Origin of the sequence: Streptomyces roseifaciens, from assembly GCF_001445655.1 — a bacterium.
GTDB classification, from domain to species: Bacteria; Actinomycetota; Actinomycetes; order Streptomycetales; family Streptomycetaceae; genus Streptomyces; species Streptomyces aureoversilis.
The window spans coordinates 629,576-744,282 of sequence record NZ_LNBE01000002.1 but is presented as its reverse complement, the minus strand read 5'-3'; the positions used below and the strand labels follow the sequence as shown (position 1 = coordinate 744,282).

Genomic DNA, 114,707 nt, shown 5'->3' with positions numbered 1-114,707 from the left:
CCTGCTGTCCGCCGGCGCCGAGCGCGTGGGCGGCCGTCGCCGCGTTGCCGGCCTGCTGCTGGAGCTCCTTGAGGCGGGCGGCGAGGATGTCTCCCACCGCGGCCAGGTGCGAGGCCGGCGGTGCCGCGGCTTCGGTGGCGGGGGCGGGGGCGGGATCCTGGCGCTGCTCCGGCTCCGGGAGCGGGCCCGGGCTCACCGCGACACCGCCCGGGCCACCCGTACCGCCTGCGCGGCCGGCCCCGCCTGCCCGGCCCGGCCCGCCTGCCCGGCCCGGCCGACCTGGGCTGCCTGGGCCGCCTGCCCGACCTGCGCCGTTGCGGGGAACCGGGACTCGTCCACGTAGCGCCCGAGCTTGGCGTACTCCTCCCGGACGGCGGCCAGCAGGTCGGCCGCGCTCAGGGGGCGGTTCTCGTCGGCGGCGCGGTAGGCGGCGGTGATCGCGCAGCAGCGGATCGCACCGCCGGGCAGGTCGAAGGCGGCGGCGAGAGTGTCGAGCGCGGCGTCGTCGAGGTCGGCGGCCCGGGGCAGGCAGGGACCCAGGCAGCGGTCCCACAGGGCTCGGCGCTGCACTTCGTCGGGGGCGGGGAAGTGCACGACGAGGTCCAGGCGGCGCAGGAACGCGGAGTCGATGTTGGCGTGCATGTTGGTGGTGAGGAGGGCGAGGCCGTCGAAGGACTCCAGGCGCTGTAGGAGATAGGACGTGCCGGTGTTGGCGTAGCGGTCGTGGGCGTCCTGGGTGGCGGTGCGCTTGCCGAAGACGGCGTCGGCCTCGTCGAAGAGGAGGACGGCGTTGACGGCGTCGGCCTCGGTGAAGATGCGTTCGAGGTTCTTCTCGGTCTCGCCGATGTACTTGTCGACGACCGTCGCGAGGTCGACGACGTACAGATCGAGGCCGAGGTCCGCGGCCACGACCTCGGCGGCGAAGGTCTTCCCGGTGCCCGAGGCGCCGCTGAAGAGGGCGGTGACGCCGCGCCCGCGCCCGCCGCCGGGCCTCATCCCCCATTGGCCGAGGACTTGGTCGCGGTGGCGGATGCGGCGGGCGAGGCCGCGCAGTTGCTCGTACGGGCGCTCGGGCAGGACCAGGTCGGGCCAGGAGACGGCTGGCCGTACGCGCCGGGCGAGGCGGCCGAGGGTGCTGCCGTTCCAGCTACGAGCGGCGGCGTGGACGGCTGCCGGGCCGAGGGGCGTGCCGTCCGCGTCGGCCTGCCGGCAGGCGGACGCGGCCACGGCGGGGATCCGGTGCGGGGCGATCCGGTACCGGGCGCCTGCGGCCGCGGCCTCGTCGATCCGGTCGGCCGTCGCCGCATCGAGCCCGTCGGCCTCCGCCTCATGGGTACCGACGGCCGGACCGGTGAGCGCGCGTAACTCGTGCCGCCACATTGCCGCCCGCTCGGGCTCCGTGATCGGCGGGCACTCGACCAGGACGGGGGGCGTGGGCATCCAGTGCGCGTCCCAGGGCTCCGGGCCGGTGAGTACGACCGGGACGGGCAGATCCGCGAGCGGGGCCAAGAGGGTGCGCATGCGCCGGACGTCGGAGGAAGTGCCGGCGGCGCCGAGGGAACCGGCGGAGCCGACAGGGCCGACCAGCAGCCCGCAGCCCCGCAGCCGCGCTTCGAGGACGGCGGCCCGGATCACGGCCTCCGCCCCCACCTCCGCCTGCGGCTCGTTCGGGAGGGCGGCGAGGGCGGCGAGGTCCAGCCGGAGCGCCGGCCTGCCGACCGCTGCCAGCGCCGTCTCGGCGACGCTCCCGGCCGCGCCGCCGGGCCCGTCGCGCAGGTGGGCCGACGGGTGGCGGGCGAGCAGCGAGGCGAGGTGCCGGGCGGTGGCAGCGAGCGGCCCCTCGCCCGGCGGCGGAAACTGCGGTACGGGCCGGGGCAGACGTACGGCGCTGCGCAGGGCGGCCGGCAGGGCGTCATGGCCCAGCAGATGTGCGGTGACCCGGTCCGGTACGCGCAACGGACGGGTCAGGAAGGGGCGTCCGGCGTCGCCGTCCTCCAGCAGGCCCCCGGCCCGCAAGGGGCCGTCGGGCGAGAAGACGCGCCGGGCGGTCGCGGAGGCGCTGGGGACGCCGCACAGGGCGAGGGCGAGGCCGGTGGTGGCGTGACGGCAGGTGATGTCGTCGTTGAGGTACCCGTAACAGCGCTCGAAGCGTGCGTCGGTGTCGGGGGCGAGGGCGATCAGCAGGACGTCCACGTCCAGCGGGCTCAGGCCGAACTCCTGGGCGAGGCGCGTGAGGGGTGGTGCGGCACCGGCGGCGACGGCCGCCTCCTCGTGTGCGCGGAGGGCGGCGGCGAGACGGCCCTCGGCAGGGTCGGTGGGCAGCGGGCCTGTGGGGGCGTCCAGGAGGTGCGGGGCCGCGTCGTCGGAGATGTAGAGCCCCTGGAACGGGTCGAAGGGGGCGTCGGCGAGCCCCGGGAGCCCACCCGGTCCGGCCGCCGTCTCGTCACCGGTACGGACGGCGATGGCGCGCCGGACCCTGGCCTCGATCAGGGCCAGGCGGGCGAGGAGCCAGTCGGCGGCGGTGGGAGCCGCTGCCCCGGCGGCTTCGTCGGGGCGTGTCGGCGACGGTGCGGTCATCGGCCGCCGCCTTCCCCGGTGGGGCTGGTGGGATCGGTGGGATCGGTGGCCCGGCGCGGCGTTCCGGGCCGGAGGAACTCGACGTTCTCGTCGCCGATCACAAGGGGCTGGGACACCCAGTGGTCGTAGCCGGCCGGAAGGTACGACAGCAGGGGCACGGTCACGGTGACGTTCAGAGCGGGTGCGAGTGTGTGACCCACCGTGCTCCACAGCTCGGTCAGGGCCCGGTCCTCGGCCGGCGGGTGGCCGACGTCGAGAAGGGCCTGCAGGTGCATCTGCTCCAGCTCCGGAGGGAGCTGCACCTCGAACTCACGGCTCCTGGCGAAGCCGACGAGGAGTTCGCCGAGCATGCGGTGGGCGATGAGGGCGTCCGGCGCCAAGGCGCTGACGAGGTAGGACAGCCGGGCGTACCGGGGCGGGTCGTGCTGCGCCAGTTTCCTCCGCGGTTCGTCCCCGCCGCCCAGTGGCGTGACGTACTGATAGACGGTACCGGTCTGCTTGCGGTCCAGGTCCTCACGGATGTCGTACAGGTAGATGCCGACGGTCTCCGCGCCGGCGACCTCCCCGTCTCCGCCGTCGCGGCCCGAGGGCTGGAAGGTGACGCGGAAACCCGATGGCGGATAGGTCAGATCCCTCCGTACGCGTGCCTCCATCGCCAGGTCGACCAGTTCGATCATCTGTCTGCCTCTGTCTGCCGTTGTCGCCGCTGTCCGTGCCGGATGGATGGGGTCGTACGGGGAAGGTGACAGGTGTCAGGCGGCGCCGCCCGGCCCGAGGAGCGCCTGACGGGTGTCGATTCCCAGTTCCGTTGTACCGGCCTTTGCCAACTCCGTGGTGTCGACCACCGCGACGGCGGCACCGGACTCGTCGGCGACGTACACACGCGGCTCCGTCGAATGCAATGCGAGGGCGGCAAGCCCGGCACCGGCCGGCACGGTGAAGCGGAGTGCCCCGGTCCCGGTCTCGAGGATCGAGAGCGTTCCGCTGTTCTCCGAGGTCACGAAGAGCCTCATGCCGTCGGCCGAAACCGCCACGGTCTGCGGCGCGACGATGTGCCAGGTGTGGGTGACCCTGGGCGGGCCGAGCGTGATGCCGGCGAGACCGTCGGCGGTGAGGCACAAGGCGCTGCGGCCGTCCGGGCGGAAGGCCGCGCCGGGGCGGGCGCCCAGTTCCGGGGTGCTGCCCGCGAGCCGGGGCCGGGCGGGGTCCCCCGTCTCCAGGACGTGGATGCCGCCGCCGTCTCCCCCGACGAAGGCGTAACCGCCTTGCGGGTGCACGGTGATGTTCCGGGCGCCGGGAGGAAGGAGCAGACCGGGGCCGGGCAGGAGGACAGGCCTGGCCGGGTCGCCGGTGACGTGCAGGACGTGGAGCCGGCGGTCGTCGCCGGAGCGGGTGACCAGATAGGCGTGGCCGGTCGCCCCCGGGTGGACGGCGACGCCTTCGACGGCGGGGAGCGGAAGCTGCACCGTGCCGGTCACGGAAAGGCGATCCGGCTGGGACGTGTCGAGCACCCACAGGGTGCCCGGCGCCCGGTCGTGGTCCCCTTCCTTCGATCCGCTGACGTACCCCCACGGCTGCGCGGGGTGAAGGGCGGTGCCGGTGGGCCGTGCACCGCCGGTGAGCTGTACCGGATCCGCCGCGGCGCGGGCGGGGCGGCCGGCCGTGGACAGGTCGACGACGCGCACCTCGGGCACGGGGCCGCCGGCGTCCACCGCGTACGCGTACGTTCCGTCGGGATGCACCGCGACGGCGCACAGGGACGCTCCCGTGCTCAAGGCGGGCCCGGCCGGGCCTCCGTCGAGGGCCACGGCGTCGAGGCTGTTGTCCCGGACGATGTAGGCGTACGGGGCCCGGGGATCGAGCGCCACGGCACGGGCGCCCTCGGCCTCGGCCAAGGGCACGGGCGTACCGACCCGTTCAGCGGTTCTGTCGAGGACGGTGATGCTGTTGCCGCCGCGGTTGGCGACGTAGGCGCGCACGCCTCCCGGCCCACTCGCCACGCCCATGGGGTCGTCTCCCACGGGGAGCGTGCTCACGTCGCGGTCGGCGAGACGGACACACCGCACGGCGTCGGCGCGGCGGTCGGTGGCATACGCGTAGGCGCCGTCCTGGGTGACGGCCACGTCCCACGGCTGGGAGCCGGCCGGCACGCCGACCGGGACGGGGGTGACCATGGACCCGAAGACCGTGACGGTCGGCCCGTCGAAATTGGCGATGCAAAGGGTGCCGTCATCCGAGACGGCGGGCGAGTACGGGAGGACGTCCTTGTCGAGGGGGACGGTCTTGCTCTCATGCACGGCCAGCCGGGATTCGTCCAGTGTCAGCACGGCCAGGCACGCGGAGCGTGAAATCGCCTCCTTTTCTCCCTGGTTGACGACGCACAGGGTGCGATCGTCGCGGCAGACGAGCCCGCAGGGCATGTCGGTGCCGTGCTCTGAGGCCCTCGCCAGGACAACCGGCACCTTGTCCCCGTCCAGAGGCACTCCGTACACCGTGCCGGTCGCCGTCGGCGATTCCTTCCGGAACTCTTTGTCGGCCGCATAGAGGAACCGGCCGTCCGGGGAGAGCGCGAGACCGAGATGGACGTGGGGCTGGTTCCGCTTGATGACGATCCTTTCCTTGAAGTCCGCCCGGCCGTCGGCGACGTCGAACACCTCGACGGCGCCCTCCATATTGAAGTCATTGGATACGTAGAGGGTGTCTCCGCTCGGCGAGAGGGCCAGGCCGTAGGGGTGCGTCAGAGACTGGGATTTGGTGATGGTCCGGCGGAGGGTCCATGGGTCGTCGTCACTGGCGCGCCCGAGGACCGACACGGTTTCATTCGCATAGTTGGCGACGTACAGCAGCCGTTCGTCAGGCGACAATGCCATCTCATGGGCCCCAGACAACCTCCCAGTCTGGGCGTCGATGACCGTCGTGCGTTCCCACTGCCCCAATACGTTCCTACGGAGGATGGCGATCTTCCCGCCGAACTGGTTCTGCGGAGGCTCGACGAAGTCCGCGACGTACATCGTCCGGCCGTCCCTGGACAGCGCGACGCCGTCGGGGTGATCGCATCCGAGGATCTCCGCGCCGATCGTCTGCTCGCCCCCGTTCGGGTCAACGAGGGACACCGTCGCCGTGCCGTGGTCGGCGGTCACCGCGTACCGGCTGTCCGGGGTGACGGCCACGCCGTGCGGCCGGGATCCCGGCGCCAGGGCGACCGGAGTAACCCGGGGGCCTTCGCCGCTCTCCAGAGTGTCTCCCGCAGCGGGCGTCAGCAGGAGGAGGTGATCCGAGTCCGGGCTGGTCGCGCAGGCGAACGTCCGGTTCGGCGCCACGGCGGCGTCCCAGGGCTTGTGCCCGTCTCCGAGACCGACGGGGGTGCCGAGCGCCAGGTGTTCGAGATCCAGTACGGCGAGCTTGTCGGACGCGGTGTCGGCCGCGTAGGCCCACCGGCCGTCCGGGGAGACCGCGACGCCGACCGGCTTCGAACCGGCCCCCGTGCCGACCTCCCCCGCCTTGTACGGGGCCGCGCGTACGGTGACGAGGCGGCCCGTCGCCTGGTCGGTGACGTAGGCGTAGTGGCCGCCAGGTCCGAACACCACGCCCGAGGGCACGGTCGCGACCTCAAGCTCCGCGGTCTCCGGCTGCTGCCTCTGCCCCTGCCCCTGCTCCAGGGCGTCCAGACGGATGGCAGTGACCTTCCCCGTGGTCTGGCTGACGACGTGGATCAGCCGGCCGTCCGGCGTGAAGGCCACGGCGACCGGGTGCGGGCCTGTTGGGACCGTAACGACGGAGCCCATTCGTCCGCTCTCCCGGTCGAGTTCGGCGATCGCGACCGACGCCGAACCGTAAGCGGCCACGCAGATGCGGTCGCCCGCCGGACTCACCGCGATCGCGCGTGGCTCGGCGCCGACGGCCACAGGGGACCCTTCCGGCACCTCTGCGCCTTGGACGAGGTCGTAGATCGTCACCGCACCGGCCGTGGCGTCCTTCCTGCTCGCGACGTACGCGAACGCTCCGTCCGCGGACACGGCGACCGCCCCAGTGGCCCCGCTCACCGGCACCGTGCCGGTCACGGACGGTTCGGCCGGCCCGGCGACACCGATGACCGAGGCCGTCCCGCCCGTCACATCAACAGCACAGACCCGCTCCCCCGAAGGGACCACTGCCAGCGTGCACGGTCCCTTGCCCACCGCGAGTGCGGCCACTCGCTCGCCGTCCGCCTCGAACACCACGACCCCGCCCGAGTCGTTCGCGACACAGACGCGGTCACGGGCGAGTCCGGCGACGACGGAGGCCGGGCCCGGGCCTGTGGGCTCCGTCCGTAGCACCACGGGCGCTTCGCCTGTCAGGTCCACCACCGACAGCATCCCCAAGCCGTGGTCGGCGACGTAGGCCCGGGTGCCGTCCGCGCCGGTGGCCACCGCACGGGGGTTGCTCCCGACCCCGACGATGTGCGGCGGCTCCGGGCTCCCCGGTGTGCCGAGGCCCACCACGGCCAGCCGGTCCGCCGCCCAGTCCACGGCCAGCAGCCGGGGCTCTCCGGCGATGCCCCGGCCCGTCCCGCTGCCACCCCTCTGCTCCGTCCCGCTCATGACGGCACCTCCGCAACGGTGATCCGGTGTTCGACGGAATACACGGTCTCGCCCGGCCCGCAGTCGACCAGGTCGACGGGCTTCTCGGCCACGCCGGTACGCGGGTCGACCGGCGTCAGGGTCGCGGTGGCCACCCGGGCGACCCCGGGCACCTGTTCCAGGACCCGGAACGCCTCTCCTACGTGCACGGGGCGCCCGAGCGGCCAGCCGGCGCCGTCCGGTCCGCCGCCGACAGGGCTGAAGTACCGGTACAGGGCGCGTTCGGCGGCCGCCCCGAGGGCGGCGCGCTCGGAGGCGGTCCGGTAGTCGGCGGGCACGATGCGGGCGTCGATGCGGATGCCCCGGTAGCCGGGCTGTTCCAGCCACACCGGCACCCCTTCGGGCTGGCGGGCCCGCAGGGAGCGCCGCAAGGTGTCGCAGGCGTCGCGTCCGGGGGTGAGCATGTGGAAGGGGAACCAGCCGCGTTCGTCGGCGGTGACGAAGGGGACGACCATGAGTCGTACGCCGGCCTGGGTGTTGCCGCCGCTGGTGTCCGTGTAGCCGTTCTTCCCACCGCTCGTGGGGGTGGTGTTCACCACGCCCAGGACGCCGCCCGCGGGATCCTTCACATGGTTGACGCCACCCGGCGGGATGCCGTTGGCTGCGGCGCCGAGGGTGACCTTGTACGGGCTGCTCGGCGTGATCCTTGTGCCTCCGTCGGGGATCTTGCCGTACTGGCTGTTGCCGATCCTGGGGCCGAAGTGGACCTGGCCCGTGCTGGCGTTGACCACGACGTGCTCGTTGTCGGACTCCGAGTCGGTGAAGTAGAGGACGGTCGTCCAGTCGACCGCGCCGACTCGGATCGCCGGCAGGTCGCCGTACACCGGTGCTTCGAGCACCGGGAGGACCTGCCCGGGCTGCCCCGTCGAGACGGCCTCCTTGTGGCCCGCAGGCTGCTCCGCGTACTGCACCGCGGGCACGTCCTTCGTGGTGCCGGAGTCGGCGTGGACGGTGTACGTGGTGTCGTCCGCGCCCTTGGGGTCGAGGATCTGGACGGCCAGCCAGCAGGCGGCTCCGTCCACCGGAAGGTCCTGCCCGGGAGCTTCGAGAGCCTCCTGCGGCGTCGTGGCGAGCTCACCCCGGTCGACTGCGGCCAGCCACCGCGCGGAGCCGGCCAGGGGAACGGGGTGGGCGGTGAGGGGCGCACCTTGACCGCCCTCTCCACCCCCCGCGACCGTGATGTCCTCGGCGGGTGCTGCGGCATACGCGTACGGGGAGGCGGTGTCCCACCAAGGCCGGCCCTTGCGCGGGGCGAACACGGACACCGCGATGCGGTCGTCCGGCTGCCGCCCGTCCCCGGACGCCGCGATCCACAGGGTGAGGTTGCGCGGATCGTGCGGCATGGCGATGCGCACCAGGGCGAGGACCAGCCTGCCGTGTTCCTTGAAGGGGCCGGAGAAGCCGGACTCCGCCGCATAGTCCTCGGCGCGGAACATCTCTTCGGCGCCGGTGACGTTCTGGCGGAGGCGAAGGGGTGCCGTGCCCATGGCTTCCGGCAGTTCGCGGACGGCCGCCGCGGTCGTGGTGAAGACCGTCTTCCCGTCCGCCGTCGTGACCTGTGCCCCCTCAGACACCTTGCTCACGCCGGGCGCGAGGGTGAACCGGACATCGGTCGTGGCGGGCTCCCAGGGGACGTAGTTGCGCGCCGGGTCGAGCGCGTCGTCGGTCAGGTCCCGGATGTGGTGGATGCGGGCCATGCCCGCGGAGGCGGCGAGGGCCAGCTGCTCGTAGTCGCGCGGGACGACGGCCCGTTCGGGCACGGGCGAGCCGAGCGGCAGGCGGGTCGCGCAGGCGGCGGCGCTCTCGCGCTCCGTGCCGCCGACGGCGGGCGCGGGGTTCGTCACGGAGGAGATGTAGGGCAGCGGCGTCCGCAACACCGTGATCGTCCGGGCGGGCACGTTGCCCCGGGCACCGCCCCCGGACAGGTAGCGCCGTGCCCGGACGACCGCGCCCGCAGGCAGGGCCGCCCCGTGCTGCCGCGGACCGCGGGCCCCGGCCACCAGGGGCGCGAACACGGCCTCGCCGGTGCGCGGGTCCAGGGTGAAGTGCCGGTCGACGGGCCCCGATCCGGCGAGCGAGGCGACGTGCGTCCACCGTTCGGTGCGCCCGCCGACGGTGGCCTCGACGACGAGGGGATCGGTGGACCGCGACATCGGCGGATGGGCGAAGCGCAGCCGCTCGCCGGGGATGCCGGAGGCCGTCCCCAGCGTCTCGTCCTGGATGAGCCGGGCCTGGACGACCGGGACGGGCACGCTCAGCACCGGGTTGAGCGCAACCTCGGTCAGGGGGGCTTGTCCCGCATCCGTGCGGTAGCGGATCAGGCCCACGTCACGCAGCCTGCGCGGCGTGTCATGTTCTTCGCCCGGACCCGGGTCCCGGCCGGGGTCCGGTCGCCGGTGGAGGAGGAGCTGGGCGGGCGCGTGGGCGGACGGGAGGTCGAGAGTGATCTGTCCCGGCAGCCCGGGGCCGGTCACGCTGTCCGTCACGACGCGGCAGGGGGTCCAGTGCGTCCCCTGCCAGGCTTCCCACCGGCCTCGCGCCTGGCGGCTACCGCCTCCGGCCGTGGTGACGGGGGGCTCGCCCAGCCGGACGTCGAGCGTCACCCGGGTGTTGGGGACGGGAACGGACAGGACCAGCAGCGCGTAGGGGTCGGTCGCGGCAGGAGGGCCGACGGGCGTACGGCCAATCCCCAGAAGGCCGGGGCCAAGACCGTCCACGGCACCCCCGGCGTCCGGGAAGTCCTCCAGATAGGGGAGGTTGAGGTGGAGCGGCGGCCCGGCGTACGCAGGGGCTGTGGGCTCGACGGGCTTGCCCGCATCCGCGCCCAGTCCGGTCAGCGTGCCCTCCAGGGCCCCGCTGCCGGTGTGCCGCTCCCGGAAGCTGCCGGCTGCGACGAGGACGCAGGGGTTGAGCACGGCCTCGGTCAGGGTGCTGAAGACGACCGGTTCCTCGTCCCCCACCGGCCGCGTGGCCACCTCCAGCCCGGCGGGGACGACGACCGGTTCGGGCGGCGGTGCCGCGAGCCGGAAGACGACCTCGGTCTGCGCGGGCGACGGCTGGTACGGCCGGACGCCCAGCAGGCTCAGCGCCTGCAGGCGGCGCTGGTCGGGGGCCAGGTTGATCCGGTCGCGCAGGGCCACGACCATGTCGGTGCACGTCTCGATCAGGCCCCGCCCGGGGTCGGTGCGGTCCTGCCCGCTCCATACTCCGACTCTGCGGTGTACGGCGTCGACGGCGGCGGCCACGACCTGGTCGCGGGTGCGCCCGTCGTACTCGGGTGTCGGCAGACTCATCCCTGCTGTGACCTCTCGTCAGGGGTGGCGGGCGCGGGCGCGGCAGGCCCGGCGCCCTCGGTGCGCCGCGCCTCCCGGCGGGCGCCCTGGTCACTGATGACCGCGACCTTGAACGGCAGGTGCGCGGGGCAGTGAGCGCGCACCAGGCGGGTGAGCCGGTGTTCGAGGGCCTGGCGGTCCTCGCCGGGGCCTGCGGTCAGGGTGACGGTGAGCATGCGACCCGCCCGGGTGGGCCCGCCGGTGAAGACGCCACCGGGGTCGTCGATGACGAGGGGGTCCCAGCCGTGGAGCTCCTTCGCCTCCAGCCGCAGCCCGTACGGGGTCCCGCGGTATGCCGTCAGCCGGGGCGCCAGGTCGACGGCCTTGCGGCGCTGGTACTCGGTCCACCCGGGCTCGACCCGGGCTCCGGTGATGCGGATCAGCCAGTCCAGGAAGGCGGGAGGCGCGCGCCACGGGTCGAGGACGGCGTCGAGGCTCTCGATCCGCTCCTCCGTCGGGGCCAGGACCTCGCCGATCGCGGCGGCGAACGCCTCCACGACCGTGTCGCCGGAGTAGACGGACGGCAGGGCGAGGGGGCGTGCGGCGCGGGGTTCGCGATGCGGATCCATGGCGGTGCGGTCCTCTCCGGGGTCCCGGCGACCGGCGCCGGGCCCTGCGGTCGGTCTCAGGTGGTCAGTCCTCGGTGGTCAGTCCTCGGGACGGGCGACGGTGATGTCCACGCCATCGAGCAGCACGAGCCCGCCGTCGGAGACCTCGACGGACGTGACGACCCGGCTGCCGCCGTTGTCGTTGTCGTCGTCGTTGCCGTCGCCCCCCTGGACCGGGGGCAAGGTCAGGCCGACGGCGAGTGTGCCGCGGAGCTCTGGGAGCGGTTCCAGCGCGGTGAAGACGTCGCCCGCGTGGACGCGGCGGCCCCACGGCCAGCCCCGCCCGTCCGGCCCCCCGGCCGTGGGGTGGAAGAAGCGGCGCAGGGCCCGTTCGGCGGCCTGCCGGGCCCGTGCCTCGTCCTCCTCCGTGCTGCTCCACGGCCGGACCGTGGCGGTGACGCCGAACGAGTGGTAGCGGGGAGGACCCACGCCGAGGCGCTCGCCGAGCAGCCGTGAGGCGTCGACGACGGCGCTCACCCGCGTGAGGACCTCCGCGGGAATCGCGAACTCCCCGGCGGACGGCTTCCGTCCGGGGTCGGCATCCGTCCGGGGCACGAGGAGGACGTGCAGGAGGGCGTCCTCAGAGCGCCAGAGGGCAGGTTCGGTCCGCGTCCCCTTCATGAAGAAGAAGACGCCGTCGACGACGGCCACCGCGTCCGGGGTGTCCTGGCACTGCGGGGAGAGCCCGGGGAACGCCTCCGAGATGCGCGACGTCACGCCCCTGCTGTCCGGCCGGGGCAGGAAGCCCCGGCCGCCGGGGACGACGGTGTAGGCACGGTGATAGAAGGTCTCGCCTTTGAAGAAGAACAGTTCGTAGGCGTCGGACGTCTCGGGGTCGGCCAGCACGGCGACGTCGTCGAGGTCGGCGCAGAAGGCGTCCGGCAGACCGGGGAACTCCTGCCCGATCTCGCGCGGCCCGTCCTCCCCGCCGTCCCACAGGCAGTGTCGCCCGTAGAACCAGAGTCTCGGCGGCTGTTCGACCGGGAGCTTCGGCTGCGGTTCGCCGGTGCGGATGACGGCGTTCAGGCACTTGGCCTGCTGGACCTCGTCGGGCACGTCATCGGTCTCGCCGCCTCGGATGGGCGCGCCCGTGCCGCCGCCGTCGTCCGTGTCCGGCATCCGGAGGGGCAGCGTGCGGGCCGTGATGGTGCCGTTGTCGTCGTAGTAGTGCACGACCTTGCTGGGGTTCCGGGCGGCAACGGCGCAGGCGAGGACCTCGGCCGGGCGTTCCGGTACGCCGAACGCCTCCGGCACGCGGGAGTCGGTGGGGCGCGTCAGCGCCGTCACCCGCACCCGGGCCAGGCCGTCGACGTGCTCCTCGATCAGCTGCTCGTGGTCGGCCGCGGTGACCGCGCGCCGTAAGGGGGCCAGGCCGAGCCCGGCCCGCTCCAGCGCCTGCCGCCAGTCCTCCGCGTCCTGCGCGGGCGCGAGCACCGTGCGGACGGCGGCGGCCGGTCCGGCCGGTGACGCGACGGTGAGGGGCGTACCGGCGGGGACACCGCCCTTGCCGCCCCGGTAGGCGGTGTACTCGGCGCTGATCGCGGCGCCGGCCGGTGGCACGGCCCCGTGCTGCACGCTGCCGCTCTCCGCCGGCACCAGTGGCCCGAAGACGACTTCGCACGCGGCGTCGTCCCACCAGTGGGCCGGGGTGTCCGGTCCGGCCTCGGCGAACGTCCGTACGGGCGGCCATGCCACGCGTTCCACGCGGACCGTGACCGGCGGCCCGAACGGCGGGTCCGCGACGGGCGCCCCGGGCCGCCAAGGGCGCTGCGACGTCGCGAACCGTCCGCCCGGGGCACCGTCGGCGGTACCCAGCACCTCGTTGTACGTGACGGGCTGTTCGGCGGCCTCCACGCACCCGGACGGCTGCCCCTCCGCGAGGGTCAGCGGCGCGATGGTGCACAGGACGACGGCGTCCTCGCCGTCACCGGTCCGGACCTCCGTGCCCTCCGGGATCACAAGGGAGGGAAGAGCGCCGCCGCGCGAGAATTCGACGACGACGCGGGCGGGAGAGGCGGGCAGCGGCGTGACCCCCATGAGCCGGAGCAGGGCGGACCGCTGCCGGTCCGTCATCCGGTCGAGGCGGTACGAGAGCTGGTCGGCGCGCTCGGCGCAGGCTTCGATCAGGGTGACGCCGGGGTCGGACACGTTGTGGTCGGTCCACTCCGGTACGCGTTCCGGAAGGGTGCGCTTGGCGGCGTCGACGAGCGGCTGGAAGCGCAGGTCGTCGAGGTCGGGGACAGGAACGATGGACATGGGTCACTCATCCGGGGTTTCGCCGGGCAGGGTGTAGAAGGGGAAGACGAGGTTGCGGGGTTCGTTGGTGGCCCGCAGCCGGTAGCGGATGTCGATGTAGAGCACGCCGGCGTCCTCGGAGTCCGTGCTGAAGAGGAGGTCGTCGACCTCGATGCGCGGCTCCCACCGGTCCAGGGCCTGGCGCACCTCCACGTCGGCGCGGGCGACGGTGGTGGCGTCGAGCGAGTCGAAGACGAGCCCGTGGATGCCGCAGCCGAATTCCGGGCGCATGGGCCGCTCGCCGGGCGCGGTGGACAGGATGATGCGGACGGCCTGCTCCACGTCGTCGCTGCCTCGCGCGAGGCCGACCCGGCCCGTGCCGGTGATGACGGCGGGGAAGGCCCACCCCGCGCCGATGATGTCCACGGTCCGTCCTCTCTGCAAGGTTCACCGGTGATCGCCCAGGCGTTGACTGACGAAGCGTCAACCAATAGAGCACTGATGAAGCATCAGCTAATAGAGCGTCAGTTGATGTCCACGGTGTCGCCCGTGATGGTCGTGCTCTTGCCGTTGAGCTTGAGTGCGCCCGTGCTCTCGACGGTGACGGTGGCGCCTTCGAGCCGCAGCTCTCCCCCGCCGCTGCCGGCCGCCTTGACGGTGACGGTGCCGGCCGTGACGATCACGCTGCCCGCCTCGCCCGCGTCGATGGTGAGGGTGCCGTCGCCGCGCCCGTCGAGCGAGACCCGTACGGTCTTCTCGCCCTCCCCCGCCGCGAAGGCGATCGTGGTGTCCTTCCGGTCGAGGTGGGTGGTGAGCTTGCCGTCGCCGGTCAGGAGCCGGACGCCTTGGGGCCCGTCGGTGGCGCTGAGCAGTTCGAGGCGGTCCCCGGTGCGGGAGGCCAGCGAGCGGCGGTTGGCACGCCCGGTGTCGGCGTCGACGAGCGGCAGGCCGTGGTCGGTGGGGGCGTCGACGCCGTTGTAGAGGCCGCCGATGACGTACGGGCGGTCCAGGCGCCCGTGTTCGAAGCCGACGAGCACCTCGTCCCCGGCCTCCGGCGCGAAGACGCCCCCGCCGTCGGTCCCGCCCCACTGGACGGTGCGGACCCAGTCGGTCACGTAGTCCTGGGAGAGCCACGGCAGGCGCAGCCGTACGGCGCCGCGCTGGCCCTGTCCCGGTTCCTTGGTGTCGGTCACCACGCCCACGGCGACGCCGAGCCCGCACAGGGGCGGCGGGTAGGGCACGACGGGCGGGGGCAGCGGGCCGACGTGGACGTGGGTGCGGTAGCCCTGTTCGCCGTCGAAGGTGTGACGGCAGGCGGTGATCGTGTACTTGCCGGTGAACGGCTCGCCCACCCCGGCCAGGGCGATGGGCACGCCGGCCCGCAGCTCCGGGGTGCCCGCGGCCTCGGCGGAGAGCTGCGCCATGGCGGCTGCCGCCTCCTCCGCCACCCCGCGGGCCGCGACGTCCACCTGCTGCGCGGCGGTATAGGGACGGCCGCTGACGAGCAGCCCGGCCGACCCACCTCCGAACGCGCCGCCGAGCTGGGCGGGGGTGACGCCCACGCTCAGCCGCTCGCTCCGGCCCGCACTCGCCGTGGCGGACAGCGCCGCCTTGGTCCCGGGGTCCCAGCCGCGGACCTCCACGTCGGCGACCTGCCCCTCGGAGGACACCGCGGCCCGCAGCGCCATCAGGTTCACCCCGTACTGAAGGACGTACGGGCTGCGGTCCGCTCCCGTGGTGGGTGCGGGGGCGCCGCTCGCGGCCGCGGGGCGGGTCATGTGCACGCTGCTCCCCTCGACCGACAGGCGGAGTCCGCGCTGGTCGGCCAGGTGGGTGAGGAGCTCCCAGTCGGTCAGGTTCGGCTGGGCGAGGTGCTCGATACGGGTGCGTTCCGCATCGATCGTGCCGGTCTTCAGCCCGTGCCGGCCCGCGGCCGCCTGCGCGACCTCGGCGACGGTCGTGTCGACGTAGGCGGCCACGCGCCGCCCGCGCATCAGCCGGTGCCCCCGGTCCATGGCCCGTACGGTCGTGAAGGTGCCGTCGCTGTCCACCTCGGTCTCCAGCGCGATGACCTCCCCGTCGAAGATCTCGGTGCGGGCGCGGTGGCCGGCGGCGGCCACGGACACCGTCAGCGGCGAGCCGACCTTGATGCCGGCCGCCGCCAGGAGACGGTTGCCCGGATCCCGGAACCGCAGGCGGGCCCGGGCCGGTGTGCCCACGGCGGTGTCGACCACGGCCTCCACGAGCCGGTCGGCCCACAACTCCTGCAGGACGGAGCCGAAGGCGATCACCGGCTCCGCGGCGTACGTCCGCGACGTCATGCGGGGCCTCCCGCGGTGCGTGCCTCTTCGGTGCGCTCCCCCGCGGCCCGATACCCGGCCCGTTCCTCCAGGACCGGCAGCACCAGTACGGTGCCCGGCGGCACCCGGGAGGGGTCGTCGACGGCGTTGGCGCGGGCGATGGCCCGCCAGCGGGTGGCGTCGCCGTACGCCTGCCAGGCCAGCCCGGCGAGGGTGTCGCCCGCGACGACCCGGTGCGTGGCCACCGGCCCGTCCGCGCCGGAGGTCGGGTTCTGCCGGGGCGCCGAACCACCCACTTCCTCCATGGAGATGGTGCAGGAGGCGCGCAGCGGCACGCCGTCGTGCCCGAAGCGCGTGTACGTCGCGTCGACCTGCGTCACCAGCGCCAGGAACGCCGTCGTCCGCGAACGGCCCCACTCCAGCCGTACCCACGGCGCCGAGGCCGGCTTGGCCGTGGTGCTCGCGGAGGTGGGGGCGCAGCAGTCGAGCAGCTTCTCGACCTGGTCCTGCACGCTGGAGCGGAAGTCCCCCGCGTCGAGGAACACTTCCAGCGTCATCGTCCGCGGCTGCGCCCCCACGAACTGCGCCTGGGCCGCCTCCCCGTTGGACGGCGACCTGCTGCGGTCCCAGCGGGCCTGCTTGCCCACCTGGAGGCGGTCCGGGTTGAAGTGCAGCCGGACGCGCCCGCGTTCCGGGCCGGGCGTGTTGCCGGTGCCCGTCGGGGGATCGTAGATCACGAGGGCGGCCCGTACGGGGGCGCCTCCCAGCAGCTCGGACAGCATGCGGTCCTCTCGGGTATGGGCTTGAGGTGGGCTGGGGCCGAGCCGCTCAGATCGTGATCCCCAGGAATCCGTTGTGCGTGATCTCCAACGTCTCCCGGGCCGGCTGCGACTGGTCCGTGTCGAACGTCGGCCCGCTCCAGCGCACCGGCAGTACGCCGTCCAGCAGCCACCGCACGATCGGCTGCCGGTCCGGGCCGAGCGCCACGAGCTGCCCCGGGAGCCGGACGGGCTCACGGACCTGCTGCTGCAGCCAGGCCCAGATGAGGACCGTCTGCTGGGAGAGCGGCCGGGTCAGCACGACGTTCGTGTAGCGCAGGCGGGTCGGCAGCTGCCAGACGTGCCCGTTCAGCCCGCCCTCGACGCGCTCCTCGACCTCCATCGCGCAGCCCAGGCCGTCGCAGGAGGTGAACGAACCCAGCGCGTGGAGGCCGATGGAGAGCTGGAAGTGGGAACTGACGGCGAACGGCTGGTCCAGCATGTGCGGGGTCTCCGTCGGGTCGGGGACAGGGGCGGCGGGTTGCTGCGGGTCACGGCGGGCCAGGGCGGGCTATGAAGGGTCACTAACGGGGATCCGCGGATCCCCAGGGGGAGGGAGCGGGGGCGGTGGCGGTGGGAGCGGGCTGGTCGTACGCCGACGAGCGCGACCGCTGCGCCCGCCGGACGCGGGGCGAGGCCTCCAGGGCGGGGAGCACGGCCTCGGCCAGGAGATCCGCGTGAGCGCGGGCGACTTCACGGGCGATCTCGCGGGCGGCTGGGGCGGTGACCGGGGCGGGCGCGGACCTGTCGGCCGGAGGCCCGGGTGGGGGCGCGGTCGTGAACGGTGGGGCGCGGTGCCCGCTTCCCGAGGGCGCCGCGCCGGGGGCGGCAGCCGGCGGAGGGGAGGCGAGGGGCATGGCGGTACGGGGTACCTCCCGCAAGGGTCGGCCGATCCCCAGCCGCCGCGGGGCGGGGCTGCTCGGGCGGCCGCCACCGGCGGGCCGGCCGGCGGCGTCGGCGACACCGGGAGTGTCACCGAGCGGCGCCCAGGTGTACCCGCCGACGGATCCGGGCCTGTCTCCATCGCTACGGGCAGCGGCCTCCGGGCGGGTGCCGCCTGGACCACGGCGCGGGCCGGGGCCGGCGTTCTGTGGCCCGGAACCGGCCTGGAGGGCGGATCCGGTGGTGGAAAACAGGGCGGAGTCGGAGCCGGAGTCGGAGCCGAAGGGGAAGGGGCTGCCGGGGCCCGCGTCCGGTGCCCCGGCAGGCCCCGTGCCGGGAGAGGCGGCGCGACCCAGCAGATTTGCGCTGCTGCCGCTGCCGCTGGCCAGGAAACCAAGGCTGTTGCCGGATGCGGCGGCCCTTGGGAAAGGTCGGGGGCCCGGCACCGGGACGGTACCGTCGGGGAAGCCCGGAGCGGATACGGTCACCCCTGCACCGGGGCGGCTCCAGGGGCGCGGACCGGCCCCGGCGCCGGCCCTGGCCTCTACGGCCGGATCCGGATCCGCGCCCGGGGCTCCACTGCGCCTGGCTGTGCCGGCAGCCCCTGCACGGGACCCACCGGTGCCGATGCCGCTGCCGCTGCCGCCACCTGCAACCGGCCCCGCCGACGCGCCGGTTGCTGCGCCGGGTGTCTCCCCGGACGCGGCCCCGAATCCATCCGCGGCGACTGGGGAGACAGGACCGAACCCCGGCCCGGCGCCGCGGCCGGAGTTCTCTCGTCCCCCGGCTCCGGGGCCACGGCGGGTGTCTCCGGCGCCACGTGCCAGCGAGCCGGGCACTGCGCCGGACGATGCCCTCGGCTCCTTCCCATGGCCGGAGTTCCTCCGTACGCCGGCCCTGGACCCGGGCCCGGCGTCGGCAATGGGCCCTGCTGGCAGGCCGAGTGCAGCCCCGGAGGACGCCCCGTCCCCCGGCCTCAGGCCGCTCCCTGCAACAGGCCCCGTCGGCGCACCGAAGTCCGTCCCGGAAGATCCCCCGGCCCCGTCGTCACGACCAACACCGACACTGACACCGACACCGGGCACGAGTCCGAAGCCAGGCCCGACGCCGGGAGTCGAACCAGCCGCTCCCCCGTCGTCCGGTCGGACGCCGTTACCTGCCACGGGCCCCGTCGGCGCGCCGAGTGCTGCACGAGAGGCTCCCCCGGACTCGTGCCCGTGGCGGGCATCAACACGAGGCGCAGGCCCGAAACCCCGCCCGGCGCCGGCGCCGACGCCGACACCTGCCCCCGCCCCTACCCCCGCCCCTGCCCCGGCTCTCGGCCCGAGGCCGGTGCCTGCAACGGGGCCCGTCTGCGAGCCGAATGCCGCACCCGCCGACTGCCCGGGCCCGTCTCCACGTGGAGTTGCCCCCGATCCCGGCCGCCATGTGTCGAAGCCCGCCCCTGTCCGTCCGAGCACGCGACCGAAGGCCGCTCCGTCCTCGCGTCTGCTGCCGGGTAAAGGCTCCGCGGGCGTCATGCCGGCTACCTCGCGGACTCCCCCGGGGAACTCAGGAGCCCCATCAGCGCTCCCCACGATCGCCCCCGTGTCCCGGCTGGGGCCGCGGCGGCCGCTCCCGGCGCCCCGGCGCGAGTCGACGGCCCCGTCCCGTACTGCGTGCGCGGCGCCGGTGGCCGGTACGCCACGCCCGCCGTCGGCCGAGGCCGCCGTAGCCGCAACCCGGCCGTCTCCGCCGTCTTCACCCGAGGCGACCACGGCGCCGCCCGGCGGATCCGGCCGCCGCCTCGCCCGGCCCCCCAAGGCGTTCACCGCCGACCTCAGCGCGCCCCGCCAGCCCACCCCGGGCGGGCCCTCGGCAAGAGCCTCCGGAGCGGCTCCAAGAGAGCGTGCCGCATCGGTCGGGCACTCGCCTGACGCTCCATCAGGGAGCGACGGCATGCCGCCCACCGGTGCGTACGGCAGAACGGGAGCGGCAAACCCCCCGCTCCCACCCCCACCCGTCCGCGGAAGGGCCGCGAGCGGCCCCCGTGCCGCCACTCCGGACAGCGACACCGCGCGCGGCAGTAGGCGGCCGGCCGTTGTGACGGTCGGGGCCGGGCGCCACGCCGCGAGTTGCTCCCGGAAGGCGGCGGGCCCGCCGGCCCCCAGAACGGGCAGCCGCACCAGCCCTACCGGGGCTACCGCCCGCCACTCCCCGCGAGGCCGCTCGGGGACGGTAGGGACGGCCGCAACAACCGGAACGGGAGCCGGAGCGGGAGCCGGAGCGGACTCCTCACGTATGCGGCGGTCCCGGGACCAGGACCCTCGACGCCACCGCCCCGTCGTCGTCACCGCGCCCCCCGCCCCTCGGCGAGCGCGGTGTTGATCCCGGCGATCTCGCGCACCCAGGCGCGCCGCTCCCCGTGCGTCAGGGAGAGGAGGTCGGCGTACCCCCAGTGGAAGTGGTAGGCGATGTACGCCACCTCCTCCCGGAGCCGCTGCGCAGGGTGCGTCATGCTTCCCCCAGGCGCTCACCGGCCACCGCGCCCGGCACGGCGAAGCTGGTGCCGCAGGACGGGCAGGCGACGGCGCCGTGACCGGTGTCGAGGCCGTTGATGCGCCGGTAGAAGTCCTGGAGGTAGGCGAGGTCCGTGGCGAAGAGGCCTTCCACGACGCCCGCGTGGATGTCGGTCACCGTGCCGAGGCGGGTGATGACGAGGCTCAGCAGGACGACCCCGAGATAGGCGGGGTTCTCCCGGACGCGCTGGTCGATCAGGGGGGAGAGCTCGTCCCGGGCGGTGGCGAGCCGCATGGCGCCGCGGCGGTGGACGGTGCCTGCGGCGTCCACGTAGCCGTGGGGCAGTTCGAAGTCGAACTCGGTGCGCAGCGGGGATCCGTTGTCCTGCGATCCGGTCTGGGGCATGGCGGTGCGGTTCCTCCATCGGGCATCGGGCGGGCGGCCGCGGGGCCGTCGGACCCGGCCCCCGCCCGGGGAGGGGGGCGGGAGCCGGGATGTCGTTCAGCGTTTCCTCAGTTGATCTGCATCGATCCGTTCGGTGATGCCGCTCGGAGTGCCGCTGCCGTCGTCACTCGACGGTCTGCTCGAGCAGCAGGCTCACCGCGGTCTTGGCCACCCACACCCGCACCGAGAACACATCGGGCTTGTCACCGGCAGTCAGAACCGGCGACTCCACCGAACCGCCGGGCCCGCTCGTGACCTCGGCCGTGTCCTTTCCGCCCGGGAACGTGGCCGCGTACTCATCACGGATCTTGAAGGTGACCTCGGCGCCCTCGACGGGATTGCCGTTCTTGTCCTCCACGACGACCGTCATCGGCGCGTCGAACGACTTGCCCGCCGGGGCCGTCTGCCCCGCTCCCGACACGTAGCGGACGTGGTCCGCGACGCCCCGCTCCGGCGTGACGACGAGCCGGGAGAACGAGGCCACGGCATCGCCCTCCGTCCAGCGGGCGGTGACGACGCAAGGCCCTTCCTTGAGCGCCTTGAGCAGCGAGCTGGTCGCCACACCGAGGTCCTCGACGCCGGCCCCGGTGTAGCGGATCTCGACCGGCTTGCCGTTCTCGAAGACGGCGGAGCCCGCCTCCACCGAGAACTCGATCCGCTGCCTGGCCACCGGCGTTCCGTCCAGCAGCGTCGCCTTGACGACGAGCGGCTCGGGGAAACGCTGACCCACCTCGGCCGACTGGTGGTCGCCGGACTGCACGGCCAGCCGGTGCCGGGACACCCTCTGCAGGGCGTTCTCCCCGGACAGGGCCACCCATAGGTCGCCTTGTCCGGCCAGGGCGAGACCGGACGGGCGGGACCGGGGGCCGGTGAAGACCACCGAGGCCGTGTGCTCCTCCGGCAGGACACAGCCGATCGCGTCACCCAAGACGCTGACGAACCAGAGGGTGCCGTCGCCCGACACGAGGAGACGGTGGGCCGGGAAAGGAATGTCGATCTGCCTGAACCGACGCTCGTGCACGGCGTACTGGTAGAGCCGGTTTTCGGCGGCGGCCACCCACAGGGTGTCCCCCGCGGCGCTGATCGCCAGATCCTGTGCCTCGCCCATCACACTGATGGGCTGGGAGAACTCGCCCGTGACCATGTCGTAGGTGACCAGGGCCTGGATCTCGGGAGAGCTGAGCCACACCCGCGTCGGGTCCTGATGCGCGACGGCGATGCCGTAGAGGCTGGAGGTGTAGACCTGGGAGGTCTCGACGGATCCTCCGGGCTCCATGAAGGCCAGGAGGTTACGGTCCGCAAGCGGGGCGACGATCACGGTGCCGCGGTGCTCGTCCTGGGCGAGCGCCAGAGCCCTGCACCGGGAACTGCCGTTCACGGGGTAGGCCTGGTAATTACCGTCCTGGTCGCACCGGACCAACGCGGATGTGCCCTCCCCCGCGACGTACGACCACACGCCGTGGCCCGGCCAGGAGAGGATGGAATCCGCCCGGCCGACGATGCCCGAAGCCGGAGGGAAGAGCGCGCTGTTGCGGCTGCTGGGGTCGAAATACCCCATCCCGCCTTCGGCCGTCACGAACCACAGACGGTGGTCTGCGACGCTCCATGTCAGATCGACGGGGGCGCCTTGAAGGGGGAATTTGTCGGTGTCGCTGATGGGTGTCGCGGAGGTGGTTGCGGGTGTCACCTGGGACGGCATTCTGCTGCTCCCTCCGGGGTGGGGAAGAAAAGGGGCCGGCAGCCTGGCTGGTTGACGGCCCCGCCTGTCTCGGGGAAGGCGTTATGCCGGCCTGATGCGGAGCGTCGTGGTGGCGTGCGGCTCGGTGTTGCCGAGGCCGACGCTCAGGAGCGCCTCCTCTTCGACGTCCCCGGCGTACACAGGGGGCAGGCAGACACGGCCGCGCTGGTCGGTCAGGATCACGCGCTCCCGTGTGTTGTCCTCGAACGTCGCGCCTTCCGCCTGGATGCGGCAGGTCAGCGGGATGCCCGGGATCGGCCGGCCGTCGGCCACGTACTCGGCGACGAGCGGAGAGTCGACATGCTCCTTGGCGTGCAGCACGGTCTCGGCGCGAGACACCACCTGGGTCCGGCCGATGCGACTCGGCGTACCCGTCGCGGCGACCGCCGTGGGGTATTTGCCCAAGGTCCTCCGTTCGGTATTCGTGTACCAGATGCTTCCGTCGTTGCCGACGCAGATCCCCTTGGCCTTGCCGCCGCTGGGGAGCGGGATGATGCTGCCTTCCTCTTCCATCTGCCTGTCGAAGACGTGGATGCCCGCGCTGGAGGTGACCCAGACCTCGCCGTTCGGGGCGAAGGCCAACTGCTGCGGGACTGCCGAGCCCAGGTTTCGCTCCCTCCACCGGGGGCTGTTCAGGCTGCGCCGGAGCACCTGATTCGGGTTGGTCGCGGTCACCCAGACCGCCTCCGTGTCGACCTTCACGTAGTAGGGCTTCTGCCCCGGCCCCCCGGGAAGGGCGATGCGTTCCCAGGTGGTCTGCCCAGGAGCGAGCTTGTACAGGCCGTTCTGGGTGCGGGGCGGGGACGCGCTGCTGTTCGCCTGGCCGGTGACCCAGTACGTGTGGGTCTGTCCGTCGGTGTCGGTGCTGACGGCCACGTCCCAGAGCCACGTGCTGTGCTCGACGGTCATCTTCTCGACCTGGCCGGGGCCGGACGGTGTGATCGGCAGGACACCCACGTAGTGGTACTGGGGTTCGGCGAAGAGCAGGCTGTACTCGTACGTCGGCGTGCCGTCGCCGCCCGCCCTCGTCGTCTCGAGCTCGATGCTCTCCGCCTTGGCGTCGGACTCCAGCGGGACGAACGTGAGAGGGTAGCCCGCCGTGGTCTGCATCGCCACGATCGGGTCCTCCTTCGCCGGAGGGGCCGGTGCGGCGAACCACACCTTGGCGTGGCCGAGCGGATCCTTCATGATCCCCGCGGAGAGCTCGGGCATGAGTGCGTGATTGGCGTGACTCAGCCTACCTGGGGCCTGCGGATCGAAACGAATGACGCACTTGTTGCTCGTGGTGATCCAGAGTTTGCCGGCATTGCCGACGCCCACCGAGTGCGGTGTATATGCGGTTCCGAGCGGGTACTCGATGATGCCGTCTGTCACAGCGCGCTCCGTCCGGTTCTCGGGTTGATGCGTGAGCCCATCGACGGCGCACAGGACAGAGCACACCTGTTGCAGGTGTGACGAAGAGGCAGCCGCTTTCCGATGACCCCCGCGGGGGTGACTCAGACCGCGTCGAGATTATGCCGTCAGCACTCCCCCCGCATCCGAGCGAACTGGCCAGCAGTGCACAGCACTTGCGGCTTCCGGACAGCGCGATGGCGGTCCATGGGCCCGTCGCACGTTCCACCTGCAAATGGAGTCATCAGACATGCCGCATTCCGCATACAGCAACGCCCCTTCATGCAATCGGGTCGCTGTCAAGAGCCCTCCCACCCGGTCGGCGAGCGGCGGTGCGATGTGGCTGGATTTCCCTGAAGGGCGCTTTCATGCCCAAAAATTCCACCCAATGACGTGAAACGACCCCCATCGGTCACGACTTCATTTCATGCTCGACGCAGGAATCACCCCGACACGATCGACCGCAGCTTTTGCGAGGACCGCGGAAGCGCCGACGACCGTCCCGGCCGGGCCCGCATCGCCGGCTTCGGTGAGGACCGTCCGTTCACCGAGGAACGCGTACGTGCTCCGGTCGAAGACCCACTGCGTCTGCTGCCCGTGCGCCGTGCGGGCGACGGCGATGCCCGCCCGTTCCGCGGCGTCGGCGGCCGACCGCACCACTGTGACCCCGGGGATCTTCGCGGCGGCCTTGTAGAGCGCGGCACTGACCTTCGGGGGTGCCCAGGTCTCGGCGAGCAGGTCGCCGATCGCGGCGAACGCCCGCTGGTCCGGGTCCGAGTCCCGGTCCCGGTCCCGGTCCTGGCTTCCCCCGCGCGTCTCGTCCCGGATCAGCTTCAGCAGGGCGTCGGGGTCGGTGGGCAGCGACGCGACGTATTGGTGGGTCGGGTCGCTGATCGACGGGCCCTTGTGCAGGGTGGTCGGCCGGGGCGTGGCCCCCGGGCCGTCGAGGGCGTATACGGGAGTGTCGTCGGCGCCGAGCGGCGCGTCGGGCCTGCCCTCCTCGCGCAGCAGGCCCGGGCGGCTGCCGTCGGCGGACAGCCACACCTGCCGTGTGTGCACGGGAGCCATGGTCACGGCACCTCCCGCGGCGCTCTGCGAGGCGTAGGCGACCTTGCTCTCGACGTATACGAACTGGCCGGCACGGACCGTCGGCTGCGGTGCCGCTGCGGCGGCGAGGGCGATGCGGTCGAGGAGACGGGTCGCTTCGGGCGTGCGGTCGGCACCGTCACGTTCCGGGACTGTGGGCACTCCGCGCCCGGGCGTGTCCGCAAGGTTCACCGCCACGACGCCGCCGACCGCCAGCGCGCAGGCGACCGCCGGGGCCATGACCCGGACGACCAGGCGCCGGGACGGGCGCAGGCGCGAGGCCCGGGCGGCGAGGCTCCCACGCGGTGCGTCGGCGGCGGCCTCGCGCAGCAGTGCCTCCTTCAGCAGCAGTTCACGGTCGGGGTCCAGGCCGGGGACCGGCGGCGGGGGCAGCAGGTCGGCGAGGCCGAGACGTTCGGTGTCCTCGGACCCTGGGAGCGGACGGCGCCGCGGGGTGGTGTTCATCCGTGGTTCTCCTGGGTCGAAGACCGGGGCGCGGGGATGCGGCCCGGTGCGGACTGGTCGAGCGGTGGGGCGGGGGCCTTGGCGAGCGGCTCGGCGTGGGGCCTGTCGAGCCGCTCGGCAAGGGACCGGATGACAGGCTTGCCGAGGGACTTGCCGCGCGGCGGGCCGAGCGGCGCGGCAAGTGGCGCGTCCAGCGGCTTGGCGAGCGGCTCGTCGAAGGCAGCGGCGGCGGCTTCGTCGCCGACCGCCGCGCGCGGCCGCCCGGCTTCGGCCCGCCGAATCTCCGAGGTATCCGAGATATGCGAAGCCTTCGAGGTGTGCGAGCCCCTCGAGCGCACCGCACGTGCTTCGGCGTCGGCGAGCTCGCGCAGCCGGGTGCGGGCGCGGGACAGACGCGACCGGACGGTGCCGACCGGCACGCCGAGCGCCTCGGCCGCCGCCGCGTAGTCCAGGCCCGCCCACACCACGAGGGTGAAGACCTCCCGGTCGCGGCGCCGCAGGCGGGCGAGTGCGGCGTGCGCGGCGCGCAGTTGCTCGGTGTCCGCGAGGTGCGTGACGAGGTCGTCGGCGAAGTCGGGAATCGAGCCGCGTTCCGGGACGCGGGCGAGCGCGATGTCGCGGAGGCGGCGTGCGCGGGCGTTGCGGCGCATGATGTTGGTGGCGATTCCCAGCAACCAGGGGCGCAGGCTGTCCCCGTCGGGGTGCACGCGCTCCCGGCCGCGCCACGCCTCCAGGAAGGTCGCCGAGACGACGTCCTCGGCCTCCGCCCAGTCGCCCGTCACCCGCAGGGCGTAGCGGTACAGCACTTGGGCGTGCTCGTCGTACAGCTCCGCCAAGGCGTCGCGGTCTCCGCGGCGGAAGCGGTTCCTCATCAGTGATTCCACGTTCTGCTCTGCCACGTCCGGCACGCCGGTTCCGGTGACGTGCACCACAGGAGCTGCCGCCCGCACCGCGGCTCCCCGCCCCGGGTGACGCAGACCACAGGAACTCCGGCGCCCTGCGGCGCAGTGCAGATCATGAACACTTCTTCCGTACCCCGCCGGAGCGTCCTCCGGGCTCTCGCGCTCGCTGTCACCCTGGTCGGCTGTGCAACGTCGACCTGGGACGGCCAGGCCTTCGCCGCAGCGCAGCAGCCGGAGACGTACCGTCTCACGATCCGTCACCTCGACCGCGTCGGGAGCCCGACAGGGGCCTACGACACCACCGTCACCGGCATCTCGGGCCCGGGCTCCGGCGAGTCCGTCAACCCCCACGACACTTCCGGCACGACCACCGTGCGCCTGCCCAAGGGCCGCTACCTACTGGACAGTTACCTGACCACCGGCAAGGCCGCGGCCGGTACGGGTGGCGCAGACGGCACGGACGGCGCGGACTGGATCGTCCAGCCGCGTCTCGATCTCGACCGCGACACCACCGTCACCGTCGACGCGCGCACCACGGCCCCCGTCGACGTACGGCCGCCCGACCGTTCCGCGGCGTTCCTGCACGGCATGATGGTCACCGAGGTCAAGCACGGCGGCGCGACCCGTCTCGTCAACCGGATGGTCTCCACGCCGAACCTGCGCGTCGCGCACCTGGGCCCCGACGCCGGCCCCGGGTCGGTGAAGCAGTGGTACGACGCATACTGGACGACCAAGTCCGCCGACTACGCGCTCGGCTACGTCTTCACCGGGTCCCGCGCACTGACCGGACTCACCCGGCATCCCTCCGCGAAGGACCTGGCTACCGTGCAGGTCCGCGGGGGTGCCCGACCGGGCACCACCGGGCCCGCGACGGTCGACCTGCAGCCGAGCGCCGGACCGACCGTCGGTCTCAGCCGGCGTCTGACGGTCCCCGGCACCGCCACCTACTTCGTGACGCCCGAGCGCGGCACCTGGGACATCACCTACTGGTCCCCCACGGCGCCCGGCACGCCGTCGAACCGCGCCACCGCCGACGGCATCGCCGTACGCGCCGGGAGCACGACCACACACACCTTCGACGGCCCCGTCTCCGGCCCCGCCCCCGCCCGGACCGACACCAGCACCGGCACCCACCGCACACGCTGACCACGGCCGTACCGGGGGCGCTGTCAGTGGGCCTTGGCAAGATCGGCGCATGACCGATCACGTGGATGACCTGCTCGACCCCGGCAACGACTGGAGCCGGAGGATGCAGGACCGGCTGACGGGGCTGTCCCCCGAACTGACGGAACTCGTCCTGCACCTCGGCACGTCCGCGGACTTCTGGAACCACCGGTACAAGGTCGACGTGGCGTGGAAGCGCCGGACCAAGGTCCTCCTGAAGGTCGGCGGCGCGGGCGAACTCGTCCGCGCCGCCCGCTCCTTGGACTGGGAGTACGAGATCCCGGACGGTCTCGGCTTCCGCCCGCTCGGCCCGGGCTCCGCGTCGACGTCGCTGCCCACCACTGCGCGTGTGCGGTTGCGCCCCCAAAAGACGCGCTAGCCCTCAACCTCTCCAGGGCCCCGGGGCCCCGAAGACCCTCGTCAGGCCGGAACGGGCACACCCGTCACGGCCGTCGCCAGCCGGGCCAGGGCGGACGCCTCCTCGCTCCCCTCCTCGGCGCTGAACACGTGCACCACCAGCCCCGTCTCACCTGGCGCCGCCGGCACGTGCAGCGTCTCGAAGTCCAGGGTGAGCAGCCCGGCCTCGGGGTGGCGCAGCCGCTTGCGGCCCGCTGCGCACATCACGACCTCGCCGGTGGCCCAGATCCTCCGGAAGTCGGCGCTGTGCGCGGACAGTTCGTTGATGAGGGCGGACAGCTCCGCATCGTCGGGATAGCGCCCCGCGGCGACCCGCAGCTGACCCACGGCCTCCGCCGCCCTGGCCTCCCAATCGGGGTGGACGGCCCGGGAGGCCGGGTCGAGGAAGACGTACCTGGCGTTGTTCCGGTCGCGGCTCCCCGGCCCGGGCGCGCCGCCGATCAGCTCGGCGCCCAGGGCGTTCCAGGCCACCACGTCCATACGGTGGTCCGTCACGAACACCGGGAAGCGGTCCAGGGAATCCAGCACCCGCTGCAGGAGGGGGCTGACCTCCGCCCTGGGCACAGGGTCGCGCCTGGCGCCGGCGAGCGTGTCCAAGTGCTTGCGCTCCGCCGCGTCCAGGCCCAGCGCCCCCGCGAGCGCGTCGAGCACCTCCGCGGACGGCTGGGTGGCCCGGCCCTGTTCCAGGCGGACGTAGTAGTCCACGCTGATGCCGGCGAGCTGGGCCAGCTCCTCGCGGCGCAGCCCGCGCACCCGCCGGCGACGACCGCCTGCGAGCCCGACCTGTTCCGGTGCGACACGCCCCCTGCGGGCACGCAGGAACCTGCCGAGCGCCCGCTGGGCATCGCCGACCCCGTCGACCCCGTCGACTCCTCCGATGCGACTGTCGTCCACGCCGTTCATACGCTCCAGTATGCGTGGCCCTGGCAGTACCAGGATCACGGATCCGCAGGTAAAACAGGGTGCTGGCTACCCGGGCGCGCCCGGGAGAACGTAGCTGCATGAACGACACCGCACCGCAGCAGCAGCCGCAGCAAAAGAAGATCCTCCTCGTCACCGCCCACCCCGAGCCCCGCTCGCTCAACGCCTCCCTGGCCGCCTTCGCGACCGAGCACCTGCGCGCCGCAGGCCACGAGGTGCAGGTCTCCGACCTCTACGCGATGAAGTGGAAGGCCGCGGTCGACGCCGACGACTTCCCCGACGAGCCCGGGGACCGGCGGCTGCAGGTAATGGCCGCCTCCGAGCGGGCCACGCTGGCGGGCCGACTGTCCGCCGACATCGCGGCCGAGCAGGAGAAGGTGCGCTGGTCGGACGCGGTGATCCTGCAGTTCCCGCTGTGGTGGTTCTCCATGCCCGCGATACTCAAGGGCTGGGTCGACCGGGTGTTCACCGCCGGCTTCGGCTATGGCCCGACCCTCCCTCCGCCCTACTCCGAGAGCGCCCTCGGAGGGCGGCGGGCGCTGGTGTCGGTGACGGCGGGCGCCCGGGAATCGTCGTTCTCCGACCGGGGCATTCACGGGCGCCTCGCGGACGTCCTCCACCCGGTGCAGCACGGCCTGTTCTGGTTCACGGGCATGACGCCGCTCGAACCGTTCGGGGTGTACCGCGCCAACGACCTGCCGGAGGAGCGGTTCGAGGCGGCGAAGCGGGAGTACGCGCACCGCCTCGACGGCCTCTTCACTGACGCCCCCGTCCCCTACCGGACGCTCACCGGCGGCGACTACGACCACGACATGCGCCTCCTGCCGGGCGTGGAGACGCCGGGCACCAGCGGACTCGACCTCCATGTCCGCCCGCACAGCTGACTGAACGTTGGACATCGACCCTCTCCGGACTGCCCAGGTGCGGCCGAGGCGGCGGACGACATTGAACAGCCGACGCACCCAGGGCCAGGGACAGGTGACGCCCCGACCGGTATGCCGGGGCGTCACCTGAAGATTTCACCAATGCACCCTATGATGGCGGGTTGCAGTGGTAGTTAATAGTGACTGCGTTACCCTTGACAGTCGCGATGGCGTCAAAGATGACAGCCTGTCCGTTGACGTCCACGGCCACCTTCTTTGCTGCGAACTTCCCCGGCCCCATCGGGGACCATGCAAGCTCTTCGGTATCCGCCTCGCCAAAGAGTGCGGGGATGCAGCGCACAAGATATTCTGCCGAGTTGGCCCTGTGCCAGTTCAGGTCCACATGCGATTTAAACTTGGTGCCCCGGCCCCCCGTGTACGCCTTGAGTTCCCCAATAGGCGGCGACTGGTGCTTGTTCTGGTGACTGTCCATGACGACTCGCACATCGTGCTCACCGACGGTCCTGGAAATCAGCTCAATGTCTTCCTGTGGACCGCCGGAACTCTCGGCCACCGCGCCGGCCGACTTGCCCTTCTTTCCACCTCCCTGCTTTTCACCTCCTTGCTTTCCGCCGCTCGCCCCTTTCGTGTTCCCCTTGGCCATCCGTTGGAGCGGTGTGTCACCATTCGACGAAGAGTACGATCGAGTCACACGCTGGACTTCCTGGGGCGGAGCCGAACCGACCATCGCTCGTGCGGCATTGGCTTCCGCTTCGCGTTCGAACCGGTCGGAAGGATCAGAGACCTTCAGCCCCGATCCGTTGTCCGCGCCGGCGACGGGGCCTTGACGCTGTTGAATTACATGGGTGAGTTCGTGAGCCAGGGTGCGCTTGTCCCCACCACCGTCGCCGATGACTACGTGGCTGCCGGAGGTGTATGCACGGGCGCCGACCTCAGCGGCCGAGGCTTTGGCGGCGCTGTCGTCGTGAATGCGCACGTCGGAGAAATCAGCTCCGAGGCGGTTCTCCATGTCACTGCGGATGGAATCGGCCAGCGGGCGACCCCTACTGCGCAGCACCTCATGGACAGCAGAGCTCTGCGATTCAGGCTGCGCGGCTTGCTGGTGCTGTTCCCCGGTCCGGGGACGGTCGGCCTGACGGAGCATCTGAACAATTGCCGCGTTACCCGCGGCACTCTGCAAGCCAATGAGCCTTTGGAGTGGCCCGCTCTCGCGTGCAGCAGTCTTGTGGGTTGAGCCCCGGCCGTACTGTACTTCCGGCAATCCGACGTTCTCTTGTTTCCGCAAGGGTACGCCTCTCTTTGCCTACAGAAAGCGCAACCCTCCCTTCATACAGGCTCGCCGATGAGGGGGCAAGGTGCCCCAGCGCAACGCGCACTGGGCGAACAGGCAGAGTTGCACCAGCCCGGACCGAGTGCACCGCGCACCTCGTCGGTGCCGGCAGGTACAGTCTGCGTCATGAAGTGATGACACGTCCGGCACACGAATCACCTCACGCCGTCCGAGCCTCTGCCCCGGCGTGCGTCCGGTGTGCCCGCATCGCCTGTCATTCACTTCTCGCGTGTTCTCAGGATCGGATCCCCATGACCGACGACGACAACCTCTTCCTCGCCCCCATCGCGGACCGGCTCGCAGCCCTGCCCTCCGTACTCGCCGTCACCCTCGGCGGCTCGCGGGCTCAAAGCACCCACACCCCCGACAGCGACTGGGACCTGGCCGTGTACTACCGCGGCGGTTTCGACCCGGCCGAGCTGCGCGCCGTCGGCTGGGAAGGCGAGGTCTCCGAGATCGGGGGCTGGGGCGGTGGCGTGTTCAACGGTGGGGCGTGGCTCACGATCGACGGGCGGCACGTCGATGTGCACTACCGCGACCTCGACGTCGTCGAGCACGAGCTCGCCGAGGCCCGGCAGGGCCGCTTCCACTGGGAACCGCTGATGTTCCACCTTGCGGGCATCCCCAGCTACCTCGTGGTCGCCGAACTCGCCGTCAACCAGGTGCTGCGCGGCACCTTGCCCCGCCCCGAGTACCCGCAGGCCCTGCGCGACGCGGCCCCGCCGATGTGGCGGGAGCGGGCGGCCCTGACGCTCCGCTACGCCAAGGGCGCGTACGTGCGGCGCGGCCAGGCCGCCGAGGTCGCGGGCGCGCTGGCCGTCGCCGCCATGCAGACGGGGCACGCGGTGCTGGCGGGGCGCGGTGAATGGGTCACCAACGAGAAGCGGCTTCTGCAGCAGGCCGGTCTGCGGGGCATCGACGCGATCGTGGCCGGGCTCCGACCGGAGCCCGAGGCCCTGACCCGGGCGATCACCGAGGCCGAGAGGCTCTTCGAGCGGGCACACGCGACGACTCCGGAGCACTGAGCCGCTCGGCTCAGCCCGCCGCGGCCTCGCTCCTCGAGGCCGCGGCGGGGGCCGGGACAGGGCCGGGACAGGCCGGGGCGTCAGATGCGGTCGGCGGCGATGAGGAGGTAGTGGAAGCTGCCCTCCTTGTACGCGGTCAGGAAGGGGTCCTCGACGCCGGTGGCGAGGGAGGACTGGGCGCGCAGCTCCCAGTAGGGGATGGTCGCGGCCGTGAGGTCGACGACGTTGATGGGCACGAGGCCGTTGGCGGCCATGGCCTTGAAGTAGGCACTGCGGGGGTGGATGTTGCACGTGTAGTGCTCGTCGATGCGGCTGACGGCCTTGGAGCGCAGGCCGGTCACGTCGTTGGAGCAGCCGGTGATGGTGACGTAGCGGCCGCCGTAGGCCAGCTGGCGGGCGTGCTCGGCGAAGAGTTCGTTCAGGTCCACGTACATGGTGGACTCGTTGTTCCAGATGCCCTGGAAGTCGCCGGTGGGCAGGCCGGTGTCCAGCATGTTGGCGAAGTGGTAGCGGACCTTGTCGTCCACGCCGCGCTTGCGGGCCTGCTCGTTGGCGAAGTCGACCTGGGCCTGGGAGATGGAGACGCCGTCGGCGCGGCAGCCGAAGCGGGCGTTGGCCATGATGCTGGTGCCGCCGCGGCCGCAGCCGGCGTCCAGGACGCGCTGGTCGGGGGCGATGGGGCCGAGGTGGTCGAGGAGGACGTCGGCCTGTGCCGACTCCAGCCGGTGCAGTTCCTCGATGATGCGCTGGTCCCGGGTCTCCTCGGGGCCTTCCAGGACGGAGGGATCGTAGTCGCCGAGCCCGTAGTGGTGGTGGTAGAGGCCGTCGACGTCGCCCAGGCGCAGGTTGACCGGGTCCTTCTCGTTGTTCCAGTACTCCGCTACGGACTTCTGGTAGGCGGTGCGCAGGACGCCGGCGGACGCGGCGGGGGCGGGCGTGGTCGTCATGGGGTGCTCCTTACGGATTGCGGCATGCGTGCGTGATGGCGCGTGGAATGCGCGGCACGCGTGGTGTCACGTGGGTGTGCTGGGGACGTACAGGGGATGTGCGCGGGATGTCGGGGAGGAGGCGGCAGTGGAGAGGGGCGGGCTCACGCGCCGTTGTAGCGGGGGCTTCCGGCGTGCCATTCGCGGTTGCCGCCGAGCCAGGCCCAGACTCCCGCGAGGAACCGGCGCAGCTCGGGCGTTCCGGTGAGGGCGAGGGCCGCGGCCTCCGTCTCGTAGGTGTGCACGAGCTCGTCGTGGATCTCCGCGCTCCGCTCGATGGCCTCGCGCAGCGAGCAGCCGTCCTCCTCGGCGATCACGACGGGGAGGTTGAACTCCACGCCCGAGGAGTCGTGTTCCTTCGTCATCGAGTACAGATCGTTGACGAGGGTGGCGGCCGTGGCGGCCATCGTCACGGCGCGGCGCACGCGCGGTTCGGCGTATTCGGAGGCGGGCAGCGCATAGCCGCCGACCACGTCGGCAAGTGCGATGCAGGGGAGGAAGCTGTTGATCTGACGGTGGGCCAGGTACTCGCGGACGCCGGGCATGCGGCCCTGGGAGCGCCACGAGCCCTCCTGCTCGTAGCCCACGAAGAGGACGGCGACCTCGTGCCGCAGCCGGGCCACCTGCGAGGGCTCCGCGTAGCGGGACAAGTGGTCCAGGCCCGAGCGCAGGGCGACGCGTACGGGGTCCTCGCGCATCTCCTCCTCCCACGCCGGCGCGTAGCGGGCCGGAAGGTGGGAGGGGTCGAGGGCCGTGTAGGCGAGTCCGAGGTGGGAGCCGAGGAGTTCGGTCCTGGAGCCCATGGTCTCGTCGTCGCAGTAGTAGTCGTCCGTGGCCCACTCGGCCAGGGCGCACTTGCCCGCCGCCAGCAGCCGGTCCGGGTCGTCGCTGTCGGGGTGGGCCAGCATCATCAGGCGCCCGAAGTCGGCCGCGCGGACGCGGTCGAGCCGTCCGGCGTAGATGCCGGCCTCGTCCGCCCAGTCCACCAGCCGGTCGTTGACCTCACGGGCGAGCGCCGGGTCGTCGCGGAGCGCGGGCGGGCAGTACAGCTCGGGGACGCCGGTGCCACGGTCGTCCGAGGCGGCGCCGGAAGCAACGGGAGCAACGGAGATGCCGGGGGCACCCGGGGCGCCGGCCGCCGGCTTCCCGGCGACGTTCCCGGCTTCCCCGGCCGCCCCGGCCTTCCCGGCCCGCCAGGTCTCCCTGGCCTTCCCGGCCGCGAGGCGTGCGGCGGAGGTGCCCAGCCCCGTCGGACCGGTGGGCAGGGCGGTGCCCGCCGGGCGAGGGGTGGTGCCGGGCAGCGCCTGCGGTGCCGACCGGCGGGCGTCCTGGCGGTGGGTGAGCAGCGTGGCCACGAGCCGCGCCACGTCGTGACGTGCCGGGGGCGCGGTGATCCGGGACAGCAGTGACAAGGTTCTTCTCTCCGTTCCGGGGGGTGGGGTGCCCGTCAGGACGGGGTGTGGAAGACCTCGACGTTCTCGAGGACGCCGAGCGCGTCGGGGACGAGGACGGCCGCCGAGTAGTAGGTGCTGACCAGGTAGGAGATGAGGGCCTGGTCGTTGATGCCCATGAACCGCACGTTCAGGCCGGGCTCGTACTCGTCCGGGATCCCGGTCTGCCGCAGGCCGACCACGCCCTGCTCGCCCTCGCCCAGGCGCATGGCGAGGATGGAGGAGGTGCCCTCTTCCGAGACGGGGATCTTGCCGCAGGGGAGGATCGGCACGCCGCGCCAGGCGGGCACGGGGTGGCCGTTCACGTCGGCGCTGTCGAAGGACAGGCCCCGCTTGTTGCACTCGCGGGCGAGCGCGGAGATGGCCCGGGGGTGGGCGAAGAAAGCCTTGGTGCCGCGCCGCATGCTCAGCAGCTCGTCCATGTCGTCGGGCGTGGGCGGGCCGGAGTGGGTGGAGATGCGCTGGCTGTAGTCGGCGTTGTGCAGCAGGCCGAACTCGGGGTTGTTGACGAGCTCGGACTCCTGGCGCTCGCGCAGCGCCTCGATGGTCAGCCGCAGCTGGTGCTCGACCTGGTCCATCGGGTCGTTGTAGAGGTCGGCGACGCGGGTGTGGACCCGGAGGATCGTCTGGGCGACGCTCAGCTCGTACTCGCGGGGGGCGAGCTCGTAGTCGACGAAGGTGCCGGGCAGGGCCGGCTCGCCGGTGTGGCCTGAGGCGAGGGTTATGTTCGCCTCGCCCTTCTTGTTCTGCGGACGCGCCTTCTCGGCCTGGCGCCGGCGGACGTGGGCCCGCAGCTCCTCGTGGCGGCCCGCCACCTCCTCGTAGGCGTACCGGGGCAGGGCCAGGACGGTGCACGCCGTCATCGCGCGCGCCGTGAACTCCCACTTGCCCGGCTCCTCGGCCACCGTCTGCGCGCCGAAGAACCCGCCGTCGGCCAGCACGCCGCGCCGGGTCTCCTCGCCGTACTTCCCGGTGCCGGCCTTCTCGACCTTGCCGCGCGCGATCAGGTAGACGTGGTCGACGGGACGGCCCCGTTCGGCGATCACCTGGCCGGGTTCGTACTCCTGCTGCCGGCAGCGCTCTGCCAGCGCCCGCAGCGCCTCGTCGTCGTGGAATCCGCGCAGCAGCGGCAGCTCCCCCAGCTCGGCGGGGACGACCTTGACCGCGGCGCCTTCCTGGACGAAGGTGACCCGGCCGTCGCCGACCTCGTACACCAGGCGCCGGTTGACCCGGTACGTGCCGCCCTTCACCTCCACCCACGGCAGCATGCGCAGCAGCCACCGCGAGCTGATGCCCTGCATCTGCGGGACCGTCTTGGTGGTGCTCGCCAGATTCCGCGCAGCGGCGATCCCCAGGCTGAGCTGGGCCCGGCCTGCTTGCTGTTCGGGCTGCTCCGGCTGTTGCCAGTGCGCTGCGGTCGACATCCCGGTCCCTCTTCCGTCTCGGCGCATGCGTCAAGAGGGAGCCCCTGAAGTAGCCCGATCGGGCGACTGGGGGCTCCCGCCGCGCAAGTGAAGCAGCGCCTGATGATGTTGGTCGAGGTGGCCGGGGCGGCACCGTCGTCTTTGCGCCACGAGGGGGCGATGATTCGTGTGACCCGCACCGGCCTTCCGGGGTGCTTCAGGGCGGCGACCAGGGCTGACCTGGTGCGATTATCCGCATATTCCTCGCCTCGGGCCGGCACCTCGGAGAGCCCTGACGCCGGGGGCGAGGTGGCCGATAGTGTGCGGTCGAGTCGCGCGCCCGCGGTATGACGACCAGTCAGGTCGCTGCAGCAGGGAGTTCCGGCAGGGAAGTCCCGGCCGCCCCGACCGCCCCGGCCGGCGCAAAGGCGGGCTCGGGGCGGTCTTCGGCCATGTCAGGTCATGTCATGTCAGGCCGGCTTCTGAGCGGCCAGCAGGACGGAGCCGAACTCGTCGAAGTCGATCATGTCGGCAGGGCCGAACTTCTCCCCCGCCGCCTCGTCGAACACGGTCTGCAGCTCTCCCTGGCCCCGGCGGGACCTGCTCATCTGCTCGAACGTCCGGCGCACGCACTGCTCGGTGATGTCGAGGAGTTCGGTGAAGCACAGGCCCGCCCGGCTCAGCATGGGCACGTAGTCCTCGGGCCGCGCCAGGGTCATGATGAAGTCCCGCAGGCACCGGTCCATGGCGGAGCGCAGCCCGGCCGGGATCGGAGCCCGTTCGAAGAAGTCGGTCAGCACCAGCCGGCCCCCGGGGCGCAGCACCCGCCGGATCTCGCGGAAGACCTGCTCGCGGTCGGGCATGTGGAAGATCGATTCGATGGCGATGGCGGCGTCGAAGGAGTTGTCCTCGAAGGGGAGCCGCATCGCGTCGGCGTAGCGGAACTCCACGCGGTCGCCCAGCCCCGCCGCCCCGGCGAGAGCGGTGGCGCGGGCGACCTGCGCGCGGCTCACGGAGATGCCGGTGACGTGCGCACCGGTACGCCGGGCGATCCGCATGGCCGGCTGCCCCACCCCGCAGCCGACGTCGAGGACCCGGTGGCTCTCGTCGACGTGCAGGCGGTCCGTCATCATGTCGGTGAGCCGGTCGGCGGCCTCCACGAGCGGCACACCGTCGTCCTCGGCGTCCCAGTAGCCGAGGTGGAGGCTTCCGCCGACCGTGCCCGTGTCGAGCGCGGTCAGGCGGTCGTAAAGGCGTCCGACCTCTTCGGGGACGGGGAAGACGGTGTGAGCGCTGGACACTAAGGTCCTCCGTTCTCTTCTGAACGTGTCTGCTGAACTGTCTGCTGGGTGTTTCTGCTGGACGTGCCTGTTGGACGTGTCTGCTGGACGCGTCTGCTGACCAGGGAAGCCGGAAATCCCTCACGCCTCCCCCGTTGGCGTGAGGGATTCCGTCGCGTTCGTGCCACGCTGTGCCGTCGGTAGCAGTGGCTCTTCCAGTGACGGACATCGTGCGCCACCGCCCTTGCGGCAGCCTGGTCGTGCCATTGACGTTTCCTTGCCGACCCCGGCGGCCGGTTTCGGCCGCCTTGGCGAACTCCCTGCAGTACCCTCGCCGTTCGCTTGCCATGCGCTTGCCGATGGCTTGTCGTGATCTTGGATTGCCCTGTTGCGTATGCCAAGATCCGTTTTGTAAGGCCCGGCCTCTCTGCGCCGGACGCCCGTCATCAGTCGCGCGTGCGAGAACGATTGGGACCGACATGCCCGCATCTCCGACGCCGGAGCCGACACCGACAGCCCCGCCGGCAGCCGGGCCGGCGGCCACCGACCCGAGCGAACCCCTCCTGAGCGTTCTGGGCCCCATGTCGGCACGCCACGACGGGCACGACCTCCCGATCGGCCCCCCGCGCAGGCGGGCCCTGCTCGCCCTGCTCCTCATACGCCCCGGCCGCGTGGTGCCCACGGAACTGCTCGTCGAGGAGCTGTGGGGCGAGGAACCGCCGCGCCGGGCCGTCGCCACGCTCCAGAGCCACGTCTCCCACCTGCGCCGCGCCCTCCAGCCGACGGCCGGGCCGGACGGCGCGTCGGTGCTCCGCCACCGGGCGGGCGGCTACGTCCTGGAGCTCGACCCCGCACGGATCGACGTCTGCCGCTTCGAGCTCCTGGTCACCGAAGGGCGGCGGCTGCTTGAGCAGCGCGAACCGCTCGCCGCGCGGGACCGGCTCGCGCAGGCGCTCGCGCTGTGGCGGGGTACGCCCTACGGGGAGTTCGACGGCCATCCGCCGCTCAGCGACGAGAGCACACGGCTGGAACACGTCCGGCTCACGGCCGTGGAGTCCTGCGCGGAGGCCCGGCTGGCCCTCGGAGCGGCCGAAGAGGTGGCCGCGGACCTCGAACAGGAAGCGCGCCGCCATCCGGCGCGGGAGCGCCTCGTCGGCCATCTGATGACCGCTTTGTCCCGGCTCGGCCGGCAAGCCGAAGCCCTCGAGGTCTACGAACGGACGCGCAGTCACCTGGCCGAGGAGTTCGGCGTGGGCACGGCCGCCGCGCTCCGCCGCGTCCGAACGGCGATACTCCGCCAAGAGCCGGGAACGGGGAGCCCTACTGAGGAATCGCGCCACGGGCACGCCGATCCTGTGGTCCGCGGCGCGGAGGACGCCGCGGCCGATGCGGTTGGTGCAGTTGATGCGACTGATGTCGCCGCCCTCACCGCCCTCGCCGCTGTCGCCGCTGTCGTCGCCGTGCCCGGCGGAACCGTCCCGGAGGACGACACCGTTCGCGTCGTACAGAAGGCCGGCACGGCCGCGGCCACCGACGGCGGCGGAGCGGCCGGAGCGGCCGAAACAGGCGGAAGCGCCGGAGCAGCCGGAGCAACACGTACAGCCGCAGCAACGCATACAGCCGACACCGTCGACACGACCAGCACCTCCGACACCTCCGACACCACCGACACCTCAGACACCACCGAGCCCGGGCTCCCGATGGGCCAGTCGCCGTTCACCGGCCGCAGCGAGGAGTTGCAGCGGCTGACGGCCGCGGCGACGAGTGCGCTGTCCGGGCACGGGCACGTGGCCGGTGTCCTCGGCCCCGCCGGAGTCGGCAAGACCCGGCTGCTCCTCGAACTCGCCCCACGGCTGGAGGCCGTCTGCGCGAGCCGGGGCGGCGCCGACCTGGAAGTGATCTGGAGCCACTGTTTCCTCAGCGAGGGCGTACCGCCCTACTGGCTGTGGACGCAGGTCCTCCGGCGGCTGTCCGTCACCCGCCCGGACGCCTTCCGCCGCGCGGCGGAACCTTTCGGCTCGCTCCTGGCCCCGCTCATGCCCGAGCGGTCGGCCGGGCCCGGTGGCGGCGGGCCGGGCGCCGATTCCGACTGGGGGCAGGCCCGGTTCCTCACTCACGACGCGGTCTGCGAGGTCCTGCTCACCCTGGCCGGGCAGCGTCCGCTCGTCCTCTTCCTGGAAGACCTGCACTGGGCCGACACCGCCTCGCTCGACCTGCTCCGGCTGCTGAGCACGCGCCGCCAGGGCCACCGGCTCGGCATCGTGCTGACCGCCCGCGAGTTCGAGGTCGAGGCCGACGCCACGATGCGCCGGATGCTCTCCGAGATCCTGCGCGGCCCCAGGACCGAGACCCTGCGGCTCGACGGGCTCTCCCGGCAGGCCGTCGCCGCCATCGTCGTGGCGCAGGCCGGGCCGGGCGTGGACGCGAAGGTCGTCGAGGTGCTGCACCGGCGCAGCGAGGGCAACCCGTACTTCGTCATGCAGCTCCTGTCCCTCCTGGGGGACCCCCGCAGCCTGCACCGCCCCGACGCGGCGGACGTACTGCTGACGCGCGTTCCGACGGGGGTGCGCGAGGTGCTGCACCAGCGGTTCGCGGCCCTGCCCGAACCGGTGCTGCAGGTGCTGCGGCTGTGCGCCGTCATCGGCTCCGAGGTCGACACCGACCTGCTGCACCGCACGGCCGCAGCGGACGAACCGGTCGCCGGGGCGCTGGGGTCGGCGATCCGCGCCGGGCTGCTCGGGGAGGATGCGCACCATCCGGAACGGATCCATTTCGCCCACGCCCTGGTCCAGGAGACGCTCATCGAGGAGCTGGCGCGCGAGGACCGGCAGCGGCTGCACGCCAGGGTCGCCGAGGCGCTGTGCGCCCGCAGGCACGGGCAGGTGGGGGACGGGGACGTCGAGCAGGTGGCCCACCACACCTGGCACGCCGGGAATGCGCTGCCGCCCGCGCAGGCTCTCCCGCGGCTGCTGCGCGCCGCCGACCAGGCCGAGCAGCAACTGGCGTACGAGCGCGTGGAGACGTGGCTGCGCCGGGCGGCGCACCTCGTCAGTCTGCTGCCCCACGACGACCCCTCGGCCCTGTCCCTGGAACAGCGGCTGAACATCCAGCTCGGGCAGGTGCTGGCCACGACCCGCGGCTACGGCCATCCCGAGGCCGAGACGGCGCTCGCGCACGGCCGGGCCCTCAGCTCGGCCACCGAGGCGCCCGAGGACCCGTCGGTGCTCTGGGCGCTGTGCGCGGCGTATTTGGTGACGGGCCGCTACGACGCCTCACGGCGGTTCTCCGGCCTGCTGCGGGGCATCGCGGAACGGACCCGGGAGCCCGTGGCGGTGCTCGGCGCGGCGTACGGCGAAGGCATCGTGCTGCACATCCGCGGGCGGCTGCCGCAGGCGCTCGCCGAACTGGAGCACGGGGTCGACATGGCGGACCGCTACGCCCGCGAAGGCCATGCGCTGGCCCGCACCTTCCAGCACGACCCGCGCGTCTCCTGCCGCTCGTACAACACGTTCACCCACTGGCTCCTCGGCGACCGGCGGACCGCGGCGGCGCGCCGGCGCGAGCTGCTGCACCTGACCGAGTACGACAGCAGGCCCTCCGACCGGTCCTTCGCCCTCTATGTGGACGCGGTCGTGGCGGCCTGGGAGGGCGACGCCCGTACGGCCCGGTCCTCCGGCGCCGAGGGCGCCCGCCTGGCGGGCGAACACGGGCTGCTCTACTGGAAGGGGATGCTGGGCCTGCTCGAAGGGTGGGGCCTGACGCACTCGGGGTGGGAGGGCGACGGCCTCGCCCTGATGCACGCCTCCCTGGCCGAACTGCGCCGCTCCAGCACGCTCTTGCGCCACCCCCTCCACCTGGGCCTGCTCGGCGAGGCCCAGCACCACGCGGGGCGGCCCGAGGAGGCGAGCGAGACGTTCCGCGCGCTGCTCGCGGCCGTCGAGCGGCGCGGGGAGCGGGTCTATCTGCACGAGGCCCTGCCCGCCACCCGGCTGCTGCACGATCTCCTGGGGAGCGATGCGGCGGGGGCGGCTGCGGGGGCGAAGCCTCCCCATGCCCGGTGGGCGTCCCGAAGGCCTCCGGGCGGCCTCGCCGCCATCTGACGCACGCGGCCCGCCGGGGACGTCATCGGGCCGGGGCAGGCGTGCCCGGCCTGCACCCTTGCAGCGGTCCACAAGGCCGTACGCCCGCGTGCGGCCTCGCTACGTGACGGGCTCGGCTTCGAGCCAGCGCTGCCGGCGTGCCCCGCGGTATTCCAGCGCCGGCCACCCCAGGTCCTCCAGAACGCGGGCGCAGCGCTGGAGGGCCTCGTGCTGCTGGGCGGCGGCCCCGCTCCCCGGCGGGCCGAGCCACTCGACCCGTACGCTCCCCGGCTGTTCCCCGGGACGGACGCAGTAGCCGGTCGCGGAGCGCTGCCCGTCGGCGTCGAGAGCGGAGGGCTGGATGCCGGCGGCTTCGAGGACGAGGGCGACGGCACGCACCGGCTGACGCCGTTCCCAGTCGGCGGGGCCGGATGCCGGGTCCGTGAGGTGGCCGTTCATCAGCCGCCGGATCTGCAGCAGCCCGTCCATCGCCGCGCGCACCGCCGCGGCCCGCCCGGAAGCGTCCCCCGACGGCGGGCACCCGTCTCCGGTGTCCACCTCGAACGTCCCGTTCACTCGGCTGCCTCCTTGCCCATCGATCCGGCCGTCGCCTGCTGTCCGGCTGCCTGCCCGGAGACCCACTATGGGCGCAGCCACTGACAACACCGCGCGTACGGGCGTCAGGCGCGGCGGCGCCTCAGGCGGCCGTACAGGATGAACGCCTCCATTCCGGCCAGCAGGCCCCCGCAGGTCCAGGCCGTGCCCGACGACAGCCCCGTGACCTCGCTGCCCAGGCGCGGCCTCAGCCAGCCTTCCGGGTCCGTGACGATCGTGGTCCTGTCGCCCTCCCGGAAGCTCTCCTCGCAGCCCTTGCGGTCGCCCACCTCGGCCCTGTGCGTCTCCCCCGAAGCGGACCACACGACCGAGCAGGTGCGGCCTTCATTGCCGTGTTTCCGGGTGTACGTGGAGACGTCGCCGACCAGCGCCTCGTGGGTGGTGCCGCGCTGTTCCATGACGTAGTCGTCCAGGGCCGGGCCGGTGAAGAGGACGAAGGAGAAGCCGAGGGCCGCCATGCCGGCGCCCGGTCCCGGGCCGCACATGCACCAGGCCGCGATCAGGATGATCACCATCAGGGCGAACCCGGCGAACAACAGCAGCGTGTCGTCGGGCGGGTTCAGCCACGAGACGGCAGTCAGGAGCGCCGGTGTGAGCAGCATCGTGGCCACCGTGCCCGGCCACCTGGGCCTGCCGCCGCGCCCGGCGGCCGTCGCACCCGGGTCTGCCGGCCCCTGACCCCGCACCCGTCCGCGTATGCCGGTATCCGCATCCGCATCCGCCCTGTTGCTCACCACGAGCTCACCACGCCTCGATCTCTTCTGCACCGTACGGGGAGCCCCGTTGGAGGACCCCGACCGGCGAGGTTACGCGGTGGTGGGGTCCATCGGCCCGGCCGCGTCGGCCGTACCGTCCGTACCGTCCGTGCCGTCCGTGCCGTCCGTGCCGGACTTCGGCTCGCGCCGCCGGAGGATCGCAGGCGTCCACCAGTTCGCCCGGCCGACCAGCGGAGGTTCGACATCGGCGAGCCGGGGCCCGGGGCCGCTGACCAGGGCGGGGACGGGTGGGGCAGGGCGCGCACCCGTCCGGCCAGGGCGCTGCTCCCGGGTCCCGGAGTCCGGTCGGCCGTGGAGACGCTGAGCCACGTGCCGTGGGGATTGCCGAACTCGGCGCCCTCCCTGCGGCTCTGCTGGGACCCGCCCCCGTGTACGTGCACGCCTGCGGCGGTGCGCACCTGCAGTACGCCGTCCAGTTCGGAGATCCGGAGATCCGGTGCGCGTAGCGGTCCAGGTCCGCCTCGCGGCTAATCACCGGCGGCGGTCACCCGGAGCGGCCCGCCGCGCCCGGTCAGCTCCCCGGCGAGGCGCTCGGCCGCCGCGAACTGCGCCGGCTCCGGGCCGGCTCCGACGCGGTGCGGCCTGGATGACGCTGCGCCCCAAACACCGTACGCACCGCAGCAGTTGCCGCCCGGGCGCATTGCGGGCACAGGCCTCGTCACCGGGCAAGCCACTCAACCGAGGAGGCTCGTCCGGCGTGCGTTGACGCGGCGGTCGCCGACGGTCGCCGACAGTCGCCGACGGGGGTGGTGGATGGTCAGGGAGACGCGACCGTGCCCCCGGGCTCGTCCAGGAGAAAGGGCGGCCCGGGAGCCTCCGGCGTCCAGCCGCGTGCGCGGGCGGCCCGGACGGCGGCGGAGACGTGGGCGGGGAGAACGGGAGAGGCCGGCCTGCTGATCCAGTTGCCGGGGTGCGGCCGGCCCGTCCGGACCACGAGCGTGGTGCCCGGCGACTGGGCGTGCTCGACCGCATAGGCCAGGGGCGACCAGCCCATCCCTTGGCTGTAGGTGACCCTCCTCCGGATCCTCCACCGGTAGGCGACACCGTCGACGACGATGCGACGCGACCCCTTCCTGGGCAGTGCCAAGCGCGTCCCCTTCCTCAGGGCCGAAAGGGTAACGAACAGCTGCCGGCTCCCGGCAGAACGCATCGGGGTCGGTTCGGCGCGGGCCGGGCGGGTCACGGGGCTGCCGGGGGCCGGGCGAGGTTCAATGCATAAACCACAAAATTCGGCTCATGCGTCTCTGTACGCCCCAGGAGCCCCAGCGCCCGGACCCCGACCCGCCGGCAGGTGAGTGTGAGCCCCGATCGCAAGAAGACCCCGAAGCCCGGGCACCGCGTCCCTGCGCGCGGTGGCGCGACCGCCACCGACCGGATGCTCCGCACCCTGCTGAGGCGCCGCAAGAAGTCCCTGAACATCGAGGACGTCACGGTCACCGACCGCCCCGAGGTCCGCCGCGCGGTGCTCGCCGCCGCACTCGGCAACATGATGGAGTGGTTCGACTTCGGGGTGTACGCCTATATGGCGGTCACCCTGGGCCGGGTCTTCTTCCCTTCCACCTCGCCCGGCGCACAGGTCGTCTCCGCCTTCGCCACCTTCGCGGCCGCCTTCCTCGTCCGGCCCCTCGGCGGCCTGGTCTTCGGCCCGCTCGGCGACCGCATCGGACGTCAGCGCGTGCTCGCCGCCACGATGATCATGATGGCGGTGAGCACGTTCGCCGTCGGTTTCCTGCCGGTCTACGCGACGGCCGGCTTCGTCGCCCCCGTCCTGCTCCTCATCTGCCGTCTGGTGCAGGGTTTCTCCACGGGCGGCGAGTACGCCGGAGCCACCACGTACATCGCCGAGTACGCGCCCGACACCCGCCGCGGATTCCTGGGCAGCTGGCTGGACTTCGGCACGTTCGTCGGTTACGCACTCGGCTCCGGTCTCGTGACCGTGCTCACCGCGGTCCTCGGCACCGACGGCATGACCGACTGGGGATGGCGCCTGCCCTTCCTCGTCGCCGGGCCCCTCGGGCTGATCGGTCTGTACATGCGGATACGGCTCGAAGAGACGCCCGCCTTCCGCGCGGAGACCGAGGCCGCCCGGGCGCGGACGCCGGGCGCCGCCTCCGGAACGGACTCCGAGGAGGAAGAGGCAGAGGAAAGGGACGAGGTCGAGCAGGCGCGCCAGTCCGGCCACGGGCGGCTCAAGGAGATCTTCACCAGGCACTGGGAGGCGGTGCTGATCTGCATGGGGCTGGTCGTCGTCTACAACGTCACCAGCTACATGGTCACCTCGTACCTGCCGACGTACATGACCGAGACGCTGAAGAAGGACGCCACCACCGCACAGCTGCTCATCCTCGGCACCATGGTCCTGGTGGCCCTCACCATCACCGTCGTGGGCCGCTCCTCCGACCTGTGGGGGCGCAGGCCCATGTTCATGGCCGGAAGCGCCGCCCTGATCGCCCTCGCTTACCCCTCGATGCTCCTGGTCCGCGCCGACGGGGCGCTCCTCCCGGCCTTCGGCTGCCTGATCCTCGGGCTGCTGCTGGTGTGCTTCGCGGGCACCGCCGCCGCGACCCTGCCGGCGCTCTTCCCGACCCGGCTGCGCTACGGGGCCCTGTCCGTCTCGTACAACATCTCCGTGTCGCTCTTCGGCGGCACCACTCCCCTGGCGGTCTCCGCCCTCCTCGAAACGACCCGCGACGTCATGATCCCCGCGTACTACCTGATGGCGGCGGGTGTGATCGGGCTCGTTTCGGCGTTCTTCCTCCACGAGACGGCGGGCAGGCCGCTGCGCGGCTCGGGGCCGATGGTGGAAACCCCGGAAGAGGCCCGGGTCCTGGTCGCCGACAGCCGGACCGAGGCCGGCCGCCGCGCCAGGGACATCTGGCTACGCCTGCGCCACCCGGGCCACCGGCATCACGAAGACCGGTGACCGACCCGGGCGGGGCGTTGCTCACCCAGCGCGGCTCCGAACGCGCGAAGCGCCGGGAAATAGAGCTCGTTCGCAGCCATGAGGAGATCCGCGAGAACCGCTCGCTCCGGCGTGCCTGCTACACAGAGCTCAACCGGGACGCCCGGCGAGCGCGGCCAACCAGGCCCTGAACAAGGTCTACGGGCAGGTCAAGCGTCTCGAACGCCGTGAGCCCGGGCCGGGCGAGACGCTGGACTCCGCGGCCCGGGCGCAGCACGAGGTCTGGGACCTGCTCCGAGTCATGAGGAACGCCATGCGGCACGACCTCGGGGTGTCGTCCGAGGGGTGACGGCTCGGGAACGGTCCGGGCCCTGGGGGCCGGACCGCCCCCGGCGGTCCGTCGTGCGTCCGTGCCTATCGCTTCGCCTGGCCGAGGCTCTCGCTCCGGTGGGCCCACAGGGTGGCCTGCGGGTCGACGTAGGGGGCGGCGCCGGCGGCGCGGTCCTGGTCGTGGCCGCAGCGCAGGCTGACCGTCGTGGCGCTTGTGCTGCTGAACGCGCCGTGGACGCTGACCGTGGTCACGAAGGTCCCGGTGCCGGCGCTGCCGGGGCCGGGGCTCCCGACGATCGTGCTCGCCCCGCCGATGTTGGTGTTGCCCGAGTACAGCATGCAGCGGGTGTAGTCACTGGGGCCCCAGCTGACCAGCGTCGCGTTGGCCGACAGCACCCACGACCCTGCGGGCACCGACTCCGAGACCACCGTCGTGTGCGCTCCGCCCGCGGTGCTGAGCTGCACCGCGGACGAGCTCTGTCTCACGACGTCCTGTCCGGTCGCGAGATTCGGCGCGGCCACCGCGGATCCTCCCGCCGTGCCCGCCGAAGCCGTCGCGCCCGTAAGAACTCCACCGGCCACCAGCACACCGGCGCCCAACCCCATCACCAACCGGGAAGACATCTTCATGTTCCTGGCTTCCTCTCGCAGAACCGGTGAGTCCTTGTGTGCCAAAGGATGCTGCCGGGGAGGGCGACTGGATAGGGCGAGTTCGGCCGTCCGGATCCGAGTCCGAGTCCGGATCCGAGTCTGAGTCCGAGTCCGGCCCGGGAGCCGGGCCCGGATATTCGGACGGCATTGCGCCGCTCTCGTTCAGAACCGGCGGTATCAGAACTGGCGGTATCAGAACTGGCGGTACATGAGATGCAGGCCCACCGGCCCGAGTTCGGGATGCATGAAGGCACCGGGAACGGTCCCGAGGACGGCGAAGTCCAGGCGCTTGTACAGGTCCACCGCGGAGTGGTTGGACTCGACCACGGCGTTGAACTGCATTCCCGCGTAGCCGCGCTCCTGTGCCCAGTCCACCGCGAACCGGCACAAGGCCCCGCCCACGCCCTTGCCCCGGGAGTCGGCCGCCACCATGAAACTGGCGGTGGACACGTGGGAGCCGGGGCCCGGCCGGTTCGGTCCCATCTTGGCGGTGCCGAGGACGCGTTCGCCCTCGACTGCGACGACGGTCAGCCCGGGCGCCTCCTCGATCCACATGCGGGCGTCCGCCTCGGTCATCCCGGGGTCGTAGACAAAGGTTTTCCGCTCCTGGACGACGTCCCGGATGATTCCCCACACCTGGGGCCAGTCGGATTCTGCGAATTCGCGGATGTGCATGGCCGTACGCTAGCGGGGCCGTCCAGGCCGGCAGCACGCGGAGGCGTCGTGAGAGGGTGCACCGGGCCGCGGTCGTCGGCATCGTGGACGACTTCGGCCGCTGCGTCGCCGGACGTCTGGTCGGTGATGTCGGCCACACGACGGCCAAGTACCCACGCTTGTACGGGACTTCGCCCGCTCGTGGACCCGTGCGGCCGGACCTGCCGGGACGACCGGGACGACCGGGCCCGCAGGCCGGCGCGCGGCCGTATCGCTCGCCCGCGGGGGACGGGCGGCGCACACGTGACCCTTGACGCGAACCTTCCGATAGTGAACGGATCGTTCCTGCGGTTGTTCGTACCCGATCGCTCCGTAAGGAGTCCACGATGCGATTACCGTTACCACCGCCGCGCGCCGAGGCCCGCCCCGGACCGCGCGGGTCGCGGCTGACGGCGGCCCTCACCGCTGCCCTGCTGGCGGCCGGGCTGCTGGTCGGCGCCGCCCCGGGGCCGGGCGGCTCCACGGCGCGGGCGGCCGACCGGCCGGCGAAGCCGGCTGCCTCGGCGTCCGACGGCAATCTGCCGTTCGCCACCTACAACATGCAGGGCTCCGACCACGGGCTGCGCTGGGGCGGCGAGGTCGGCCCCCTGACGATGCACCACAACGTGGTTGCGCTCCAGGAGGCGGGCAGCGGGCCGCCCGCCGAACCGCACCAGTCCCGCGGCACCGGTGAGTCGATCCCCATCCCCGGTCCGTTCCCGGCGGGCCTCCCGAGCGCGGTGAACCACACGCAGTGGGAGTACCGCCACCACCGCCGCCACGTGTACTTCCTCCAGACCGACCCTCAGCGCGACAGCACCACGGGACGGGACCGGTGGACCGGCGGCCGGGTCAATCTGGCGGTGGTCACGCACGCACGCGCGGACGAGGTCCGCGTCATCGAGAACCCGCTGTACAACCGGGACGAGCCCCGCAGCGAGTACCGGTACCGCCGCGCCCTCGGCCTCCGGTTCGGCAACACCGTCTATTACAACGTCCACGCGCGCGGCGCGGACGTCGCCCCTCTGCTCAGACGGATCCGTGCCGCCACCCGGGCCGGCGAGAACTGGGTCATGGTCGGCGACTTCAACCTCGACATCCGCAACCGCACCGACCGGCAGGCCCGGGAGCAGACCCTCCACCTGCGGGCCGACGAGCAACTGGCCCGGCCCGGCCGCTCCACCCACCAGCGGGGCGGCGAACTCGACTACGCGATCACGCACGGCACGCCCCGGTTCAACGCGGGCATCCCCGCGGGGCGCGGCTCGGACCACTATCCCGTCCAGTTCGAACCCGCCCCCACTCCGGTACCGGCCGCGCCCGACGGTCCGGTGCACAACTTCTCCACCGCCCTTGAGAACACCGCGACCGGGCAGGTCCTGGATGCTCCGGACACCGCCGGAGGCCGGGTCACCACCGGCCGGCAGCGGTACAACCTCCGTCAGCGGTTCCGTATGGACACCGTGCAGGGGCACTGGTACCGCTTCGCCCGCGGCAACAGCCCCCGAACCGCGTCCGGCGCCCTCGCCGCCCGCGCCGACGGCGAGCTGTGCCCCGGCGTCAACCCGTTCCTCCCGCTGTCCGTCATCATGCTGCCGTGCAACGCGCCCGGGGCCCAGTGGCGCCCCGAGGACCCTGGCGCGCCCGGCGGCCCGCTGCGCTGGCGCAACTCCCGCCACCCGGAACTGTGCCTGACCGGTGGGAGTAACGGGGCGGTCGCGGCCCTCGCGTGCGGTGACAGCCCCGCCCAGCAGTGGTGGGACAACTCCCGCGCGGTGGACGAGCGTGCCTGGGAGGACGAGGAGAAGCGGGTCCAGCTGCGCGCGTACAACGGCCTCTTCCTGGACAACTTCAGCGGGCCCGGCCACGACGGCACGCCGCTGACCACCCGCCGGCGCAACATCGGGGTCATCACCCAGCGATGGGACATCCGGTACGCCGGCAGCGGCGACAACCTCGTCCGGCTCAAGGGACACGGCAGCGGAAGGTGCGTCGGCCTCCTGAACGAGGAGCGGCCCCGTCCCGGTGACCGTTCCGTGCTGCACGGCTGCACCGACCGCGGCAGCAAGATCGATGGCGCGGGCCACCGCTGGCAGGTGGAGACCTACGCCGACGGCAGCCTCCGCTTCCGCAACGAGGCCGCGCACATGTGCCTGGTGGCACCGCTGCGGGAGACGGGCTACGTCACGATGGACACGTGCAGCGACGACGCCCGTCAACGCTGGACGATCGTGCCGTGACTCCGTAGCCGCGTGGCGAACCGGGCCTGAGCCGGGCGGCGTGCGCCGCCCGGCTCAGGCCCGGGACCGGTACGGGTCCTCCCGTATCAGCCGAAGAAGACCGAGGAGATGTCGTCGTCGAAGCCGATGGCGGCGAGGTCGGCGACGTCGCCGTCGACGACCTTGGACTTACCGGTGCAGTTGCGCCCGGACCAGATCTTCAGGCTGCCCTGAGCCTGGAGGGAGGAGGCCACGTTGTCCCGGGCCACGTTCTGGCAGCCCTTGCCGGCCAGGCCCTGGGAGGGGTCGCCGAAGTTGCGGTTGTCGAAGAGGACGACGCTGGTGGCGGGCTTGGCCTGCGAACTGCCACTGCCACTACCGCTGCCGCTGCCCGTGCCCCCACCCGCGCCGCCGCCGGCCTTCTTGCCGTCGGGAGTGACGCCGAACCACGTGCCCCCGACACCCTGACCCTTGGTGTCGCCGGGCTTGGTGTCCTTGCTGAAGCGGTAGACGGGCCAGCCTCCGACGGTGACCTGAAGGGTGCCGTCGTCCCGCTTGACGGTGCCGACCTTCGATTTGTCGACGCCGTCGAGGAAGATCCTGCCGCCCTTGGCGACGACGACCGGCGGCCAGGTGACGGCGCAGTCGCCGTTGCAGGTGGACTTCGACGGGTTCGCGGTGTCCTTGTCGAAGCGGTAGAGGGTGAAGCCTGCGCCGTTGACCACGACCGGGTTCAGGCTGCCCGCCTTGGACGCGGAGAGCTGCACCCAGCGTTGCGCCTCGGGCTTCGTGGCGGGCTTTCCGGGCTCGTTCGCCCAGTCCCCGGTCATGGGCCGGGCGTTGTTCTTCTTCGCCGTACCGCTGAGGAAGTTCAGCGCCTGCCCGTCGGGCTGGGCGTCGGCGTTCGACCCCGCCGGGGCGGCGGCACCGGCGGAGGCCGAAGTGGCCGGCGCCGAGGAGTCCTTGCCGTCACCGCCTCCTCCGCAGGCGGTGAGCAGCAGGGCTCCGGCGGCGGCCGACGACACGATCGCTGCAGTGCTCTTGCGGAACATAGAAGATCCCCCCAGCTGTGGGCCCCGGGTTCCCTCCCGGGGCCGTCTCCCCCCTGTACGGAACCCGTTCCGCGAAGACCTCAGCCGGTTACCGTTCCGATACACAACGTGGACGATGTAACAGCGCGATCAGCCGACGCCGGCACGGTGGTGCCCGTCCTCAGCGATCGAGCACGGCCCGCAGCGCCTGCTCGACCGTACCGGGGCCGCCCTCGGAGGCACTGCACCAGGCGACGATGCCGTCGGGCCGGACGAGGACCGCTCCGGATGCGGTGACCCCGTGCGCACCGGCCCAGTCCCCGTCGAGGGCGGGGACCACCCGCGACGGGGACGCCGAGGCGCTGTCCCCCGATGGGGGGGCATGACGTGCGCCGCGTCGGCGACCAGGTGCACCCGGCCCGGCGCACGTATGCCGGCGCCGAGTTCGGCGGCCCGCGCCGCCGGCAGCGGCTCGGCCCCCTCCTGGCTCACCATGCCGGTGGGGGCGGGCGAGAAGGGGCCGACGTCGGGCATGGCCTCGGTGATGCTGTGGAGGACGCGCCCGGTGACGCTCTCGGCGATGACGATGGCCATCTCAAGCCGCCCCGCAGGAGCCGCGGCGAGGAACTCCAGGAGATCTTCGCCGGCTTCGGCGAGGAGGTGGCCGCCGTCCTGGGCGACTACGGCGACGAGCAGCTCACCTTCCTGCGCGAGGTCGTCCAGCGGGCCGCCGCACGGATCACCGCGGACACCCGGAACCGAATGCCCGCGTCCGGGGGCCGGGCCCTTGCCGCGGCTCGCGATCCGCCCGAAAGTCGGACCAACCGCCGACCCGAGGAGAGCGCGATGAAGTGCCCCCGCACGCCCGCAGCCAGGACCGGAACACGGTGCGCGAGACCCGCGGCAGGGCGGTGACGACCGTGTTACGCATCCACTTCACGAGCGAGGACCTGCGCAACGTCACCGTGGCCGGCGCCTTCGCCCCTTCTGGGAGGTGCTGCTCAGCCTGCACATGGTGCAGGAGCGCGGGAGCGGGCCCCTGGCCCTGGGCGAATGGCGCCGCCGCGTCCGCTCCGCCACGGGACGATCGGTCTCCCTGCGCCTGCTGACCGAACTGGCCCGGCCCTGGGGCTATTCGCCCGACTTCCTCACGCCCGGCCGGGGCGACGCCGGATTCGAGACGCAACTGGACCGGGTCCTCTCCACGCCCCGCAGCCGGCTGCGCGCCGAGTTCTCGACCCTGGCCGGGGAGAGTCCCGCCACGACCTGGACGCGGGCGCTCGGCGACGGGGAGCCCGCCGCGCTGCGCCGGCTCGGCGGCGCCCTGAGCACGTATCACCGCATCGCCCTCGCCCCGTACGAGGGCGCCATGCGGGCACGGGTCGAGGCCGACCGCGCCCGGCAGGCGGCGGCGCTGCTCGACGGGGGCGTCGACCGCCTGCCGGCCCGCCTCCACCCCCGGGTCGAGTGGCGGGCCCCCGTGCTCCACATGCCCGTCTACGCCGACCAGGACGTCCACCTCGACGGCCGCGGCCTCGTCCTGGTCCCGTCGTACTTCTGCCGCATCCAGCCCATCGCCCTGCTGGACGCCGACCAGCCGCCCGTCCTCGTCCACCCGCTGCCGCACCTCCTGCGTCCCCTCCTCCCCGACCCCGCCGACGACACGGAGGGACGGCCTCCGGCGGAGCCCGTCGTCGCACTGCTCGGCAGGACGAGGGCGGCCGTCCTGGAGGCCGCTGCGATCAGCGCCGGGACCACGTCCGAACTGGCGCGGCGCGTCGGCGTGGCCCCGCCCGTCGTCAGCCGTCAGACGGCGGTGCTGAGAGAAGCGGGGCTGCTGGACTCGGCCCGCCACGGAGGGACGGTGGTGCACCGCGCCACCGCGCTCGGCATCGCCCTGCTCAACGGTGAACTCCCCGGCTGAGCACGCCCGATGCCCTGCCCGGCACGCGCCTCACCTGCGGATTTGCCGTGGGAGGCAAAGGCTGGAAAGAGCGCGGGCGGTGCGTGACAGCGGGGACGACTCCGATGCGGAGATCCAGATGAAGGTGGGCTGGGTCAACCGGCAGAAGGTCGTCTGGGCGAAGATCGTGGGTGCGTCCGTCGGCGACGGTGTGTCCCTGCGGTGGTCCGACAACAACGGGAGCAGCTACTGGCGGTGCGGCAGGCCCGCGGACAAGGGCTACGCCACCATCACCAGCGGCGGCGACCCTGCTGGGACTGGCCACGGCCACGACCCCGGCCTCGGCCTCGGCCTCGGCAGCACCGTCACCGTCGTCCGACCAGCCGTCGTCGCTGTCGGTGCTCGTGAGCACCGACCGCGCCACCAAGCACTACCAATGCGCCAGGCTGACCTGCCACCCGCACCCCCGCGCCCTGTGGAAGGGAGCGAACCTCGACGTCGAGTGCTACGTGCGCAGCCAGTCGGTGGGGGAACCACCGTGTGGTACCGGGGCTGGTCCAACGCGGCTGAAGCCTGGTCGCACGGCTATGTGCCCGGCGCGCACCTGAACATACGCAGCCACCCGAAGCCGGGCGTGCCCGTCTGCTGACCCGCCTGCCGACCCCTCGGTTCCCGGCTCTGCCCGCAGCAGATCCCCTTGGTGCCCGGCGCACGCGGTGCTTGAGTGACCGCATGGAGATCTTGGTACTGGGCGGGACCGCATGGCTGGGCCGGGAAGTATCGCGGCAGGCGCTCCGGCGCGGCCACCGGGTGACGTGTCTCGCGCGCGGCGAGAGCGGGCAAGTGGCGGACGGGGCGGTGCTGGTGGCCGCGGACCGGAGCGACCCTTCGGCGTACGATCCGCTGCTCGACCGCGAGTGGGACGCGGTCGTCGAGGTGTCGTGGCAGCCCCGCTTCGTCCGCGAGGCGCTCCGGGCCCTGGGCGGCAGGGCGAAGCACTGGGCCTACGTGTCCTCGGCCAGCGCCTACGCCTCCCACGGCCTGCCGGGCGCGGACGAGTCCGCGGAGCTGCTGGCCCCGACCGACCGGGACGAGGTCGGCCGCGAACTGTACGGCGAGGCGAAGTCCGCCTGCGAGCAGGCGTCGACGGCCGCGGTGGGCGACCGCCTCCTCATCGCGCGCGCCGGCCTCATCGGCGGCCCGGGTGATCCGAGCGGGCGCTGCGGCTACTGGGTGGCCCGCGCGGCGCGCGATCCGCACGGCCCGATGCTGGTTCCGGACACGCCCGCCATGCCGACGCAGGTGATCGACGTACGGGACCTCGCCGCCTGGCTGCTCGACGCCGCGGAGGCGGGAACCACCGGCACGTACAACGCCGTCGGGCCGGTCCTCCCGTTCGAGGAGTGGATCGAGATGTCCCGCAGCGCGGGCGGGCACACGGGGCCGTTGGTCCGCGCCGACTCGGCCTGGCTGCTCGCCAACGGCGTGGCCGAGTACATGGGGCCGGAGTCGCTGCCGATGTGGCACGTCGAGCCGGGGTGGGAAGGGTGGTCGGCCCGGGACGGCGCCGCGGCCCTCGCCGCCGGGCTGCGCCACCGCCCACGGACGGAGCTGCTGGCGGACACGCTGGTGTGGGAGCGCGAGCAGGGGCTGGACCGGGAACGGCGGGCCGGTCTCAGCGCCGGGCGCGAGCGCGAACTGCTCGACGCCCTCGGCTGAGGCCGCAACCCGGCGGTGCGGCACGTCCCTTGAGCCGGCCGGGATCGCACCGGATGCCCGTCAGGCCCCACCGTCCACCACTCTTTCGGGTGGACGGTGTCCCCGGCCGGCGTGACGGGTCCATGCCCGGGCAGGGACCGCCGAGTCGTGGTTCGACTCCGCACATCCGCCACCGGAGGTTTGCCATGCCCCTGAGCTTGCGCCGCACCGACTCCGCCACGGGCACCCGCAACGACGGCATGGTGCCGGCATGAGCCAGGCCATGGTCCCGGACCGCGGCGACCGCGCCGCCCTCCCGTGGCGCCGCCGCCCGCCGGTACTCCTGGCCGTCGCCGTCGCCCGGGTGCTCGTCCTGCTGCCGCCGCGCCGCATCCGCCGCGTCCTGACCGCCGCCCGCAACGGGGCGGCGCCGGCCACCGCCGAACAGGCCCTCGCCGCCCGTCAGGCGGTCACCGCGCTCAGCCTGCGCTGCGCCGGAGAAGGCTGCCTGCAGCGCTCGGTCGCCACCGCGCTGCTGTGCCGGATGCGGGGCGTCTGGCCGGACTGGTGCACGGGGGTGCGTACCAGTCCGTTCCGTGCGCACGCGTGGGTGGAGGTGGACGGCCGGCCGGTCGGCGAAGCCCACCAGGCCCCGGGGTACTACCACCGCCTCATGGCCGTTCCGGCGCGGGAACCGCGGGCCTGACGGTGCGGCACCGCGCCGTCCTCGGAAGCCGTTCTCCAAAGCCGTCCCCGAAAGGGGCGCAAAGGAGTTGTTCGCGCGCCGGGCGCACACTGCCGCGCACCGAGCGGCCGCCGTTTGTCGGACTACCGGACGGAAAGAACTCGACTCGCCCCTGCACCTGATCACCGAGGGAGAGCCCATGAAGGCCACCGTCCGACGCGTCCTGACAGCCTTCGCCGCCACCGCCCTGCTCACCGCCGGGTCGGCGGCACTGGCAGCACCTGCACACGCCGAAATCCACTCCTCCATCCTGGGGGGTGTGGCCGGTGTGAATGCGAACGGCACCTTGGCCGTCTCCCTCCTGGGCCAGGACGTCCTCGTACTCCCGAACCTCCTCTCCCCGACCGTCTGACCCGGAGCGGATCGAGGCCGAGGGCGCGGCCCGGCGGGCCGCCGTCCTACCGCCCGTCGGCGACCGGCCGGTACGTGGTCACCTGCACACCCGCGCTGCTGGTGACCGCCGAGACCAGTTCCAGCGTCTGCTGTGCACCGTCCTCGGGGAAGAGCGACTTGCCGCCGCCGAGGAGCACCGGCATGATCATGAGGCGGAGTTCGTCGACGAGGCCCTCGCTCAGGAGGGTGCGCACGAGCGTGGGGCTCCCCATGACCAGCAAGTCGCCGCCCTCCTTCCCGCGCAGCTCCCGGATCCGGGCGACGGCCTCGCCGCCGGGGATGCGCGTGGTCTTGTCCCAGGTCAGGTCGGCGTCGTTCAGCGTCTCGGACACCACGTACTTGGGGATGGCGTTCATCCGGTCGGCGAACGGGTCCCCGGCCCGCTCGGGCCACGCCGCGGCCATCGTCTGCCAGGTGCGGCGGCCGAACAGCAGCGCCTCGGCCTTGGTCAGCGCGTCGTCGAACGCGCCGCCCACCGTCTCCGGGTCGAAGAACGGATGCGACCACCCGCCGTGGGCGAACCCGCCGTCGGTGTCCTCCTCGGGGCCGCCGGGGGCCTGCACAACGCCGTCCAGGCTCATGAACTCACTGACCACGATGCGCACGGGACTTGCTCCTCTACCTCGCTCCAAGGGTCACGACACGCACTCACCCCGCGCCGTCGGAACGATCGTCGCACCGACCACTGACAACGCCCCGGGCGACAGGCGGACGACGCGCACCACGTCTCCGCCGCGGCCGCCCGCGACCACGTCGATGCGCACACCCGACGCCGGATCGGTGAAGGACTCGCCCGGGGCGTGGGCCCGGGTTCTCACGACGCGGACGGGTCCCTCGCCGGTGGGGGTGGCGGAGTCGACCTCGTAGATGAGGACGCCGGTCGAGGGCGAGCCCTCGTCGTTGCCCTCGGCGCGCCGGGACTCGGCGACGTAGGCCTTCGTCGGGCCCGTGCGCACCACCGCGATCTTGGTGCCTCCCGGCCGCTCGACCGGGGTCAGCCGGACCGTGCGCCGGCCGGGGGCGGCGAGGCAGGCGACCTGGTCGTCCCGCGTCCAGCCGAGCTTCCAGGAGTGCCAGCCGAGGTACTGCGGGGCGGTGCCGGCGATGTTGCCCATGAGGTCCCAGCCGCCGACGTGGCGGTGGGTCCCGCCCGTGAAGGCGTAGAGGTCGGGCAGGCCGAAGACGTGGCCGGTCTCGTGGGCGGCGACCTTGTGCCCCCAGCGCCACATGTCCTGCCCGAAGGTGACGGCCCATCGGATGCGGGTGCCGTCGGCCGTGACGCCGGGCGTGGCGGGGTCGAAGAGGTAGGTCGGGGAGAAGGAGATCGCGGACGCTTCTCTCGCGGGGACGACGTACACCATGTCGTAGCGGGAGAAGTCCGCGTACGGGTCGGCGGCCGTCACCGCGTCGCGGAGGTAGCGCTCGTGGGCCTCGAAGGTGAGGCCGCGCTGGAAGCCGTAGGAGGTGGAGGGCGCCGGCATCCGGATCCAGCGGTGCAGCGGCGTGATCTGCAGCCGCGTCCGCCCGTAGGAGGCCTTGCGCAGCCAGTCGGCGGCGGGGGCGAGGTGGGCGGCGTACGGGGCGGTGGGGCCGGTGGCCTGTGCGTCGGGGAAGTCGGCGAACAGGGTCAGGACGCGGTGCGTGCCGGTGGCGCGCCGGAAGCGGACGGGGTCGGTGTCGTGGCCCTCGTCCGTCCAGCCCGTCGTGCCCTTGAGCGCACAGCCGCGCGCGGACGGGGGCCGGGCGGGGGACGCCCAGGCCGTCGCGGGGACCGCCAGGCAGCCGGCGAGGGCCGCCGCGATCAGGGGTGAGGTGCGCATGTCGCCCTCCTTCTCGCGCGCGCCGAAGCCGCCGGCTTCCCGCGCGCGGTCATGAGTCCTTGTCGCTGCTGCCCTTCGCCCACAGGGAGCGCACGTGTCCGAGGTGCCGTGCCATGCACTGCTCGGCGCCCTCGGCGTCGCCGGCCAGCATCAGGTCGAGCAGTTCGAGGTGTTCCTCGGCGGAGGGGATGAGTTCGCCGCGCCGGTCGAGCGCGGTCAGCCCGTACAGGCGCGAGCGCTTGCGCAGGTCGCCGACGGTCTCGACGAGGCGTTCGTTGCCGGAGAGGGCCAGCAGGGTGAGGTGGAACTGCCGGTCGGCCTCCAGGTAGCCGATGAGGTCGTGGTCGCGGGCGGCGCGCACGATCTCCTCGGCGACCGGGCGGAGGGCTTCGAGGTCCTCGCGGGCGGCGGTGCGCGTGACGCGGCCGGTCGTGGGGACCTCGATGAGCGTGCGGATCTCGGTGTACTGGTCCAGGTCGCGCTCGTTGACCTCGGTCACCCGGAACCCCTTGTTGCGGACCGGCTCGACCAGGCCCTCGCGGGCGAGGTCGAGCATGGCCTCGCGCACCGGGGTCGCGGAGATGCCGAAGTCCTCCGCGAGCTGCGGCGCGGAGTAGACCTCGCCGGGGTGGAGTTCGCCGGAGATCAGCGCGGCCCGCAAGGCGTGGGCGACCTGGTCGCGCAGCCGCTCGGTGGCGGTGATGAGAGTGCGCTGCTTGAGGTGGCCCATGGTCCCGTGTCCCTTCGTCGCCGGTGCGGCGGCCGAGGTCCGGCAGCCGCGTCCGCGGTACGTGCACAGCCGCGCTCCCCGGCTGGTCCGTACCTGGGCGGACCAACGAGCGTACAATGTCACATCTTTCTCAGGGAGCGAGGGTGTAGGTCCGGCTGGAGGTGTAGAACTCCAGCGCCGCGCGCCCCTGCTCGCGAGGGCCGTGCCCGGAGGCCTTGGTGCCGCCGAACGGCAGGTGGAAGTCGACGCCCGTGGAAGGGGCGTTGACACGGATCATGCCCGTGTCGAGGCCGTCGAGACCGTGCAGCGCCGCTTCGAGCCCGCCGGTGTGGACCGAGGTGACCAGGCCGTACGGAACGGAGTTGCTGATCCGTACGGCGTGCGGCAGGTCGTCCGCGGGCAGCAGGGCGGCGACGGGGGCGAAGACCTCCTCGGTGAGCAGCCGGTGACCGGCCGGGACCTTTTCTGCCACGGTGGGCGCCGCGTACCAGCCGGGGCCTTCCGGGGCGGTGCCCGCGGCCAGGACGGAGGCGCCGGAGAGGGCCTGGTCGAAGCGGCCCCGGGCCCGGGCCGAGATGAGGGGGCCGCACACGGTGGCCGGGTCGGCCGGGTCGCCCACCGGCAGGGCGCGCAGGGCTTCGGCGAGGGCCTCGCGCAGGGGATCCAGGGCCGCGCCGACGGCGATCACCCGGCTGGTCGCCGTGCACTTCTGCCCGGCGTATCCGGCGACGGCCGCGGCGATGTGGGCCGCTGCCCGCCCGATGTCGGCGTCGGGCAGGACGATCGCCGCGTTGAGCCCGCCCGTCTCGGCCTGGACCGGGATGCCCCGGGCGGTGGCGGCGCGGGTGACCACGGCGCCGACGGCGGTGGAGCCGGTGAAGGAGACGGCGTCGGCGGTCGCGAGGACGGCGTTCCCCTCGGTCGCACCGCCGGGCACGACCGTGAACACCGCGGCGGGCAGCGCCTGCCGGACGAGCTCGGCGAGGCGCAGGGCGCACGCGGTGGCCTCGGGCGCGGGCTTGAGGACGACCGTGTTGCCCGCGGCCAGCGCGGGCGCGGCCTTCCAGGACGGGATGGCGAAGGGGAAGTTCCAGGGCGTGATGAGGCCGGCGACGCCGTGCGGGCGGCGCCGGGTCAGCAGCAGGCCGGGGCCGCCGGCCGTCTCGTGGACGGCGCCGGTGGGCTCGTAGGGCGCCTGGGCGTAGTACCGCCAGATCGCGGCCGTGCGGGCCACCTCGGCCCGCGCCTCGGCGAGGGGCTTGCCCACCTCGCGCACGGCGAGGGCGGCGAGTTCGCCGGCCGCGGCCTCGACCGCCGCGGCGACGGCGGAGAGCGCGGAGGAGCGGGCGGCGGCACCGGCCTGCAGCCAGCCGGGCTGGGCGGCACGGGCCTGCTCGACGGCCTCGGCGGCGCCGGAGGCACCGGACGCGGGCACGTCGCAGACGACGTCGGACGGGTCGGCCGGGTTGTGCGAGGCGAAGGAGGTCGGGGCGGCGGTCACAGGAGGAAACCTCCGGGGAAGGGGTCGTCCGGGTCGAGGAAGTACTGGGCGGTGCCGGTGATCCAGGCGCGGCCGGTGATGGCGGGCACGACCGCCGGCACTCCGCCGACCTGCGTCTCCCCCACCAGGCGGCCGGTGAACCGCGTGCCGATGAAGGACTCGTTGACGAAGTCCCTGTCGAGCGGGAGCGCGCCGCGGGCGTGCAGCTGTGCCATCCGGGCGGAGGTGCCCGTGCCGCAGGGGGAACGGTCGAACCAGCCGGGGTGGATGGCCATGGCGTGCCGGGAGTGGCGGGCGTCCGAGCCGGGGGCCGCGAGGTAGACGTGCTTGAGGCCGTTGATCTCGGGGTGTTCGGGGTGGACGGGCCGGTCCGGCGAGGCGTTGACCGCCTCCATGACGGCGAGCCCGGCGGCGAGCAGGTCGTCCTTGCGTGCCCGGTCGAAGGGCAGCCCCAGGGCGTCGAGTTCGACGAAGGCGTAGAAGTTGCCGCCGAAGGCGAGGTCGTAGGTGACCGTCCCGTGGCCGGGGACGTCGGCCTTGCGGTCGAGACCGACGCTGAAGGAGGGCACGTTGACGAGCGTGACGGACTTGGCCGCGCCGTCCTCGACCTGGACGTCGACGGTGATCAGACCGGACGGGGTGTCGAGGCGCACGGTGGTCACCGGTTCGCTGACCGGCACCATGCCCGTCTCGACGAGCACGGTGGCGACCCCGATGGTGCCGTGCCCGCACATCGGCAGCACCCCGGAGACCTCGATGTAGAGGACCCCGTAGTCGGCGTCGGGCCGGGTGGGGGGCTGCAGGATCGCGCCGCTCATCGAGGCGTGGCCGCGCGGCTCGTACATCAGGAGCGTGCGCAGGTGGTCCATGTGCTCGATGAAGTGGAGCCGGCGCTCGGCCATGGTGGCGCCGGGGATCACGCCGACGCCACCGGTGATGACGCGCGTGGGCATGCCCTCGGTGTGCGAGTCGACGGCATGGAAGACATGACGGGTACGCACGGATGTCCTTTCTTTCGGCAGGGGGATACGGCTGGAAGGAAAGCCCGGAGGCGGGCGGGGTCAGTGGTGTCCGTCGGCGACGGCCTTCTCCGTGGCGGCGCGCACCGCGGCCTCGGTCTCGCCGGTGAGCGGCAGGCGCGGCGGGCGGGTGGGCCCGCCGTGGTGGCCGGTGATGTCCATGGAGAGCTTGATGGCCTGCACGAACTCGGTCTTCGAGTCCCAGCGCAGGAGCGGGTGCAGCGAGCGGTAGAGGGGCAGCGCCGTCTGGAGGTCCCCGGCGACGGCGGCGCGGTAGAGCGCGGCGCAGGTGGCGGGGAAGGCGTTGGGGTAGCCCGCGATCCAGCCGACGGCACCCGCGGTGGCGAGTTCGAGGAGGACGTCGTCCGCGCCGATCAGCAGGTCGAGTTCGGGGGCGAGTTCGGCGATCTCGTAGGCGCGCCGGACGTCGCCGGTGAACTCCTTGACGGCCACGATGCTGCCGTCGGCGTGCAGCCGGGCCAGCAGGGCCGGGGTCAGGTCGACCTTCGTGTCGATGGGGTTGTTGTAGGCGACGACCGGTATCCCGGCCGCGGCGACCTCCGTGTAGTGGGCGCGGACGGCCTGTTCGCCGGCGCGGTAGGCGTTCGGCGGCAGCAGCAGGACGGAGCCGCAGCCCGCCTCGGCGGCCTGCTCGGCCCAGTGGCGCGCCTCGGCGCTGCCGTACGCGGCGACGCCGGGCATCACCCGCGCCCCGTCCCCGGCCGCCTCGACGGCGGTGCGCACGACGCGGGCGCGCTCCTGCGGGGTGAGGGTCTGGTATTCGCCGAGGGAGCCGTTGGGGACGACGCCGTCGCACCCGTTCTCGACGAGCCGGCGGACGTGTTCGGCGTAGGCGTCGTAGTCGACGGAGAGGTCCGGGCGCAGCGGGAGGGTGGTGGCGACCATGATGCCGCGCCAGGGGCGGTCGGGGGTCCAGGAGGAGGCGGTCATACCGGTAACCCTTCTATGGCGTTCTATGGCGTGGGACGTGTACGAGCGCGGGTGGGGCGGTGGTTCAGGCGTCTCCGGGTTCCTCGGGTCCGGCGGCGAGGGAGCCCAGCGGTACGGGCACGGCGAGCGGCCTGCGCTCGGCGGACGGCGGTACGGTCCCCTGCGCCGTACCGGACGCCGCGAGGCAGGCCACGGCCGCGCCGCACATCCGGCCCTGGCACCAGCCCATGCCGGCCCGGGTGAGGAGCTTGACGGTCCGGGCGTCCCGGGCGCCGAATTCGGTGACGGCCTCGCGGATGCTTCCGGCGGTCACCTCCTCGCAGCGGCAGACGTCGGTGTCGTCGTCGAGCCACGCGGTCCAGCCGGGGCCGGGTGCGTGGGCGGCGGCCATGGCGTCGGCGAAGGCGCGCATGCGGTCGCGGCGCCGGGCCAGGTCCCGTACGCGCCGGCTCCGGGTGAGCGCGGGGAGCGCCCGCAGCCGGGCGGCCACCGCGATGCCCGCCAGCTCGCCCTCGACGCGGGCGAGTTGCCAGCCGCCGGTCCCGCCGGCCTCGCCGGCGGCCCACAGGCCGGGCACCGAGGTCTCCTGGAGGCCGTCCAGGACGAGGGCGTGCGTGCCGTCGGGCGTGCGCCGGGTCTCGCAGCCGAGGCCGGTGGCGAGCTCGGTCTGCGGTGCGAGCCCGTGGCCCACGGCCAGGGCGTCGCAGGCGATGCGGCGGCCCGTGCCGGGCACGGGCCGCCAGTCGCGGTCGAGCCGGGAGACGGTGACGGCCTCGACGCGGTCGGTGCCGTGCACCTCGGTGACCGCGCTGCGGGTGTGCAGCGGGATGCGGTGGCGCACGAGTGCCGTGCCGTGGACGGCGGCTTCGAGGAGCTTGTGGGGGTTGGCCGCCAGGGCGCCCGGCCTGCGGGCGTAGCCGAGGTAGCCGGACGCCTCGGCCACCGCGGGGACGCGGGCGCCGGCGGCGGCGAGCGAGGAGGCGACGGCGAGCAGGAGCGGACCGCTGCCCGCCACGACGATCCGCTGCCCGGGCAGGACGAGCCCGGACTTCAGCATGGCCTGGGCGCCACCGGCCCCGACGACGCCGGGCAGGGTCCACCCGGGGAAGGGCAGCTGCCGCTCGCCCGCGCCGGTGGCGAAGAGCACGGCGCGGGCGTGCAGGCGCACGGGGCGCTCGCGTTCGCCGCTGAAGCTCGCTTCGGTGCGGCCTTCGCAGCTTCTTCCGGTGCCGCTGCTGCGGGTACCCGAAACGTCGTCGCTCCCGGTGCCGGAGACGGCTGCGCCCGCCCCGCCGCTGCCGGAGGCCGCACCGCCCGCGCGTCCCGCGTTCGCGCCGCCCTCCTCGCCCACGAGCGCGTGCACGCTCCACACTTCCTCGTCCCGCCGCGTGACGGCCCACACGTGGTGCCCGGCCAAGTGCGCGGCGCCGCTCACCTCGAAGCGCCCGCGCAGCTCGGTGAAGGCGGCCCAGTCGTGGTGGAGGGCCTGCGGGTGCGCGGCGCCCAGGCCCGGGGCGGGGTGACGGAAGTACTGGCCGCCTACCTGCGCGGCGGCGTCCAGGACGGCGACGGACAGGCCGAGCCGGGCAGCGGTGGCGGCCCCGGCGAGGCCGGCGGGTCCCGCGCCGATCACGGCGAGGTCGTACGGTTCAGACGGCGAGCCCGGCACGGCCGTGTCCTTCCTGGGTGGTGATCGCGTCCCCGGGCCGGGCGGGCACCAGGCAGGCCCGGCGGTTGGGCTCGCCGTTGACGGTGGCGAGGCAGTCGTAGCACTGCCCGATGCCGCAGAAGGCCCCGCGCGGGCGGCCGCCGTACCGGGTGGTGCGCCAGGCGAGGATGCCCGCCGCCCACAGGGCGGCGGCCACGGACTGGCCGGGCAGGGCGGTGACCGTACGGCCGTCGAAGGTGATCTCGAAGGGCGGGTCGGGCTCCGCCCTGACCAGGTCGGCGGGGGTACGGGCCACGTGCGGGCCTCCTCTCGGGACGGTGCGGGGCAACGGGCGGACGCGGGAAGGGGGGTCAGGCGGCCCGGGGTTCAGGCGGCCGGGGGTTCAGGCGGCCGGGGCGAAGCGGCCGGGGCGGAACGGGCCGAGGTCGAGCGGGGGTTCGCCGCCCGTCAGCTGCCGGGCGACGGCCAGGCCGGTGGCGGGGGCGAGCCCGATCCCCGCGCCTTCGTGGCCGCAGGCGTGCAGCAGCCCGGGGACGCGGGGGTCGGGGCCGATGGCGGGCAGGTGGTCGGGCAGGTACGGGCGGAATCCGGCGTACGTGCGCAGGGCCCGTACTCCGGCCAGCACCGGGAACAGGGCCGTGGCCTGGGCGGCGAGGCGCCGGAGCACCTCCACCGACAGGGTGCGGTCGAAGCCGACCCGTTCGCGGCTGGCGCCGATCAGGACCGGGCCCGCCGGGGTGCCCTCGACCACCGCGGAGGTCTGCAGCTCCGCCGAGCCGCTGGCCACGTCGGCGACGTAGTCGGCCGCGTAGACCTTGTGCCGCACCACGCGCGGCAGCGGTTCGGTGACGAGCACGAAGCCCCGGCGGGGCAGTACGGGCAGGTGCCCGCCGGCGAGCCGGGCCACCTCGCCACCCCAGGTGCCGGCGGCGTTGACGACGAAGGGGGCGTGCAGCTCGCCGGCCGCCGTACGCACGCCCCGCACCTCTCCGTCCGCACCGGTGAGGACGGCGGTGACCTCCTCTCCGGTACGGACCCGGGCGCCGGAGGCGCGCAGCAGGTGGGCGGCGGCGAGGGCGGGCTGGACCTGGGCGTCCTGCGGATAGCGGAAGCCGCCTCCGAGGCCGGGGGCCAGGTGCGGCTCCACGTCGTGCAGCCGGTCGGCCGGGATCTCCTCGGCCGTGACGCCCGCCCCGGCCTGCGCGGCGGCGAACTTCCGCAGCGCGGCCATGGCGGCGGCGTCGGAGGCGACGACGAGGCCGCCCTTGGCCTCGTACTCGATCCGGGCCGGGAGCTCCTGGGCCAGCTCGTGCCACAACCGCGTGGAGAGCAGGGCCAGTTCGAGCTCCGGTCCGGGTTCCTTGTCGGAGACCAGGAGGTTTCCCTCTCCGGCGCCCGTGGTCCCGCCGGCGACGGGGCCGCGGTCGACCACGGTGACGGAGAGGCCGCTGCGGGCGGCGTAGTAGGCGCAGGCGGCGCCGACCACACCCGCTCCGACGACGATGACGTCCGAGGAGGAGTTGCTCATGAGCACGTCAGTAATATTTCACATTGCACTGCGTGCTGCCAAGAGCCGGTCCGTACCTTGTGGTTGACGATTCCCCGATCCTCCGGGGGAGTTCGCCTATCCCTCGAGGAGCTCGCCCATCCACGCCTCGACCGCGTCGGGCGTGCGGGGCAGCGCGTGCGACATCAGCCGGGCCCCGTCGGCCGTGATGACCAGGTCGTCCTCGATCCGCACGCCGATGCCGCGCAGTTCGGCCGGCAGCGTCTCGTCGTCGGGCTGGAGGTAGAGCCCCGGCTCGACGGTGAGGACCTGCCCCTCCTCCAGGACGCCGTCGAGGTAGGCGTCCGCCCGCGCCTGGGCGCAGTCGTGGACGTCCAGGCCGAGCATGTGGCCGCTGCTGCACAGGGTGTACCGGCGGTGGAAATCGCCCTCGGCGCTCTTGAGCACGCCCCACTCGGCGAGCCCCTCGGCGATGACCCGCATGCCGGCCCGGTGGAAGTCGCGGAAGCTCGCCCCCGGTTTGAGGGCGGCCATGCCCGCGTCCTGGGCGGCGAGGACGAGTTCGTAGACCTGCCGCTGCACGGGCGAGAAGCATCCGGACAGCGGCAGGGTGCGGGTGATGTCGGAGGTGTAGAGGGTGTCCGTCTCGACACCCGCGTCCAGCAGGAGGAGTTCGCGGGGGTCGAGCCGGCCGTCGTTGCGTATCCAGTGCAGGACGCACGCGTGCGCGCCGGAGGCCGCGATGGTCTCGTAGCCGGGGCCGTTGCCCTCGGCGCGGGCGCGCAGGCCGAAGACGCCCTCGATCCACCGCTCGCCGCGCGGGTGGGCGAGGGCGCGGGGCAGCGCCCGCACGACGTCCTCGAAGCCGGCGGCGGTGTGGTCCACGGCCAGCTGCAGCTGCTCGACCTCCCACGCGTCCTTGACCAGGCGCAGTTCGCTCAGGGCGGCGGCGAGTTCGTCGTCGCCGGACGCGTCGCGGCCCGGCGGCAGCCGGTCGTAGTCCTCCCGGTGCGCGCAGCGGATGCCGGTCATGCGCTCGGCCTCGGCGAGGTCGGGGCGGCGGCCGACCCAGAACTCGCCGTAGCGCCGGTCGCGGTAGAACTCCGCACCGGCGCGCGGCGACCGCGGCCGCACGTACAGCACCGCCTCGTGCCAGTGCGGGCCGTCGGGCTCCAGGACCAGCACGTGACCGGCCTGGTCCTCGCCGGTCAGTCCGGTCAGCCAGGCGTAGGCGCTGTGCGGGCGGAAGCGGTAATCGCAGTCGTTGGAGCGGACCTTGAACTCGCCCGCGGGCACGATCAGCCGCTCGCCGGGAAAGCGTGCCGACAGCTTCGCGCGGCGCGCCGCGGCGAGGTCCGCCACGGGCAGCCGGATGTCGGCGGGCAGCGGTGTCGCCGCCCAGCCGTTCGCCATGAACGCCTCGAACTCGGCCGAAACCGGCAGGTCGTGACTGACCGTACGGATCGCGGCAACTGCGGGTTCCTGCACGGGACTCCTCCTCGGACACAGGTGGGTAACGGAGCGACTGACGCCTTGTCAGTGCAATTTCACATTACTATGTTACGGGTCACATTTCAGCCGTCCGGCTGTTCGACTGTTCACGGAGTGACCACTGATGAACAAGCGCACGTGTACTGCCATGGCCGCGATGCTGGCGGCCTCCCTCGCCCTGGGGACGGCCGGGTGTTCCGGCGGGAAGCGGTCGGCCGGAGGCAAGGACGGCGGAAGGAACCCCGCCGCCCACGAGGGCAAGGCGATCGGCGGCACCCCGCAGAAGGGCGGCACGCTGACGGTGCTGTCCAACCAGGACTTCACCCACCTCGACCCGGCCCGCAACTGGGTCATGAACGACATGGACTTCGGGACCCGGCTGCTCTACCGCACCCTGGTCACGTACAAGGCCTCGCCCGGAGCGCAGGGCGGCGAACTGGTCCCCGACCTCGCCACCGACCTGGGCTCGCCGTCCGCCGACGCCAGGACGTGGACGTTCCACCTCAAGCCGGGCGTGAAGTACGAGGACGGCTCACCCGTCACCGCGCAGGACGTCAAGTACAACGTCGAGCGGTCCTTCTCCCCCGACCTGCCCGGCGGCGCCGACTACGCCGCCCGCTACCTCGTGGGCGCCGAGGGCTACCGGGGCCCCGCCCAGGGCAAGCACCTCGACTCCATCAGGACGCCGGACGACCGCACCATCGTCTTCGAACTGCGCAAGCCGTTCGCCGAGTTCCCCAACGCCACGGTCATGCCCACCTTCGCGCCCGTACCGCAGGCGCAGGACAAGGGCCCGCAGTACGACAACCGGCCGTTCTCCTCCGGCCCGTACAAAGTCGACTCCTACGCGCGCGGCAAGAAGCTCGTCCTCGTCCGCAACGAGCACTGGGACCCCGCGACGGACGAAGTCCGCAAGGCGTACCCGGACAAGCTGGTCGTCATGATGGGCCTGAAGGCCAACCAGATCGACGACCGGCTGATAGCGAGCCAGGGCGCGGACGCCTCCGCCGTCTCCTGGGGCGCCCTGCGGCCGGAGAGCGCCGCGAAGGTCCTGCCCGACGCCGGGGTGCGGGAGCGGCTGCTCGCCGAGTCCACCAACTGCACCGACATGGTCCAGATGCACACCGGCAGAGCGCCCTTCGACAACGCCAAGGTCCGGCAGGCCGTGCAGTACGCCCTCGACCGGGACGCCGTCCTCACCTCCTCCGGCGGCCCCGCCTTCAACGACCTGTCGACCGCCTACATGCCGGCGACCCTCTTCGGCGGCAAGCAGCCCGACACCCTCAAGATCCCCGCGACGGGCGACACGGAGAAGGCCGAGCAGCTGCTGAAGGAGGCCGGCAAGCCCGACGGCTTCTCGACGAAGATCACCGCGTCGGTCGGCGACAAGGGCCGGGCCGAGGCCATCCAGCAGGCCCTGGCCCGGGCCGGCATCAAGGTCACCATCGAGACCGTGGACCCGTCCGCTTTCTACGCCACCATCGGCGACACCGGGAACCGCACCGACATGGTCTACACCGGCTGGTGCCCCGACTACCCCTCCGGCTCCACCTTCCTGCCCTTCGTCTTCGACGGCCGCTTCATCAAGGAGAAGGGCAACTCCGGCAACCACTCCCTCTTCCGCGACGACGCGACGATGAAGCGGATGGACGCGATCGCCGCCATGACCGACGCCAAGGAGGCCGCCGGGGCCTGGCAGCAGCTCGACGGGCGGATCCTCGCCCAGGCTCCGGCCGTCCCGGTGCTCGTCCGGCGGTGGCCGCTGGTCCTGGGCACCAACATCGCGGGCGCGTACGGGCACACCTCCTTCGGCGGACAGATCGACTACGCCACGGTCGGCCTCAAGGACCCCGCCAAGAGCCGGGACTGAGGGCCGTCACGCCATGACCACCACCGCGAACACCGCCCCACCCGCCCCGGCGGCCGTCCCCGCGGGCAGCGGGCCCTGGCAGCTCGCCCGTGCCGAACTGCGCCGCCGCACCGCCGTCAAGGTCTCCCTCGTCGTCGTCGCACTCTTCCTGCTGATGGCGGCGGGCGCCCCGCTGCTGAGCTCGCTCGCCGGCTGGTCGCCCGAGGAGTTCGACAAGACCGCCGTCGACCCCTACCTCGGCGGCCGGCCCCTCGGACCGCTGGGCGGCATCTCCGCCGACCACTGGCTCGGCGTCGAACCCGTCACCGGCCGCGACCTGTTCGCCCGGGTCGTGCACGGCGCCCAGGTGTCGCTGCTGATCGCCCTCACCGCCACCGCGATCGTCGTGCTCGCCGGGACGGCGGCCGGCATCACGGCGGGCTACTTCGGCGGCCGCACCGACGCCGTGCTCTCCCGGCTGATGGACCTCACGATGTCCTTCCCCTCCCTCATCTTCATGATCGCGATGATGTCGGTGGCCAAGGACGTCAACCGCATCCTGCTGATGACCGCCGTCATCGGCCTCTTCGGCTGGCCCGGCGTCGCCCGCGTCGTACGCGGCCAGACCCTCTCGCTCCGGCACCGCGAGTACGTCGACGCCGCCCGCGTCGGCGGCTCCGGGCCCTGGCGCATCCTCACCCGCGACATCCTCCCCGGCGTCGCCGGGCCCGTCATCGCCTACACCACCCTCATCGTCCCCGGCATGATCGCCACCGAGGCGGCCCTGAGCTACCTGGGCGTCGGCGTCCGCCCGCCCACCCCCTCCTGGGGCCAGATGATCGCCGAGAGCGTCGGCTTCTACGACACGGACCCCATGTACTTCGTCATCCCGAGCACCTGCCTGTTCCTGACCGTCCTCGCCTTCACCCTGCTCGGCGACGCGCTGCGCGACGTCCTCGACCCGAGGAGCGGCCGCACATGACCCTCTACCTCGGCCGCCGCCTGCTCGCCGTCGCCGGCGTGCTCGTCGCCATCGCCGCCGTCACCTTCACCGTCTTCTACGTGCTGCCCTCCGACCCCGCGGCCGCCGCCTGCGGCAAGTCCTGCAGCACCGACCGCCTGGAGGCCATCCGCGCCCACATGGGCCTGGACCGGCCGCTGTGGCGGCAGTTCGCGGACTTCGTCACCGGCATCTTCACCGGCCGCACCATGGGCAGCGGCCGCTACGCCCTGCACTGCGCCTTCCCCTGCCTCGGCTACTCCTACGAGAACTCCGAGGCGGTCTGGGACCTGCTGACGGACCGCCTGCCGGTCTCCGCCTCCCTGGCGCTGGGCGCGGCCGTGCTGTGGCTGGCGCTCGGCCTGAGCGCCGGCGTCACCGCGGCCCTGCGCAAGGACACCCTCACCGACCGCGCCCTGATGGTCGGCGCCGTCGCCGCGGCCTCGCTGCCCGTCTACTTCACCTCGATGATGCTGATCTACGGCCTGATCCGGACGGCCGGGCTGCTGCCGTACCCGCAGTACGTGCCCCTCGGCGACGACCCCCTGCGCTGGGCGTCCAACCTGCTCCTGCCCTGGCTGGCGCTGGCCGTGCTCTACGCCGCCATGTACGCCCGCCAGAGCCGCAGTTCGATGATCGAGACGATGGCGGAGCCGTACATCCGCACCGCCCGCGCCAAGGGCCTGCCCCGCCGCACCGTCGTCGTCAAACACGGGCTGCGGGCCGGCATGACGCCGATCCTCACCCTCTTCGGCATGGACCTGGGCGGGCTGCTCGCGGGCGCCGTCATCACCGAGTCGATCTTCGGGCTCCCGGGGATCGGGCGGCTCTTCTACGGCGCGCTGTCCACCGGCGACCAGCCGGTCATCCTCGGCGTCACGCTGATGGCGGCCGCCTTCATCGTCGTCGCCAACCTGGCCGTCGACCTGCTCTACGCCGTCGTCGACCCGCGAGTGAGGTACTGATGGCCGTACCGGCCGTTTCACAGGAACAGCCCTTGCTGTCCGTCACGGACCTGACCGTCACCTTCCCCACCCGGCACGGGGACGTACGGGCCGTGGACTCCCTCAGCTTCGCGGTGCGCCGCGGGCAGACCCTCGGCATCGTCGGCGAGTCCGGCTCCGGCAAGTCCGTCACCTCCCTGGCCGTGATGGGTCTGCACACCGGCGCCCGCGTCACCGGCTCCATCGCCCTCGACGGCCGCGAGCTGACCGGCCTGCCCGAGCGCGAGCTGAACCGGCTGCGCGGCCGCCGCATGGCGATGATCTTCCAGGACCCGCTCTCCAGCCTCCACCCCTTCTACACGGTCGGCGAGCAGATCGCCGAACACCACCGGGTCCACTTCGGCTCCCGCAGGGCGGCGGCCCGCAGACGGGCCGTCGAGATGCTCGCCGAGGTCGGCATCCCCGAGCCCGCGCGGCGGGCCGGCGAGCACCCGCACCGGTTCTCCGGGGGCATGCGCCAGCGCGTGATGATCGCCATGGCCCTCGCCTGCGAGCCCGACCTGCTCATCGCGGACGAGCCGACCACCGCCCTCGACGTCACCGTCCAGGCACAGATCCTGGAGCTGATCGCCCGCCTGCAGGAAGAGCGCGGACTCGCCGTCGTCATGATCACGCACGACCTCGGGGTCGTCGCCCGCGTCGCCCGCGAGGTGCTCGTGATGTACGGCGGCCGGGCGGCCGAACAGGCCCCGGTCGACACCCTGTTCACCGACCCGGGCCACCCCTACACCCGCGGGCTGCTCGACTCGCTCCCCCGCCTCGACGACGCCGACGACGCTCCCCTGCGGGCCATCCCCGGCAGCCCGCCCTCGCTGCTGGACCCGGCCCCGGGCTGCGCCTTCGCACCGCGCTGCCCGCGCGCGGCCGCAGCGGCACCCGGTGAACGCGAGCGCTGCGCCGGCACCCGGCCCGGACTCCGGCCTTCCAGGGGGCACCTGGTCTCCTGCCACCTGTCCCTGCACACCGCCGCCCATGCGCCGGGAGGCACCCGATGACCGCCGGAACCGCACCTTTGCTGTCCGTACGGAACGTGACCATGACCTTCCCGGGCAAGCGGGGCCGCGCGGCACCCGTCCGGGCCGTCGACGGCGTCTCCTTCGACCTGGCGGCGGGCGAGACCCTGGGCCTGGTGGGCGAGTCCGGCTGCGGCAAGTCGACCACCGGCCGCATGATCGTACGGCTCCTGGAGCCGACGACGGGGTCGATCACCTACGACGGCCGCGACATCAGCCGGCTCGGCAGGCGCGAGCTCAAGCCGCTGCGCAAGGACCTGCAGATGGTCTTCCAGGACCCGCACTCCTCCCTCAACCCGCGCCAGACGGTGGCCCGCATCATCGCCGACCCGTTGCTGATCCAGGGCGTGCCGGCGGCCGGGGCGCGCAAGCGGGCGGCGGAGCTGATGGAGCTGGTCGGGCTCATCCCCGAGCACATCGACCGCTATCCGCACGAGTTCTCCGGCGGGCAGGCGCAGCGCATCGGCATAGCCCGCGCGCTCGCCACGGGGCCGCGCCTGATCGTCGCCGACGAACCGGTCTCGGCCCTGGACGTCTCCGTGCAGGCCCAGATCGTCAATCTGATGGAGCGGCTCCAGCGTGAACTCGGGCTCGCCTACCTCTTCATCGCCCACGACCTGTCGGTGGTGAAGCGGGTGTGCGACCGGGTGGCCGTGATGTATCTGGGGCGGATCGTCGAAGTCGGCGACAAGGAGCGCGTGTACGCGGCCCCGGCCCACCCGTACACGCAGGCCCTGCTCTCGGCGGTGCCGCTGCCGGACCCGGCCGCCGAGCGGACGCGCGAGCGGATCACCCTGCTCGGCGACCCCCCGAGCCCGGCGGCTCCCCCGCCCGGCTGCACGTTCCACCCGCGCTGCCCCATGGCGCAGGAGATCTGCCGGACCGAGGCGCCGCTGCTGCGGGTCGCCGCGCCGGGCGAGGCGCGTGAGGTGGCCTGCCACTTCGCCCTCGCGCACAACCCGTAGCGCCTGAGGGGTTGTCAGTACCATTTCACATTACTACGTTACGCATGACATGGCGCAGCAGCAGTCCCCCACGTGCCGCCTGTCAGACGGCAGTTGAATCACCCCTTGCGCCACGGTCTTCGCTGTTTCCGCTGTTTCCGCTTTGCCGCGTGCACGCCCATCACCTCGTGTGCGCGCGGCAACCCACACCTCCCACACAGGAGTCATCGGTGACCCACTCCAGATCGCTGCGCAGATCCCTGCGCGCATCCCTGCTCACCACCGCCATAGCCACGGCGCTCTGCGCCACCGCCGTCCAGCCCGCTCACGCGGACTCCCCCTCGCCCGCGGCCAAGCCGTCCTCCGCCACGTCCGCCCCGCCGCCGGCGGCGGGCGTGCGGCAGGACACCCCCACGCCCAACCCCTTCGACGAGGTCACCCGGCTGGCGAATGCGCCCGAGCCGGCCGCCGCCTCCCCCACCGCCCCCGGCGGCCTCACCAACGGCCGCGTCCCCGGCGCTCTCACGGCCAAGCCGAAGCCCACGGCCGTACCGCCCCGCGCCACCCTCGGCGGCACCGCCGTGCCGTGCACGCTCGACGGCATCACGCGCCTCGCCCCCGAGCAGTTCGCCGACTTCCTCGCCGACCGGGCCGTCACCGCCGACGGCTGCCTGCGCACGCTCATCTGGACCTGGGACCAGCGGCTGGTCCCGGTCATGTCCAGGCCGCACGTCCAGGCGGTCTCCCGCCGGATCGAGAGCCTGGCCGCGGCGCACGACGGCAAGAACAACAGCCACCTGCTGGAGATGTTCACCTACCTCCACGCCGTCGCGTACCACGACTTCTCCCGCAGCGAGATCGACCTCACCGACGCGCCGACCGTGGAGGCGATTCGCCGCGCGGTGTCCGCCTTCGGCACCGCCTCGCGCACCTTCGACGCGACCCGCACCAACGCCGAGACCCTGCGCGAGGCCCTCTACGCGGCCAGCTCCCCGGGCCTGCGCCAGCACCAGCTTCCGCTCGTCCAGCGCGTCCTGGCCACCATGGACGCCGCGCATTCCGCTACCAACAAGGACACTTCCTGGGCCGGTGCCGCGCTCGCCGCGCTCTCGCTCAACTACCTGGGCGTCTACCCCGGCAACCACGACACCGCCTTCCACGCCGCCGTCACGGCCGACGCCTCCTACCGCGCGGCCTTCAAGGCCTTCGCCGGCCACACCCACCTCAAGGGCACGTCCAACGCCTGGGTGGTGCGCGACGGCGTCGGGGAGTACGGGCGGATGGGCCAGATCGACGCGCTCAGGGGCCGGATCACGTCCGACCTCGGCGGGCTGCTGTCCACCACGACCGGCAACTTCGGCGAGGGCAGCGAGCCCTGGGCCAAGGTCGTCACCTGGCTGATCGAGTTCGACGCCTGCAAGCAGTACGGGGTGTGCAAGGCCGACATCGAGCGCCGCATCTTCCCGTCCACCTACACGTACGACAACGGCGCCATCAAGGTCCGCACGGCCCTGCCCCGCGCCACCGTCGACCGCCTCTACTACGCGAGCAAGCAGGTCAAGGCGCAGTTCCACCGCGTCCTGGGCACCGAGCAGCCGCTGGCGGGCGACACCAACACCACGCTCAACATCGTGCTGTACGCCTCCCGCGCCGACTACGAGGTCTACCACCCGCTGCTGACCGGCATGGGCACCAACAACGGCGGCATCTACATCGAGAACGGCGCCACCTTCTACACGTACGAGCGGCGCGTCCCCCAGGACTCCACGCTCACGCTCGAGGAGCTCTTCCGGCACGAGTACACCCACTACCTCAACGGGCGCTGGGCCGTCCCCGGCTCCTTCGGCGAGGGCCCCTGGTACCAGGGCGACCGCACCACCGCCATGGACGAGGGCACGGCCGAGTTCTTCGACGGCGCCACCCGGGGCGAGGGCATCAAGGTCCGCAAGTCCCTGGTCCAGAGCATCATCAACGACACGGCGGGCGGCACCAAGCCGCGCATGAGCGTGTACGAGCTGCTGCACGCGGAGTACGACCGCGACGGCTTCCGCTTCTACTCCTACGCCGGCACGTTCTTCGAGTTCCTGTGGGCCGAGCGCCCCTCGCTGCTCAAGGAGATGTACGGCCACCTCCGCGCGAACGACGTCGCGGGCTTCGACGCCTGGCGCGACCGGCTCGGCCGGGACACGGGCCTGCAGCGCGCGTACGACACCTTCCTCGACCAGCAGATCGCCAAGGTCAAGGACCTGTACGTGCCGAACACCTCGTTCACGCCCGTCGGCGGGCTGGACGCCGGCCACCCCGCCACGGTCCGCGCCTCCTTCAAGGCCACCACCGGCATCACGCCCGAATGCCGCACCAACGAGGCCCCGGAGCGGCCCCGCTTCACCTGCACCGGCCGCATCACCGCCAACCTGAGCAGCCCGGGCAGCCCCGACCTGGTCTTCAAGGACATGTCCGGGACGGTCGACTACTTCATCCTCGACCGCACGAAGAAGGGCACCAACAACTTCGCCGACATGAACTGTTCCTTCGGCAAGGTCGACCTCTGGTCGGACCGCCCCGCGGGAACGGCGGACTTCACCTGTGAAGGACCGCTGAGGGGCTGATTCCACGAGGGTTTCGGACCTGCCCCGGAAGGCAGGCCCGAAACCCCCCCGCCCATGTGCACTCACTCACCCGCCCAAGAAATGTGCCGCGTCACACATTCCAAAGAAAAGCGATCACCATTCCGCGGCCGTCAATTCACCGACCGGCCGGGAATGCGCGCGGATCAATAGCCGCCGATTCCCTTCCTGACCTGCGCAGCTTGCGATTTCCTCCCGAGAGTGTTCAGGTTTATCGGGCACCGAGCCCGGCCGTTCCCCGAGAAAGTCTCATTCCGGCAACAAGCCGGTAACGCACGGCCGGTCATCGATAAGCCTTTCCGCTGTAAGGTCCCGCGTCTGCCGCGAGGGCCTGTGTTGGGAGAATTCCGCGTGTCCGCTCTTCCGTCCGAGACGCCGCTGTCCGTCGTCCGCCCGCCTGAACCGACCCGCACCCTCACCTCCGGCGCCCGCCACGCGCGGCCGCTGAGCCTGTACGACTCCTGGTGGACGGTGGCCGGCGCCGCGCTCGTGCTGTGCGCGGCCTGGGCGGCCTGCGTGTGGATCTCCTTCCACCTGACGGCCGACGCGACGCTCCACACCGCCGCGCTCTTCGTCCACCTCGCGAGCCTCGTCCTCGGCTTCGGCGCCGTGCTGGTCGCCGACTACTACGGGCTGCTGTGGATCACGGGCCGCTGCAGCCTCCAGGAGGCCCTCGGCAGCGCGGGCCGGCTGCACCTGCCCATCTGGGCCGGTCTCGTGGGACTCGTCCTCAGCGGCATGCTGCTCCACCCCAGCCCGTCCTCCACGCTCACCGCCGTCAAACTGGTGCTGGTGCTCCTCCTCGGCCTCAACGGCCTGCAGGCGGGCCTCCTCAACAAGCGCATGGCGGAGCAGTCCTCCGCGTCACCCGCACCGCGCCTGCTGGCCTGGGGCGGCGCCACCGCCCTCGTCTCCCAGATCTGCTGGTGGGGGGCCGTCGTCATCGGCTTCCTGAACAGCCAGAGTTAGCGCACCGGCCGGTTCCGGCGAGCCGCCTGCCCCCGTGCGGGGCAGGTGGTGCCGCGGGGGCCGGTCTTGCGGCCGTACGGCCCGGTCGTCATGCTGGCTGCTGCTCACGCTCACCAGGCGGCTCCGTCATCACGGGCGGTCCCCGGAGAAGCCGGCGCCGCGCCACCCCGGTTCACCGATCCTGGGAGGGCCCGTGACCGAGGCGCAGCCGGCGTCCCGTACAGACGACCATGCCGATGGGCGGGCCGGCGGCCAGGTGGGCGAGAAGGCCCCACGGCTGGTGCACTTCGTGGCCGTGCTCGGCGGTCTCTCCGGGATCCTGTACGGCTACGACGCCGGGGCGATCTCCGGCGCACTGAAGCCCCTGACCGAGCGCTTCGGCCTGGACTCCACCGAACAGGGCCTCGTGACCGGCCTGATGCTGCTCGGCGCGCTGCCGGCGATCGTCGGCGGTGCGCTGGCGGCGCGGCGCTGGGACCGGCGGCACCTGCTGATCCTGGCCGGTGCGGTCTTCGTGGCCGGTTCGGTGGGCTGCGGCGTCGCGCAGGACGTCGTGGTGCTGATGGTCTCCCGGTTCGTGCTCGGCTTCGCCGTGGGCCTGGCCAACATGTTCGGGCTGATCTATCTGAGCGAGCTCGCCCCCGGACGACTGCGGGGCCGGATCACGGCGTTGTACCAGCTCTCGGTCAACGTCGGCATCCTGCTCGCCTACGCGGTGGGCGACGCGCTGTCGGCGGCCGGCGCGTGGGAGTGGATGCTGGGGCTGGGGGCGCTCCCCGCCGTCGTCTTCCTGGCCGGGATGCTCGTCAGCCCGCCCGGACCCCGCTGGCTGATGCTGCGCGGCCGGGAGGCCGAGGCGCGCCGGGTGCTGCGCCGCCTGCGCGCCACCGTCCGCAGTGCGGACGAGGAGGTGGCCGAGATCCGCGCGGGTCTGGCCGGCCGGCACGCGGGCCTGCGCGAACTGCTGGGCGGGTACCGTCCGGCGCTGGGCATCACCCTCGTGCTGACGTTCTTTCAGGTCTTCACCGGGATCAACGCGGTGGTGTACTACGCGCCGGTCATCTTCTCCCACGTCGCCGGCGGCGGGAGCGCCGGTGCCGGCACCGTGGCGAACTACTGCGTCGGCACGGCGCTCGTGCTGTCCACAGCCGTCTCCCTGCCGTTCGTCGAGCGGCTGGGGAGGGTGCGGATGCTGACGGTCTCGCTGGCCGCGCAGGCGCCGCCGATGGTGGTGCTGGCCGTCTTCCCGGACGTCGGACCGCTCGCCGTGGCGTGCGTGTTCGTCTACACCCTGGCCTTCGGGTTCGGTCTCGGCCCCGTGTTCTGGCTGTACTGCCCCGAGGTGCTGCCGCTGCGGGCCCGGGCGGTCGGCATGGGCGTGGTGACCTTTGCGCAGTACCTGCTCAACTTCGTCTTCTCCCTGGTCTTCCCGGACGTGCTGGAGGCGGTCGGCAGCTCGGTGTTCGCGGTCTTCGCGGTGCTGTCCGTAGTGGCCGCGTGGTACGTCGCCCGGTGGGTTCCGGAGACGGCGGGGCGGTCGCTGGAGGAGATCGAACGGTACTGGCGGCAGCGCGGGGCGGGCGGAGGCCGTGGGGAGGACGGGAAACGCGGGGGCCGTGGGGAGTGCGGGGAATGCGAGGACCGGGCGGGTGCCCGGTGACCGCCTCTCCGGTGTCCCTCGCCCTGCCCGGTGGCCCGGCCGGGTACGCCGCGCTCGGCCGGTCCGGTCTCCCGGTCACCCGGATGGGCTTCGGCGGCGCGGCGCTCGGCGGACTGTTCCGCCCGGTCGGCGCGGCCACGGCGGAAGGGGCCGTCCGAGCGGCCTGGGAAGCCGGCGTCCGCTACTTCGACACCGCTCCGCACTACGGAGCCGGATTGTCCGAGGAACGTCTCGGTGCGGCCCTGGCCGGAGTGCCGCGGGACGCGTTCACCATCTCCACCAAGGTCGGCCGCGTCCTCGCCGACGCCGATCCGAACGCCGGAGTGCCGCAGGGCGGGGACGGCGGGGAGTTCGCCGTCGGCCGGGACCGGGCGCGGGTGCGCGACTACAGCCGGGGCGGAGTGCTGCGCAGCCTGGAGGGCAGCCTGCACCGCCTCCGCGTGGACCGGGTCGACGTGCTGTACGTCCACGATCCCGACGACCACTGGGAGCAGGCGGCCGGTGAGGCGTTCCCGGCGCTGGCCCGGCTGCGCGACGAGGGCGTGGTGAAGGCGATCGGGATCGCCATGAACGACGCCGCGATGCTCACCCGGTTCGTCGCCGAGACCGACCCGGACGTGGTGCTGTGCGCGGGACGCTGCAGCCTGCTCGACGGCGGCGCACAGCGCGAGCTGTTCCCGTTGTGCGAGCGGCGCGGGGTGGCCGTCGTCGCGGCCGGAGTGTTCAACAGCGGCATCCTGGCCGACCCGCGCCCGGGCGCCTATTACGACTACCGGCGGGCGCCGGAACGATCGGTGGCGCGGGCGCAGCGCATCGCCGCCGTATGCGAGACCCACGGCGTACCGCTGCCCGCAGCAGCACTGGCCTGGCCGGCCCGGCACCCCGCGGTGGCCTCCGTGCTCGTCGGCATGCGCAGCGCGGCCGAGGTCACGACGGATGTCCGCCTGGCCGGCACGGAGGTGCCGGAGGAACTGTGGCGGGACCTGGCCGCGGCCGGGCTGCTCCCCGGGGGACCGGCCAACGCTCACGGACCCGGCCTTCACCGTCGGTCGGGTGCCGGGCCGATGCGATGATGAAGGCGCATCCCCGAGCTCCTGACCTGCTGAAATGGTGGTCCCATGGACAAATCGACCGCGGCCGCCGCCCAGCAGCGGGTCGCCGGCTACCGGCACCGGTTCGACACCCGCTTCGAGGCGTACTTCGACTCCCTCGCGAAGAGCCTCGACACCCCGCCGCTCAGCCGCTTCACCCCCCGCTGCCTGGAACTCCTGCGGGACCTCTCCCTGCGCGGCGGGAAGCGCCTGCGGGTCGCCCTGCTGTACGAGGCGGCCCGGCTGGTGACCGACGAGCAGGTGCCCGGCCTGGAGGAGGCCGCGCTGAGCATCGAACTGCTCCAGACGCACGGCCTGGTCCACGACGACATCATCGACGACTCGCCCGTGCGCCGCGGCGGCCCGTCCACGTACTACGCCTACCGCCGGGAGTTCCCCGGGGACGACGGCACCGCACTGGGGCTCGCCGTGCTCGCAGGAGACCTCGCGTCCTTCCTGTCCATGCACGTCCTGCTGGGGGCGGACGCCCCCGCGGAGCGCAAGCAGGCCATGCTGGAGGTGCAGTTGCGTGCGGGCGCGGAGACCGTTGCCGGCCAGATCGCCGACCTGGAACGCGACTTCCAGCCCCTGCCGTCCGAGGACCTGCTGCACACCGTCTGCGAGTACAAGACCACCCGGTACTCGATCCTCGCCCCGCTGCGCCTGGGGCTGCTGGCCGCCGGCGAGCACCTGGCCGAGCACGACGAGCGGCTGCGCCGCTACGCGACACCGGCCGGCATCAGCGGACAGATGCGCGACGACTACCTCGATTTCTTCGGCGACGAGAACGTCATCGGGAAGTCACCGGGCTCCGACATCCGCTCCGGCCGCCGCAGCTACGCCGTGCGCGCGGTCCTGGCCGCCGCCACGGCCGCGGAGCGCAGCCTGCTGGAGTCCGCGCTCGGCGACCCCGGCTGCACGGCCGAGACGATCGACCGCATCCGCCGGATCGCCCGGGAACACGGCGTGGACGACGCGCTCCGGGCCGCGATGCTCCGCCACGCCGAGGAGGCCGCCGGGGAGGCCTCCGGCTGGCGTGCGCACTGGCGCGAGGAGGCGGTGGCCTTCTTCGAGGGACTGCCGCTGTGGAACGTACAGCGCGCCCGGTGAGCAACCCCTTGAGGAACCCGTCGCTCGGGAAATCGGCTGGCGCCCGCAGCACGCCCTGACGAAGATCCCCACATGACCACCTTCCTCACCACCGCCCGCCTGGCCCTGCGCCCGTTCGCCGACACCGAGGCCGACCTGGACCTCGTCGTCGGACTCGACGGCGACCCCGAGGTCATGCGGTACATCACGGGCGGCCGCCCCATGACACGGGCCGAGATCCGCGCCGAGTCCTTCGAGCGGATGCTGCGCGGCGGCTTCTGGGCGACGCACCTGCGGGACACCGGCGAATTCATCGGCTGGCACTGCCTCCGCCCCCTCGAGAACGCCCCCGCCGGCTCGGCCGACCTCGGCTACCGGCTCCGCAGGGCCGCCTGGGGCCGCGGCTACGCGACGGAAGGCGCCCTCGCCCTCATCGACAAGGGATTCGGCGAGCTGGGCTACGACCGGATCACCGCGAACACGATGTTCGTGAACGCGGGCTCGCGCCACGTCATGGAGAAGTGCGGGCTCTCGCATTCCCGCACGTACGTCGAGGACTGGCCCTACCCGGTCGAGGGCGACGAGCACGGCGACGTCGAATACGTCCTGACCCGGGAGGAGTGGTCGGCCCGCCGCCGCTAGCCTGCCGGCGAGGGTTTTTCTTAGTGGGTTCTTAAAGCGTTTCGCCAAGCTGCGGCCATGGCTACAGCAGACGACAACCTTTCGGTGGTCATCGGCGCAGGCGGGACCGGTGGTCACATTTACCCCGGGCTGGCGGTCGCCGACGCGCTCCGCAGAGCAGTGCCGCACGCCGTCATCAGTTTCATCGGTACGGAACGCGGTCTGGAGACCCGCCTGATACCGGATGCGGGATACCGGCTCCACACCGTGGACATGATCCCCTTCGATTCCTCGCTCGGGGCCCGCCGGTACCTGCTCCCCGCCGATCTGTTGCGCTCGGGGAGACAGGCGCAGCGCGTGATCGAGGAGCAGGGTGCGCACGTCGTCGTGGGCATGGGCGGCTATCCGAGCGCGCCCGCGGTGCTGGGGGCGCGGATGGCGCGCCGGCCGGTGCTGGTGCACGAGTCGAATGCGGTGCCGGGCAGGGCGAACCGTTTCGCTGCGACCCTCACCCCGCACATCGCGCTCGCCTTCGACCGCACCCGCGAGCACTTGCCGGCGCGTACGGCCCTGCGCGCGGAGACGGTCGGCATGCCGCTGGTCAGCGACGTCGCAGGGCTCGACCGGGGCGGGCGGAAGGCTCTGCGCGGGGAGGCCCGCCGCTGGTTCGGGGTGCCGGAGGGCACGCGGCTGGTGCTTTTCAACGGCGGGAGCCTGGGCGCGGCACGGCTGACGGAGGCGGCGCTCCAGCTGGCCTCGCGGTGGCGCGGGCGGCCGGACGTCCACCTGGTGATCAAGACCGGGCCGGGCGCACTGGAGCAGGTACGGGCCCGCCTCGCCGCCGAGGGCGGCGACCGGGTGGCCACCGCGGTGGGCTACCTCGACCGGATGGACCTCGCCTACGCGGCCGCCGACGTCATGGTGTGCCGGGCGGGATCGGCGACGGTGGCGGAGCTGTCGAGCGTGGGCGTGCCCGCGGTCCTGGTCCCGTACCCGCACGCGCCGCACGACCACCAGACCCACAACGCCCGGGTGCTCTCGGACGCCGGCGCGGGGCTCCTGCTCCCCGACGGCGAAGCCACCGGCGACCGGCTCGCCGGCCTGATCGAGCCCCTGTTCGCCGACCCGGCCCGGCTCGCCGCAATGGGTACCGCGGCCACCCCGGGCACGCACGCCCTCGCGGCCGACCTCATGGCGGCGTGGGCGCTGCGCCTGGCAGGCCGCGCCCCCGCGAATCCCTTTCCGTTCCAGGCTGTTGAGAGGAACCACGCATGACCGGCATGACCACTGCAATGACCACTGAGCTGAACGACACCACCGACTGGGCCGGACGCAGCGTGCTGGTCACCGGAGCCGAGGGCTTCATCGGGTCGACCCTCGTCGACCTGCTCGTCGAGCGCGGGGCGCGCGTCCGGGTGCTCGTGCACTACAAGCCGTACGCCGAGCGCGGCCACCTCGCCCGTTACCTCGGGCCCGGTTCGCCGGTGGAGACGCTCGCCGGGGACGTCCGCGACGCCGGGCGTGTGATGGACGCGGTGGCGGGGTGCGACACCGTCTTCCACCTGGCGGCCCTGATCGGCATTCCGTACAGCTACGCGTCGCCGGAAGCGTACGTGCAGACCAATGTGGCCGGTACGGAGAACGTGGCCGCGGCCTGCCGCCGCCACGGTGTGCGACGCATGGTGCACACGTCGACCAGCGAGGTCTACGGCACCGCCCTGACCGCGCCGATCAGCGAGGAGCACCCGCTGCAGCCGCAGTCGCCGTACTCCGCCTCGAAGATCGGCGCGGACATGCTGGCCCTGTCCTACGCGCACTCCTTCGAGCTGCCGGTGACGGTCGTGCGGCCCTTCAACACCTACGGACCGCGGCAGTCGGCGCGGGCGGTGATCCCCACGATCCTCGCGCAGCTGCACTCGGGGGCCGAGGAGATCCGGCTGGGGTCCACGTCGCCGACGCGCGACTTCACCTACGTCACCGACACCGCCGAGGGCTTCCTGGCGCTCGCGGACTGCGACCGGGCCGTGGGGCACGCCGTCAACCTCGGCACCGGGCGGGAGATCTCCATCGGCGACCTCGCCGAGTCACTGGTCCGGGCTTCCGGCCGGGACGCGAAGGTCGTGGTGGACCCGTCGCGGCTGCGGCCCGCCGGCAGTGAGGTGGAGCGGCTGCTGTCGGACAACACCCGGGCCCGGGAGTGGGCCGGATGGCAGCCCCGGGTGGGGCTGGAGGAGGGCCTGGCCCGCACCTCGGACTGGGTCCGGGACAACCTGCACCTCTTCGCCCCGGACCGCTATCAGGTCTGATCGGTCCGGTCGGGTCCGAGCAGTGGCGGGCCCGTCACCATCCGTGAGGAGGGTGGCGAGGCCTCGCACACCCCCTCCGACCGGAGGGGGTATCACCCGATTTGCCACCCATTAGGCCGATACGCATCGGGCGGGCGCTTCGTAACGTGGATCACGTTGCCGTACAGCGGACAGACGAATCCCGAGGAGGCGGACGGTATGTCGCGAACGGTGGAGCGCGTCGTCGTAGGCGTGGACGGTTCGGCGGGCAGTGTCGCCGCGCTCAGGCAGGGCGCGCAGGAGGCGGCCCGCCACGGCGCGGCCCTGTGTCCCGTGCTGGCCTGGTCGCCGCCGGGCGGGGAGGCGGCGGACGCCCTGCAGCCCGCCCCGGCCGACGTCCGCGCGCACTGGGAGGCCCAGGCCCGCAGGGCCCTGACCAAGACGTGCGAGAGGGCGCTCGGCGCCGCACCGTTCCGCCTGAGGGTGGCCCCGCGGATCGTCCGCGCGGAGCCGGGACCGGCCCTGGTGGCCAGCGCCCGGCACGACACGGACATGCTGGTGCTGGGCGCCGGCAGCCACGGGCTGTGGCACCGGTTCCTCCACGGCTCGGTCAGCCGCCACTGCCTCCGGCACGCCCGCGGCCCCGTCATGGTCGTCCACCCCGACGAGGCGGACGTGAAGGACGCCCGCGGGGCGGTACGGCCGCCGCGGCGCCACCCTCCCGTCGTGGTGCCGGTCGGCCCGACGGACACATGGCACCGGCCTACCGGCCCCGGCCGCAACGGCTGACCAGGGCCCGGGCCTCAGGCGTGGTTGCGGGCGGAGCGGCGCCGCACGGCCAGGAACAAGGTGGCGGAACCGACTGCCAGGACGCCGGCGCCCGCGACGGCCAGCATGGCCGTACGGTCGTCACCACCGGTCTCCGCTAGACGCCCGCCCTGGGCGGCCGGGGCGTTGGCCGCCTTCACCGCGGACCGGGGCTCGTTTCCGGCACCGACGTCTCCGGCGCCGGCCTTTCCGTCGGAACCGGCCCGGCCGTTCTCACCGTGGCTCTTCTCCGCATGCCCGTTCCCGCCGTTACCTCCCGCGCCGTGGCCGCTGTCGCCGGGGCCGTCACCGCCGTGCCCGCCGTGGTCGACGGTCGATTTCGCGGCCTCCTCTGTTATCTGCCGGTCGCTGGGAGCGGACGCGGCCGGGGCTGCGGCCTGCGCCGCCGTCGCCGCCTTCCCCTTCCCGCCGAAGTCCACGTCCGAGCAGGTGTAGAAGGCCTCAGGGCTGTCGGAGCGCTGCCAGACGCTGTACACGAGGTGGCGGCCGGACCGCTTCGGGACGGTGCCGTCGAAGACGTAGCTCCCGTCCTTCAGCGTGGGGTTGGTGACCTTGGCGAACGGCTTGGCCTCCAGGTCGGACCACTTCAGCGGCTTCTTCGGGTCGTAGCCGTCCTTCGTGAGGTACAGCTCGAACGTGCCGCGGTGCGGTGCGGTCGCCCGGTACCGGAAGGTGTGCTTGCCGGGCGCCAGCTTCGAGCCGGGCCAGTCGGCGCGCGGCAGGTCCAGCCCCTTGTACTTGGCGCGGCCCGCGCTGCACAGCTTGCCGTCCGGGATGATCTGGCGGTGGCGCCCGGCGGCATCGCCGATGTTGACCTCGTTCCAGTCGTAGAGGGGCTGGGTGCCGCCCGCTGCGACCATCGCCTTGCAGGCGGCCGAACGAGGGTGCTCCGGCCCCTCGGCGAAACAGGCGGACACCCGGCTGACCGGGTCCGTCATGGAGCCGTGTGCCTCGGCCGGTACGGCGGTCAGCGCGGTGAGCGCGAGAGGGGCGGCGCCGAGCAGAGTCATCCGTACGGCCTTGTGACGCGTGCGCATGAGGGTCTCCTTGTGGGTGAGGGGGTGGCCCCGCACGCCGGCCGTGAGGTGGGGGGTGCCGGACGTGCGGGGCGGTGTGGGGGGATGTGGGGGGCTTCTACGTGGGGGGTTGGGGGACGGGGAACGGGAAGCGCGTCAGCCCTTGCGGGCCGCGAACGCCTTGGTGAAGGCGAGTTCGTCCTGGACGATCGAGCTGCAGGTCGCGGATGCGGAGTTCTGCGCACCGCCCGGGCACTGCTTGTCGCGCGCGGCGGACCACATCGACAGCCAGCCGATCCCCTTGGACCGGCCGAACGCGGCCAGCTGCGCCGCGTCGTCGACCTTGAAGACCTCGGCGGCCACGTCGTTGACACCGATCATCGGGGTGACCGCCACGGCCTTCCACGCGGCCTTGTCGCTCAGCCCCAGCACGCCCTTGACCTGCGCCTGCGTCGCGGTGGCGGCGTCGATCGCGTACTGCCCCATGTCGCCGTTGAAGGACGACCCGTAGTCCATCGCCATGATGTTGACCGCGGAGACGGAGACGCCGCTCTTCTTCGCGTTCCCGACCAGGTCGACGCCCTCCTGGGTGAGCCCGGTGGGCATGACCGGGAGGGTGAAGGAGACGTCGAGGCCGGGGTGCTTCTTCTGGAGCGAGGCGATCGCCTGGGCGCGCCGGGTGTTGGCGGCGGCGTTGGGCAGGGCCGCGCCCTCGATGTCGAAGTCCACCTTGGTGAGCTTGTAGGCGTCGACGACCTTGCCGTACGCGGCGGCGAGTTCGTCCGCGGAGGAGCAGACGAGCCCCAGTTCGGAACCGGCGGCGCCGCCGAAGGAGACCCGTACGTCGCCGCCCGCCGCGCGCAGCTTCCCGATCTGCTGCGCCACGGGGTCGCTCCCGATGCCGGTGACACCGCCCCACTTGGGCGTGCAGCCGCCCCCGGAGGTGACGAAGGCGAGGTTGAAGTTCTTGACGCCGGTCTTCTTGGCGGTGTCCAGGAGGTCGTAGGTGGGGTGGAGGGAGGTGTCGACGTACGGGGCGAAGGCCGCGTTCGCGCCGCCGGGGGCCGGGGAGGTCACGGTCGGCTGCGGTTGCGGCTGGGGCGGGGCGGACGTGGGGGTGGTGGGATCGGTGGGCTTGGTGGAACCCGTGGCCCCCGTGGACCCCGAGGGCTGCGGGCCGGGGTCCTTGTCCACGGAACACTTCGTGCCGTTGATCCGGCAGTTGGCCGGGGCGTCGGCCGCGCCGGCGCCGACCCCGCTGCCGGCGGCGACGAAGCCGACGGTCACAGACTTGCCGGGGGCGATCGTCGCGTTCCAGCTCTCCGGCTCGACGGTGACGCTGCGGCCGCTGACGGTGTGCTTGCCGTTCCACAGCGAGGTGATCTTCGCGCCGGCCGGGAGGTCGAAGGTGAGCTTCCAGCCCGACAGGTCCTTGCCCGTGTCGTTGGTGAGGACGTACTGCCCGGTGTAGCCGTCCGACCAGGCGCCGGTCCGGGAGAAGGCCGCGCCGACCGAGGCGGCCTGCGCCGTGCCGGTGAGGGTGAACGCGGCGCCCGTCGCGATCGCCGCGGCGAGGCCTGCGCCGGCGAGCTTCGCCTTGCGGCTCACTCGTCGGCGGTGTGCGGAGGAACCCATCGCGTGCCTGCCTGTTCTGGGTTGGGGGGTGGGGTTGGGGGGTGGGTACGTGCGGCACGCTAGCGAGACCAAAACAGGCAAATCGTCGAATCGGCTTCCCGGGCCCGCTCCTTATGGCTGCGTTAAGGAACGCATCGGCGGGGGTTAATGAGGGGTGCCGGCCACGGGTGCGGCGTCGGGGTCAACGGCGCGACCGGCCGCGCCGTACCCGCCGGCGGCGGCGCTCACGGCCCTTGGATCCGCCGCCGTCCGGCGAGAGCCACACCCGCACCTCCGTGCCGCCCAGCACCGACCGCCCGATCCGTACGTCGCCGCCCGTCGACTCCGCGACGCGGCGCACGATGTCCAGGCCGAGGCCGGTGGAACCGGGGCCGCCGGCGCCGTGGCCGCGGCGCAGTGCGGCGTCCGGGTCGGCGATGCCCGGGCCCGCGTCGGAGACGAGGACGATGACGGCGTCGTCGCTGTGGTGCACGTCGACCGCGAAGGCAGTGCCCTCGGGTGTGTGCCGGAAGACGTTGCCGAGCATCGCGTCCAGTGCGGCGGCGAGTTCGGGGCGGGCGACGGGGACGCGTACGGTCGCGTCGACACCCGAGAGCCGGACCGTGCGGCCCTCGTCCTCGGCGAGCGCGGACCAGAAGTCCATCCGGTCGCGGATCACTTCGCTGGCGTCGCAGCCGAGCGTGGGCCGTTCCTTCTGCTCGCCCTGCTCGCGGGCCGCACGGATCAGCTGATCGACCTCGCGCTCCAGCTGGGCCACGGCGGCGCGGGTCTGCTCGGCGGCCGGGCCCTCGCCGAGCGACGCGGCGTTCAGGCGCAGGACGGTGAGCGGGGTGCGCAGGCGGTGGGAGAGGTCGGCGGCGAGCTCGCGTTCGTTGGAGAGCAGCTGCACGATCTTGTCGGCCATGGAGTTGAACGCGACGGCCGCGGCCCGCAGTTCCGCCGGCCCGTCCTCGCGTACCCGGACGCCCAGCTTGCCCTCCCCCAGCTCGGCGGCCGCCTTCGCGAGCCGCTCCGCCGGGCGTACCAGGCGCAGGCCGAGGCGGTCCGCGGTGACGAGGGAACCGGCGATCAGGCCGAGGCCCACGCCGGCGAGGATCGCCCAGGAGGTGGTGACTCCGTTGCCGACGGCGCGATGCGGCACGTACACCTCGACCACCGCGAACTCGCCGGTGCTCAGGGCCGTCGGCTGCAGCAGGGCGTAGCCACCGGGCACGGAGGTGACGGCGGAGCGGCCGCGGCGGGCGGTCTCCACGTCCCGCGGGTCGGCCCGGCGCGGGCCGATGTCGTACGCCTTGTGCCCTTCGGCGCCCGCGCCTTGCTGTGTGTCGTCGTTCTGCTTGTCGCCGTTCTGCTTGTCGTCGTTACCGGGTACGTGGACGGCCATCCGTCCGTCCCCGCCGGCCTGTGAGCTGGCGACCGCCCGTTCCAGCTGGTCGCGGTCGGTGGTGATGGCGAGCGCGGGCCGGATCTGGGCGGCCTGCCGTTCGGCATCGGCGAAGGCCCGGTCCCGGGCCAGTTCCTTGACCACCAGGCCGAGCGGCACGGCGAAGGCCAGCACGACCATCACCGTGACGGCCAGCGAAACCCTGACGAGCGCCCATCTCACGGCTGCTCCGGGAGCGCCGTCCCCGCCGCCGGGGGCTCCAGCTTCACCCCGACCCCGCGGACGGTGTGCAGGTAGCGCGGGCTGGCGGCGGTCTCGCCGAGCTTGCGGCGCAACCAAGAGAGGTGCACGTCGATGGTCTGGTCGTCCCCGTAGGACTGCTGCCAGACCTCGGCGAGGAGCTCCTTGCGCGGGACGACGACGCCCGGGCGGCCGGCCAGGTAGGCGAGCAGGTCGAATTCACGGCGCGTCAGGTCCAGTGGGGCGCCGTCCAGTTCCGCCAGCCGGCGCAAGGGGTCGACCGACAGGCCGCCGACCTGAAGCGCGGCGGACGGCGCGGGCTCGCCCGCCGGCCCGCCCCGGCCCGAACGGCGCAGCACGGCGGCCATGCGTGCGGTCAGGTGCGCCACGGAGAACGGCTTGACCAGGTAGTCGTCGGCGCCGTCGGTGAGCAGCCGGATGATCTCGGCCTCGTCGTCCCGGGCGGTGGCCACGATGACCGGTACGTCGGTAATGCCGCGCAGCATCTTGAGCGCCTGCGCCCCGTCGAGATCCGGCAGCCCCAGGTCGAGGATGACCAGGTCGAAGCCGACCTGCGCCACCTCGCGCAACGCCTCGAGAGCGGTCCCGACACTGCGCACGGTGTGCGAAGCCTCGGTGAGCTGCCGGATGAGGGCGGAACGCACGAACGGGTCGTCCTCGACCACGAGCAGTCTTGCCATGGCCCGCACCGTACGCCATACGGGTGAGGCACTATGAGCCAGGTGAGACGAGGAATCATGCAGGCCCTGGCGTGGATGCTGGCGACCGCGGCCGCCATGGCGGTGTCCTGGTACGGGGTGCGCACCGTGCTGGCGGGCACGGCCTACGAGCCGCCGCGCGCGCTGCCGATCTCCGGCACAGCGGCACCGGCCATAGGCGAACCGGCCTCCTCGACCCGTACACCGGGCCCGCTGCCCTCCCCCTCACCACCGGGCACCGCGTCCCCCTCCGGGAAGCAACTCGCGCCCCCGGCCCCGGACACGTCTGCGCCCGGGTCCGGAGCCGCGTCCGGGTCGGCGCAGAGCCCCGAGGCCCAAGCCCAGCCGGGCGCGGGCGAAGTGAAGAGCTATCCGGTCCGGGGCGGCCGGGCGGTCTTCGACCTCGGCGAGAGCTCCGCCACGCTCGTCTCGGCGACGCCGGAGGAGGGGTGGCAGATGCGGGTGTGGAAGCAGAGCGCCTGGATCCGGGTGGACTTCATGGCCGGCACGAAGACGACGTCGGTGTTCGTCACGTGGAACGGCCATCCGCCGCGGGTCCAGACCGTGGAGAACTGACGGTGGAGAACCGAGGCGGAACGCCGTCACGAAAGGGAGGCGGAACGCCGTCGCGAAGGGTCGGTCCCGGTTGCGAAGGTGCGCGGTTCGCCTAGGGTGACAAGCGTGACGCGTCCCCCCGCCGGCCGGGAGCCGTCGTGGAGGTGACCGGCCCGCTCCGGTGGCTGCTGCGGCAGGAGCAGGGGCCGGAGCACCTCCGGCGTGCGACCTGGGCCGCCGTCGCCGGGCTCACCGGCTTCTACACCCTGCGCTACGGCTTCGGCGCGCCCGGCATGGCCCTCTACGCCCTGTTCGGCGCGCTGCCGCTGACGTTGTTCTCCCAGGTCCCGGGGCCCGCGGAGCAGCGGACTCGGACGTTCCTCGCGGTGCTGCCCGCCGGCTGGGTCCTGGTCACCGCCGGCACGCTGCTCGCGGCGCACTCGTGGAGCGCCGCCTGCGGCATGTTCGTGGTGGGCTTCACGGCCTCGTACCTGGGGGTCGGCGGGCCGCGCCTGGGCGGGCTGGCCTCCGCCTTCCAGCTGTACTACCTGCTCCCGTGCTTCCCGCCGTACGACCCCGGGTCGCTGGGCGAGCGGCTCGGCGGGCTCACGGTGGGGATCCTGCTGACCGCCCTCGTCGACCGGCTCCTGTGGCGCGACGAGCAGCCGGTCCCGTACCGGGTCCTCCTCGCCGACGCCGTGGACGCCGTGGCCGGCTACTGCGCCTCCACCGGGCGCCTCATGGCCCGTTCCGGTTCCGGTTCCGGTGCGGGTGACGACGGGGCCGCGGACCGCTCGGCCGCGCAGCGGGACCAGGAAGCGGCCTACCTGGCGTTGCAGGCGACGCTGCTGTCCCGGGTGGCGCCTGCGGAGCGCCCCACGTCCGCGTCGCTGCGGGACCGCGCCTGTTACGACGTCCGTGCGGCCGTGCGGCACGTACGGGCTCAGCTGGACCGGCTGCTCGCCGGTGCCAGGGGACCGGACCCCGCCGCCGCGCACCTGCTGGACCGCACCGCGGCGGCCTTGCGGGGCACCGGGCGGGTGCTGCGCTCCGGCTCCCCCGGGCCGCGCGACGATGCGTTGGCCACGGCCTTGTCCTCCTTCCGCACGGGCCGGGCCCGGCGCCTCGCGGGCGTCACGGCCCTGCGGCTGCGGCAGGACTCGGTCGTCCAGGCGGCCGCCACGGGCGCGTTGCTGGCAGGCGAGGGCGCCCGGATCGCCTTCGGGGCGCCGCTCGACGCCCGGTGGCAGCGGCCGGGCGGCCCGTTCCCGTACGCCGCGCTGCGCCCTCCCGCCCGGTGGTGGCGACGGCTGCGGCTGCACCTGACCCCGCGCTCGGTCCTCCTGCAGAACGCCCTGCGCCTCGCCATCGCGCTGGCGGGCGCACGGCTGATCGTGGGTGCCCTGGATCTGCCGCACGGCTTCTGGGTGCTGCTGACGATCCTCAGCCTGATGCGCACCTCGGCCGCGGACACCCGGGGCGCCCTGCCGCCCGCGTTCCTCGGTGTGGCCGTCGGCGCGGCGCTCGCGACGCTGATGCTCGTCGTGGTGGGCGACACCCCGGCCTTCTACATCGCCGCGGCGCCCGTCGTGTTCCTGGTGGGATTCGGCGTGGGCCCTGTACTGGGCACCGCCTGGACACAGGCCGCGCTGACCCTCGTCCTCATCCTGCTCTTCGCCCAGATCCTGCCCCCGGACCGGCATCTGCCCGCGGTGCGGCTCCTCGACGTGGTGATCGGAGGGTCCCTGGGTGCCGCGGCGAGCCTGCTCGCGTGGCCCAAGGGAGCGGGCGGCGAACTGCGGCGCTCCGTCGTGAACTTCATGGTCCGGGGCGCGGAGGCATGCAAGGCGGTGACCCTCGGGCTGTGCCACGGCCCCGGCCGGGCCCTAGGCCATGACCACGGCCGTGACCACGGCTACGGCCGCGACCGCGCCGGTGCCCACGCCTGCTCCACGGATCCCCTGCGCCCGGCCCACGCCGCGATGCTCCTCGCCCAGGCGGCCCACACCCAGTACCGGACGGAGCACACCGGCCGGGACCGGGCGACTCCTCCTTGGGAGACGGCCATGCAGCCCGGCCACCACACCGTCAGCGGCGGCGAACTGCTGCTCGCCGCCCGCCGGGACGGTGACGGCAGGGAACTGCCCGCGGACGCGACCGCCCTGCTCGTGGCCCTGGCCGACCGCGTGGCGGACGACTGCCTGCGGGCCACCGAGGTCGTCCGCTCGGCGGGGGCGGACGTGCCGCAGCTCTCCGGACCGTATCCGGCGGCGGAATCGGCGCCGTTGCGCTGTGCGGTTGCGCAGGCGCAGGCGCAGGCGCAGGCGCAGGTGCGGGCACAGATGCCGGATGCGGACGCGGATACGGACACAGGCACAGGCCCAGACACAGGCCCAGAAACGGATCCCGGCACGGTCCTGCTGATCGCCGACACCGAGGCGTGGCTCACCGGGGTGGCGCACGACGCGGCCCGGGTCGTCCGCAGGGCCGAGGCCGCTCGCTGAGCGCGACGCCGGCTGCCGCCCGTCCCCCTCCCCCGCGACGTACGGTGGTGAGCATGAACGATCTTTCCACCCCGTACGTCCAGGTCGACGGCCGTGCCCTCGATGCCGACCCGCTGTTCCTCGCGCTGATGGGCGGCTACGGGCACATGACCGCCATGCAGGTCCGGGACGGCCGGGTGCGCGGGCTGGACTTCCACCTCACCCGGCTGGACACGGCCACCAAGGAGCTGTTCGGCGAGGGGCTGGACGGCGAGCTGGTGCGGGACCGGATCCGGCACGCCCTGGCCGAGGCGGGAGTGCGCGACGCATCGGCGCGGGTCTACGTGTACGCGCCGGAGCCGGGCGACAGGACGGTGACCGCGGTCATCCTGCGGCCCGCCGTGCCGGAACCGGGCCCGCAGCGGGTGCGCAGCGTCCCGTACGCCCGGCCCAGCGCCCACCTCAAGCACGTGGGGGTCTTCGGGCAGGTCCACCACCTGCGGCAGGTGAAGGCGGCGGGCTTCGACGAGGCGCTGCTGGTGGAGCCCGACGGCACGGTGACCGAGGGCGCCATCACCAACGTGGGCTTCCTCGACGGCGACACGGTGGTCTGGCCCTCGGCCCCCGCCCTGGACGGCATCACCATGCTGGTGCTGCAGCGGGAGCTGGACCGGGCGGGCCTGCCGTGGCGGCGGCAGGCGGTGCGGCTGGACGAGGTGGCGCGCTTCGACGCGGCGTTCGTCTGCAACTCCCTCGGCGTCTCTCCCGTGCCGCTCATCGACGACGTGCCGTTCCCCCTGGACGCGGAGCCCGTACGCATGCTGAAGCGGCTGTACGACGCCGCGCCGTGGGATGTGATCTGACCCCGGCGGGCCGACCCTAGGGGCTGACGCTCGTCACGCCGATTGGATCTTGACCTGCTCCGTGGTGTAGAAATCCCCCTCGATCGATCATGATCACGTCACATTTCACCACGGGGGATCAAGAATGACTCGCACTCGACGTCTCATCAGTACCGTCGCCGTCGTGGCCGCGCTGGGCGCCGCCACCGCCTGCGGGCCCGAGGAGGACACCGCCACCGGCTCCGGCGCCTCCTCCCAGCCGTCGGCGAAGCCGAGCGCAGGCAGCGGCGGCAACGGCGGGAACAGCGGCAGCGGCTCTGCGGACAACGGCGGCGGCGACTGCGGGCAGCCGCCGAAGCTGCCGGCCGGCCACAAGATGGTCGAGGTCGCCGCGCCCCCGTCCAAGGGGTCGATGTCCGCCAAGGACGCCAAGCCCGCCTGCACGCCCAACGACTGGATCTACCGCGGCGACGGCAAGGCCAACTACTACCTGTTCTCGGAGAACGTGAAGGCGGAGCTGGCCACCGGTGGCGGCGCCACCAAGACGGTCCCCGTCGGGGAGCTGTGGACGCACGCCGGTGACTGCATGACGAACAGCTCGGCCGTGAAGTCGCCGTACAGCTGCTCCGGGAACATCTACGACATCACGCTCGACTCCGAGGGCAAGGTGAAGACCATCAAGGAGATCTGGCACTCCTGAGCCCGTCCGGTCCCAGGGCGGGCCCCGTAAGGGCCGCCCCGGGACCACTTCTCCCGCGAGGGTTCAGCTATGCGGACCCGGTAGCCGCAGGTGCGCTCTGGGGCCGTTGCCCTTGAGTCGAGTACATCAGGCAGGAGCTCGCCAGGAAGTCGGGGTGACTCATGGCCGCACCCGCCTCTTCGAGCTGATCCTCCGTCATGCCCACTGCGAGCAACCGGTCCCGCAGGAGCCGCGTGTTGTGGACCTGCAGGGCCGTTCCCGGCGAGTGCGCGCGCCACTGCTGGACCTCCGGCTCCGCGTCGATGCCGACGAGACCGGCCCGGTGCATGGCCGTGGCCACGGACCGTCCCCAAGTGAGGTCCGCGCCGGCGGATTCCAGGAGGCGGAGCTTGGCCCCGAGGTAGCTCCGGTACGCCTCGGCGGCCGCGTCCCCCGATGCGCCGAGCGGGATCAGCGGCCCGTACGTGGTCTCGTCGAACTCGTCGAGCTGCAGCCAGCCCCCGGGTTTGAGCGCAGCAACCAGGCGCCGGAGCACATCGATGCGCTCGGGCAGGTGCAGGAGCACCAGCCGGGCATGGATGACGTCGAAGGCGCCCTCCGGGAGGGGGTCGCGCGTGATGTCGTGGGTGAGCACCTCCACGCCGGGCGTGGGCGGGGTGTGCTGCGGCTTGACGTCCGTGGCCAGCACCGAGCCGCCCGGAGCCACCCTTTCCGCCAGCCATCGCGCGACGCTGCCGCCGCCCGCCCCCACCTCCAGGCACACCGATCCCGGCGCGAGGGGAAGGCGGGACAGACGGCGGGTGGTGAAGGCGTCGTACGCATCGGCCAGGCAGCGGTGCTGTTCGGCGGCCTCCGCATGCTCGTTGTCGAACACGTAGCCCGGGACCTGCGTCGTCGTCATGTACCGATGCTACGGAGCGGCGCCGCCCCGTCGCGGCAGACTCGACGGCCCGGCACCCGATCGGTTCCCGCAGTGATGCCGAGCCACCGGAGCGGGCCGGAACCGGCGCTGCGATCATGGACCGGAGACCGGTGCGTCCTCGTCCTGGTCCTTGCCCTGCCCTTGCCCTCGTCTCCGTAAGGAATGGTTCGCCATGCCCGTTCCCGCCGATCCGACCGTGCTCCACCCGATGCCCGGCCAGCCCCGTGTGGTCCTGCTCAAGCCGCTGGTGAAGTCCCCCTTGATCGAGGTCGGGGAGTACTCCTACTACGACGACCCGGACGACGCGACCGCGTTCGAGACGCGCAACGTGCTCTACCACTACGGGCCGGAGAAGCTGGTCATCGGCAAGTTCTGCGCGCTGGGCACGGGGGTGCGGTTCATCATGAACGGCGCCAACCACCGCATGGACGGCCCGTCGACCTTTCCCTTCCCCACCATGGGCGGTTCGTGGGCGGAGCACTTCGACCTGCTCACCGGCCTGCCGGGCCGCGGCGACACCGTCGTCGGCAACGACGTCTGGTTCGGCTACGGCACCACCGTCATGCCCGGTGTGCGGATCGGGCACGGCGCGATCATCGGCTCGGGCTCGGTCGTCACCACGGACGTGCCCGACTACGGGATCGTCGGCGGCAACCCCGCCCGTCTCATCCGCACCCGCTACGGCGCCGAGGACGTCGCCCGGCTGCTGGCGGTGGCCTGGTGGGACTGGCCCGCGGAGCACATCACCGAGCACGTGCGGACGATCATGTCGGGCAGCATCGCCGACCTGGAAGCCGTCGCCCCGGGGGCGTGAGGCACCACCTGCTTTACTCTGAGTCAGCATATTTTCGAGACGAACGACAGTACGAGGGGGATGCGTTGGGGTCCGGGGACATGGAGCTCGCCGAGGCGGTGCAGGCCGTGCGGGACGAGTTGATGAGTGCCGCCGCTCAGGGCGCCGGAAGCGACGTCGCCTTCAAGGTGGGCCCGATCGCGCTGGAGTTCACCGTCGAACTGCGCAAGGACGCCCGTGCGCGGGGCGGGATACGCGCCTTCGTCGTCTCCGGGGAGACCGACGCCGGCATGAGCCGGACGCGCACGCACCGCGTGTCGCTCACCCTCGAGCCCGTCCGGGCCGACGGGGAGCCCGTGCTCATCTCCGCCGACGACGAAGGTGACGTGTCCGGCCTGGCCGGTGCCGGCTCGCTGTGAGCGGCACCTTACGCGCCGACCGGCCGGTGGGCCCCGAGCACAACCGCGTCGCCGCCGTGCAGATCACCGGCGGCCGGGGCAGCGGCTATCTGCTGACGCCGCGGCTGGTCCTCACCGCCGCCCACGTCGTCGGGGACGCGCCCGAGGCGCGGGTGACGGTGGTGGGCGGCACGGGCAGCCACGGCGCCCGGGTGGTGTGGCGCGGAGAGGGGGCGTGCGATGCCGCCCTGCTGGCCTCCGGCAGCGACCTCGTCCGGCCGGAGACCGCCGACCGGCTTTCCCCCGTGCACTGGGCGCGGCTGACGGACGACTCACCCCTCCGCGGCTGCCAGGCCATGGGCTTCCCCCGCGCCCAGCACGACAGGTCCCGGGGCGTGGACATCGAACACATCGAGTGCGCGCTGCGCCCCGGGTCGGGCATCGTCCGCAACCGGTACGTCCTGGACGTCAAGGACGTCTCGCCGGAGCCGGCGAGCGGCAATTCGCCGTGGGAGGGCATGTCGGGCGCTGCGCTCTTCGCCGACGGGCTGCTGCTGGGCGTCGTGGCGGAGGCTCCCCGCAACTGGCGGCACCAGCGGCTGGAAGCGGTCAAGGGCAGGACCCTGCTCGGCGACGCGTCCTTCGTCGACGTCTTCACCCGTCATGCCGGGGCCGCGCCGGTCGTCACCGAACTGTCGTCGGCCGCGCGGACGAGGAAGCCGCTCGCCCTGGCCGGTGCGCTGCACTCGGCGCCGCGGGACCTGGCGGAGACCGTCCGCGCACATTGGACCGCCGCCCGGCAGCAGTTCTTCGACCGTACGGGCACCCCTTCCGAGCCCGCCGACGGCCGGCGCGATCTGCTGGCGTGGCTGCAGCAGTTCGACGACCCGTTCACCGACGACGTCGAGGGCCGGCGCAACCTGATCGACCGTCGGCTGACGGATCCGGGCGTGACGCCCGACCTGAAGGTCCTGCACTTGCTGGGCTGGCTCGACCCGGACGGGGAGGTGGTCTGGAAGGGGGCTCGCGTGACCCTGGAGTCGCTGGCCACGGCGTGCCGGGAAGGCCGCCTGGACACCGACGGCCCGGCGGCGGAGGTCTACGGGGACCTCTGCGCGGGCGGATTGCTGGATGCCCTGGCCGCCTTCACCGAGCTGCGCGGCCTGCGCGGGACGCAGGAGGCATGGGAGGGCGCCTGGGAGGCCTGGCGGCAGGTGGCAGGGGCGGTCTGCTTGCCGGCTCCTGCCCGGGAGTGGGCCGAGGGCGGCGCACGGGGCTTCCTGCTGGCGGCCCTCCTGCCCGGTCCCCTGGCCGGGGAACGGATCCGTACCGCCCTCGGGCGTGTGGTGCCTCCCGCCACCGGAAGAGTCGGATGGTACGACCAGCTGTGCGCGGAGGGCGGCGACCCGGACTCCCCCGTCGGGCGGCTCGTGCGCACCGACTTCGCCGCCTACGCCGCGGTCGATGCGGAGCGGCTCGCGCAGCAGGCAGCACACGAGGCCAAGCAGCGGGCCGAACAAGCGGCACGCGAGGAGGAAGCCCGTGCCTTCGCGGCCGCCCTTGCCGAACACGAACGTCAGTGGGCCGCCTACGAGGCCGCCCGGTGCACACCCGCCGCCCGGCTGGGGGCGGCTGTCCGCGTGACGCTGTGGCTGGGGGCCTGGGGTGTGCTGTCGGTTGCCGCGGCCTGGCTCGTATGGGGCATGACCTGGCCGTCCATGGCCGCAGCGATCTCCTGGCACCTGCCCTTGCCGACCCTGTCGGCCTACGCCGCCCGGCTACCGAAGGCCGTACGCATGGGTGCCGCCTATCAGCCGCCTCTCCGGCGCCCGCGGATGTGGATCCCGGCCGGCCTGGCGACTCTCCGGGGAGGCCTGCTGAAGGCGGGCTTCGTGTTCGGCGCGGTCCTGGTCGCCGGGGTGTTGCTGCACGATGTCGGCCAGGTCCTGATGACCGTCTTCTTCGTGTGCCTGTGCGTCGTGGTGTTCCGGTTCGCCGGCCACGACGAGGGCGAGGCGTCCTGGACACTCCGCAACTGGGACGACGAGCACCGGGCGAGGCTACGGGCCCACGTGACCCGGCAGCAGGAGGCCGAAGCCCGCCCGGTGAACACGCGCCCCCTGTCGGCGCGAGAGCGGGCGGACACCTACCACGCGTTCCTGGGCGCCATCGCCCACGGCGACGTCGGCGGCCGGGCGCTCAGACCCCCCGCACCGCCCCGCCGTCGTCCAGGCGGGTGATCCGCCGCTGCGCGGCGTAGGCGGCGGCCGGGTAGCGCGGGTCGGGGCGCAGGGCGTACTCGCGCAGGCACGCCTCGGTGAACTTGATGACGTGCTCGTCGCCGTGTTCGGCGGCCCGGGCGCCCAGTTCGTCCAGCGGGGGCAGGTCCCGCGCTTCCGACCGCCAGGCGTCCGTGCCCTCCTCGCGCCGGTCGGTGGTGAAGGCCAGCAGGAAGGCGGTGTGCACCTGCCAGAGCCGGGCCAGGGTCGGCTCGTGCAGTTCGTACGGCAGGTGCGGGAGCACGATGCGGACGGCGGCGGGGGCGGTGACGCCGTGGATCAGCGGGACCGGGAACACCTCGGGGTGGCCGAGGTAGACGTCGGCGAACTGGAGGGTCATCTCGCTCAGCAGCCGGGGCGCCTGCTCCGGGGCGAGCCGGCCCAGCGACTCGTCGTAGCCGGGCAGCCGGTCGAGCGTGTCCAGGCGGTGGCGGGCGGCGCCCGGGCCCATCGGGCCGTCCGGGGCCACGCGGGGCAGTGCGGCGACGGCGGCGGGCAGGTCGTAGGAGCCGCCGAGCCGCGGGCGGCCGGGGAGTTCGGCGTACCGGGCGGCCCAGTAGGCCAGGCCGCGGGCCAGCTCGTTCAGCTGGAGGGGAGTCGGCTCGCCGGCGACCGCGTACAGGCCGCGTACGGCGTGGGCGGTGCGGATGAGGCCGTGGGTCAGGCCGGCGAACAGGCCGGGGATCAGGCGCGGCCACCAGCGGGCGAGGACCTCGCGCCAGTGGGCGTCGGCCAGTTCGCGGGCGAAGAGCCGCTCCCAGTCCCCTGCCCGGTCGAAGGCCCCGAGGGCGGGGCGCCACGAGGACTCGTCCGCGGGGTCCAGGGCGAAGCGGGCGGCCGGGGGCTCGTGGTGCTCCATCGCCTTGCGGTAGCGCACCACCCAGCGGGCGACCTCGTCCTCCTGCCCGAGCAGGGCGAGCGCCTCGGCGCCCATGGGGCCGTGGTTGGCGAGGTCGACGCCCTGCCCGCGCTCGTACCCGAGGTCGTCCATCCGTTCCAGAGCATCGTTGAGCGCATCGCTGTAGCCGATCGACGTCATGGCAAGACCCTTCGATTATCCAAATAGTTTGGAGATCAAAACCATATACACTCGTAGTATGCAGCACACCCCAGAGACCGGGAAGGCCCCGCGGAAGCCGACACCGGCCGAGCTCGAAGTCGTCGGCCTCGTACCGCTGTTGGAGCCGTTCTACCGAGGAGCGGTGGTACGGGCACTGATGCCGGCACCGCTGCGCGAGGCGATGGAGACCCACGGGCTGACCCCCCGTCACGGCGCGGTCCTGCCCCAGCTGCTGGCCGGGCAGCCGCTGACCGTCAGCGAGATCGCCCGGCGGCTCCAGGTGTCGCTGCCCACCGCCAGCGACCTGGTCGGCGGCCTGAGCCGGGCCGGGATCGTGGAACGGGCCGAGGACCCGGCGAACCGCCGCCGGGTCCTGGTGTCCCTGGCCGAGGAGTTCCGCCCGCCGCTCGAAACCTTCATCGTCCGCCGCACCGAGCCGCTGCTGCGCGCCCTGGACGGGCTGTCGGCCGACGAGCGGGCGGGGTTCCTGGCGGGGCTCACCGCCTGGGTCCGCGAGGTGCAGAGGTAGGCTCCGTCGCCGCGGGACGCCGCGGGCGGAACGCGTTCCGCTCCTCACCAAAGGAAGACGAACCCACCATGCCCTTCGGGTATTTCATCCTCATACCCGGCTACGCCCTCGCCGCCCTGAGCGCGGCGTACGGCTGGCTGCTGCAGGCCCGCGTACGCCGGTTCCAGCACAGCCGGCCACCCGCCCACGGCCCGGAGCTCGCGTCCATGACCACCGCCGCCCGGTGGGGAAGACAGCCGGCCGCCGGCGGCGCCGCGCGCGACGTACTGGAGATCGCCTGGCTCCGGGGAGGCGCACCGCGGACCGCCGACACCGCGCTGCTCACCATGCAGCAGGACGGGCTGCTGGACATCGACCACCAAGGGCTCGTCTCCCCCGCCCCCGGAACCCTGGCGCGCACACCCGTCGAGCGGGCGATCACCGCCGCGTGCGCCGAAGCCGAGCGCCACAGGACGCCGATCGCCCTGCGCGACCTCCGGGAGAGGCTGATCGGCCATCAGGAGACCGCGGCCATCGGCGCCTCGCTCGTCGAGCGCGGCCTGGCCTTCGACGCCGCTCACTGCCGGCGGTTCCGCATCGCTCACCTGCTGCTGCGCCTGTGCGCCAAGGTGTATCCGGTGCTGGCGTTCCTGGCACTGGTCACGATGGTGTCCTCCTTCGACACGACCGATTCCGGCGACGCGTTCTCCGCCCCTCGTCACGGCCTGACCGTCACCGTCCTGCTGGCCCTCGCCGGCATCGCGTGCAAGTTGGTCGGCACCAGCGTGCTGCCCGACCCTGCGCCCGCAACGCCCGCCGGCCAGGACCTGGTGAAGAACGCACGGCGCCCCCGCTCCCGCTCCCCGTACGCAACCGGCGCGGTGGCCACGGCTGCCGCGGCCACCGGTGGGGTGGCCTTGGCGCTGGCACTCGACGGGACCGGCGCGCTGGACGACGCACCCCTGTGCGACCTCCTCACCGAGTGCGGCGTCGGCTCGGACTCCACGGACTCCACGGCGTGGTTGTCCGACATCATCGGCGGGTTCGGCAGTGACTCGGGCCCGGGCGGCGGCTCGGACTCGGGCGACTCCGGCGGCGGCAGCAGCAGCGACAGCGGTTCGAGCTCCGACAGCAGCAGCGGAGGCGGAAGCTGACGGGCCGTCCGTCACCGTGGGGCGGCTACGGCGAGCTCCGCGTCTTCACGCCCGGCGGACCCGGCGCACCCCGTGAGGCTGAACATCCAGTAGGGGGCGCCGTTCAGAGCTCCTCCGGCTCTTCCTCCCGCTCTTCCTCCCGCTCTTCCGGCCGGTCAAGCACGAGGATCCGTCCCTCGGCCGTTCCGATGAACACGGCCCCGCCCGGTGCGACGCTCAGGCTCATGGGAGTGAAGTCGTGCGCGCGCACGGCCGTCGGCCGGCGGCGTACCGTCTCGCCGTCGGCCGGCCGCAGGGTCAGCAGCTCCTTCGCGCCGGTCACCGCGTAAAGGAGCCCGCCCTCTGCGTCCACCGCCCGGACCTCCGCATCCATGCGGTGCGCCCACACCACCTCGCCGTGGGGGAACGCCCGGCGGAGCAGGAACGGCCCTTCGACGGTGGTGGCGACGTGGACGAGCCCGGGTCCCAGGCCGTCCTCGACGTACACGCCGGGCCCGCCACCGATGCGTCCGGCGGGGCACTCCTCCCACCGCAGCGGGAACAGGGGCTCGATGCCCCGGGGAGAAGCCTCGACCGCCCACTTCTCGGGAAGGGGCTCACCACCGTCGCCTTGCAGGAACAGCAGGTGCGGGGAGCGGCGGATGCCGAATTCGAAGGACCTGTCGCACTCCCCCAGCGCCACTGTGCCCAGCTGACGGCCCGTGGGCGTGAACACGGGCGTCTCGGAGGGCGGCCACCTGGCCGGCGGGAACAGGTCGCGCGAGTCACGGGCCGCCCACGCGCCGTCGGTCCGCGCGGCGAGCCGGGCCGGGAAGTCGACCTCGTGCTCGGCGACGATCGTTCCGTCCGCGAGGTCTACCCGCTGGAGCAGCGTCCGCCTGTTGGAACTGTCGCCGACGAGCACGGTGACCCACGCCGTGTGTTCGTCCGGCGCCACGTACAGCTGGCAGCCGGAGCGCTGGAAGGTGTCCTCGGGCACGGGCACGGACCACAGCAGGGAGCCCTCGGACGACCAGCACTCCAGCAGGCTGCTGCTGAGCAGGCTGCAGAGCACCCGGCCGTCCCGCAGCGCCTCCACCGCCATGACGGTGTCCCGGAACACCCAGGTCTGCCCCGCCTCGGCGGCCAGAGCGACGAGGCGGTCGCCCACCCGGTAGCCGGGTTCCGGCGGCGGGCCCCAGTCGACGTCCCCGTCCGCAAGGGCCTTCCGCGTCTCCAGGTCGATCTCACCTTCCTCGACGCCCAGCCAGGCTTCGCGCTCGACGACGCACTGCGCAAAGGCGTCCTCGCCGTCCCGCTCGTAGGAGAGGTCCGGTTCGGAGAAGACCACTTGCAGCCTGCGCTCGTCGAGCCAGCGCAGCGCCGTCACGCCCACGCCGGTGACGGGGAAGGAGACGAGGCGCCGCGCCTGCGGTTCGTAGAGGAACAAGCCGCCCGTGCGATTCCGGTCCTCACCCCCTTCGGTGGAGATCGCGAACAGCGGGAGGACCGGGTGGAACGCAAACGCATCCACGTATTGGTCGACCTCCACGAGGTCCCACAGGGAGAAGTCGCTCTTCCTGTAGAACGCCACCCGCGACCCGCCGCCGGGCCCCGCCCCGGAGGCCTGTGTGGCCAGCCAGAGCCCGTCGGCGCTCACTGCGGCCCAGTGCGGACGGCCGGCTTCGAGAAACGGTTGGTCAGGTATCGCGCGCATCCCCGCATTCTCGGGGACGCCCGGAGCGGCCCGTGCAACCAGGCCGTTCCGGACGGCCATGAGACGGGAACAAGCCACCCTTAACGGACTTCTCTCCTCCTCATCGGACGGGCCGGGATCCTTGAACGGTTCCGGTCAACGGACTGACCGCAGGGACGGGGAGCCGCATGTTCAGGTGGGGGAAATCGCCGGACGAGGAGCCGCTGAGGAAGCTCGGAGAGGCCATAGCCGGTCTGCGGAGCGAGATGTGCAAGTCGCTCCGGGGGGGTTTTCAGGAACTGCGCCGCCAGAACGACGGACTGCGTCAGGAGCTCGGCGGCGGCCTGGGCGGCAGGCTGGGTGAGCTGCACGAAGAGCTGCGCGATCTGCGGCGCGCGCTGACCGGGGTGCGCGAGGACGTCGCGGAGACCCGCCGGGAGAACGAAGCGCTGCGGCAGGAGCTGCGGGCTGCCTGCCGGGAGGCCGCCGAAGGTCGTTCCGGGCCTCGCGAGGCCGAACGGACACCGCACCCCGGCCCCGTGCCTCCCGCGGACGCGAGCGCCGAGGCCGGCACGGAGTCCGCCGCGGAGATCCTCGAAGGCGCGCAGCCGGAGGCCGGTGAGGAGACGCTGGAGAAGCGGCTGGAAAAGGCCGCGGGAATCGGCGCCGCGGAGCTGGTGTGTCACCGCGACACCTGGGCGTACATCGTGGAGCAGGCCGCACGGAACGCCCACTTCAGGGTGCCCGGCGAGGTCACGGCCGAGGACGGCCAGGCACGCGTCGTCGTGTCCGGTCGCAGTCTGATGGCGATCCTCACCGCCCTGCACGCCGTCAAGCATCAGGGCCCCGGCGGCGACCCCGGCGACTGTGCTCTGGCCACGAAGTTCTACGAGCGCATCGCCGAGGTCGTGGACACCGTCCGCCCGGACGACCGTCAAGGCGCAGGGGGAAGGGAGGCGGCGCGGGGGCGGACGGTGATCGTCATCGACGACCGTCCCGGCCCTTCGTGACCGGTACGCGCGCGTACGGCTCGTAGCCGGTCCGCCGGACGCGGACCGGCTCCCCCGGCCTCCTTCGCTCCGGCCCTGGCCGGCCCTTTTCACGCCGGTCCGGGCCGGCCCCTTCACTCCAGCCCGGGCCGGGCCGCTTCCTGCAGGGCGCGCCGCGTGATGTTGCGGGCCATGCCTCCGAAGACGATCGCGTGGAAGGGGGACACGCTCCACCAGTAGGCGTGTCCGGCCAGTCCGTGGGGGCGGAAGAGGGCCCGCTGCCGGTAGGTGGAGCGGGAGGGGCCGTCGGGCGTGACGGTCAGCTCCAGCCAGGCGCGGCCGGGCAGCCGCATCTCCGCGCGCAGGCGCAGCACGTGGCCGCGTTCGATCTCCTCCACGCGCCAGAAGTCCAGGGAGTCGCCGAGGCGCAGCGCGTACGGGTCGCGCCGGCCGCGGCGCAGGCCCACGCCGCCGGCCAGCCGGTCGAGCAGGCCGCGCAGGGACCAGGCCAGGGGGAAGGAGTACCAGCCGTTCTCGCCGCCGATGCCCTCGACCACGCGCCACAGTTCGCGGGCCGGGGCCTCGATGTGCGCCTCGCGGCGGTCCTCGTAGAGCGTGCCGCCCGACCAGTCCGGGTCCGAGGGCAGCGGGTCGCTGGGGGTGCCGGGCAGGGAGGCGGAGGACCAGCGGGTGGCCACGTCCGTGTCGCGCACCCGCTTGAGGGCGAGGCGGACCGCTTCGTTGAAACCGATCGGGCCGTCGGGAGGGGCGGGGGCGTAGCGGGCGAAGTCGTTTTCGCGGCAGATGACTTCATGGCGCAGCGACTCCACCAGCGGGCGGGCGATCGAGGCGGGCACCGGGGTCACCAGGCCCACCCAGAGGCTGGACAGGCGGGGGGTGAGGGCGGGCACAGGGAGGATGAGCCGTCGGGGCAGGCGGGCCACGGCCGCGTAGCGCATCATCATCTGCCGGTAGGTCAGGACGTCCGGGCCGCCGATGTCGAAGCCGCGGTTGACGTCGGGCGGGAGCCGGGCGGCGGCGAGGAGGCAGCGCAGGACGTCCCGCACGGCGATGGGCTGGATGCGGGTGGCGACCCAGCTGGGGGTGACCATCACGGGCAGTCGTTCGGTGAGGTAGCGCAGCATCTCGAAGGAGGCGGAGCCGGAGCCGATGATGACGGCGGCCCGCAGCTGGGCGGTGGGGACTCCGCTGTTCAGCAGGATCCGTCCGACTTCGGAGCGGGAGCGCAGGTGGGGCGAGAGCTCGCGCTCGGCCACCTGGCGCGGGGCGAGCCCGCCGAGGTAGACGATCCTGCCCACTCCGGCCGTCTTCGCCGCCCGGCCCACCGCGAGGGCCGCCCGGCGGTCGGTCTCCTCGAAGTCCGCTCCGGTGCCCAGCGCGTGCACGAGGTAGTAGAGGACGTCGACGTCCTCGCAGGGGCCGGCGAGGGTGTCCGGGCGGGTGACGTCGCCCCGGACGACCTCGATGCGGTCGGCCCACGGCTGGTCGCGCAGCCGCCGGGGGTCGCGCACCAGGCAGCGCACCCGGTATCCGGCACCGAGCAGGACGGGCACCAGCCGGCCCCCGATGTAGCCCGTGGCCCCCGCGACCAGCACCAGCGGCGGCCGCCCGGTGCTGCCGCCGGGCCGGGCGTGCCCCTCCGGCGTCGTCTCCATACCCACACGCTCTCCCGGAACGGTCGTTCCGCGCAGGCGAAGCTGGGCCTTCCGGGTGTCTGCGGGGCCTCGTCCGCGCGGAATGCGGTTGCTCCCGCCCGGGGCGCGACGGCTAGGGTGCCGCACATGGCACCCTTGATCGTTTTCTGCAGCGACCCGCTCGGCTCCCGGCGGGCGGACCCGCACTTCGCCGACGAGGCCCGCGCCGCCCGCGGGCTGGGGCTGCGGACCGCGCTGCTGGATCACGACGCGCTGCTGGCCGGGGACGTCTCCGGCGCGGTCCGTGGCGTGCCGCGCGGGGCCGGGGCGGCCTGGTACCGGGGCTGGATGGTGCCGTCCGGGCGGTACGCGGAGCTGGCCGGTGCGCTCGCCGACCGCGGGGTCACGCTGCTGACCTCGCCCGACGCCTATCGCCGCGCGCACGAGCTGCCGGGCTGGTACTCCACGCTCGCCCCCGTCACCCCGCGGAGCGTGTGGCTGCCCGCCCGACCGGGTCACGCCCCGGGCGCGCGCGAGCTCGCGGCCCTGACGGCGCCCCTCGGCGGCGGGCCCGCGATCGTCAAGGACTTCGTCAAGTCCCGCAAGCACGAGTGGCACGAGGCGTGTTACGTACCGGACCTGGCCGACACGGAGCGGCTGGCCGCCGTGGTGGCCCGCTTCGTCGCGCTTCAGGAGGACTTCCTCGCGGGCGGCGTGGTGATACGGGCCTTCGAGCGCTTCACGGAGGCCGGCGAGGCCCGCGCGTGGTGGGTCGACGGGCGCCCCGTCCTCGTGACGGCCCACCCGGACCGCCCCGGCCTGCGGCCCGCGCCGGTCCTCGACGCGGTGTCACCGCTGGTCGCGGCCCTGGACTGCCGGTTCGTCACCACCGACCTCGCGCCTCGGGAGGACGGGGTGTGGCGGGTGGTGGAGGCCGGGGACGGACAGGTCAGCGACCTGCCGCGGGGCGCCGGCCCGGGCCTGCTGCTGGAGGCCCTGGCCGGGGTGCGGTAGCCGGGCTGCATGTTCACCATGGGCGTCAGGGCGCACCCGGAGTCCTCCGGCCTCTGCCCGTGAAGGCACCGTTCAGCCCTTGAAGGGCACCGTCCGCCACGGGCTTTCCGGGTCCGTGGTCAGTGCCCGGTGGGCGTCGAGGACCGTCGTGTACCAGGGTCCGAACTCCTCCTCGTCGAAGTGCAGGCACCGGCCCAGGACGTAGCCGGCCGAGAACTCCTCCCACGAGTCGTAGGCGGCCTGCGCCTCCCGGGACGCGCGCTCGATCGCCGTGTGCATCTCGGTCTCCGTGGCGTACCGCGCGCCCCGGCCCCAGCGGGCCATCTTGGAACCGCGGCCTATGTCCCAGGCGGCGATCGTGCGCACGAAGCCGTCCGGCGGCAGGAGCCCGTCGGCGCGGAAGCGGGCCTCGTAGCGCAGGATCTCGCCCACCAGGGCGCGCAGGTGGGCCACGAGGCCGGCGAGCTCGGCGTCGTCCGCGGCGGCTCCGCCCTCCTGGGCGCGAACGCGCAGCGTCGACTCCACGGTGTTGCGCCACTCCGCGGGATCGACGCGGCCGCCCCGCGCGCGGGCCAGCGCGCTGCGCGCTCCCAGGACGAAGTCCCAGTACCAGGGGCTCACGTCCAGGCCGAGGAGCCGCTCCTGTATCGAGAGCCAGTCCTCGCGGCCGTGCACGCCCCAGCTGTCGGCGATCCGCTCGACCTCGCCGCGGTAGCCCATGCCGTGCCAGTGCAGGGTGTTCCACGCGTCGCCGTTGGCGAAGCACAGGTGGGCGCCGCAGGCCAGGCCGTGCAGCAGCGGGCCGGGCGCGGGGGCGCCGGTGCGCCGGGTCACCACACGGTCCATCAGCTCGTCCGAGGAGAACAGCTCGTGGTGCAGGTCCAGCCACACGTCGCGTTCCTCGTCGCTGACGAGGAAGTACTGCTCGCAGGGCGTGGCCGGGTTGACGGCGAGGACGTCCACGTCGTCGGGGACGATCTGCGCGAGCGCGCCGAGGGTCGTGTACTCGTAGACGAGGAACGGGTGCGGGCGCGGCAGCAGACCCGGGGTGTAGACCTGCGCGGCGGTCTGCCCGTCGGGGGTCCCGATGGTCAGCATGGGGCGCTCGTCCTCGCCGGCGGCCTGCGCGTGGTCGAGGCGCACCGGGTAGTACACGCCCTCGATCGCGAGCGTGCGGAGGTACGCGTACGCGTTGTCCGCCCGGCCGAGCCTGTACAGGTACTGCTCCAGATCGGTGGGCGCCTGCCAGCGGGAACCGTCCTGCGGTGCCGGGACGAGCGGGAAGAACTCGTCGTGCGCCTCGTCGTGGGCTGCCGCGTGCATGGGACTCCTCGTGGTTCCGTTCCGGTCCGGGCCTGGTGACGGCCTCAAGATCGCGTGAGTACGGTAGCGGCGGCTTCTCCGCGGCAGGGAAGCGGGGGCCGTGGGCCGCGCAGGGCCGGTCAGGTCGCGTACTGGCCGAGGATCAGCATCCCGGTGAACAGGACCGCCAGGGCCCCCAGCCCGTAGGCGCCCACCCGGGCGCCGCCCCGGGGCACGAAGATGCCGATCACCGTCCCCAGGGTGACGAGCGGCACGGCGCCCCAGGCGACAGCCATCTCTCCGCCGAAACGCAGCGGGCCGCGGACGCCGTCCTGGCAGGAGTCGCAGGCGATGGCGAGCAGAGGTCCCATGACCCCGACGAAGGCGCCGAGGGCGAGGACGACCACCGCGACGACGGCCAGCCAGATCCAGTCGCCGGCGGTGCGCCGCGGCGGGACGCCGGGGCGGCTCGGGCCGGGGGCGGGGGCGCGGGTGTCGGACGCGGTGCCGGTGTTCTCCATGTGCCGGACCCTACGAACCGCGCCCACCGGCGGACATCCGCCGCCGTACTCAGATCGTCCCGGTCCGGGACCTGAGTACCTGACCGCCCGCGGTCGTGGCGTGGCGTGGCGTCGCGAGCCGTGCCGTGGCGTCAGGCGGTGAAGCGGCGGACGTAGCGCTTCTGCCAGGGGGTTTCGACGGCGTGCCGGTCGTAGTGGCGGCGTACGAAGTCCACGGCGCTGTCGGCGGGGACCCCGTCGAGGACGGCGAGACAGGCCAGCGCCGTGCCGGTCCGGCCCCGGCCGCCGCCGCAGGCGATCTCGACGCGTTCGGCCGCGGATCGCTTCCACGCCTCGTGGAAGGCAGCACGGGCGTCCGCGGCGCTGCGGGGCAGCCGGAAGTCCGGCCAGGGCAGCCAGCGGGCCTCCCACGGAACTTCGGGAGGCTGCTTTCCGAGCAGGTGCACGGCGAAGGAGGGCGCCGGGCCGGCGGGCAGGGGCCTGCGCAGTCCACGGCCCCTGACGAGGCGTCCGGAGGGCAGTTGCAGAACGCCGGGCTCCCCCGGCGTCCACGTCCCGGCCCCGTCCGTCACGCCGCCACCTCCGGCCGGCGGTTGGTGCGCACGGTGTCCAGGTATTCGGACACGGCGTCCCTGTTGCGGATCAGGCACTCGATGCGCTCGGTCATGCGGTCGCGTTCGAGTTCGAGGGTGCTGAGCATCTCCGGCGTCGCGTCGGGGAAGTGGATGACGCGGGGCTTGTCCAGGCACGGAAGGATCTGCTTGATGATGCGCGTGGGCAGCCCGGCGTCGAGCAGCCCCCTGATCTGCAGGATGCGGTCCACGAAGCGCTCGTCGTAGTGGCGGTAGCCGTTCGGGGAGCGCTGGGAGACGATCAGCCCCTGCTCCTCGTAGTAGCGCAGCAACCGGCGGGACGTGCCGGTGCGCTCCGACAGCTCCCCGATCCGCATGATCCGCCCTCGCAGTCCGCCGTGTCGGCCCTTGACATACGTGTGATCGTTCGAGCATACACACCGGGTCGCGGAGCGGTGCGCTCCTGTCACACGGCCGCCCCCGGGGGCTGTTTCCCCCCGGGGGTAAGGCTCATGTGCCACATGGGCGTTCACGAATTCGCACTCGCGCGTTCGGCGGGGAAGCCGTGCGCCCGGGCGGCGAGCACGACGGCCAGGACCGGCACCAGCAGCACCAGCACGCTCCAGGGGAACGAGGTGGTGCCCCACAGCCCGAGGAGGACGCCGCCGACGACTCCACCGCCGGCCATGGCCACGTTCCACAGGGTGACGAGCATGGCCTGCGCCGCGTCGGCCTGCTCGCCGCCCGCGTCGCCCACGGCGGTCTGCAGGAGCGTCGGAGCGCCTCCCCAGCCCAGGCCCCACAGCGCCGCCGCCACGTAGACCAGCGCGGGGCTGTCGGAGAGCCCGGCCAGGATGGCCGCAGCGGCGGCGACCAGCAGCGCGCTGAGAACCGTCAGCGAACGCAGCCGGCGGTGAATCCGGGCACCGACGATCCAGATGCTGAGCAGGGAAGCCACACCGAAGACCAGCAGGACCAGGTCCGTCGAGCCGCCCATGCCGAGCCGGTCGAGGAAGGTGGCGATGTAGGTGTAGAGGATGGTGTGGGCCAGCACGAAGACGGTCACGACGAAGAGGACCGGCGCCACGCCGGGCACCTTCAGGGCCCGCAGGATCGGCTCGCGCTCGCCGCGCTTCTGCCCCGGGTGGTCGGGCACCGTCGCCACGATCCACGCGATGACGACGAGCGTGAGACCCGTCATGACCAGGAACGCCACTTGCCAGCTCAGCGCCTTGCCCAGGAACGTGCCCGCGGGCACGCCCAGCGAGAGGGCGAGCGGGATGCCGGTCATCACGATCGCGATCGCCTTGCCCTGCAGGGGGACCGGCGCCATGCGGCGCGCGTAGCCGGCCAGCAGCGCCCAGGCCAGGCCCGCCGCCACACCGGCCACGAACCGGGCCACCATGGTCAGGGGGTAGTTCGCCGAGACCGCTGTGACCGTGTTGGCGACGGCGAAGGCGCCCATCGCCGTCAGCAGCAGGGCCTTGCGCCGCCACCCGGCGGTGGCCGCGGTCAGCGGGATCGCCGTGAGGGCCGTGCCGATCGCGTAGATCGTGACCGTCTGGCCGGCGGCGGACTCGCTCACCCCCAGGTCACCGCTCATCGCGGGCAGCACGCCCGCGGGCAGCGTCTCCGTCAGGCTCGTGATGAACACGGCCGTGGCCAGCGCCAGCAGCGCCATCAGCGGAAGCTTCTCCTCCTTGCGCTCCCGCTTCGGCTCCCCCTTACGCTTCCCCTTCGGCCCCTCGGCCCCTCCCCGGGACTCCTTCCTCTCCTGCTTCTCCTGGACGACACCGGCTACGGATTCAACGGACGGCTCCGTTTTGCTTATCGACATGCCGTGATCCTGAAACCCTCACACATATGTGAAGGTCAAGCCGACAGGACGTGAGGCCCGTCACACGCGGATCGGAGAGCCCTCGGGGTCACTTCGTCCGCGTCAGGGCGCGGGCCAAAGCGGGCACGTCGTCGGCGACGAGGTCGACGCCGGCAGGGGCAGCGGCGGCGGTGGAGTCCGGGCCCCATTCCAGGGGGCGGGGGATGAAGGCGGTGCGGAGGCCGGCCGCGGCCGCCGCTTCCAGGTCGTCGGGGTGACAGGCCGCCATCAGCAGGCGCCGGGGCTCCACGCCCAGCAGCCGTGCGGCCATGAGGTAGACCTGCGGGTCCGGCTTGTAGGAGCGGGCCAGTTCGGCCGACAGGATGCAGTCGAAGCGGAGCCCTGCCTGTTTGGTGAGGCGCGTCACGGCGCCGAGTCCTCCGTTGGACAGTGTCGCGGTGACCAGCGGGCTGCCGTGCAGCAGTTCCAGGCCGGGCGCGGCGTCGGGCCAGGCGCGCAGCCGGTGCCACGCCCGGACGAGTTCCTCGCGTTCGGCGTCGCCGAGGGCGTCGAGCCCGTACTCGGTCACCAGGTCGTCGAGCATGAGCCGGTGGAGTTCGTCGAGCGGCTGCCAGGGCATGCCTCCGCCCACGACCCTGTCCAGGATCGGCCGGTAGCGGCGGCGCCAGGCGTCCGCGACGGCGGGCCAGTCGGCCTGCAGACCGGTGCGGGCGCCGACGCGGGCCAGTTCGGCGGCCACGCCGGAGCGCCAGTCGGTCAGCGTCCCGAACACGTCGAAGGCGACGGCGTCGACGTCCATCCCGTTTCCCTACCCCTCGGTCTGTTTCTCAACGTCGTTGATCTTACGTTCGAGACCGGCACGCCGCCGCGAAGTGCTCGACGGCGAAGTCGCCGAAGCGGCGGGACGCGGCGGTCGGGTAGGCGTCCTCGTGCCGGGCGAGCCACAGCACCCGGTGGCAGTCGGGCGCGGCGAGCCGCGCCCAGGCGACCGTCCCGCGGCCGCCGGTGTCGCGTGCCATGGCCGGGAGCAGGGCGACCCCCAGCCCCGCACCGACGAGGTCCAGGATCGCGCCCGGCTCGTTCCCTTCGCAGACGATCGCGGGGCGGACCCCCGCCCGGGCGAACAGCCGGTCGGCGAGGATGCGTTGCCAGTGCCCCGGGCTGGGCGTGATGAACGGCTCCCCGTCCAGCGCGGCGAGGTCGACGCCTTCCTTCCCGGCCAGCCGGTGCCCGGCGGGCACGGCGAGCAGCACGTCCTCCCGGAGGAGTTCGACGGAGGTCAGCGCCGGGCCCGCGAGCGGCTGGGACACCAGGCCGAAGTCCACTTCGCGCGTGCGGAGCCGGTCCGCCATCGCGTCCGCGGTCGCCTGGTACAGCCGGACTTCCACGCCCGGGTGGGCCGCGCGGAAGCCTGCGAGCAGCCCGGCGAGGGTCAGCAGCGTTTCGGCGGCGACCGTCACGGTGCCGCCTTCGCCTCCGGCGGCGTCGGCCAGTTCGCGGCGTCCGTCCTCGAGTTCGCCGAGCGCCCGGTCGACCCGGCGCAGGAAGGCGGCGCCGTGCTGGTTGAGGCGGATGCGGCGGCCGCGGCGGTCGAAGAGCGGGACGCCCAGCTCCGCTTCCAGCCGTGCGATGGTCCGGCTCACCGAGGGCTGGGCGACGTGCAGCTCCGCAGCCGCCCGGCTGATGTGCTCATGGCGCGCAACGACCTGGAAGCAGCGCAGTGACAGCAGGTCCATCCGTTCGCCCCCCTTATAACTCTCCAGGCATCTTTACATGCCCGGTTTGGTCTTGGACTGCATGAGCGCCGCGCCCGTAGCCTCCGGGCATCCCCCTCACTCCGAAAGAGGCCCGGCCCATGACCGACAACCCGCCCCCGCCGTACGAGAGTTACGCCGAGACCATCCTGAACGTCCTCTCGCGCTCCCCCGGGCAACCCGCGCTGATCACCGCGGAGGGCCGTACCGTCCCGGCCGGGGAGCTGTGCGACGACGTCCGCCGCGCGGCCGCGGAGCTGGCGGCGCGCGGCATCGGCCGCGGCAGCACCGTCGTGCTCCTCACCGGCAACCAGCCCGAGGCGCTCCTCGCCCGCTACGCGGCGAACCTCCTGGGCGCCCGCGTGGTCTTCCTCACCGAGGGCACGGCCCCGGAGGTGCAGGCGCAGATCGTGACCGGCGTCGGGGCCTCGATGCTGCTCGCCGTCCCCGCCGCTCGGGAGGCCGCCGAGGCGCTGCTCGCCCGGGCCCCGGTCCCCGCCGTGCTCGCTCTCGGCCCCGCCCCCTTCGGCGAGGACCTCCTGGCCCGCGCGGCCCTCCGTGCCCCGCGGCCGGTGGCGGGTGCGGCGCGCGCCGGGGACGACTGGTGCATCCGCTTCACCGGAGGCACCACGGGGATGCCCAAGGGCGTCCGGATGGCCCACGGCCCGTACCGGCAGATGCTGGCCCTGCACGCCGGCAGGATCCCGTCCGGGTCGCAGCCCCGCTTCCTCGCCTGCATCCCGCTCGCGCACATGGCCGGCATCGTCGCCGACATCACGCTCCTCGCAGGGGGCGCCGTGGTCCTGCAGCCCGCCTTCGACGCCGGGGCCGTGCTGGCCGCCCTCGCGCGCGAGCGCATCACCGACGTGTGGCTGCTGCCGCCCCTGCTGTACGAGCTGCTGGACCACCCGGACCTGCCGCACACCGACGTGTCCGCGCTGCGCCGCATCGCCTACGGCGGAACCGCCGTCTCGGCCCGGCGGCTGCGCAGCGCGGCCGAGGCGTTCGGGCCGGTGCTCCACGGCTGGTACGGGCAGACGGAGGCGGGCAACATCACCGAGGTGCTGCCCCACGAGCACACGGTGACGGGGCGCGGCGGCCGGGCCACGGCCGGACGCGCGGCCCCGGGCGTCGAGATCGCGATACGCGACGGGCACGGCAGGCCCGTGGCTCCCGGGGAGGCCGGGGAGGTCCACGTCCGGACCCCCATGATGATGAGCGGCTACTGGCAGCAGCCCGAGCTGACGGCGGAGGTGCTGCGCGACGGCTGGATCCGTACCGGCGACGTCGGCTACCTCGACGCCGGCGGCTACCTCCATCTCGTCGACCGGCTCAAGGACATGGTCGTCGTGGTCGGCGGGCACGTCTATCCGGCGGAGCTGGAGCAGCTCCTGCTCGAACACCCCGCCGTCGCACAGTGCGCGGCGTTCGGGGTGCGGCGCGCGGACGAGAGCGAGGAGGTCCACGTCGCGATCGTCCCTGCGGCCGGGCAGGAGGAGGGGCACGGCGCGGCGGGCGAAGCGTGGCGCGAGCGGATCCGGGGCTTCGTGACGGAGCGCAAGGGGGCGATGTACGCGCCGAGCGCCGTGCACGTCGTGGACCGTATTCCGCTCACCGCTGTCGGCAAGCCCGACAAGAAGCTGCTGCGTACCACCTGGGCGCCAAATCCGCCTTTGGCCGGGGCCATATGAAATATTCAGCGATGCCCGAGAAATTCCCCGTGCTTCTCCCGGCCGCTGCGGCGCCCGCTGGGGCGGTCCGGGCTCGCGTGGCAATGCGATCTTGATCGTTGTAGGGTCGGTGGCGGCAACAAGCAGTTTCGATTCAACGCCAACAGGGGGAATTTCATGGGGAAGCGCCTGATGGGCAGGCTCGCGGCGGCAGCGGTCATCGCGCCCGCTCTGCTCCTCGCCGGCTCGGGCGACGCCTTCGCCGACGGAAGCGTCACCTGGAAGAACAAGGGCACGAACAAGTGCCTGTCCCACATCGCCGGCATCGCCGCAGTGGGCGACTGCGGTTCCGGATACGCGAACTGGTGGGAGACCAAGAAGAGCGACGGCTCCTTCGTCCTGCGCGCCGGGGGCTACAACGGCGATTGCCTTGAGCACTACAAGGGCGAGCTCCGCACCGTCTCGTGCGACGGCAGCAATTACCAGAAGTGGTACGAGACGAAGCTCTCCAACGGCTGGCGGCTCACCAACAAGGCCACCGGCAAGACCTTGGGCACGAACAGCAGCAACGGCATTTACGCAGGAATCGATGCCGGTGGCAAGCTCCAGCGCTGGGGATAAAGCCCCGAGGAATTGAAGCCCCGGGTCGGGGAAACCCCGAGGTATTGAGCGGCGCCGGTCGGATACGTCTTTCCTTTCTCATTTCTGGAGGACGATCCGGCCCAGCAGCGTCACCGTCAGGCCGAAGTAATCGGCGTGCACGAGCCGCCGCCCCACCGGGCGTACGGTGCCGCCGGCCGTGATCGTGCCGGTGGCCGTGGACGGGTCGGTGAGGTAGGTCTCGTACTCCTCGATCAGGAGACGGTATTCGGTGAGCAGCGCCGTGGCCGGCGGGGTGACCTCGCCGGCCCATACGAAGCCGGTGCCGCGCGCCGTGCAGGTCAGTTCGACAGGAGAGCCGGCGGCCGTCCATTCGAGGTCGCCGGTTCCGCTGCCGCGCTTCTGCACCGTGGCGAGGACACGGCGGCTCGCGGCCATCGCCGTCGAGCCCGTCCCGGCCGCCTCACCGGCCGCGTTGGCGGCGGCCGGGCCGCTCAGCTCGATGCGGAACCGGTTCCCCGCCGTCATGGCGGCGGTGACCGTGCGGTCGGGCAGCAGCTGGACGAATTCCGAGAGCACGACCTTCGACAGGTGCAGCGGGTCGAGGGACCACGGCTGGTAGCGGGCGAGCGCCAGTCGCACGTACGGGAAGTAGGCGGGGCTGTCGGCGAGGTCGCCGAGGTCCACGTCGATGTCGCAGGTCCACAGCCCCGACGGCCGGTCGAACTCCGGAGCGAATGCCACGAGCGGCACCGTCACCGGGGCATTGCCCACCCGCTCGGCGAGCACGCCGGAGGCCGTGCGCCCGGCGTTCGGGAAGTTGCCCGGCCGCAGGCGGGGCAGGACGGAGTCGTCCGCCCAGACCGGGTCGATGCCGCACCGGGTGACGAGTTCGGCCGGCAGCCGGCTGCCCGGGTCGAGGACGACGGCGAGGAGTTCGTCGTCACCGGAGGAGAACCAGGGGCGCTTGAGGTACACGCGGACCCCGGCGTGCCGGCGGACCTGGGTGACCTGGTGCCGTACGCGGTCGACGGTGCGTTCCCAGCCGAAGGTGGGCACGAGGTGACTCACCCCGGGCGGCTCGGGACGGCGGGTGCTGAGCACCGGCCAGCCGTTGCCGGAGGGTCCCCGGCTGTCCGGACCCCGGTTGGTGATCAGCTCGGTCCGGTCGGTGATCGCCGGGTGGAAGTACTCCCGGAAGCGCGTGGTCGCGGTCGGGGTGCAGGTCACGTTGCGGTGCCGGGTGTCGCGGAACTCGTGCCGCACCTCGTGGCGGAAGCCGCCGATCCGCAGGTCGTCCTCGAAGGGCTCCACCGTGACCTCGCCCACGTGGGCGTGCCCGGTGACCTGCTGCGGGGCGGGCTCGGTCACGTCGTCGTGCCACTCGGTCCACGTCGCGTCGAGGTCGATCCGGCCGGTGCTCTTCGCGTGGGAGTGCACGGTGCCCGAGAGCTCGGCGGAGGTCTTCCCCTCCTCGCGGAAGAACGACAGCTCGCCCAGCGCCGGGGGCTCCAGCGGCCGTTCCACGGCGTGCACCAGGGTGACGTCCACCCACGGCGTGATCATCCAGTTCTCGCCGGCCGCCGCCGCGGCGGTCAGCTCGTCCTTCTTCTGCTGCGGCAGCCGCACCGGGTCCTGCCACAGGGGCGAGCCGGTCAGGAGCTGCCAGATGCGGAAGACACCGAGGTCCGCGGCGTCGACCCGGCAGCTCATGCGGACCGTCACGGTCTCGCCCTTGGGCAGGAAGACCGTCACGACGCCGCCCCGCGGCGGGGTCGGCGGGCCGTCGCCCTCCTCGATCCTCAGCCGCAGCGGCCGCGCCTGCGGCCAGGGCCCGGTGAAGTCGTACGTCTCAGGGGCGTTCGTGCCGGGCAGTCCGCGCAGCGACACGCCGCGCGCCAGGACGTCGGGCAGGTAGGGCAGCAGGAGCTGATCGGCGTTGTGGATGACGTATTCGCCCTGCTTGAGG

97 protein-coding genes and 1 pseudogene (2 of these 98 running past the window's edge) are annotated in these 114,707 nt (G+C 73.0%); 41 read left to right on the top strand and 57 right to left on the bottom strand.

Annotated elements, in window-relative coordinates:
• The 17 genes from AS857_RS04830 to AS857_RS40985 all read right to left on the bottom strand — a co-directional run.
• Positions 1-196: the 5' end (the start) of an ADP-ribosyltransferase gene (locus tag AS857_RS04830; RefSeq protein ID WP_058041840.1), read on the bottom strand. Its footprint begins 2,147 nt before the window's first position; 196 of the gene's 2,343 nt are visible here — the first part of the coding sequence; its start codon is at positions 194-196; the stop codon falls past the left edge of the window.
• The gene (locus AS857_RS41810; RefSeq protein WP_058041839.1) at positions 193-2,577 is read right to left on the bottom strand and encodes an AAA family ATPase; all 2,385 of its coding nucleotides are present in this window, start codon (positions 2,575-2,577) and stop codon (positions 193-195) included. The genes AS857_RS04830 and AS857_RS41810 overlap by 4 nt, the downstream gene beginning before the upstream one ends.
• Positions 2,574-3,254, bottom strand: a complete 681-nt coding sequence (locus AS857_RS04820) for a Pvc16 family protein (protein ID WP_058041838.1) — start codon at positions 3,252-3,254, stop codon at positions 2,574-2,576. The genes AS857_RS41810 and AS857_RS04820 overlap by 4 nt, the downstream gene beginning before the upstream one ends.
• 75 nt (positions 3,255-3,329) lie before the next feature.
• The gene (locus tag AS857_RS04815; protein WP_058041837.1) at positions 3,330-7,157 is read right to left on the bottom strand and encodes a YncE family protein; all 3,828 of its coding nucleotides are present in this window, start codon (positions 7,155-7,157) and stop codon (positions 3,330-3,332) included.
• On the bottom strand, positions 7,154-10,489 hold the full coding sequence (locus tag AS857_RS04810; protein WP_058041836.1) for a baseplate J/gp47 family protein: 3,336 nt from the start codon (positions 10,487-10,489) through the stop codon (positions 7,154-7,156). Before AS857_RS04810 ends, AS857_RS04815 begins: the two co-directional genes overlap by 4 nt.
• Positions 10,486-11,097 (bottom strand): phage tail protein, encoded by a 612-nt coding sequence (locus AS857_RS04805; protein ID WP_058041835.1) that lies wholly within the window; start codon positions 11,095-11,097, stop codon positions 10,486-10,488. Before AS857_RS04805 ends, AS857_RS04810 begins: the two co-directional genes overlap by 4 nt.
• Before the next feature lie 78 nt (positions 11,098-11,175).
• A complete protein-coding gene (locus tag AS857_RS04800; protein WP_058041834.1) occupies positions 11,176-13,392 on the bottom strand; it encodes a baseplate J/gp47 family protein in 2,217 nt (738 codons plus the stop codon).
• A gap of 3 nt (positions 13,393-13,395) precedes the next feature.
• Complete coding sequence (locus tag AS857_RS04795) at positions 13,396-13,797, bottom strand: GPW/gp25 family protein (RefSeq protein WP_058041833.1); 402 nt, start codon at positions 13,795-13,797, stop codon at positions 13,396-13,398.
• A 98-nt stretch (positions 13,798-13,895) separates the two neighbouring features.
• Complete coding sequence (locus tag AS857_RS04790; protein ID WP_058041832.1) at positions 13,896-15,692, bottom strand: VgrG-related protein; 1,797 nt, start codon at positions 15,690-15,692, stop codon at positions 13,896-13,898.
• Positions 15,689-16,453 (bottom strand): CIS tube protein, encoded by a 765-nt coding sequence (locus AS857_RS04785; RefSeq protein ID WP_058041831.1) that lies wholly within the window; start codon positions 16,451-16,453, stop codon positions 15,689-15,691. The genes AS857_RS04790 and AS857_RS04785 overlap by 4 nt, the downstream gene beginning before the upstream one ends.
• Before the next feature lie 46 nt (positions 16,454-16,499).
• The gene (locus tag AS857_RS04780; RefSeq protein WP_058041830.1) at positions 16,500-16,931 is read right to left on the bottom strand and encodes a phage tail protein; all 432 of its coding nucleotides are present in this window, start codon (positions 16,929-16,931) and stop codon (positions 16,500-16,502) included.
• 2,769 nt (positions 16,932-19,700) lie between these two features.
• Positions 19,701-19,868, bottom strand: a complete 168-nt coding sequence (locus AS857_RS40280) for a DUF6760 family protein (protein ID WP_168095642.1) — start codon at positions 19,866-19,868, stop codon at positions 19,701-19,703.
• Positions 19,865-20,275 (bottom strand): hypothetical protein, encoded by a 411-nt coding sequence (locus AS857_RS04775; RefSeq protein ID WP_058041829.1) that lies wholly within the window; start codon positions 20,273-20,275, stop codon positions 19,865-19,867. The genes AS857_RS40280 and AS857_RS04775 overlap by 4 nt, the downstream gene beginning before the upstream one ends.
• A 163-nt stretch (positions 20,276-20,438) precedes the next feature.
• Positions 20,439-22,013: a hypothetical protein gene (locus AS857_RS04770; RefSeq protein WP_144440719.1), complete on the bottom strand. Its 1,575-nt coding sequence runs from the start codon at positions 22,011-22,013 to the stop codon at positions 20,439-20,441.
• An 81-nt stretch (positions 22,014-22,094) separates the two neighbouring features.
• Positions 22,095-23,264, bottom strand: coding sequence for an NHL repeat-containing protein (locus AS857_RS04765; protein WP_058041827.1), 1,170 nt, complete (start codon positions 23,262-23,264; stop codon positions 22,095-22,097).
• A 600-nt stretch (positions 23,265-23,864) separates the two neighbouring features.
• Positions 23,865-24,995, bottom strand: coding sequence for a CU044_5270 family protein (locus AS857_RS04760; protein WP_058041826.1), 1,131 nt, complete (start codon positions 24,993-24,995; stop codon positions 23,865-23,867).
• A complete protein-coding gene (locus AS857_RS40985) occupies positions 24,992-25,867 on the bottom strand; it encodes an RNA polymerase sigma factor (RefSeq protein ID WP_245699579.1) in 876 nt (291 codons plus the stop codon). Before AS857_RS40985 ends, AS857_RS04760 begins: the two co-directional genes overlap by 4 nt.
• A gap of 144 nt (positions 25,868-26,011) precedes the next feature.
• Between AS857_RS40985 and AS857_RS04750 the strand changes: the two genes are divergently transcribed.
• Both AS857_RS04750 and AS857_RS04745 read left to right on the top strand, forming a co-directional pair.
• A complete protein-coding gene (locus AS857_RS04750; RefSeq protein ID WP_144440718.1) occupies positions 26,012-27,043 on the top strand; it encodes a hypothetical protein in 1,032 nt (343 codons plus the stop codon).
• 49 nt (positions 27,044-27,092) lie between these two features.
• Entirely contained in the window at positions 27,093-27,440 is a 348-nt protein-coding gene (locus AS857_RS04745) for a hypothetical protein (RefSeq protein WP_058041824.1), read from the top strand.
• Positions 27,441-27,481: 41 nt separating this feature from the next.
• On the opposite strand, the gene AS857_RS04740 is transcribed toward AS857_RS04745, so the two are convergent.
• Positions 27,482-28,381 (bottom strand): helix-turn-helix domain-containing protein, encoded by a 900-nt coding sequence (locus AS857_RS04740; RefSeq protein ID WP_058041823.1) that lies wholly within the window; start codon positions 28,379-28,381, stop codon positions 27,482-27,484.
• Positions 28,382-28,479: 98 nt separating this feature from the next.
• Here AS857_RS04740 and AS857_RS04735 point away from each other — a divergent pair, with 98 nt between their 5' ends.
• Complete coding sequence (locus AS857_RS04735; protein ID WP_058041822.1) at positions 28,480-29,283, top strand: NAD(P)H-dependent oxidoreductase; 804 nt, start codon at positions 28,480-28,482, stop codon at positions 29,281-29,283.
• 709 nt (positions 29,284-29,992) lie between these two features.
• Here AS857_RS04735 and AS857_RS40980 read toward each other — a convergent pair.
• Positions 29,993-30,568 (bottom strand): annotated as a pseudogene (locus AS857_RS40980) (eCIS core domain-containing protein); the annotation flags it as partial.
• A gap of 296 nt (positions 30,569-30,864) precedes the next feature.
• On the opposite strand from AS857_RS40980, the gene AS857_RS04725 reads away from it, so the two are divergent.
• Positions 30,865-31,638, top strand: coding sequence for a nucleotidyltransferase domain-containing protein (locus AS857_RS04725; protein WP_058041820.1), 774 nt, complete (start codon positions 30,865-30,867; stop codon positions 31,636-31,638).
• 80 nt (positions 31,639-31,718) lie between these two features.
• On the opposite strand, the gene AS857_RS04720 is transcribed toward AS857_RS04725, so the two are convergent.
• From AS857_RS04720 to AS857_RS04705, 4 genes are all read right to left on the bottom strand, one after another.
• Positions 31,719-32,585, bottom strand: coding sequence for a geranyl diphosphate 2-C-methyltransferase (locus AS857_RS04720; RefSeq protein ID WP_058041819.1), 867 nt, complete (start codon positions 32,583-32,585; stop codon positions 31,719-31,721).
• Positions 32,586-32,728: 143 nt separating this feature from the next.
• On the bottom strand, positions 32,729-34,036 hold the full coding sequence (locus AS857_RS04715; RefSeq protein WP_058041818.1) for a family 2 encapsulin nanocompartment cargo protein terpene cyclase: 1,308 nt from the start codon (positions 34,034-34,036) through the stop codon (positions 32,729-32,731).
• Positions 34,037-34,071: 35 nt separating this feature from the next.
• A complete protein-coding gene (locus AS857_RS04710) occupies positions 34,072-35,499 on the bottom strand; it encodes a family 2B encapsulin nanocompartment shell protein (protein ID WP_058041817.1) in 1,428 nt (475 codons plus the stop codon).
• Positions 35,500-35,948: 449 nt separating this feature from the next.
• Entirely contained in the window at positions 35,949-36,779 is an 831-nt protein-coding gene (locus AS857_RS04705; RefSeq protein ID WP_058041816.1) for an SAM-dependent methyltransferase, read from the bottom strand.
• Between the two features lie 560 nt (positions 36,780-37,339).
• On the opposite strand from AS857_RS04705, the gene AS857_RS04700 reads away from it, so the two are divergent.
• Positions 37,340-40,858 carry an ATP-binding protein gene (locus tag AS857_RS04700; RefSeq protein WP_245699578.1) on the top strand — a complete coding sequence of 1,173 codons (3,519 nt, stop codon included), beginning with the start codon at positions 37,340-37,342 and terminating at the stop codon, positions 40,856-40,858.
• Positions 40,859-40,957: 99 nt separating this feature from the next.
• On the opposite strand, the gene AS857_RS04695 is transcribed toward AS857_RS04700, so the two are convergent.
• The 3 genes from AS857_RS04695 to AS857_RS04685 form a co-directional block, all read right to left on the bottom strand.
• Complete coding sequence (locus AS857_RS04695; RefSeq protein ID WP_107105496.1) at positions 40,958-41,413, bottom strand: hypothetical protein; 456 nt, start codon at positions 41,411-41,413, stop codon at positions 40,958-40,960.
• 104 nt (positions 41,414-41,517) lie between these two features.
• Positions 41,518-42,054: a BCD family MFS transporter gene (locus AS857_RS04690; protein WP_144440717.1), complete on the bottom strand. Its 537-nt coding sequence runs from the start codon at positions 42,052-42,054 to the stop codon at positions 41,518-41,520.
• Positions 42,055-42,258: 204 nt separating this feature from the next.
• On the bottom strand, positions 42,259-42,537 hold the full coding sequence (locus tag AS857_RS04685) for a hypothetical protein (RefSeq protein WP_058041814.1): 279 nt from the start codon (positions 42,535-42,537) through the stop codon (positions 42,259-42,261).
• Positions 42,538-42,542: 5 nt separating this feature from the next.
• Between AS857_RS04685 and AS857_RS41805 the strand changes: the two genes are divergently transcribed.
• Positions 42,543-42,674: a hypothetical protein gene (locus AS857_RS41805; protein ID WP_275477345.1), complete on the top strand. Its 132-nt coding sequence runs from the start codon at positions 42,543-42,545 to the stop codon at positions 42,672-42,674.
• Positions 42,675-42,985: 311 nt separating this feature from the next.
• Here AS857_RS41805 and AS857_RS04680 read toward each other — a convergent pair whose 3' ends face one another.
• A complete protein-coding gene (locus AS857_RS04680) occupies positions 42,986-43,315 on the bottom strand; it encodes a hypothetical protein (RefSeq protein ID WP_058042101.1) in 330 nt (109 codons plus the stop codon).
• A 288-nt stretch (positions 43,316-43,603) separates the two neighbouring features.
• Here AS857_RS04680 and proP point away from each other — a divergent pair, with 288 nt between their 5' ends.
• The gene (gene proP, locus AS857_RS04675; RefSeq protein ID WP_107105513.1) at positions 43,604-45,151 is read left to right on the top strand and encodes a glycine betaine/L-proline transporter ProP; all 1,548 of its coding nucleotides are present in this window, start codon (positions 43,604-43,606) and stop codon (positions 45,149-45,151) included.
• A gap of 393 nt (positions 45,152-45,544) precedes the next feature.
• Here the strand turns inward: proP and AS857_RS04670 are convergent, their stop codons facing one another.
• Both AS857_RS04670 and AS857_RS04665 read right to left on the bottom strand, forming a co-directional pair.
• Complete coding sequence (locus tag AS857_RS04670; RefSeq protein WP_058041812.1) at positions 45,545-45,982, bottom strand: hypothetical protein; 438 nt, start codon at positions 45,980-45,982, stop codon at positions 45,545-45,547.
• A gap of 321 nt (positions 45,983-46,303) precedes the next feature.
• Positions 46,304-46,786 carry a GNAT family N-acetyltransferase gene (locus AS857_RS04665; RefSeq protein ID WP_058041811.1) on the bottom strand — a complete coding sequence of 161 codons (483 nt, stop codon included), beginning with the start codon at positions 46,784-46,786 and terminating at the stop codon, positions 46,304-46,306.
• Positions 46,787-47,151: 365 nt separating this feature from the next.
• On the opposite strand from AS857_RS04665, the gene AS857_RS04660 reads away from it, so the two are divergent.
• Positions 47,152-49,044, top strand: a complete 1,893-nt coding sequence (locus AS857_RS04660; protein ID WP_058041810.1) for an endonuclease/exonuclease/phosphatase family protein — start codon at positions 47,152-47,154, stop codon at positions 49,042-49,044.
• A gap of 86 nt (positions 49,045-49,130) precedes the next feature.
• Here the strand turns inward: AS857_RS04660 and AS857_RS04655 are convergent, their stop codons facing one another.
• Positions 49,131-50,075, bottom strand: a complete 945-nt coding sequence (locus AS857_RS04655) for a hypothetical protein (protein WP_058041809.1) — start codon at positions 50,073-50,075, stop codon at positions 49,131-49,133.
• Positions 50,076-50,235: 160 nt separating this feature from the next.
• Positions 50,236-50,394 carry an aromatic-ring hydroxylase C-terminal domain-containing protein gene (locus AS857_RS39795; protein ID WP_160330177.1) on the bottom strand — a complete coding sequence of 53 codons (159 nt, stop codon included), beginning with the start codon at positions 50,392-50,394 and terminating at the stop codon, positions 50,236-50,238.
• A 32-nt stretch (positions 50,395-50,426) separates the two neighbouring features.
• Here AS857_RS39795 and AS857_RS04650 point away from each other — a divergent pair, with 32 nt between their 5' ends.
• From AS857_RS04650 to AS857_RS04630, 6 genes are all read left to right on the top strand, one after another.
• Complete coding sequence (locus AS857_RS04650; protein ID WP_058041808.1) at positions 50,427-50,969, top strand: hypothetical protein; 543 nt, start codon at positions 50,427-50,429, stop codon at positions 50,967-50,969.
• Positions 50,970-51,048: 79 nt separating this feature from the next.
• Entirely contained in the window at positions 51,049-51,978 is a 930-nt protein-coding gene (locus AS857_RS04645; RefSeq protein WP_245699577.1) for an ArsR/SmtB family transcription factor, read from the top strand.
• 79 nt (positions 51,979-52,057) lie between these two features.
• Complete coding sequence (locus tag AS857_RS39415; RefSeq protein ID WP_144440716.1) at positions 52,058-52,606, top strand: hypothetical protein; 549 nt, start codon at positions 52,058-52,060, stop codon at positions 52,604-52,606.
• Between the two features lie 83 nt (positions 52,607-52,689).
• The gene (locus AS857_RS04640; protein WP_058041807.1) at positions 52,690-53,676 is read left to right on the top strand and encodes an NAD-dependent epimerase/dehydratase family protein; all 987 of its coding nucleotides are present in this window, start codon (positions 52,690-52,692) and stop codon (positions 53,674-53,676) included.
• Positions 53,677-53,926: 250 nt separating this feature from the next.
• Positions 53,927-54,361, top strand: a complete 435-nt coding sequence (locus AS857_RS04635; RefSeq protein WP_079110062.1) for a lasso peptide biosynthesis B2 protein — start codon at positions 53,927-53,929, stop codon at positions 54,359-54,361.
• A gap of 178 nt (positions 54,362-54,539) precedes the next feature.
• The gene (locus tag AS857_RS04630; protein WP_058041805.1) at positions 54,540-54,752 is read left to right on the top strand and encodes a hypothetical protein; all 213 of its coding nucleotides are present in this window, start codon (positions 54,540-54,542) and stop codon (positions 54,750-54,752) included.
• Positions 54,753-54,798: 46 nt separating this feature from the next.
• On the opposite strand, the gene AS857_RS04625 is transcribed toward AS857_RS04630, so the two are convergent.
• From AS857_RS04625 to AS857_RS04580, 10 genes are all read right to left on the bottom strand, one after another.
• On the bottom strand, positions 54,799-55,398 hold the full coding sequence (locus AS857_RS04625; RefSeq protein WP_058041804.1) for a dihydrofolate reductase family protein: 600 nt from the start codon (positions 55,396-55,398) through the stop codon (positions 54,799-54,801).
• A 30-nt stretch (positions 55,399-55,428) separates the two neighbouring features.
• Positions 55,429-56,613, bottom strand: a complete 1,185-nt coding sequence (locus AS857_RS04620) for a M6 family metalloprotease domain-containing protein (RefSeq protein ID WP_058041803.1) — start codon at positions 56,611-56,613, stop codon at positions 55,429-55,431.
• Between the two features lie 49 nt (positions 56,614-56,662).
• Complete coding sequence (locus tag AS857_RS04615) at positions 56,663-57,343, bottom strand: GntR family transcriptional regulator (protein ID WP_058041802.1); 681 nt, start codon at positions 57,341-57,343, stop codon at positions 56,663-56,665.
• A gap of 130 nt (positions 57,344-57,473) precedes the next feature.
• Positions 57,474-58,844, bottom strand: coding sequence for an aldehyde dehydrogenase family protein (locus AS857_RS04610; RefSeq protein ID WP_058041801.1), 1,371 nt, complete (start codon positions 58,842-58,844; stop codon positions 57,474-57,476).
• Positions 58,841-59,845: a proline racemase family protein gene (locus tag AS857_RS04605; RefSeq protein ID WP_058041800.1), complete on the bottom strand. Its 1,005-nt coding sequence runs from the start codon at positions 59,843-59,845 to the stop codon at positions 58,841-58,843. The genes AS857_RS04610 and AS857_RS04605 overlap by 4 nt, the downstream gene beginning before the upstream one ends.
• Before the next feature lie 60 nt (positions 59,846-59,905).
• Entirely contained in the window at positions 59,906-60,814 is a 909-nt protein-coding gene (locus AS857_RS04600; RefSeq protein ID WP_058041799.1) for a dihydrodipicolinate synthase family protein, read from the bottom strand.
• A gap of 64 nt (positions 60,815-60,878) precedes the next feature.
• Positions 60,879-62,483, bottom strand: coding sequence for an FAD-dependent oxidoreductase (locus tag AS857_RS04595; RefSeq protein WP_058041798.1), 1,605 nt, complete (start codon positions 62,481-62,483; stop codon positions 60,879-60,881).
• Positions 62,464-62,778: a (2Fe-2S)-binding protein gene (locus AS857_RS04590; RefSeq protein ID WP_058041797.1), complete on the bottom strand. Its 315-nt coding sequence runs from the start codon at positions 62,776-62,778 to the stop codon at positions 62,464-62,466. The genes AS857_RS04595 and AS857_RS04590 overlap by 20 nt, the downstream gene beginning before the upstream one ends.
• Before the next feature lie 87 nt (positions 62,779-62,865).
• Positions 62,866-64,011: an NAD(P)/FAD-dependent oxidoreductase gene (locus tag AS857_RS04585; protein ID WP_058041796.1), complete on the bottom strand. Its 1,146-nt coding sequence runs from the start codon at positions 64,009-64,011 to the stop codon at positions 62,866-62,868.
• A 96-nt stretch (positions 64,012-64,107) separates the two neighbouring features.
• On the bottom strand, positions 64,108-65,478 hold the full coding sequence (locus tag AS857_RS04580; protein WP_058041795.1) for an aminopeptidase P family protein: 1,371 nt from the start codon (positions 65,476-65,478) through the stop codon (positions 64,108-64,110).
• Positions 65,479-65,605: 127 nt separating this feature from the next.
• Here AS857_RS04580 and AS857_RS04575 point away from each other — a divergent pair, with 127 nt between their 5' ends.
• The 14 genes from AS857_RS04575 to AS857_RS04510 all read left to right on the top strand — a co-directional run bounded on the left by AS857_RS04575 (position 65,606) and on the right by AS857_RS04510 (position 82,422).
• Positions 65,606-67,351, top strand: a complete 1,746-nt coding sequence (locus AS857_RS04575) for an ABC transporter substrate-binding protein (protein ID WP_079110060.1) — start codon at positions 65,606-65,608, stop codon at positions 67,349-67,351.
• 13 nt (positions 67,352-67,364) lie between these two features.
• Positions 67,365-68,312, top strand: coding sequence for an ABC transporter permease (locus AS857_RS04570; RefSeq protein WP_058041793.1), 948 nt, complete (start codon positions 67,365-67,367; stop codon positions 68,310-68,312).
• On the top strand, positions 68,309-69,295 hold the full coding sequence (locus AS857_RS04565; protein ID WP_058041792.1) for an ABC transporter permease: 987 nt from the start codon (positions 68,309-68,311) through the stop codon (positions 69,293-69,295). Before AS857_RS04570 ends, AS857_RS04565 begins: the two co-directional genes overlap by 4 nt.
• On the top strand, positions 69,295-70,329 hold the full coding sequence (locus tag AS857_RS04560) for an ABC transporter ATP-binding protein (protein ID WP_058041791.1): 1,035 nt from the start codon (positions 69,295-69,297) through the stop codon (positions 70,327-70,329). Before AS857_RS04565 ends, AS857_RS04560 begins: the two co-directional genes overlap by 1 nt.
• Positions 70,326-71,312, top strand: a complete 987-nt coding sequence (locus AS857_RS04555; RefSeq protein WP_058041790.1) for an ABC transporter ATP-binding protein — start codon at positions 70,326-70,328, stop codon at positions 71,310-71,312. Before AS857_RS04560 ends, AS857_RS04555 begins: the two co-directional genes overlap by 4 nt.
• 209 nt (positions 71,313-71,521) lie before the next feature.
• A complete protein-coding gene (locus AS857_RS04550) occupies positions 71,522-73,900 on the top strand; it encodes a collagenase (RefSeq protein WP_058041789.1) in 2,379 nt (792 codons plus the stop codon).
• Between the two features lie 369 nt (positions 73,901-74,269).
• Positions 74,270-74,887 (top strand): hypothetical protein, encoded by a 618-nt coding sequence (locus AS857_RS04545; protein WP_216823940.1) that lies wholly within the window; start codon positions 74,270-74,272, stop codon positions 74,885-74,887.
• 193 nt (positions 74,888-75,080) lie between these two features.
• The gene (locus AS857_RS04540) at positions 75,081-76,547 is read left to right on the top strand and encodes a sugar porter family MFS transporter (protein ID WP_063804155.1); all 1,467 of its coding nucleotides are present in this window, start codon (positions 75,081-75,083) and stop codon (positions 76,545-76,547) included.
• Between the two features lie 83 nt (positions 76,548-76,630).
• On the top strand, positions 76,631-77,620 hold the full coding sequence (locus tag AS857_RS04535) for an aldo/keto reductase (RefSeq protein ID WP_058042099.1): 990 nt from the start codon (positions 76,631-76,633) through the stop codon (positions 77,618-77,620).
• A gap of 45 nt (positions 77,621-77,665) precedes the next feature.
• A complete protein-coding gene (locus AS857_RS04530; RefSeq protein ID WP_058041788.1) occupies positions 77,666-78,748 on the top strand; it encodes a polyprenyl synthetase family protein in 1,083 nt (360 codons plus the stop codon).
• 72 nt (positions 78,749-78,820) lie between these two features.
• Positions 78,821-79,369 carry a GNAT family N-acetyltransferase gene (locus AS857_RS04525; protein ID WP_058041787.1) on the top strand — a complete coding sequence of 183 codons (549 nt, stop codon included), beginning with the start codon at positions 78,821-78,823 and terminating at the stop codon, positions 79,367-79,369.
• Between the two features lie 57 nt (positions 79,370-79,426).
• The gene (locus AS857_RS04520) at positions 79,427-80,623 is read left to right on the top strand and encodes a UDP-N-acetylglucosamine--N-acetylmuramyl-(pentapeptide) pyrophosphoryl-undecaprenol N-acetylglucosamine transferase (protein WP_058041786.1); all 1,197 of its coding nucleotides are present in this window, start codon (positions 79,427-79,429) and stop codon (positions 80,621-80,623) included.
• Positions 80,624-80,640: 17 nt separating this feature from the next.
• Positions 80,641-81,654, top strand: coding sequence for an SDR family NAD(P)-dependent oxidoreductase (locus AS857_RS04515; RefSeq protein ID WP_173864728.1), 1,014 nt, complete (start codon positions 80,641-80,643; stop codon positions 81,652-81,654).
• A gap of 198 nt (positions 81,655-81,852) precedes the next feature.
• Entirely contained in the window at positions 81,853-82,422 is a 570-nt protein-coding gene (locus AS857_RS04510) for a universal stress protein (RefSeq protein ID WP_058041785.1), read from the top strand.
• Positions 82,423-82,436: 14 nt separating this feature from the next.
• Here AS857_RS04510 and AS857_RS04505 read toward each other — a convergent pair whose 3' ends face one another.
• From AS857_RS04505 to AS857_RS04490, 4 genes are all read right to left on the bottom strand, one after another.
• On the bottom strand, positions 82,437-83,498 hold the full coding sequence (locus AS857_RS04505) for a lytic polysaccharide monooxygenase (protein WP_058041784.1): 1,062 nt from the start codon (positions 83,496-83,498) through the stop codon (positions 82,437-82,439).
• 135 nt (positions 83,499-83,633) lie between these two features.
• Positions 83,634-85,112: a glycoside hydrolase family 18 protein gene (locus AS857_RS04500; protein WP_058041783.1), complete on the bottom strand. Its 1,479-nt coding sequence runs from the start codon at positions 85,110-85,112 to the stop codon at positions 83,634-83,636.
• Between the two features lie 181 nt (positions 85,113-85,293).
• Positions 85,294-86,718, bottom strand: a complete 1,425-nt coding sequence (locus tag AS857_RS04495; protein WP_058041782.1) for a sensor histidine kinase — start codon at positions 86,716-86,718, stop codon at positions 85,294-85,296.
• Positions 86,715-87,437: a response regulator transcription factor gene (locus AS857_RS04490; protein ID WP_063278413.1), complete on the bottom strand. Its 723-nt coding sequence runs from the start codon at positions 87,435-87,437 to the stop codon at positions 86,715-86,717. Before AS857_RS04490 ends, AS857_RS04495 begins: the two co-directional genes overlap by 4 nt.
• Before the next feature lie 33 nt (positions 87,438-87,470).
• On the opposite strand from AS857_RS04490, the gene AS857_RS04485 reads away from it, so the two are divergent.
• From AS857_RS04485 to AS857_RS04470, 4 genes are all read left to right on the top strand, one after another.
• Positions 87,471-88,031, top strand: coding sequence for a hypothetical protein (locus tag AS857_RS04485; protein ID WP_338058243.1), 561 nt, complete (start codon positions 87,471-87,473; stop codon positions 88,029-88,031).
• 143 nt (positions 88,032-88,174) lie between these two features.
• Positions 88,175-90,514, top strand: a complete 2,340-nt coding sequence (locus AS857_RS04480; protein WP_144440715.1) for an FUSC family protein — start codon at positions 88,175-88,177, stop codon at positions 90,512-90,514.
• A gap of 53 nt (positions 90,515-90,567) precedes the next feature.
• Entirely contained in the window at positions 90,568-91,356 is a 789-nt protein-coding gene (locus tag AS857_RS04475) for an aminotransferase class IV (RefSeq protein ID WP_058041780.1), read from the top strand.
• Between the two features lie 124 nt (positions 91,357-91,480).
• Positions 91,481-92,035 carry a hypothetical protein gene (locus AS857_RS04470; RefSeq protein WP_144440714.1) on the top strand — a complete coding sequence of 185 codons (555 nt, stop codon included), beginning with the start codon at positions 91,481-91,483 and terminating at the stop codon, positions 92,033-92,035.
• A gap of 67 nt (positions 92,036-92,102) precedes the next feature.
• Here AS857_RS04470 and AS857_RS04465 read toward each other — a convergent pair whose 3' ends face one another.
• Positions 92,103-92,936, bottom strand: coding sequence for a class I SAM-dependent methyltransferase (locus AS857_RS04465; protein WP_058041778.1), 834 nt, complete (start codon positions 92,934-92,936; stop codon positions 92,103-92,105).
• Positions 92,937-93,129: 193 nt separating this feature from the next.
• Between AS857_RS04465 and AS857_RS04460 the strand changes: the two genes are divergently transcribed.
• From AS857_RS04460 to AS857_RS04450, 3 genes are all read left to right on the top strand, one after another.
• Positions 93,130-93,771: a CatB-related O-acetyltransferase gene (locus AS857_RS04460; RefSeq protein ID WP_058041777.1), complete on the top strand. Its 642-nt coding sequence runs from the start codon at positions 93,130-93,132 to the stop codon at positions 93,769-93,771.
• An 80-nt stretch (positions 93,772-93,851) separates the two neighbouring features.
• A complete protein-coding gene (locus AS857_RS04455) occupies positions 93,852-94,169 on the top strand; it encodes a trypco2 family protein (protein WP_058041776.1) in 318 nt (105 codons plus the stop codon).
• Positions 94,166-96,388 carry a S1 family peptidase gene (locus tag AS857_RS04450; protein ID WP_058041775.1) on the top strand — a complete coding sequence of 741 codons (2,223 nt, stop codon included), beginning with the start codon at positions 94,166-94,168 and terminating at the stop codon, positions 96,386-96,388. Before AS857_RS04455 ends, AS857_RS04450 begins: the two co-directional genes overlap by 4 nt.
• Here AS857_RS04450 and AS857_RS04445 read toward each other — a convergent pair.
• A complete protein-coding gene (locus AS857_RS04445; protein ID WP_058041774.1) occupies positions 96,348-97,466 on the bottom strand; it encodes a questin oxidase family protein in 1,119 nt (372 codons plus the stop codon). The genes AS857_RS04450 and AS857_RS04445 overlap by 41 nt on opposite strands.
• Positions 97,467-97,524: 58 nt before the next feature.
• Here AS857_RS04445 and AS857_RS04440 point away from each other — a divergent pair, with 58 nt between their 5' ends.
• Positions 97,525-98,016, top strand: coding sequence for a MarR family winged helix-turn-helix transcriptional regulator (locus AS857_RS04440; RefSeq protein WP_058041773.1), 492 nt, complete (start codon positions 97,525-97,527; stop codon positions 98,014-98,016).
• Between the two features lie 68 nt (positions 98,017-98,084).
• A complete protein-coding gene (locus AS857_RS04435; protein WP_058041772.1) occupies positions 98,085-99,149 on the top strand; it encodes a TIGR04222 domain-containing membrane protein in 1,065 nt (354 codons plus the stop codon).
• Positions 99,150-99,252: 103 nt separating this feature from the next.
• Here AS857_RS04435 and AS857_RS04430 read toward each other — a convergent pair whose 3' ends face one another.
• Complete coding sequence (locus AS857_RS04430; RefSeq protein WP_144440713.1) at positions 99,253-100,845, bottom strand: hypothetical protein; 1,593 nt, start codon at positions 100,843-100,845, stop codon at positions 99,253-99,255.
• A gap of 167 nt (positions 100,846-101,012) precedes the next feature.
• Here AS857_RS04430 and AS857_RS04425 point away from each other — a divergent pair, with 167 nt between their 5' ends.
• Positions 101,013-101,834 carry a hypothetical protein gene (locus AS857_RS04425; protein ID WP_144440712.1) on the top strand — a complete coding sequence of 274 codons (822 nt, stop codon included), beginning with the start codon at positions 101,013-101,015 and terminating at the stop codon, positions 101,832-101,834.
• A 113-nt stretch (positions 101,835-101,947) separates the two neighbouring features.
• Here the strand turns inward: AS857_RS04425 and AS857_RS04420 are convergent, their stop codons facing one another.
• Positions 101,948-103,489, bottom strand: a complete 1,542-nt coding sequence (locus tag AS857_RS04420; protein WP_079110056.1) for an SDR family oxidoreductase — start codon at positions 103,487-103,489, stop codon at positions 101,948-101,950.
• A 126-nt stretch (positions 103,490-103,615) separates the two neighbouring features.
• Between AS857_RS04420 and AS857_RS04415 the strand changes: the two genes are divergently transcribed.
• The gene (locus AS857_RS04415) at positions 103,616-104,482 is read left to right on the top strand and encodes an ATP-grasp domain-containing protein (RefSeq protein WP_058041769.1); all 867 of its coding nucleotides are present in this window, start codon (positions 103,616-103,618) and stop codon (positions 104,480-104,482) included.
• A 72-nt stretch (positions 104,483-104,554) separates the two neighbouring features.
• On the opposite strand, the gene AS857_RS04410 is transcribed toward AS857_RS04415, so the two are convergent.
• From AS857_RS04410 to AS857_RS04375, 7 genes are all read right to left on the bottom strand, one after another.
• A complete protein-coding gene (locus AS857_RS04410; RefSeq protein WP_058041768.1) occupies positions 104,555-105,805 on the bottom strand; it encodes a DUF1266 domain-containing protein in 1,251 nt (416 codons plus the stop codon).
• Between the two features lie 119 nt (positions 105,806-105,924).
• Positions 105,925-106,305, bottom strand: a complete 381-nt coding sequence (locus AS857_RS04405; protein WP_058041767.1) for a hypothetical protein — start codon at positions 106,303-106,305, stop codon at positions 105,925-105,927.
• Between the two features lie 131 nt (positions 106,306-106,436).
• Entirely contained in the window at positions 106,437-106,877 is a 441-nt protein-coding gene (locus AS857_RS04400; protein WP_058041766.1) for a protein-tyrosine phosphatase family protein, read from the bottom strand.
• Positions 106,874-107,254, bottom strand: a complete 381-nt coding sequence (locus tag AS857_RS04395; RefSeq protein ID WP_058041765.1) for a MerR family transcriptional regulator — start codon at positions 107,252-107,254, stop codon at positions 106,874-106,876. Before AS857_RS04395 ends, AS857_RS04400 begins: the two co-directional genes overlap by 4 nt.
• Positions 107,255-107,406: 152 nt before the next feature.
• Positions 107,407-108,558, bottom strand: coding sequence for an MFS transporter (locus AS857_RS04390; protein ID WP_058041764.1), 1,152 nt, complete (start codon positions 108,556-108,558; stop codon positions 107,407-107,409).
• Positions 108,559-108,802: 244 nt separating this feature from the next.
• A complete protein-coding gene (locus AS857_RS04380) occupies positions 108,803-109,513 on the bottom strand; it encodes a haloacid dehalogenase type II (RefSeq protein ID WP_058041762.1) in 711 nt (236 codons plus the stop codon).
• Between the two features lie 43 nt (positions 109,514-109,556).
• Positions 109,557-110,450, bottom strand: coding sequence for a LysR family transcriptional regulator (locus AS857_RS04375; RefSeq protein ID WP_058041761.1), 894 nt, complete (start codon positions 110,448-110,450; stop codon positions 109,557-109,559).
• Positions 110,451-110,569: 119 nt separating this feature from the next.
• On the opposite strand from AS857_RS04375, the gene AS857_RS04370 reads away from it, so the two are divergent.
• Both AS857_RS04370 and AS857_RS04365 read left to right on the top strand, forming a co-directional pair.
• Positions 110,570-112,159, top strand: coding sequence for an AMP-binding protein (locus AS857_RS04370; RefSeq protein WP_058041760.1), 1,590 nt, complete (start codon positions 110,570-110,572; stop codon positions 112,157-112,159).
• A 156-nt stretch (positions 112,160-112,315) separates the two neighbouring features.
• Positions 112,316-112,759, top strand: coding sequence for an RICIN domain-containing protein (locus tag AS857_RS04365; RefSeq protein ID WP_058041759.1), 444 nt, complete (start codon positions 112,316-112,318; stop codon positions 112,757-112,759).
• Positions 112,760-112,837: 78 nt separating this feature from the next.
• Here AS857_RS04365 and AS857_RS04360 read toward each other — a convergent pair whose 3' ends face one another.
• Positions 112,838-114,707: the end of a hypothetical protein gene (locus AS857_RS04360; RefSeq protein WP_058041758.1), read on the bottom strand. Its footprint extends 2,459 nt past the window's final position; the window shows 1,870 of its 4,329 coding nt (coding positions 2,460-4,329); its start codon lies off the right edge, out of view; its stop codon occupies positions 112,838-112,840.

What these genes read in the sequence shown, in the direction of transcription:
- AS857_RS41810 (WP_058041839.1), bottom strand. Translation starts at nt 2,577, where the DNA reads ATGACCGCACCGTCGCCGACACGCCCCGACGAAGCCGCCGGGGCAGCG.
- AS857_RS04820 (WP_058041838.1), bottom strand. Translation starts at nt 3,254, where the DNA reads ATGATCGAACTGGTCGACCTGGCGATGGAGGCACGCGTACGGAGGGAT.
- AS857_RS04815 (WP_058041837.1), bottom strand. Translation starts at nt 7,157, where the DNA reads ATGAGCGGGACGGAGCAGAGGGGTGGCAGCGGGACGGGCCGGGGCATC.
- AS857_RS04810 (WP_058041836.1), bottom strand. Translation starts at nt 10,489, where the DNA reads ATGAGTCTGCCGACACCCGAGTACGACGGGCGCACCCGCGACCAGGTC.
- AS857_RS04805 (WP_058041835.1), bottom strand. Translation starts at nt 11,097, where the DNA reads ATGGATCCGCATCGCGAACCCCGCGCCGCACGCCCCCTCGCCCTGCCG.
- AS857_RS04800 (WP_058041834.1), bottom strand. Translation starts at nt 13,392, where the DNA reads ATGTCCATCGTTCCTGTCCCCGACCTCGACGACCTGCGCTTCCAGCCG.
- AS857_RS04790 (WP_058041832.1), bottom strand. Translation starts at nt 15,692, where the DNA reads ATGACGTCGCGGACGTACGCCGCGGAGCCGGTGATCGCCTTCGGCTCC.
- AS857_RS04785 (WP_058041831.1), bottom strand. Translation starts at nt 16,453, where the DNA reads ATGCTGTCCGAGCTGCTGGGAGGCGCCCCCGTACGGGCCGCCCTCGTG.
- AS857_RS04780 (WP_058041830.1), bottom strand. Translation starts at nt 16,931, where the DNA reads ATGCTGGACCAGCCGTTCGCCGTCAGTTCCCACTTCCAGCTCTCCATC.
- AS857_RS40280 (WP_168095642.1), bottom strand. Translation starts at nt 19,868, where the DNA reads ATGACGCACCCTGCGCAGCGGCTCCGGGAGGAGGTGGCGTACATCGCC.
- AS857_RS04775 (WP_058041829.1), bottom strand. Translation starts at nt 20,275, where the DNA reads ATGCCCCAGACCGGATCGCAGGACAACGGATCCCCGCTGCGCACCGAG.
- AS857_RS04770 (WP_144440719.1), bottom strand. Translation starts at nt 22,013, where the DNA reads ATGCCGTCCCAGGTGACACCCGCAACCACCTCCGCGACACCCATCAGC.
- AS857_RS04765 (WP_058041827.1), bottom strand. Translation starts at nt 23,264, where the DNA reads ATGCCCGAGCTCTCCGCGGGGATCATGAAGGATCCGCTCGGCCACGCC.
- AS857_RS04760 (WP_058041826.1), bottom strand. Translation starts at nt 24,995, where the DNA reads ATGAACACCACCCCGCGGCGCCGTCCGCTCCCAGGGTCCGAGGACACC.
- AS857_RS40985 (WP_245699579.1), bottom strand. Translation starts at nt 25,867, where the DNA reads ATGAGGAACCGCTTCCGCCGCGGAGACCGCGACGCCTTGGCGGAGCTG.
- AS857_RS04750 (WP_144440718.1), top strand. Translation starts at nt 26,012, where the DNA reads ATGAACACTTCTTCCGTACCCCGCCGGAGCGTCCTCCGGGCTCTCGCG.
- AS857_RS04745 (WP_058041824.1), top strand. Translation starts at nt 27,093, where the DNA reads ATGACCGATCACGTGGATGACCTGCTCGACCCCGGCAACGACTGGAGC.
- AS857_RS04740 (WP_058041823.1), bottom strand. Translation starts at nt 28,381, where the DNA reads ATGAACGGCGTGGACGACAGTCGCATCGGAGGAGTCGACGGGGTCGAC.
- AS857_RS04735 (WP_058041822.1), top strand. Translation starts at nt 28,480, where the DNA reads ATGAACGACACCGCACCGCAGCAGCAGCCGCAGCAAAAGAAGATCCTC.
- AS857_RS04725 (WP_058041820.1), top strand. Translation starts at nt 30,865, where the DNA reads ATGACCGACGACGACAACCTCTTCCTCGCCCCCATCGCGGACCGGCTC.
- AS857_RS04720 (WP_058041819.1), bottom strand. Translation starts at nt 32,585, where the DNA reads ATGACGACCACGCCCGCCCCCGCCGCGTCCGCCGGCGTCCTGCGCACC.
- AS857_RS04710 (WP_058041817.1), bottom strand. Translation starts at nt 35,499, where the DNA reads ATGTCGACCGCAGCGCACTGGCAACAGCCGGAGCAGCCCGAACAGCAA.
- AS857_RS04700 (WP_245699578.1), top strand. Translation starts at nt 37,340, where the DNA reads ATGTCGGCACGCCACGACGGGCACGACCTCCCGATCGGCCCCCCGCGC.
- AS857_RS04690 (WP_144440717.1), bottom strand. Translation starts at nt 42,054, where the DNA reads ATGCTGCTCACACCGGCGCTCCTGACTGCCGTCTCGTGGCTGAACCCG.
- proP (WP_107105513.1), top strand. Translation starts at nt 43,604, where the DNA reads ATGCTCCGCACCCTGCTGAGGCGCCGCAAGAAGTCCCTGAACATCGAG.
- AS857_RS04665 (WP_058041811.1), bottom strand. Translation starts at nt 46,786, where the DNA reads ATGCACATCCGCGAATTCGCAGAATCCGACTGGCCCCAGGTGTGGGGA.
- AS857_RS04660 (WP_058041810.1), top strand. Translation starts at nt 47,152, where the DNA reads ATGCGATTACCGTTACCACCGCCGCGCGCCGAGGCCCGCCCCGGACCG.
- AS857_RS04655 (WP_058041809.1), bottom strand. Translation starts at nt 50,075, where the DNA reads ATGTTCCGCAAGAGCACTGCAGCGATCGTGTCGTCGGCCGCCGCCGGA.
- AS857_RS04650 (WP_058041808.1), top strand. Translation starts at nt 50,427, where the DNA reads ATGGGGGGGCATGACGTGCGCCGCGTCGGCGACCAGGTGCACCCGGCC.
- AS857_RS04640 (WP_058041807.1), top strand. Translation starts at nt 52,690, where the DNA reads ATGGAGATCTTGGTACTGGGCGGGACCGCATGGCTGGGCCGGGAAGTA.
- AS857_RS04635 (WP_079110062.1), top strand. Translation starts at nt 53,927, where the DNA reads ATGAGCCAGGCCATGGTCCCGGACCGCGGCGACCGCGCCGCCCTCCCG.
- AS857_RS04630 (WP_058041805.1), top strand. Translation starts at nt 54,540, where the DNA reads ATGAAGGCCACCGTCCGACGCGTCCTGACAGCCTTCGCCGCCACCGCC.
- AS857_RS04620 (WP_058041803.1), bottom strand. Translation starts at nt 56,613, where the DNA reads ATGCGCACCTCACCCCTGATCGCGGCGGCCCTCGCCGGCTGCCTGGCG.
- AS857_RS04615 (WP_058041802.1), bottom strand. Translation starts at nt 57,343, where the DNA reads ATGGGCCACCTCAAGCAGCGCACTCTCATCACCGCCACCGAGCGGCTG.
- AS857_RS04600 (WP_058041799.1), bottom strand. Translation starts at nt 60,814, where the DNA reads ATGACCGCCTCCTCCTGGACCCCCGACCGCCCCTGGCGCGGCATCATG.
- AS857_RS04585 (WP_058041796.1), bottom strand. Translation starts at nt 64,011, where the DNA reads ATGAGCAACTCCTCCTCGGACGTCATCGTCGTCGGAGCGGGTGTGGTC.
- AS857_RS04575 (WP_079110060.1), top strand. Translation starts at nt 65,606, where the DNA reads ATGAACAAGCGCACGTGTACTGCCATGGCCGCGATGCTGGCGGCCTCC.
- AS857_RS04570 (WP_058041793.1), top strand. Translation starts at nt 67,365, where the DNA reads ATGACCACCACCGCGAACACCGCCCCACCCGCCCCGGCGGCCGTCCCC.
- AS857_RS04565 (WP_058041792.1), top strand. Translation starts at nt 68,309, where the DNA reads ATGACCCTCTACCTCGGCCGCCGCCTGCTCGCCGTCGCCGGCGTGCTC.
- AS857_RS04560 (WP_058041791.1), top strand. Translation starts at nt 69,295, where the DNA reads ATGGCCGTACCGGCCGTTTCACAGGAACAGCCCTTGCTGTCCGTCACG.
- AS857_RS04555 (WP_058041790.1), top strand. Translation starts at nt 70,326, where the DNA reads ATGACCGCCGGAACCGCACCTTTGCTGTCCGTACGGAACGTGACCATG.
- AS857_RS04535 (WP_058042099.1), top strand. Translation starts at nt 76,631, where the DNA reads ATGGGCTTCGGCGGCGCGGCGCTCGGCGGACTGTTCCGCCCGGTCGGC.
- AS857_RS04530 (WP_058041788.1), top strand. Translation starts at nt 77,666, where the DNA reads ATGGACAAATCGACCGCGGCCGCCGCCCAGCAGCGGGTCGCCGGCTAC.
- AS857_RS04525 (WP_058041787.1), top strand. Translation starts at nt 78,821, where the DNA reads ATGACCACCTTCCTCACCACCGCCCGCCTGGCCCTGCGCCCGTTCGCC.
- AS857_RS04520 (WP_058041786.1), top strand. Translation starts at nt 79,427, where the DNA reads ATGGCTACAGCAGACGACAACCTTTCGGTGGTCATCGGCGCAGGCGGG.
- AS857_RS04515 (WP_173864728.1), top strand. Translation starts at nt 80,641, where the DNA reads ATGACCACTGAGCTGAACGACACCACCGACTGGGCCGGACGCAGCGTG.
- AS857_RS04510 (WP_058041785.1), top strand. Translation starts at nt 81,853, where the DNA reads ATGTCGCGAACGGTGGAGCGCGTCGTCGTAGGCGTGGACGGTTCGGCG.
- AS857_RS04505 (WP_058041784.1), bottom strand. Translation starts at nt 83,498, where the DNA reads ATGCGCACGCGTCACAAGGCCGTACGGATGACTCTGCTCGGCGCCGCC.
- AS857_RS04500 (WP_058041783.1), bottom strand. Translation starts at nt 85,112, where the DNA reads ATGGGTTCCTCCGCACACCGCCGACGAGTGAGCCGCAAGGCGAAGCTC.
- AS857_RS04490 (WP_063278413.1), bottom strand. Translation starts at nt 87,437, where the DNA reads ATGGCAAGACTGCTCGTGGTCGAGGACGACCCGTTCGTGCGTTCCGCC.
- AS857_RS04485 (WP_338058243.1), top strand. Translation starts at nt 87,471, where the DNA reads ATGAGCCAGGTGAGACGAGGAATCATGCAGGCCCTGGCGTGGATGCTG.
- AS857_RS04475 (WP_058041780.1), top strand. Translation starts at nt 90,568, where the DNA reads ATGAACGATCTTTCCACCCCGTACGTCCAGGTCGACGGCCGTGCCCTC.
- AS857_RS04470 (WP_144440714.1), top strand. Translation starts at nt 91,481, where the DNA reads ATGACTCGCACTCGACGTCTCATCAGTACCGTCGCCGTCGTGGCCGCG.
- AS857_RS04465 (WP_058041778.1), bottom strand. Translation starts at nt 92,936, where the DNA reads ATGACGACGACGCAGGTCCCGGGCTACGTGTTCGACAACGAGCATGCG.
- AS857_RS04460 (WP_058041777.1), top strand. Translation starts at nt 93,130, where the DNA reads ATGCCCGTTCCCGCCGATCCGACCGTGCTCCACCCGATGCCCGGCCAG.
- AS857_RS04455 (WP_058041776.1), top strand. Translation starts at nt 93,852, where the DNA reads ATGGAGCTCGCCGAGGCGGTGCAGGCCGTGCGGGACGAGTTGATGAGT.
- AS857_RS04445 (WP_058041774.1), bottom strand. Translation starts at nt 97,466, where the DNA reads ATGACGTCGATCGGCTACAGCGATGCGCTCAACGATGCTCTGGAACGG.
- AS857_RS04440 (WP_058041773.1), top strand. Translation starts at nt 97,525, where the DNA reads ATGCAGCACACCCCAGAGACCGGGAAGGCCCCGCGGAAGCCGACACCG.
- AS857_RS04435 (WP_058041772.1), top strand. Translation starts at nt 98,085, where the DNA reads ATGCCCTTCGGGTATTTCATCCTCATACCCGGCTACGCCCTCGCCGCC.
- AS857_RS04430 (WP_144440713.1), bottom strand. Translation starts at nt 100,845, where the DNA reads ATGCGCGCGATACCTGACCAACCGTTTCTCGAAGCCGGCCGTCCGCAC.
- AS857_RS04425 (WP_144440712.1), top strand. Translation starts at nt 101,013, where the DNA reads ATGTTCAGGTGGGGGAAATCGCCGGACGAGGAGCCGCTGAGGAAGCTC.
- AS857_RS04420 (WP_079110056.1), bottom strand. Translation starts at nt 103,489, where the DNA reads ATGGAGACGACGCCGGAGGGGCACGCCCGGCCCGGCGGCAGCACCGGG.
- AS857_RS04415 (WP_058041769.1), top strand. Translation starts at nt 103,616, where the DNA reads ATGGCACCCTTGATCGTTTTCTGCAGCGACCCGCTCGGCTCCCGGCGG.
- AS857_RS04410 (WP_058041768.1), bottom strand. Translation starts at nt 105,805, where the DNA reads ATGCACGCGGCAGCCCACGACGAGGCGCACGACGAGTTCTTCCCGCTC.
- AS857_RS04405 (WP_058041767.1), bottom strand. Translation starts at nt 106,305, where the DNA reads ATGGAGAACACCGGCACCGCGTCCGACACCCGCGCCCCCGCCCCCGGC.
- AS857_RS04395 (WP_058041765.1), bottom strand. Translation starts at nt 107,254, where the DNA reads ATGCGGATCGGGGAGCTGTCGGAGCGCACCGGCACGTCCCGCCGGTTG.
- AS857_RS04390 (WP_058041764.1), bottom strand. Translation starts at nt 108,558, where the DNA reads ATGGCGCTGCTGGCGCTGGCCACGGCCGTGTTCATCACGAGCCTGACG.
- AS857_RS04380 (WP_058041762.1), bottom strand. Translation starts at nt 109,513, where the DNA reads ATGGACGTCGACGCCGTCGCCTTCGACGTGTTCGGGACGCTGACCGAC.
- AS857_RS04375 (WP_058041761.1), bottom strand. Translation starts at nt 110,450, where the DNA reads ATGGACCTGCTGTCACTGCGCTGCTTCCAGGTCGTTGCGCGCCATGAG.
- AS857_RS04370 (WP_058041760.1), top strand. Translation starts at nt 110,570, where the DNA reads ATGACCGACAACCCGCCCCCGCCGTACGAGAGTTACGCCGAGACCATC.
- AS857_RS04365 (WP_058041759.1), top strand. Translation starts at nt 112,316, where the DNA reads ATGGGGAAGCGCCTGATGGGCAGGCTCGCGGCGGCAGCGGTCATCGCG.